This is a genomic window from Mycobacterium sp. 23, from assembly GCF_048287075.1.
GTDB classification, from domain to species: Bacteria; Actinomycetota; Actinomycetes; order Mycobacteriales; family Mycobacteriaceae; genus Mycobacterium; species Mycobacterium gordonae_B.
The window spans coordinates 6,456,255-6,571,597 of the sequence record NZ_JBLVUX010000005.1 but is presented as its reverse complement, the minus strand read 5'-3'; the positions used below and the strand labels follow the sequence as shown (position 1 = coordinate 6,571,597).

The window sequence follows — 115,343 nt, the reverse complement described above, 5'->3', positions numbered from 1 at the left end:
CAGCAGCAGCGCCGCGATCTCGGCAATACGGGTCTTCACCGGCTCCAGGCCGACCAGCTCACGGTCCAACCCGGACAGCACCTCGTCCACCCCCGAGGTGGCCCGGGCCGCCGCCAAGTCGACGACGGCATCCGGGTCCAGGATCTCCGGCTCGGGTTCGGGGTCCGGTTCGGCGGGCGCCGGCCGGTAGCCGAACGCGGTCATGACGACTCGTACCGCTGACCGCTCGGCCGCTCGGTGGCGTAGGCGAAGGTCGAGTAGCCGATCTGGCGGTTGGCCCGCTCGGCGCGGTCGAGGCGGAAGCCGGGCTCCTCGGCGGGGCGGTTGACGATGAACGACAGCGCCGTCGTCTGCCGGCCCAAACTGGCGTCATACGCGTTGAGGCGGATGTAGCTGTTCGGGTTGGCCGCCCGGCAGGCGTTGACCTCGAGCAGCACGCCGGCCGCGTCCTTGAGGTCGAACATCGGCAGGCCCCACATCTCCCAGTAGATGTTGCGCGGGTGCGGGTCGTCGGTGAACTCCACCGACAGCGGCCAGTCGTGGTCGAGCGCGTAGTTGATCTGGGCGGTGATCTCCTCGTCGGTGAAGTCGGGCAGGTAGGAGAAAGTGCCCTGGGTGATTCTCATGGCTGAGCTCCTTTAGACCCGGGTCGGTGTCGCGACGACGTCGGGGGTGTCGGTGGATTCGTAGTTGAAGGTGATGTCGCCCCAGGTGGCCAGCGCGGTGTCCAGCGCCCGGTTGCGCGAGGCGGCCTTCTTCAGGATTTCGGGGCCTTCCTGGTAGTAGTCGCGGCCCTCGTTGCGGGCTTTGATCATGGCTTCCAGCGCGACCCGGTTGGCCTCGGCGCCGGCGGCGATGCCCATCGGGTGGCCGATCGTGCCGCCGCCGAACTGCAGCACCACGTCCTCGCCCAGGTAGTGGATCAGCTGGTGCATCTGGCCCGCGTGGATACCACCGGAGGCGACCGGCATGACGCCCGGCATCGATGCCCACTCCTGGTCGAAGTAGAGGCCCTTGACCGGGTCGGCCTTGACGCTGTCCAACCTCAGGGTGTCGTAGAAGCCGGCGGTGGTGTTGGGGTCGCCTTCGAGCTTGCCGACGACGGTGCCGGCATGGATGTGGTCAACGCCCGCCAGCCGCATCCACTTGGAGATGACCCGGAAGCTGACGCCGTGAGTCTTCTGCCGTGTGTAGGTGCCGTGCCCGGCGCGGTGCAGGTGCAGGATGACGCCGTTGTCGCGGGCCCACTTGGCCATCGACTGGATCGCGGTGTAGCCGATGGTCAGGTCGATCATCACGATCACCGAGCCCAGTTCGGCGGCGAAGTTTGCCCGCTCGTACATCTCCTCCATGGTTCCGGCGGTGATGTTGAGGTAGTGGCCCTTGATCTCGCCGGTCGCGGCCTGCGCCCGGTTGACGGCCTCCATGCAGAACAGGAACCGGTCGCGCCACCGCATGAACGGCTGGGAGTTGATGTTCTCGTCGTCCTTGGTGAAGTCGAGACCGCCGCGCAGGGCTTCGTAGACCACCCGGCCGTAGTTGCGGGCGGAGAGTCCCAGCTTCGGCTTGGTGGTGGCGCCCAGCAGCGGCCGGCCGAACTTACCGAGGTGCTCGCGTTCCATCACGATCCCGTGCGCGGGCCCCTGGAAGGTCTTGACGTAGTGGGTAGGGATCCGCATGTCCTCCAAACGCAGCGCCTTGAGCGGCTTGAACCCGAACACGTTGCCGATGATCGAGCTGGTCAGGTTGGCGATCGACCCTTCCTCGAACAGGTCGAGGTCGTAGGCGATCCAGGCGATCCACTGCCCGGGCGTGTTAGGCACCGCGTCGACGCGATAGCACTTGGCCTGATAGTGCTCGAAGGTGGTGAGCCGGTCGGTCCACACCACCGTCCAGGTCGCGGTGCTCGATTCACCGGCGACGGCAGCGCCGGCCTCCTCGGGCGGCACCCCCTCCTGCGGTGTGATCCGGAAGGCACACAACACGTCGGTGTCCTTCGGCACGTAGTCCGGCTGCCAGTAGCCCATTTCTGCATACGGGATGACTCCCGCGTTCCATCTCTCTGTCATGGCTCGAATCGTGGCATCGTGATACTGAAGCTGTCTATCGAGATTAGGCCATCGATTCTGAAGTAAATGATTAAGTCTGCATGTCACCCCCGCCGGTTCCACCATTCGGGTGAGGACCAGGTGTCGGCGGTCTTTCTACGGTGTGCGCCATGAACACATGCAGGAAGATCGCTCAGGCCATGACCGCTCCCGGCAAAGGAATTCTCGCCGCGGACGAGAGCGTGGCGACAATGTCCAGCCGGCTGGAGCAGGCGGGCGTCACCGCCACCGCGGACAGCCGGCGCATCTACCGCGAAATCCTGACCAGCACGCCGGGGCTGGCCGACGGTGTCTCCGGAATCATCTTCTGCGAGGAGACTCTCGCCCAGGTGTTCAGCGACGGCCGACCGTTCGCCCAGGCGGTCCGCGACCTCGGCATGCTGCCCGGCATCAAGGTCGACACCGGGGCCAAGCCGTGCCCGGGCCTCCCCGGTGAAACCGTCACCGAAGGGTTGGACGGCCTGCCGGCCCGGCTCGCCCGCTACGCGGAGATGGGCGCGGCGTTCGCCAAGTGGCGCGCGGTGTTCACCATCAGCGACAACACCCCGAGCTGGGGTGCGATCGCGTGCAATGCCAATGCGCTGGCCCGCTACGCCGCCGCCTGTCAGGAGGCCGGCATCGTGCCGATCGTCGAACCCGAGGTGCTGATGACAGGTGATCACAGCATCCAGCGCTGCGCAGAGGTGACCGCCAGCGTGCACGCCGCCGTCCGCCAGCAACTCGGCCTGCTTCGGGTGGACCTGGCCGGCATCGTGCTCAAACCCAACATGGTCATCGAGGGCGAGCGCCACCCGGTCCAGGCGACCGCGGAACAGGTGGCCGAGGCGACGGTGTCGGTGCTGCGTGCGTGGCCGGGCGACCTGGCCGGCGTCGCGTTCCTGTCCGGGGGCCAGTCCCCGGACCGCGCCACAGCAAACCTCACCGCACTGCAGGCCCACCAGACGCCATGGCCGCTGACGTTCTCGTTCGGCCGGGCGTTGGTGTCGCCGGCACTGATGGCGTGGCGCGGCGACGAGCTGAAGATCGGTGCCGCGCAGAATGCGTTATCCAGCCACGTGAACGCCAACGCCGCGGCGCTGCGGCTGCGCGGCGAGCTTCAGCCGGCCTGAGCCGGCAGGGGCACGGTCACCGTGACCGTGGTGCCCGATCCCGGTGTGGACCGGACCGCCAGCCGACCGCCCACCAGCTCCGCGCGCTCTGTCATCGACAGCATCCCGTAACTGGTCGGCGCCCGGCCTGGAGACGGCGTGAAACCCACGCCGTCGTCGGAGACCTGCAGCCGGGCCTCGCCGTCGGAAACCGCGAAACGCACGATGGCCGTCATCGCCTTGGAGTGTTTGACCACGTTCTGCAGGCACTCCTGGGCGATGCGGTACAGCGCCACTTCGACATGTTCGGAGAGCCGCTCGTCGGCCAACTCGAGATCGAGGTCAACCTCGGGGATGGTCGACGCCAGGCTGGCCAGGCCGCCGGCCAGGCCGAGGTCGTCGAGGACCGGCGGGCGCAGGCCGCCGATCGCCGATCGGGCCTCGGCCAGCGTGAGGTCGACCAGGTCGCGGGCCTTCTCCAGCTGTTCGGTGGCTTCGACGGAGTCGTCGATCTCGACGGCACGGGCGGCGGCGTCGAGCCGGTAACTGAGGCTGACCAGTCGCTGGCTGATGCCGTCGTGGATGTCTCCGGCCAGTCGCCTGCGCTCGGATTCCTGAGCGGCGATCACCTGTTCGGCGAAGTTGCCGTGCACCCGCTCCTTGGCCGCCAGCTGCCGGTGTACCCGGGCCTGGTCGAGGGCGCCGGCGGTCAGCCGGCCGATGGCCAGCAACAATTGGATGTCGCGTTCGGTGAACTCGCGCCGGGCCACGGTGTGCACGTTGAGGACGCCGACGAGCCGTCCCAGGCCGGTCTCCATCGGCACCGACGCCATCGAGGTGAAATCCGAGCCGCGCAGCGCCGCGATCGGCACGTAGCGGGGGTCCTCGTCCTTGCCGCTGGTGATGACGACAGGTTCGCGGTGCTGGGCCACCCAGCCGGAGACGCCCTCGCCCAGCCGCAGCTGCACCTGGCCGATGTACTCGTCGAACGGCGGCGTCGCGCCGGCCAGCGTCAGCGAACCGCCGGAGTCGTCGAGCACGTGCACGAAGCACACGTCGGATGCGGTGGCGGCGGTGATGAGCCGGGCGACGGCCGCGGCCACCGGTTCCACCGCCGGCCCGCTGCCGGTGGCGGCCACGATGTCGAGGAGCAGCGCCACCTCGCGGTCGGCGTCCACCAGACCGCGCACGTTCACTGGTAGATCCCCTCGCGCAGGGCCACCGCGACCGCGGCGGTGCGGTCGTTGACGCCCAGCTTGCGGTAGATGGAACGCAGGTGACTCTTCACCGTCTCGTCGCCGATGACGAGTTTGCCGGCGATGCCCCGATTGGACAGGCCGGCGACCACGAACGACAGAATCTCGCTTTCGCGCTGACTCAGGCCCTGGCGCGCTCCCGGCCAGAATTCGTCGCGCTGCAGGCGGGCGGCGGTGTCGGCGGCGCGGGCGGCCAAGCCGGCGTCGATGGCGGTCGAACCCCCCTGCACATACTCGAGCTGGCGCACCAGTTCGTCGCTGCTGATGCCCTTGAGCAGGTAACCGGATGCGCCCACCCGCAGCGCCTGGAAGAGGTACTGCTCGTCCTCGTAGACCGACAGCAGGATCACCTTGGACGCCGGGTTGCGCTCCCGGATGGTGCGGCACAGATCGAGCCCGCTGGCGCCCTGCATGCGCACATCGCACAGCACGATGTCGGGCCGCAGGCTGTCGATGACCCCGATCGCGTTCTCGGCGCCGACCGCCTCCCCGACCACCCGTACCCGGTTCTTGAAAGACGCGAGCATGGCCTTGAGACCTTCGATCACCATTTCGTGGTCATCGACCAATACGACGCGAACGGGTGTCGCGGTTACCACCGTCATGCATTAACGATAAAGGCAACGGCAACCTTTTATTCCGCCGACTGGGAATTTCACGACGCAACACGCCGACGGGGCCGTCGTGCATTCCACAGTCGCCAAGTGCCATACCCCCGAATTACCCCCCGCGATGGGGATTCGTCGTTGACGGGCGGGTCCTAGGTTGACGGCATGGAGGTGTTGAGGTGACGAACCCAGTCTTGGTCGCATCCGTGCTGCCGGCCGACTTCGCCGAGCTCGGCCGCGACGTGGCGGAGATCGAGCACGCCGGCGTCGACCGCATCCAGTGGGACGTCATGGACGGCCGGTTCGTGCCGAACCTGACGTTCGGGCCCGACGTGATCGCCGCCTGCCGCGACATCGTGACGATGGGATTCGAGGCGCACCTGATGGTCGAGGATCCCGATCCGATGCTGCCACGGTGGGTGGAGGCGGGCTGCGGGATCGTCATCGTGCATGCCGAAGCATGTCGTCACCTGCACCGCACCCTGTCCAGCATCCGCGAACTCGGCGCGCGCGCCGGTGTGGCGCTCAATCCCGCCACTCCCCTGGCCGCGGTCGTCGACGTGCTCGACATCACCGATCTGCTGTTGATCATGACGGTCAACCCAGGATTCGGCGGACAACGGTATCTGGCAAGCATGGAACCCAAGATCGCGGCCGCCAGAGCCGAAATCGACAGTCGCGGACTGGAAATCGAGCTCGAAGTGGACGGCGGCATCGGCCCGTCCACGATCGGCCGTGCCGCGGCCGCCGGCGCCGACGTGTTCTGCGCCGGGTCCGCGTTGTTCGCCGGCCCTATGACTGAGCGCGCCGAGGCGCTCCGCTCCGCCGCTCGTGAAACCAACGGAAGACTGGTGACCCAATGACCATCGCGCCGCTCGCCAACGAAACATCGACCCGCACCGACGAATTGGACCAGCTCGCGATCAACACGCTGCGGTTTCTGGCCGCCGACGGCGTGCAGGCCGCCAACAGCGGGCACCCCGGGTTGCCGCTGGGCACCAGCGCCATCGCCTGGACGCTGTGGTCGCGGCATCTGCGCCACGACCCCGCCGACCCGCGCTGGCCCGACCGGGACCGGTTCGTGCTCTCCGCCGGCCACGGCTCCATGCTGCTGTACGCCCTGCTGCATGTCTTTGGATACGACCTACCGGTCAGCCAGCTGCGCAGGTTCCGTCAGCTCGGCTCGACAACACCGGGCCATCCCGAATACGGTCACACGCCCGGCGTCGAAACCACGACAGGACCTCTGGGACAGGGCATTGCGAACGCGGTCGGCATGGCGCTGGCTGAGCGGATGCTGGCCGCCCGCTGCAACACCGACGACCACTCCGTGGTCGGCCACCGCACCTGGGTGCTGGCCGGCGACGGAGACCTGATGGAGGGCATCAGCCACGAGGCCGCCTCGCTGGCCGGCCGGTTGCGGCTGGGCAGGCTGGTCGTCATCTTCGACGACAACGACATCACCATCGACGGACCGGCGTCGCAGAGTTGCGCCGACGACGTCGAGGGCCGGTTCGCGGCGTACGGGTGGCGGGTGCTCAGCGTTGCCGACGGCAACGACGTGCCTGCCCTCGACCGGGCGTTCACCGAAGCGACCGACGGTGACGGACGCCCGACGCTGATCCGGGTGCGCACCACCATCGGCTTCGGCGCTCCCGGAGTCGAGGGAACGCCGAAAGCCCATGGCAGCCCGCTGGGTTCGGATGTGCTCCAGGCGATGCGCGCCCGCCTGGACTGGCCCGACGAGCAGTTCCACGTGCCGCTCGCGGTGGGTGCGGCCGCGGCGGTCGTCGCCGCTCGCGGAGCCGCGGCGCACGCGCAGTGGGCGCAGACGCATGCGGCATGGCAGGTCGACCACCCGCAGCTGTCCACCGATTTCCCGTTGGACTGCGTCCCGGTTGCCGACGATCTGTCGGTGCTGACGCCGCTGGCCGACGGGGCCGTCCCAGGCGGAAAGTCGGCCACCCGCAAGGCCTCCGGCACGGCGCTCAATGCGCTGGCCGCGGTCTACCCGGGTCTGGTCGGCGGGTCGGCGGACCTGGCCGCCTCGACCAACACCGCCATCCCCGGCGGGGACGTCACACCGGAAGACTTCAGCGGTCGCACAATCCATTTCGGGATCCGCGAGCATGCCATGGCGGCGGTCATGAACGGCATCGCCCTGCACGGTGGGCTGCGGCCGTTCGGGAGCACCTTCCTGGTGTTCGCCGACTATCTGCGGCCGGCCCTGCGGCTGTCGGCGTTGATGAAGCTGCCGGTGGTGTACGTGTTCACCCACGACTCGGTGCATGTCGGTGAGGACGGTCCCACGCATCAGCCCATCGAGCAGCTGGAGTCATTGCGGCTCATCCCGGGTCTGACCGTGCTGCGGCCGGCCGATGCCGCCGAGACCGCACTGGCGTGGCAGATCGCCGCGGACAACGCCGACGGCCCAACGGTTCTGGTGCTGAGCCGCCAGGACTTGCCGGAGCTCGGCGGCGCCGGCCTCGACGACGTGCGCCAGTACGGCATGCGGGTGGTGCGGCCGGTCGCCGACACCCCGCACGTGATGCTGGCGGCCAGCGGGTCTGAAGTGGCGCTGGCGATGCAGGCCGCAGAGCTGTTGGGCGAGCGCGGGATAGCGGCGATCGTGGTGTCGGCTATGTGGCGGGAACGGATTGCGGCGTTGCCGGATCTGCCGGTGGTGTGGATCGAGGCCGGGGTCGGCATCGGTTGGCGGGCGCTGGCCAGACCATGTGACGCGGTCATCGGCATCGAGTGCTTCGGCGCGAGCGGACCGGGGCCGGAGGTGGCCGCGCATCTGGGCCTTACCGCGTCCGCGGTCGCCGAAGCGGCACTGCACAGCATCGCGCGCGCGTCCGGGTGAGGAATCGTGTTGCAAGCGGTCATCTTCGACGTCGACGGGACGTTGGCCGACACCGAGCGCAACGGTCATCGGCTGGCGTTCAACGACGCGTTCGCCAAGCACGGACTGGACATCGTCTGGACGCCCGAGACCTACGGTCGCCTGCTGGCGATCGCCGGTGGGCGCCGCCGCATCACACATGACCTGCGACAGCGGGGATTCGGCACCCGCGCCGGCCGGTTGGCCGAGGACGTGCACAGGACCAAGACGGCGCTGTTCACCATGCGCGTCCTCAACGGCGCGATCTGCGCCCGTCCCGGACTGTCGAAGCTGATCGTCGACCTGCACCGGTCCGGTGTCAGGGTGGCCATCGCGACGACCGGGCGCCGGCGCTGGGTAGAGCCACTGGTCCGGCACGTCGTTGGGGACGGTGTCGCCGAGGTGATCGTCACCGGCGACGACGTCGAACGGCTCAAGCCCGACCCCGAGGCGTACCTGGCGGCGCTGGCCCGGCTGGCGTTGCGGCCCGAAGATGTTCTGGCGGTCGAGGATTCGGCTATCGGCCTGCGGGCGGCGCATTCGGCCGGGCTGGCCACGCTGGTGGTCACCAACGGGTACACCGTCGGCCAGGATTTCACCGGCGCGGCGGCGGTGCGACCGGGGTTCGACCGGCCCGCGCAACTGCTTGCCGAGGGCTGCCGCGACGTGCACCGGCAATGGTGGGCGGACGCAGCACGCCGAGCGTGAATTCCACGACGGCACATCGGCGTGTCGCGTCGTGAAATTCCCACTCGGCGCTATGGCCGGGACGCCTCAGCAGATCCGCGGAAGCTGTTCGCCCAGTTGACGTTCGATCACCTGGGTGGTGCCGAAAGGCGTCTTGCCCACCACCATGCCAGGGTGCTCGGCGACTACGCGACCGATGAGCGCCGCGTCGGCACCCTCCGGTCGGGCCCTCATCGCATCCAACACGGCCTCGCTGTGCGACGGGTCGACGAACGCCACCATTTTGCCCTCGTTGGCCACTTGCAGCGGGTCCAGTCCCAGGAACGAACAGGCCGACGACACCGTCTCCGGCACCGGGATCACAGCCAGATCCAACTCGACACCCACCGAGGCGGCGCGCGCGATCTCGACCACCGACGCGACCAGCCCACCCCGGGTCGGATCGCGCAGCGTGTGTACGGCCGCTCCCCCGGCTGCCAGCATCGCCGCGACCAGATGGTGCAGCGGCGCGCTGTCGGTGGTCACCACGGTGCCGAAGTCGATGCCTTCGCGGACGCTCATGATGGCCACGCCGTGCTCACCGAGGTTGCCCGACACGATGATGTGGTCGCCGGGGCGGGCCCGTTCCGGTCCGATGTGAACCCCCGGCGGGACCACCCCGACCCCTGCGGTGTTGACGAAAAGCCCGTCTGCACTGCCCTTTGCAACCACCTTGGTGTCACCGGTGACGATGCCGACGCCGGCACTCGCGGCCGCCTTGCCCATGGTTTCGGCGACGGCACCGAGCACGTCGAGTTCCAGCCCCTCCTCCAGGATGAACCCGGCCGTCAGACCGATGGGTTGCGCTCCGCTGCAGGCCAGGTCGTTGATGGTGCCGTTGACGGCCAAGTCTCCGATGTTGCCGCCGGGGAAGAAAAGCGGTTGCACCACATAGGAATCCGTGGTCAGTGCGATGCGCCCGCCGGCGACATCGAGCAGCGCCGAGTCACGCGCGACACCGGCTGCACCACCGAACGCCGGCAGGAAGAGGTTTTCGATCAACTCCTCGGACAGCACCCCGCCGCCACCGTGGCCCAGCACGATGCGTTTGGTCTCGCGCAACGGCAACGGGCACACCCAGTCCGCGGGATCGATCGCGACGGGCGGCTCAGGCATGCGCGGACGCTTCCAGCCGCCGGAACTGGTAGTAGGCCGCGCAGGCGCCTTCGCTGGACACCATGGTCGCGCCCAGCGGGGTCCGCGGCGTGCAGGACTTGCCGAACGCCGGGCACTCGTTCGGCTTAAGCAGTCCCTGCAGCACTTCCCCGCTGTGGCATTCCGCAGACTCGGACACCCGCAGGTGTCCCACGCCGAACTTCAGCTCCGCGTCGAACTGCGCGTAGCGGGGTGACAGGGTCCACCCTGACTTGGGGATCATGCCGATCCCCCGCCACTGCCGGTCGGTCACCACGAAGACCTCGGAAAGGGTTTGTTGGGCAACGGTATTGCCCACGGCGGTCACCGCTCGCGGATAGGCATTGCGCAACTCCGGCGTTCCGGCCTCGAGCAGATCCACCACCTGGCGCACGCCTTCGAGCAGGTCCAGAGGTTCGAAACCGGTGACCACGATCGGGACGCCGAATTCCTCAACCAGCGGCCCGTATTCACCGGTGCCCATCACCGTGCAGACGTGGCCGGCCGCCAGGAAACCCTCGACCCGGTTGGTCGGCGAACTCAGGATCGCCGTCATGGCCGGCGGCACCAGCACATGCGAGACCAGCATCGAAAAGTTCGTCAGGCCGAGGCGCTGCGCGTGCACCACCGCCATCGCGTTGGCCGGTGCGGTGGTCTCGAAGCCGACTCCGAAGAACACCACCTCTTTGTCGGGGTTGTCCGCCGCGACCCGGGTCGCATCCAGGGGCGAGTAGACGATGCGGACGTCACCGCCGCGGGCCCGGACACCGAACAGGTCCTGGCTACTCCCGGGCACCCGCAGCATGTCGCCGAAGGAACAGAAGATGACGTCCTCACGCATCGCGATCTCCAGGGCCCGGTCGATCATCTCCAGCGGCGTCACACAAACCGGGCAACCGGGTCCGTGGATGAATTCCACCGCACCGTCCAGCAACTGGTCGATCCCGTTGCGGATGATCGAATGCGTCTGTCCGCCACAGACTTCCATGATGGTCCAGGTCTTGGTGGCGCGCTTCTTGATGTGGTCCACCAGCGTGCGGGCAGCCACCGGATCGCGGAACTCGTCGAGGTACTTCATGCCGGCTCCCTCCTGACCTGTCCCTGGTCGCCGGACAGCTCCTCGTCCAGAACCCCGAGTTCTTCGAACATCCGCAGGGTCTCCTGCGCCGAAGCCTCGTCGAGGCGGGTGATCGCGAATCCGGCGTGCACGATCGTGTATTCGCCGATCTGCATGTCCGGCAGGTACGCCAGGCACACGGTCTTGGTGGTACCACCGAAGTCGACGGTGCACATCCGCGTCCCCGCCTCCTCCCAGGTGTCGACTACCTTGCCGGGAATTCCGAGACACATACGCTGGTCCCCCTTTCTTGTTGCTGCGCCGCAATGACGGCCTGACCCAACGCCAGACCGCCGTCGTTGCACGGCAGCACAGCATGTGTCAGCACCTCAAACCCCAAGCCGACCAGCTCGTCACGCAGCCCTTCGCGCAACAGCCGGTTGACGAAGACACCACCGGTCAGCCCGACGGTCCCCGCCGCCGCCTGGGTTACCACCTGCACCGTCGCCGCTATCACCGCATCATGAAAACCCGCGGCCAGATCGGCCGCCGGAGTGCCGCTGCGCAACCCGCGCACCAACGCCGCCACCAGTGGCGCCGGGTCCAAAACGCCTGCAGTGACACCGAATTCCAGCGGCACGGCATGACCGCGACGGGCCAGGTGTTCGAGTTCGACGGCCGCCTGCCCCTCGTAGGTCACATCCTGGCAGACGCCGAGCAGGCTGGCCACCGCGTCGAACAAGCGGCCCATGCTGCTGGTCTGCACACACCCGACGCTCCGCGGTATCTGCTGAGCCAGCACATGAAGTTCGTTATCGCTCATATCGTCGACCGCGGGAATCCCCGGCGCCCAGTCGATTCCGGCCCGATGCAGCAGATCGAGCGTGATCCGGCCGGGCCGGCGCACCGCTCCGTCGCCACCCGGCAGCGCGAAGGGCGCGAGATGTCCCATCCGGGTGAACGACGCCGGGTCGGTGACCATCAGGAATTCACCACCCCAGATAGATCCGTCGGTGCCGTAGCCGGTGCCGTCGAAGGCGACCGCGAGCATCGGCGTGCCGAGCCGTCCGTGCTCGGCGAGCAACGACACGGCGTGGGCGTGGTGATGCTGGATCTGAACCACCGGCCGCCCCTGGCGGCGCGCCCAGTGGGTGGTCGCGTACGCCGGATGCAGGTCACAGGCGATGAGGCCTGGACGACTGTCGGTCATGAACGCCAGGTGGTCCAGTGCTGATTCGAAACAGGACTGAGTGCGTGGGTCGGCCATGTCGCCCAGGTGCGACGACATGTGCGCATGGCCGTCGGGAGACATCAGGCAGAACGTGGTCTTGAGGTCGCCGCCGGTGGCCAGAATCGGCACGCGTGTCGTCGTGACGGGCACCGAGACCGGCAGCGGCGCGTAACCGCGGGACCGCCGGATCGGCACCACGCTGCCGTCGCCGTCCACGGCGAGCACCGAGTCCTCGCAGGGGACGTGGATGGGACGGTCGTGCGTGAGCACCGCGTCCGCGAGACCGTCGATCCAGCCCAGGTCGCCGTCGCGGAAGACGATCGGGGATCCGCCGCTGTTCGCCGACGTCATCACCAGCGGCACCGGACCCAACCGGTCGAACAGCAGGTGGTGCAGGGGCGAATATGCCAGCATCACACCGATGTCCGATAGCCCCGGAGCCACCGCGGCCTGCACCGGACCGTCTCGCCCGGGCAGCAGCACGATCGGCGCCGCCGGCGACCGCAACAGGTTCGCCGTCTCCCCGTCAACCCGGCAGATGCGCTGGGCGGCAGCGACATCGGCGGTCATGACGGCAAACGGTTTGGCCGGCCGGGTTTTACGCCGCCTCAGCTCGGACACCGCGGCAGCGTCGTCGGCGCGGCAGGCAAGGTGAAAGCCGCCGATACCCTTCACGGCGACAATCAGGCCGTCGTTGATCGCGGCAGCCGCGGCCCCCAGCGGATCGCTACCCGCACCGGGGCCGTGCCATGACAGGGCCGGCCCGCAGTCCGGGCAGGCGATGGTCTGCGCGTGGAAGCGGCGGTCCAGCGGGTCGCGGTATTCGGTCGCGCACCGCGCACACATCTCAAAAAGCGCCATGGTGGTTGCGGGACGGTCATAAGGCAGGTCGGTGATGACCGTGTAGCGGGGCCCGCAGTTGGTGCATGTGATGAACGGGTGGCCGTAGCGGCGGTCGCCGGGGTCACGCAGTTCGCGCAGGCAGTCGTCGCAGATTGCGATGTCCGGCGGGACCAGAGTGCGGCGGTCGTCGCCGCTGCGGCTCGCCACGATCCGGAATCCCGACTCGCCGGTCGGGGCCAGCGGAGTGGTCCGGATCGAATCGATGCGGGCCATCGGAGGGTGATCGGTGCCGATTTCGAGCGCCGCGGCATCGACCGCGTCGGGCGCGCCCTCCAACTCACAGTGCACCGATCCGGAGTCGTTGTAGATGCAGCCGGACAGGCCGTGCCGCGCGGCGATGCGCGCGACGGCGGGGCGGAATCCAACGCCTTGGACCACGCCCGCGATGTCGAGTCGCAACCGCACGCTTGTCACCGTGCCACTCCGACTGCCCACCCGAACCTCCTGAGCAGCAAGGACCCCCGTGCCTACAGGGCTGGCGGCACGGGCGGTCTCGCTCAGGCTAGACCTGCCCAAATGTGCCGACAATCACAATTTCGCACACAAAGTCTGCGTTTTTCCGCACCCAATCTTCGCGACACCGATAACTCCGACAGGGCAGCATGGTGTAGTGCACGAATTGTCGCTCTGCCATGCCATCGCGGGCGTGGTCAAGCCGCACGCGGCAGGTCGTCACGTCGACGTGGTCCGGGTCCAGGTCGGCGCACTACGCCAGGTGGTACCGGAGTCGCTGGAATTCTGCTGGTCACTGGTGTGTCAGCACCTCGACGACACGATGGTCGATACCGCCCTGGAGCTCGAGTTCGTCACCGCCGAGGTGCAGTGCCGGAGCTGCGGACGACGTTCGCCGATCGAGTCTCGATGGTCGGTGTGCTGCCCGGAGTGCGAGAGTGCCGATGTCGAGGTGGTCCGGGGCAACGAGTTCCTGGTCACCTCGGTTCTGGTGTCATGAAAGGTCAGGCAAATGGGTAGATTCCACCGGCACGACGACGGCACGGTGCACAGCCACGAGCACGACGGGCACGACCACGATCACGATCACGATCACCATCACGATCACGGGGACCACAGTGGCTATTCGACCGGCTCGCAGCGGATCGAGGTGCTGGAGTCGATCTTCGCCGAGAACGACACCCGCGCCGACATCAACCGCAAGGCCTTCGAAAGCAACGGCATCCGCGCGCTGAACCTGATGAGCTCACCGGGCTCCGGCAAGACCACGGTGTTGGCCGCCACCCTAGACGAACTGGCCGGCGACCTGGCTGTGGGCGTGATCGAGGGCGATATCGCCACCGACCTCGACGCCGCCAAACTCGGCGGCCGCGGCGCCCAGGTGTCGCTGCTGAACACCAACAACGGGTTCGGCGGTGAGTGTCACCTCGACGCCCCGATGGTCAACCGCGCCTTGCAGGGACTCGACCTGCCGCAATTGAACCTGGTGATCATCGAGAACGTCGGCAATCTGGTCTGCCCGGCCGAGTTCGACGTCGGCGAACACGCCAAGGCGATGGTCTACTCGGTCACCGAAGGCGAGGACAAGCCGCTGAAGTACCCGGTGATGTTCCGGTCGGTCGACGTGGTGCTGCTCAACAAGATCGACCTGGTCCCGTACCTGGACGTGGACGTGGACGTCTACATCGACCACGTTCGGCAGGTGAATTCGACCGCCACGATTCTGCCGGTCAGCGCACGCACCGGTGAGGGCATGACGGCATGGTTTGACTGGCTGCGGCAGTTCGCCGGTTTGGGTGTGCGCCGGCGGTGACCGGTGCGGGCAGTCCTGTGAGATTGCCGACGGTCCGCCGGACCTCCGGAAAGCGTCTGAATCCACCACGGATTCGCCGGCAGACGGCGAAAGACATTGATCCGCAGAGTATTTGTCCGACTATTGCGGCGCAGCGGGTTCCGAGGTGGCGCGCCGAATCGCCGCCTGAAAAGGCCGCAACGCCGATGGGCTGCGTGGCACGAACGCGCGCATATGCGTAGATTGTCTATAGGTTGAGTTCCCAGCCTGTAGTCGATATTGCGCGGATTGAATTTCTCGGATGCGGGCATCCGCCCCAATTTTTTTCCGCCGACAAAAAGCGATGCCCCTTCGCGGGGCCGCGGGAGTATTTTGTGCTTGTGCGTCGGCCTCCTGCCGAGCAGGCGGTAACCAGAACCGATTCGGCAGCGCCGTGACCGGCGGCCAGAGGCATTTCGCGCTCTCGGCGCCGGACGGTCAGGCTGTACCCGACCTGCTCCCGGCCGGTACGCCCATCGACCTGGACAACTGCGCCCGCGAACCCATCCACATCCCCGGCAGCATTCAACCCCGGGGGGTGCTCGCGGTGGTGCGCGAACCCGATTTCGAGGTACGCCAGGTCAGCGCCAACGTCGAAGAATTGCTCGGTCGCCCGGTAGACGATGTGGTGGGCCGGCACCTGTCGGTCCTGATGGGAGCCGAGCAGGCCGGAAGGGTCGAGCAGGCGGCGTCGACCTTCGGCGATCTGAGCCAGCGCAACCCACTGGAATGCGACATCGACGTCGCCGGGCAGTCACGGGCGTTCGACGCCATCTTGCACCGGGGACCCGGCGGCGTGCTGCTGGTCGAGATCGAGGTCGCTTACGGCGAGCGGCCGTTCTCCTTCCCCAACACCTATCAGGCGGTCCGCAGCTCGGTCGAGGAGCTCAACCGGGCCGAGACGCTGGCCGACCTGTACGCGATCACCGCGCGCGCCGTCCGCGACCTCACCGGTTTCGACCGGGTGATGGTGTACCGCTACGACGAGGATTACAACGGCGAGGTGGTCGCCGAATGCAAGCGCGACGACCTCAATTCGTTTCTCGGTCTGCACTACCCGTCCACCGATATCCCGGCCCAGGCCCGCGCGTTGTACGAGAAGAACTGGCTGCGGCTGATCGACGATGTCGACTACACACCCGCACCACTGGTGCCGGCGATGGACCCGGATTCCGGTGCGCCCCTGGACCTCACCCACGCGAGCCTGCGCAGCGTCTCCCCGATTCACATCGAGTACCTGCAGAACATGGACGTGCATGCGTCGATGTCGATCTCGTTGCTACGCCACGGCCGGTTGTGGGGGCTCATCGCCTGCCACCACTACGCCGGTCCGCATCTGCCACCGTTCGGCACCCGCGCGGCCGCGGAGTTCCTCGGGTCGACCCTGTCGCTCCGGCTGGTCGACCGGTTCGAGGGCGACCAACTGCACAAGCGACTGTCCGCCCAAGCGGTGCTGGCCAAGCTGACCGCAGCCGCCCTGGATGACGGGGAACCGCTCTCCGCGGCGCTGCTCGGCGCGCCCGACCTGCTGGACCTGGTGCCTGCCGACGGTGTGGTCGTCGACATCCAGGGCGACTACCGGACCCACGGCTCGGTTCCCCCGCCGCAGATCGTGTCCGCCGTCGCGGCCTGGGCACGCGGTGCCGGAGATGAGATCGCCAGCACCGACTGCCTGTCCCACGAGTTGCCCGAACTCAACCTCGATCAGCAGTTGGCCGCCGGCGCGCTCGCGCTGAATCTGCCGGACGGGCAGTGCGCCATCTGGTTCCGCCGGGAGGTACTGCGCTCGGTGGATTGGGGCGGCGACCCGCACAACAAGACGATCATCCAAGGCGAGGGTGACGAGGTCCGGTTGAGCCCGCGCAAGTCATTCGACCGCTGGCGCGAGGTGGTCCGCGAGCGCAGCGACCCCTGGACCCTGAGCGAGACGGAGTCCGCCGAGTCTCTGCGGCGCCACCTGGTGGAGTCGCTGTACCGCCGCACCCGGGGCGCCCTGCGGGTGGCCGAGCGGGTACAGCGCAGCCTGCTGCCCGAGTCCATCCCGGCGCTGCCGGACTGGCACCTGTCGGCCCACTACGAACCCGCGGCGGGCGACAACGTCGGCGGCGACTGGTACGACGCCTTCAAACTGCGTGACGGCCGGTTGGTCGTCCTGATCGGCGACGTGGCCGGACACGGCATCACCGCCGCCGGCACCATGGCGCAGCTGCGCAACGCCCTGCGGGCCCAGTTGTTCGCCGGTGCCACGCCTGCCGACGCGCTGGGCCAGCTGAACGACTTCTGCCTGCACATGATGCCCAGCGCGTTCGCCACCGTCGTGGCCGCCCGGGTCGACCTCGACTCGGGACGGGTCGAGGCCGCCTGCGCGGGCCACTTGAAGCCCTACCTGACGAACTCCTCACCGAGCGCGGTTCAAGCACCGATTCGGCTGTCGCCGCCCATCGGCATCAAAGGCGTGCGCTACGAACCGAGTGCGTTCACCGTCGAGCCCGGACACGGGCTGGTTTTGTACTCCGACGGTCTGGTGGAGCGCCGCGGTGAGTCGATAGACGACGGTCTGGATCGGTTGGCCCGCACGCTCGGCCGCGGCGACACCGCGCCGGCCTCGTGGATCTGGACCGAGATGGCCTCGGGCAACATTGACGACGACGTGACCGTCGTCGCGCTGCGCCGGCCCTGAAACCCGCGGCGCAGCCCGGCGAAGCGGGTGTGGGCCCGTTCAGCTGGCCTGAACGCGCCCCCGTTCGACCAGCTGCAAGCACTGCGGCGCGGTCTCGTGCACGGGCAGCACGTCGCTGAGTCCGCACACCGCGATGGTGCGCGCAACCGACGGCTGCAAACTGACCAGGCACATCTCGATGCCACGCTCCCGGCACCGGTTGGCCTCCTCGGCCAGCGCCAGCAGCGAGGAGCACGAGATGAAGTCCACGCTGTTGACGTCGACCATAAACAGCTGCGGAGCGCTCGCGAACGCCGAAGCCTCCGTCAGCAGCAACCGCCAGGTGTCGTCATTCATCGCGTCGATCTCGCCGCCGACGTAGACGATGACAGCGGCTTCAAAGCCCTGGACAGCCGCCCGCAGGGTACTCGTTTCGGTGCCCAGTTCAGAGACCAGCTTTGCGCTCAACCGTAAGGGAGCGGCAAACACTTCAGTGGCGGCAAGACTCATGACGCGCTCCTCGGTATCAGAACCCACTGCGTGGACGGAGGCTGGCGGCCCCTTGTCTGGAACCTGTCGAGGATTAGCCGTATTCGGCGCGCTTGAAACCCCGGCTTCAACTTGCCTGGCTGAGGACGAAACTCTTGGGCGGACATCCGTAGAACCGGAGACATACGGTGGTGCCGTCGCCACCCCCGTCTATGGCGCAGTCATCGGCGAGTGCGCGCATCAGCAGGATGCCGCGGCCACGCATGCTGGAGACCTCGAAATCCGGTTCCAGCCAGCGTCCGTGGTCGACGACATGCACCTGCAGCTCGGTGGTGGCCGGGTAGTAGGCGATTTGCAGCGTCATGGTGCCGACGTCGCCGACGACGCGATAGGCGTGGTCGGCGCAGTTGGACATCGCTTCGTCGGTGGCCAGCACGATGTCGGCTATCCGCTCCTCGCCGAGTTCCACGTGCCGCCCCAGCCATTCGCCGAAGGAGCGGCGGAATGTCGCCACGGTACGCGCATCTGCGGTGCCGGTGTGCGCATGCCAAATCTCGTCGGCCTCTCCGATGCCGACGGGATCATTTGACGTGGAACCGCTCACGGCTAGTCGGCTACCCGAATGCCTCCGCGGATACACCTGATGTGATCGGTCCCCCATAGATTTTGGGGACTCGTCGTGCTTTTGTGACCGCCGCGTGACGCCGAACCTAGCTCTTGGTGCCCACCGTGATCAGGTCCGAGATGATCTGAGTCCAGATCGGACGACGGATGCGGTGCTGGTCACTGACGGTGAAACCGGCGTCCTCGAACAGGGTTCGCATCTCCCCGGGCGGCGGGTTGTGCTGCGGTTTCCAGCGGCTGGGAACCTGCACCAGGTGCTGGCGCGCGCTGAGGGTCGCCACGGCCGCCAGACCACCCGGCGCGAGCACGCGATGAAACTCGCGCAGGGCCGCCGGTTGGTCGAAGAAGTGGAACGCCGAGGTCGTCACGACCGCGTCCAAGGCGCCGTCGTCGAACGGAAGCTGTTCGGCGGGGCTTCGCAACCAGTGCACCCGATCGGATTTCGCGCGAGCCTGGGCCAGCATGCCGTCGGACATGTCCACGCCGTAGATCTCGTCGGGATTCAGTTCCCGCTCGATCCGGGAACTGAGAACACCCGTCCCACAAGCGATGTCGGCGATCCTGCGGGACTGGTGGGCACGCAGCTGGGCGATCACCTCGTCATGCGGGGGCCGATAGACCCACTGCTGCAGAAACGGCAGGTCGTAGGCCGGGGACAAAAGGCTCCACATCCCCGTGACCGCGCTGTTCAGCGTGCGGCGCGGGGCGCTCACTTATGCAGAACCGACGCGTAGTAGACGGTGTCGGCCATCGACACCGAGTCGTGAACCTGCGGGACGGCCTCGAGCCCGTTGTCGGCCAGCAGCTGACTCATCGGGGTGCCGGTCGAACGCCAGCCCAGCTCATCGAGGTAGGTGGCGACATCCTTGCGTTCTCCCTCGAATCCGAGTTCGTCCCAGTCGAGTTCGAACCCGTGCTCGCGCCACTTGGCCGTGGACCGGCGCATCATCTCGCGCGCTTGTTCCATATCCCGCTCCGGCTGTGGCGGAAGGGCTTCAACCGCCAACCGGCTGCCCTCGGCGCTGAGCGCGGTGATGTTGTCCATGAGCAGATCCTGCGCCTCGGGCGGCAGGTACCCGAGCAACCCCTCGGCAATCCACGCGGTGGGCCGGTCAGGGTCCAGGCCGGCGTCCCGCAACGCCGCAGGCCAGTCCTGCCGCAGGTCGATGGCGACGGTGCGCAGGTCCGCCTTGGGCGCCGCGCCCAGTTCTGCCAGCGTGGACGTCTTGAAGGCGATCACCTCGGGCTGGTCGATCTCGAAGACGGTCATGTCGTCCGGCCAGGTCAGTCGGTAGGCGCGGGCATCCAGGCCGGAGGCGAGGATGACGGCCTGCCGGATGCCCGACTGGATCGCATCCTGGAAGAACGAGTCGAAGAAGCGGGTCCGCGCGGCCATCGCGGCGGGCATGTGCGCCAGCTTCCAGCTCGACTCCTCGTCGTCGACATCGGAAGCGGCGAGGTCACCGGTGACCCATCTAGTAAAGAAGTCCACCCCGACGGCCCGAACCAGCGGTTCGGCGAACTGGTCGTTGATGACCGGGTTGTCCGCATTCGTCGCGATCGCGCGGGCGGCGGCCACCATTGTCGCCGTCGCTCCCACGCTGGTAGCTAGGTCCCAGGTGTCGTTCTCCGTACGTGGCACGCGCGTCTCCCATGTCCGACTCAAAGATACTTAGCTAGTTTAACACTTAGCTAGGTTAATGACCCGGGCCGGGACGCAGGTGTGAAGCAGCTCACTCGCCCTCTAGCGACCGGGGCCGCCGGGGCCGCCCGGGCCCCCAGGACCGCCGGGCCCGCCCGGGCCCCCAGGACCGCCGGGCCCACCGGGGCCCCCGGGTCCGTTCGCGGCAGGCGCTACGAACACGCACTCGTTCAACTGGACGCTCCACGCCCAGCCGGGGGCGCAGTCGTCCGCCCGACTCACTGCCGGCACCACGAATGCCGGTAACACGCTGGACGCCAGAATGACCGCGCCGATTGCGCAATGCCGGAGGAATCTGACCATTGCACGCCTCCCCTGTGTCATCGTCCGGCGATCCCCGGACGCCAGATCGATTGTGCTACCAGAGGGCGTGCGCAGGTAGTGGTTCGCCGGACTAACCGAACCGCAGCCCGCGCTTGCGCGCCCAGAGCAACGCCGCGGCGGTTCCGATGACCCAGACCCCCAGAGCCATGGCCAGATGCACGAAACTCTTGGTGTCACGGCCGAACACCGGCCCGATGGCCGCGGGAATCTGGGTCCACATGACCCGGTGCTCGATCCCGCCCATCGGATCGGCGACGTAATACAGGGCGTAGGGCAGGGTGATCGCCACCAGCCAGCCGGCGGTGCGACGCAGGTTTCGCCGCTGTCGCCACCGCCGCAGCAGCGGCTCAGCGCCCACCGGATGCAGCACCGAAATGACATTGCCGACACCGAGCCAGGACACCAGGGGCACCGCGACGTTGGGGATGGTCATGGCCATCTGCGGTACCCCTTCCTTCCACATGGTCAGCGCCGCGGCCACCGCCAGGGTGGGCAGCCCGACGATCACGACCAGCGCCAGGTTCTTGATCACCAGCACCCGCCACAGCGGCACACCGGCCGACAGGCCCTCGGTGACCCGATAGTGATCGCCGCCAAGCAGATTGGTGGTGGTCACGTCGGCGAGGACGAATGACGAGAAGTAGGTACTGACCAGGACCACCCAGTCGAGCTGATTGTGATGGAAGTGGCGGGTGATGTGGTTGCTATGCACGACCGACAAAGGCTGGACCAACAACCACGCCACTGCGAGCACCAGGTTGGTCATGACGCCCGACAACCAGGTGCGCGGCGGATGGAAGGCCCAGCGGATCTCGGCGCCCACCGCCGGCAGTAGTGGCTTCTCAAAGTCGCCGGCGGCCCGCCGGGCCGCGGTGGGACGGGGGGCCGACGCACGAGCCAGCGCGCGCAACGCGGTGCGCACCCGTTGCTGCATGGGCGCCTCGGGCGTCTCTGTCTCGGACATCTACTCCTACCAAAACGGCTGTGCGTGCACGGTACCCGGCTTTGGCGTTGCTCCCGGGTCAGATCTCCCAATTGACGGTGAAGTCATGCCGCAGCACCAGGTCGACGAGGACGTCGGTGCGGCTCGCGAGTTCCCACGAGTCGGCGGTGAATGCGTCGTGGGCGAAGAACGCGTAATTGATCGAGGTTTCCGGTGTGGTGCGCGACCGGTACACGATGGCGTCGAGGTCCGGCCACCAACGCCTGGCGGCGTCGGCGAGGTGGTGGCACTGCCGCCACACCCGCGCGCGCTGGCCGGTGCTGATCTGGTCGTCGACGTCGAGAGCATCGAGGTTGCGCTGGGTCCGCAGGTCGAAGATCCGCAGCGGCCTGGTCGAGACCAGTCGAATCAGGTACTGCGATGCGTGGTCGGCGGGGATGGTGCGGCCGGTATCCCGGTAGCGCTCGCGAAAGGCGCCCTCGGAGGCCGTTGCGGCATACCTGGTACGGAATGCGCCTGACACCGGGTCGAACCGGAAGCGCGGCTGCGGAAATCCGTTCCAGGTCCAGTCCGCCGGCGCGGCGGCTTCGACTCGCCACAACGCGACACCGGCGGGCACCGTTCGGCTTGCCAGGCCCGCCGGGCGCCGCAACGGCAGCGAACGCCGGTAGCCGCCGGGGAGACTAGGCACCGACGGCGTTGAGCAGCTGCCAGGCGGTGTTGGCGGTCTTCTTGCGGCGCAGCGCCTCGGAGATGGACGCGCCCGCCAGTTCCTCGCGCTTGATCCGCATGATGCGATCGGCGACCACCGGGTCGGAGGTGAACCGCGCCAGCAGGACCAGGATCTGCTGAAGGTCGGAACGCAACCGGCCACCGTCGAACTGCCAGGCCGGGAACCACGTGTTATTGCCGACCGTGACACCGAGAACCTTGCCGCGCCGGCGCAGTTCGTGGACCGCCTGGGGTGTCTCGTAGCCCAGCCGCGACTGAACCTCCCGCGTCGGCAGGGCGCCGGCCCGGAAATCGCTCAGCACGCCGTCGCGCCGCTCGCTGTTGAGCTTGCGGGCGGCGACGCGTTCCAGCTCCTCCATGGGCACCGTCGGCACGTCCAGCAGCGCGTCGAGGAGCTTGGCGAAATCCGGGTCACGCCGGACGCGTTCCTCAACCTGGCTGACGAGCGCATTGACGGGAGACATGCCGACATTTTATCCCGCGCCGCAGCAATTGAAACAATTGAAACAGACTGGCAGCGGGTCAGCTTTCCTCCGCCACCTGGCCCGCGGCCGCCCGCCGCGGGGACAGCCGCCGCATCACCAGCACCAGCCCCAACACCGGCAGAGCCAACAGCAGCAGCCACGGCAGTAGGAAACCCACTGCCAGCACGCCGGTGCCGGCGGCGGACAGCACCGAGTGCCATCCGCGTGCCAGCTCCCCGAAGAATCCTGGGTGGGCCACCTTCGATTGTGTGGAGATGTTGACAGTGATTGTGGCGTAGTCAATTTCGTCATGCAATGTGCTGCGCTGCGCCTTGAGCGAATCCAATTCGGCCTGTCGCTGGGTCAGCGACGATTCCGCGGCGAGCAGGTCGGCGACGTCGCCGGCTTTGCTCATCAGTTCCAGCAGGCGCTTGACCGACGTCTGCAGGGCGTCGATGCGGGCGTCGAGGTCGACGCGTTGGGTGGTGACGTCGGTGTGGCTGATCGACATCGACTCGACCGTGCCCAGTTTCTTCGTGTCTGTTAGCACGCCGTCCAGCTTGTCCGCGGGGACCCGGACCACCAGGTCGACCACCGGCGACGATTGTCCCGACCGCTCCGACCGCGAATCCACCCGTCCGCCCGCGTCATTCACCTCGGTGACGAGTCGGTCGGCCACGGCGCCCGGATCGCCGACGACCAGATGCAGCGATCCGTTGGTGACGATGTCACGTTTGAAGTTGTTGTCCGGCGGGGGGGCCAGCGGCGCCGGATTGACGGTGGTCTGGTCGGCGATGCCGCCGCCCATAGTTGCTGGAACCTGGCCGCTCGGCCGGGACCGGCTCTGCTCCGGTGACTCCGTCACCTTGCTGCCCACCACGCCATCGCGGATCGCCATCGACGGACCACCCCGTCCCAGCGACCACAGCCAGCCTCCACCCAGCACCAGGACGCCCACGGCCGCTACCACAATCACATTGCGCAGCTTGACCATTCGCACCTGTGCGGTCTTGACGTGGGCCTGGGTACCGACGGGAGCCGGGTCGGCCGGGCCCGGATCCCAGCCGGCCGGCACCTCGACGGGCTGCATGACCCGGTGTGGCAATCCGCCCGTGGCGACGACCGGCCCGTCGACCGAGGCGTAAGCGGTGAACCGGCACAGCACACCGAAGCGCAACGACGTGTCGACGATGCGCTTCGCCAGCGCCGCCGCCGAACTGGTTCCCGACGCCGCGGCATAACGGTCCTCGAGGTCGCGCAGGTGCGCCCGCGCCCATGCGGCGGTCACCACCGGCGCCTCGCGACACCGGCCGGTGACGGCGACCGACCAGTGGCCGTCGGCACCGTCGCTGCCGCGCAGGACGATCGAACCCTCGGCGGCTCCCCGGTATCGCCCTCTCACCACCGTCGGAACCCCGGGCAGCGCGTCCGGCAGCCGGGCCGGAGTCATCGTGTCCTCGATGGTCTCCAGCCCTTCGGCGCGCAACGCCAACGAATATGCGAGCGGGGCGACGACGCGGCGGTGAATCGCCTCCATCGCCTCGTCGAGCCGATCTTCGCTCTCCACCAACTCACAACGCCCCCCGCCGACGCCGGCCAGGCGGGTCAGGAATCCGGCGTTGACCGCCTGGTCGATTCCGATGGCCAGCACCCGGGCCCGGCGCAAGTCCGCGGCGAGCCCGCGCAACAACTGGTCCTCGTTGCCCACCTGACCGTCGGTGACCAGGATCAGGATCGCGTCCCGGCCGCCGCTCTCCCCCAGCAGGGCCAGGCCGGCGTGCAGCGGCGCGAAAAGCTCACTGTCGCCGTCAGACTCGATACTGGCGAGATGTTCCACCGCTCTGAACCGGTTGCGGTCGGTGGCCTCGACCAGCTGTTCGGGCAGGCCGGCGGGGCGCTGCATGCGGTCGTTGAAGGTGAGTACCGCGAACCGGTCGGCATCGGTGAGCGTGTCGATGATGCGGGCCGCCGCCCGGCGTGCGGCCCGCATCTTCCAGCCGCCCATGCTCGCCGAGTGGTCCAGCAGCAACACCAGATCGCGCGGGCGCGGCGGCTGGAAGGTCGACTCCGGCGCCAGCACCGTGAGCTGGTAGGTCCCCTCGTCGCCGTCCGCGTCGGGGACCAGCAGCAGCGTGTCGGTGAAATCGTCCGGCGCATAACGCAGGCGCAGCACCACATCCCGGTCGGCCCGCTGACCCGGCAGCACCCGGATGCGTCCGTCACCCGCAGGTTCGGTAGGCAGGTTGGACCGGACACCGGACAATGTCAGTCCGGCGGGATCGATGCCGACGTCGATGGTCAGCGCAATCGGATGCGGAAAGCCCGGCAGCAGCACCGGCGGGGTGATGCGCGAGGCATCGGGGACAGCGTCGGTGTCGTCGGCATAACCGTCTCCGACGGCGACGTCGTCCAGGGGTTCACCCGGAATATGCCGCGGCGCAACGACAAGCGGTAAGCGGAACGTCGCCTCACCGTCCGCGTAGGCCAACGGGTTCACCAGTGTGATTGCCACGCTGACCTTTTCGCCCGGCAGAAGGTTGCCGACGCGCATGGTGAAGACGTCGGGCCGCTCCTCTTCGGCGATCGATGCCCGGCGGCCGGAGGTGACCGCGCGGTCGTAAGCCCGCCGTGCGGCTTCGCGTTCGGCCAGGGTGGCGACCACGACACGGCCGTTGGCGGTCATCCGCATCCCGGTCACCGCGGCCCGGTCCGGCAACGGGAACACATAGCTGGCTTCCAGAGGGACGTCGAAGGTGTTGACGAAGTCCTGGGTCACCTCGACCCGACTGGTGAGCCCCATGATGTCGGCCCGGATACCGATGCGATCGAGCGGCAGGCTGCCGCGCTCGGTGCGCAACGCGCCAAGACCGGATTCACCGGGATCGCGCTGCGTCTGCGCGTCGGTCTTTGACGTGATACGGGCGGTCATAGCGGACTCCGATCATCCAGGGACAGCAGGCCGCGGTCGGCCAGTAACTCGAGCAACGGCGCGGCGGCCGAACGAATCGCGTGGACGTCGCCGTCGTCGGGGCGCGCCGGCAGCAGCAGCATCGCCCCGCCCGGCAGGCTCACCGCGGCAAGCGCCGTGACAGTGTCAGCGCCGTCGGTCGTGGGCTCTTCGGGAGGCGGCTCGGCCCAGAACCGGCTGCTACGGCCAGGGGCCGCCGCCGGCACGGCCAGGCCCTGCTCGGCCGTGATCAGTTCCTCGGGCACGTCGGCGAGCCGCCGCAGCGCCTCGTCGGTGGCCCCGGCCAATTTCCCCTGAATCTCGGCCAGCGAAAGGCCTTGAGCCTGGAGGCGTTTGACGGCGACGATCTGCAGCAGGTGCCGGCTGCGGTAAGCCGCATTGCGCCCCTGCATGATCGGCCGGTCGACCAGTCCGGTCGTCGTGTACCACCGCACGGCCCGCCGGTCAGGTAGCTCGCGGACCCGTCCATTCGGCGATCCCGGATATGCCGCACTGGACAGGGCGGCGGAGACCCGCCCCACCAACTCGTCCAAAGTCCAGGCCGCCTGTTCCGGCATGAACTCGATACTGACACTGTTATGGTGACACTGTCAACGTGCACCCCGCGCCGACTCAGTCGAGCAGTGTGACGTGCGGACTCCGGCCGTAGTGCTGCCGGTAGTACGCAGCAAAGCGCCCCATATGCGCGAAACCCCACTTGCGGGCGATGTCACCCACCGACGTGGTGTCACGGGTGCCGGCCACCAATTCGAGGTGGGCGTGGTGCAGACGCACCTGCCGCAGGTATTCGGTGGGTGTGCAGTCGCGGTGCTTGCGGAACATGTACTGCAATGCCCGGGGCGTCACGAAGATCGCGCTCGCGATGTCGGCCAGCGAGATGTCGTTGTGTGCGTTGTCGTCGATAAAAGCCATTGCGCGGCGCAGCAATTGCGGGGTGCTGTCGCGCCGGTCCCCTAGCCTGGTATCGAGCACCGCGGTACTCGGGAAGGCAGCCAGCATGCTTGCCGCGAGATAACGCTGAATGCTGCTGCTGATCAACGGATCTCGGACAACACCCAGATCGTCGGACACACTCTGGCAGACATAGTCCACGGCGCGCACCAAGTGCCGCTTGGCTTCCGGCGACACCGGCGACATCCCGGTCAGCCGCACAGGTGTGTCCTTCGGGCCGGCCGCGACCTCGCTGAGCGCCCGGCGGTCGATGGACAGCACGTCGCAGTGCGTACGGCCGGCCCAGCCGGTGAACGGCCCGTTTTCCAAGCTGTCGTACGCGGCGACGTCGTCGGGCCCAAAGATCAACTGCCCGTTCTTCATCCACTCATAGACGAAGGTTCCGGAGCGCATGCGGGCCACGTAGATCCGGTCGGGCGGATTCGAGCGGAACCCCAGTTCACAACCCAGCTGGACCTCGTCGACGTCGAGGGAACCCAGAGAGGTCCGGCGAATGCACGTGCGTCCGACCTCGCTGCTGGGATGGCGAAAAAGTTGCACTTGTTCATACGCCGCACAAATGCCATTCACAGCTTCGGTGAGATCGGTGGTATCAAGAAGAACGGTCGACATCGGACGTTCCATTTCAGTCGGCAAATAACCACACGGCATCGTGGTTGAGCCGATCGTGTCTCCCAGTGTCCACTACGCGAAGCCAAAAGTCACGCGCACATTCGCTTAGCGGCCCCACCAGCAACGTCTCCGGCGATATCTTCGGGTGAACGACATCTATCCAGGGGGATGAGAGCTGACTGAGCACGCTCGCGGCACGGACGTCCATCACCGCATTGCCGATCTTGCCCGAAGTCTGCACGGCAGCCCGTCGGATGCCGCGGACACCGTCGCTCAACGCATAGTCGAGTACGCCGTCTACGCGGTTGCCGGTGCAGAGTATGCGGGAATAACGCTGGCAACACCCTCTGGTGAGATCGAGACGCCCGCGACAACCCACGCCTATCCCGTCCTGCTCGACGACATCCAGCAGCGCTACAAAGAAGGCCCCTGTTTCATCGCAGCCTGGCACCAGCACACCGTCCGGATCGACGATCTCACGAAAGACAAACGCTGGCCGAACTACCGGCGTGACGCACTGGACGCCACCACCGTCCAGTCGATCCTGTCGTTTCGGCTGTTCGCCTCCGAACACACGATGGGTGCTCTGAACCTGTACTCGGACAAGCCCTATGCCTTCGACGAGGCTGCCGAAGAGATCGGCTACGTCCTGGCCACCCACGCCGCGCTGGCCTGGGACACGGTGCGTCGCGAAGACCATTTCCTCAGCGCGCTGGCCAGCCGCGACATCATCGGCCAGGCCAAGGGCATCCTCATGGCCCGGTTCAACATCGATGCGGTTCAGGCTTTCGAACTGCTCAAACGCCTCTCACAAGAACGAAACACCAAGCTGATCGAGGTGGCACACCAGGTGACGAGCCTGAGCAACTTCAGCGACTTGTGACGATCAAGAGCCGGCTTCCCGCGCGGACGGCCGACGGTTCAGGGATGCTGGGATGGTGCGTGACGCCGGCTCGTGTGCTGCGGTGGTGTGGCTGGTGGTTGCCTGCTGTGTGGCACTCGCCGGTTGCACCAGCGTTGTCGACGGCAGTCCGAGGGCGGCGGCGAGGGGGCCGTCGTCGGGCGGGCCTATCCAGCCGTCCCAACTCGAAGATCTGCTGACGCCGTCAGGTTCGTTCTCAGTGGTGCCGAGCAGCCCACTCACCGAGGACGACATGCAGTCGGCGCTGTTCATCGGCGCCGATCCGGCCGAGTGCCACGGTGTCGTCGCCTTCGGGCGCTATCCCCTGTTTCCCACCAACTACACCGGCCGAGAAGCCCGCACCCAGCAGGACCATCGGACCGACCAGCACCAACTGCTGGAGGTGTCCGCCACCTATCCCGCCAGCTTCGACGCCGCCGCCTTCCTCGACTCGATTCGCAAGACGGTGTCCGGGTGCCAGCGTCCGGTCACCGCCTGGGGTGACGACGGCAGGAAGATGACGGTGAACCCGGCGCCGTTGACTCAGAGTCCGCCCGAGGCCGTCCAATGGTCGACGAATCTGTCCGGCCAGCAATGGATTTGCGAATTCGCGGTACTCGCCAAAGCCAATGTGGTCTCCGAGATCGTGACCTGTTCGCCGGACCGCTCGGTGGATATCGGGACGTTGGTGACCAAGCGGCTCAAGAAGATCAACGAGCTGCTGAACTCACGGTCGTAGGTTTCGGGTGATCTGGCCCGCACAGGCCATTTGTGGCGCGGACGGACCGTCCACCGCATCGGCGGCGGCACGGATACTCGGTGGCAGTCAGTGAGATCCGGAGGTGTTCATGCACGTCACTGTCGACTACGAGGTGTGCGAGGGCCACGGCCAGTGCCTGCTGGCCGCACCGGAGGTGTTCGATCTGCCCGATGGCGCCGATCAGGTGGTGGTGCTCAACCCGGATCCGCCGGAAGCCCAGCGCGCGTTGGTGATTCAAGCGGCCGCCATGTGTCCCGCGCAGGCGATTCGAATCCTCAACTGAGCCGGCCGGTTTCGGTGGTCTCGTCCAGGACCCCGAACCGTCCGGCCAGCGCGGCCGCGGCGATGCGGTTGCTGACACCGAGTTTGTGCAGCAGCGCGGCGACCATGCGTTTGGCGGTGCGCTCCGAGACCAGCAAGCGCTGGGCGATATCGCCGGTTTCCATACCGGTCGCCAGCAGCGTCCAGAGCCGAAGGTCCTGGGCGCTCAGACTGTTCAGCAGCGCCGGCGGCGGCTTGCGGGTGTTGCTCAGCAGCGCATCGAGCAACACGCCGTCGATCACCCGCAATCCCTCGGCGATCGTCCACAGCGGCCCGGCCAGCGCCTCCGGACGCGCGGTCTTGGGCAGGAACCCGTCGGCGCCGGCGCGCAACGCCTCCTCGGCCAGGCCGAGATCGTCCGTCCCGGACAACGCCAGAATCCGGGTGCCGGGTTGGCGGTCCTTGATGTGCCGGATCGCGGCCACCCCGCCCAGCGGCGGCATGGACAGGTCGATGATCGCTACGTCGGCCTGGCACCGGGCCACCAGGTCTGCGGCCTCCTCGACGTACGTCGTCTGGCCGCCGACGGTGAACAGTTCACCCCACTCGCGGGTCAGCAACAGGGCCAGGCCCTGCGCGAACAGCTCGTGGTCGTCGACGATGACCACCACATACGGCGAGCGGGTCATTGCCGTGATGCTAGACCAAACCCTATGGTCAGCCGGGTGAGACCGCTCGATCGACTCAGAACGGACTTCGGGGGCCAGGACTACGGTCTGGCCCGCACCGTGGTGGCGGTACGGGTGGCGGTGGTGATCTCGATCGGTGCCTTGTTGGCAATCGGACCGTACTGGGTCCGGGAGCACACCGCGGCCACGGTGGTGGTGCTCGGCGCCGCCATGGCCTACGCGGCCGCGCTGATGGCCTATCCGCAGCTGGAGGTCCGCCGCACCCGGTACGCGTGGCTGGTCACCGCCTTCGACTCGGCGTTCACCCTCGCGCTCATCGCGTTGAGCGGTGGCGTGTACAGCCCGGTGGTGTCGGTGCTGGCGCTGGCCGTCATCGCCTCCGCGGCCCGCCTGTCGCTGATCGAAACCCTGGTTGCCGCAGTGCTTTTGGGGGCAGCCTATGTCCCGGTGGCGTTGACCGCATCCCCGCGACAGCCGGTGACCGCGGCACCGGCGCTGTTGGCCGGCTGGTCGGCGCTCTATCTGTTGTTCGTCGCGATCATCACCGCCGGGTTGTCCGCGCTGGCCGAACGGGAACACCGCTCGCGGCTGACCGCGCTGGTCGAAGCCGAAGCCGAACATGCCGCCGCTGAAGAGGAACGCGACCTGCGGGCCCGCCTGCTGCGCTCCTACCAATCTCAGCAGGACGGACTGCAGGTGCTGGTGCACGAATTCCGCACGCCCGTGGCGTCATTGGAGGCGCTGACCGAAGCGCTCACCTCCCCGCGGCCGATGTCCGAGGGTGACCGGCAGGCCAGTCTGCACCTGGTGGCGCGGCACGTGCGCCACCTCGGCGACATGCTCGACGCCCTGTCCGACGTCGCGCTGAGCCGCCGCCCCACGTTCTCGACCGGCCGGGTACGGCGCGTCGACATCGCCGACCTGATCTTCGCCGCCGCCGACTCCGTCGGCCTGGGGCCGCCGCGCCTCCAGGTCAACGCCGACGTCGGCGCCGTCTCGGTAGACGCACAGGCGCTGCGGCGGGTACTGACCAATCTGCTCGAGAACGCCGCCCGGCACGGCCGCGACGAACCGGTCGATGTCAGGTGCACGCACGAAGGCGACGAGTTAATCATCACCGTCGCCGACCGCGGTCCGGGCATCCCGGCCGACAGCCTGGGCGAGCTGACCACCAAGTACGTCAGCCGGGGCGGCCGGCGCGGCACCGCGGGCCTCGGCCTGTGGATCGTCCAGCAGATCGTCGAGGCGATGGGCGGCCGCGTCGACTTCGCCGCACGCGCCGGCGGCGGACTCGTCGCCACCCTCCGCGCGCCGGCCGGCTGAGTCGTTGGCCCACGCAGGCCACTAGTTGGCACGCGCGCCGGTGCCGCCGCCGCCCCCCGCTGACCACCATTGGGTCCATCGGGCGAGAAAGGGACCCTCGGATGACCGCACCCACCACCAACCCCACTCACAAGGACATCGACCTGAGCGCGCGTGCGTTCTGGGCAAAACCGCCCGAAGAGCGCGACGCCGCCTTCGCCGTATTGCGTGCCGAGAACCCGGTGCCCTGGAGCCGGCCGGCTGAATCGGACCTGCTGCCTCCCGAACTCAACAATCGGGGCTTCTGGTCGCTGACCAAGCAGGACGACATCCGGATGGCCAGCCGCCACCCCGAGATCTTCTCGTCGGCCCAGGGCATCACGATGGAGGACTTCGCCCCCGAAGCGGTCGAAATCGCGCAGTCGTTCATCGCGATGGACGCCCCGCGGCACACCCAGTTGCGCGGCATCACAACCGAGGCGTTCAAGCCCAAGAACGTGCGCCGACTGGAGGGCTGGATCCGCGGCCACGCCCACGATCTGGTGAGCGAAATGGCTCACCTGGGCGAAGGTGATTTCGTCCAGCTGGTGTCGGTGAAGCTGCCCGGCCGGATCTTCGGCAGTTTCTTCGGCCTGCCCGAGGGCGATCTGCGCGACAAGGCCGTCACCGCCGCCCAGCGACTGGTGGGGTGGACCGACCCCAACATCCGCGGCGAGCAGAGCGAACTGGAACTGTTCATGGGCGCCGTGCTGGATTTGCATGCGGTGGCGTCGGAGTTGATCCCGCAGCGGCGGGCCAACCCCGGTGACGACCTGATGACCTGGATGGTGCAGGCCGAATTCGACGGCAAGAAGATGACCGATGACGAATTGCGGGCCTTCTTCGTCCTGATGGGCGTGGCGTCCAACGACACCACCCGACATGCCTCGGCGCACGCGATCGCCGCCCTGTCCAAGTTTCCCGACCAGCGCGCGCTACTGGCCGAGGACGTCGAGGGACGGGTCGGCACTGCGGTGGAGGAGGTGCTGCGCTGGGGATCACCGTTGCTCCACATGCGCCGCACCGCCACCCGCGATATCACCGTGCGCGACGCGGAGATCAAGGCCGGCGACAAGGTGGTGCTGTGGTACTACTCCGGCAATCGCGACGAAGACGTCTTCGACGATCCGCACACCTTCAATATCCAGCGAAACCCGAACCCGCACATTGCTTTCGGGGGCGGTGGTCCGCACTTCTGCCTCGGCGCCGCGTTGGCCCGCACCATGCTCAAGGCCCTGCTGACCGAGGTCTACACCCGCATCCCGGACATCTCGGCGCCGGAGCCCCAATACGCGCTGGCGAACTTCATCAACGGCATCAACAGCCTGCCCGCGACCTGGACGCCGGAACGATGAAGACCAAAGCTGCGGTGTTGTGGGGCCTGCACCAGAAGTGGGAGATCGAAGAGGTCGACCTCGACGGGCCCAGGCAGAACGAGGTTCTGGTCAAGCTGACGGCCAGCGGACTGTGTCACTCCGACGATCATCTGATCACCGGCGACATGCCCATGCAGTTGCCGGTGGTCGGTGGGCACGAGGGGGCCGGGGTGGTGGTCGAGGTCGGCCCGGGCGTCACCGAAGTGGCCGAAGGTGATTCGGTGGTGTTGAGCTTCATTCCGGCCTGCGGCCGGTGCGAACCGTGCGCCCGCGGGATGAGCAACCTGTGCGTGCTGGGGGCGGCGATCATCGCCGGGCCGCAGCTCGACGGAACCTTCCGGTTCCACGCCAGAGGTCAGGGGCTGGGCCAGATGTGCGTGCTGGGAACCTTTTCCGAATACACCGTGGTCCCGATGGCCTCGGTCATCAAGGTCGACCCCGGCACCGCACTGGACACCGCCGCGCTGGTCGGATGCGGAGTCACCACCGGTTACGGCAGCATGGTGCGCACCGGCGAGGCGGGTGACGGCGACACCGTGGTGGTCATGGGGGTCGGTGGCATCGGCATGAACGCCGTTCAGGGAGCACGCATAGCCGGCGCCCGCGTCATCGTCGCGCTCGACCCGGTCGAGTACAAACGCAACCGGTCACTCGAATTCGGCGCTACCCACACGGCGGCGACCGTCGACGAAGCGCTGGCGCTCGTCACCGACCTGACCCGCGGGCAGCTGGCCGACGTCTGCGTGGTCAGCACCGACTCGGCCGAAGGCGCCTACGTGGCACAGGCTCTGAGCCTGGTCGGCAAGCGCGGCCGCGTGGTGATGACCGCCATCCCCCACCCCACCGACACGAGTGTGGCCATGTCGCTGTTCGATCTGACTCTCTACGAAAAGCAGGTCCGCGGCTCCCTTTTCGGCTCGTCGAACCCACGCCGCGACATTCCCCGGATGCTCGACCTGTACCGGGCCGGGCGGCTGAAGCTCGACGAACTGGTGACCCGCGAGTACACGCTCGAGGAGATCAACGAGGGCTACGCCGATATGCACGCCGGGGTGAATCTGCGGGGGCTGATCCGCTTCTGATCAACCGCGGTCCGTCCGCGCGCCCCTTGACCGTAATTAGTGTCATGTGCAATAGTTGCAGATGGGTCGATTATGGCAGGCGGTTTGGCGCCTGAGCAGCTACGATCCCGAAAGTTGGTGCCGCGGCGGCGACGCTGACTCGTCTGGAACCCCAGATTGGCCCGTCAACTATCAAGGAGTGGTAGATGTTCGAGGAAAAATCAGCACCTGCGCAGTCACGGCCCCGGCGCGCGCGCCGGCCGATCCGGTTGATCTGGGTTGCCGCGGTGATCGGTGGAGTAGCGGTCAGTTTCGGCGCAGCCGAGGCCCAGACCCTCAGCAACGCACCGGCCTCCATCACGGCGACGCCGGAGGACCCCTGCCTGCTGAACAACTCCTGCGGCCTGGAGAACCAGATCGCCGAGGATGAGCAGCAGGGCAGGGATTTTCAGGCCTATTGCGACGAACTCAAGCTGAAGAACATCACGATCCCGGAGTGCGAGCCCGCCTGATCGCAGCCTGACTGATCGCAGCCCGCCGGCCGTCTAGCGAGCCGTACGCTGCAGTCCGCTCGGCCGGCGACGACGCCGTTGTCCGGCCGCACCCGACCCATGCCGCCTGGCGGGCTTAGCCGGTTGCGGCGCAGTCACTCTGGGAGCCGGCGCGCGGTACGGCGCAATCTCTCCCACCAACGCCTGCACTTCGGCGGAATCCGCGGTGACGTGCCGCGGCTCGACCCGGATACCGGCCTTACGCAACAAGGCCCGGGTGTCGTTGCGCTGCTCGGGCAACACCACTGTGACAACGTCGCCCGCATTTCCGGCCCGCGCGGTGCGCCCGGAACGATGCAGATAAGCCTTGTGCTCGGCGGGCGGGTCGATGTGCACCACCAATTCGACCTCGTCGACGTGCACGCCGCGGGCGGCGATGTCGGTGGCCACCAGGACTCTGGCCTCACCGGTGGTGAAAGCGGCCAGATTGCGGTCCCGCGCCGGCTGGGAAAGGTTGCCGTGCAAGTCAACTGATGGAATACCGGCATCGGTGAGCTGCTTGGCGAGCCGACGGGCGTGATGTTTGGTGCGCATGAACAAAATTCGACGCCCACTGCCCGAGGCCAGCCGGTGCACGAGTTCCTTCTTGGCCTCGGCGCCGGCGACGTGGAACACATGGTGGGTCATCGCCGACACCGGCGCGTTCAACTCGTCCACCGAGTGCAGCACCTGATCGCGCAGGAACCGGTTGACGAGTTTGTCGACACCATTGTCGAGGGTGGCCGAGAACAGCAGGCGCTGGCCACCGGCCGGAGTGGCGGCAAGGATGCGGGTGACGCCGGGCAGGAACCCGAGATCGGCCATGTGGTCGGCTTCGTCGATGACAGTGATCTCGATCGCGTCCAGGCTGACCAGGCGTTGTTTCATGAGGTCTTCCAGCCGCCCCGGGCAGGCCACCACGATGTCGACGCCGGCCTGCAGCGCGGCTACCTGTCGGTTCTGCGATACGCCGCCGAAGATGGTGGTGACGCGCAGATTGCGGGCGGCAACAAGCGGTTCGAGTGTCGCGGTGATCTGGGTGGCCAGTTCACGGGTGGGCGCCAACACCAGACCCGACGGCCGTGACGGGCGCCGCTTGGCCGGCGAGAGCCGGCTGACCAACGGAATCGAGAAGGCGAGCGTCTTTCCGCTGCCGGTTTTGCCGCGTCCGAGGACATCTCGGCCGGCGAGCGTGTCGGGCAGGGTCTGGACCTGGATCGGGAAGGGAGCGGTGATACCGGCGTCGGCGAGCACGCCGACCAAGGGTGCGCTCACGCCGAGGTCGGCAAAGGTCTTGTTATCAGTCACTTTTCGGTGCCTTTCAGGCATCGGGTGCGCCGGATCGTCGCGAGGAGTTCGCGCAGAGCTGGCACAAGCTGGCGAGATTGCCGGTGGGCAAAATCGATCGCCGCGAGACCGTAGTGCTTCATGCACGGATCATCTGGACGGACGCGCGGAGCCGCGAATTTCGGGCTGGCGCCGGTGGGATGAGGAACGTTCCACGACGTGTTGGCGGTAGTAATGGAAGGCCAACGTTGTAGACAGTCTATCTCAACGACGCGTGCGGCCCTAATGCAGCGCGAAGTCGCCCGCTCACAGCCCTGCGGTGCTACCTTCGCCTGGCAATCGGTGCAGATCGGCTGGAGGTGCGGTGTCAGGCAAAGTGAGCAGTGTCGTAGCGGGTCTGGCGTCGTTAGCGCTCGCGGTCACGCCGGTGGCATCCGCGGAGCCAGGACCGGGAAGCGGCGAGACCTTCTTCGTCGACTACATGACGCGCGTGTTCGCTCCCCCGACGTCGGAAGCCGCGGCACGGGCGATAATTCCGTTGGCCCAACAGGTCTGCGATGCCCGGGCGCAAGGTCAGACCGACCTGCAGGCCGCCAACATCGTGGTGGCCGGCAACGGCGTCGAAACCATAGGTCTGGGCACCGGTTCGGTAACCGGAGACGAGGGAACGGCGTTGAACATCGTCAATGCGGCGACACTGGCTTACTGCCCGCAGTACAACGCGACCATCGGTGAGCCGGTGGTGCCGAACATTCCGGTGGAGTGAGCCGGCGCCCGGCGACGCGATATGGCGCTGCCGCGCAGCATGATTGGTGGCACCCATGACCGTTCCTCACGCCGAGTTGCTCGAAGGCGTGTCAGGAGCTCGCAACGCCCGCGCCGATCAGGACCAGGCCGACGACCAGGAGCAGGGCGGCGACTTCCATGCGGCGCCGTGAGCCGACCCAGGTGTTCAACGCGGTCAGAGATCGGCGTGTGGTACCCGGAGCCAGCAGATACGCGAGCAGCGAGACCTCAACCAAGGCAAAGGCAACGACGTTGTAGAGCAGCAGCGCACCAACCTGGTCGGCGGCCGCCGCACCCGATGCCAGGATGACGGCCAGCGCGGCCAGGTAATCCACCGACGGGAGCGCGATCCCGAGACCGGCCAACGCGGCGACCCACAATTGCCGTCCGGTCAGCAGCTGTCGAACCCACATGTGCAGCCGGCGGACATAGGTTTCGCGCTCGGCTGGGTCGCCGCGCCCGACGAGGTCGCCGTCCACCGGGCGCCCGGGCCGGAAGCGCTCCATCACGACCCGCACAGCCAGTGCCGCGGCCACCACGACCGCCAGCCCGCCGATCAGGACCTGAACGGTGGGCAGGGTGAGGTGCGCGGAAGCCACCAGCCGTCGCCGGAAGACGAAAATGACGACCAGACCCACCGAGACGCCCATCGAGAAGCCGCCACACAGAAACGCACCCAACTGCAGCACCGGTCTGGGCCTGTTCAGCATCAACACCGTCATGCCGATCCGGAACGGTTCGAGGCTCACGGCCAGAGCCATCACCAAGATGGGAATCCACATAGCGTTCTGCGTGCGGCGCTAGGAGCGTCAGTGCCCCGCCGGTGCCGGTTCGGTGGTGACCAGTTCGGTGAGCCCGCACATGGAAAGAATGGACATCAGCAGCGGATGCGCAATCAGGTGGATGTGGTCGGCCTGGTTGAACAGCGCGTTGATTGCGGCGCTGTCCAGGTATTCGACGGCACTGAGGTCGACGGTGAGTTTCTGGTCACGGCCCGCCGCCTCGTTCGCGGCGGTGGTCAGCGCCCGGTCGAACGCGTCGACATTGCTCAAATCAATTTCGCCCACTGCCAATAGCACGAATTCGCCATCGTTTCCGCGGGTGGTGTCCAGGGTGAGTGACGTGGGCATCAGGAGATCCTCGCGGATAGATGAACCGTGGTTCCGGCGTTGTCGTAGGCGATCGTGACCTCGTGCATGAGCGCGCGCATGAGCTTGATCCCCCGGCCACGCCGCGGGTAGGAATCCGGATCCGGCGTCTTCCAGGAGCCGCTGTCGGTGATCGTGAGCTGCACCTGGTCGTCCAGTGCCGTCGCACCGAGCGTCACAGTGCCGCCCGGGCTGTGCCGATGGCCGTGCTCGATGGCGTTGGCGACGGCCTCTCCGGCGGCCAGCAGCACCTTCGCCGCTTGATCCTGGTCCAGCCGGGCGCGCGACAACCAGTTGCGGAGCGCGGAGCGAGACGCCGCGAGGTTCTCCGGGTCGGCGGGAAACGTCATCTCCAGCGGCGCCGGATGGCGGTAGAGCATGAGGACGACGTCGTCCTGATAACCGTCGCTCGGTGCGAGGCCGGACATGATCTGGTTTGCCAGGCCGTCGAGTTCGCTGGCGCGGCCGTCCTGGATGAAGCCGGCGGCGCGGGAGATACCGTGCTCGATCGGCACGCGCCGCCGTTCGACCAGGCCGTCGGTGTAGAGGGCCAGGGTGGCGCGTGCGGGCATCGTCGCGTGCGCATCGGTACGTGGCCAGCCGGGCCGCATCCCCAGGGCGATGGTGCGGCCGTCGTCGAGTTTCCGGATGGTTCCGTCGGCGTCGACGACAATGGGCGGGGGGTGGCCGGCGCTGGAATACACCAGTTCACCGGTGTCGGGGTTGAGCACCACGCAGACGGCGGTGGTACACGGTGCACCGGGCAGCCGCGCGGCGAACCGGTCCATCCCGGCGAGCACGGCGCTGGGGCTGGAGTTGTCGAACAACAACGCGCGGCAGGCGCTGCGCACCTGCCCCATCACGGTTGCGGCGGCCAGGCCATGGCCGACGCAGTCCCCGACGATCAACGCGATCCGTCCGTCGTCCAGTTCGACGATGTCGTACCAGTCCCCGCCCACCTGCAGGGGCGGGCTGGCGGCCTGATATCGGACGGTGAACCCGTGCGGCAACTCCGCGGGACCCAGAATGGCGTGTTGCAGCGCCAGGGCGGTTTCCCGCTGCTGGTCAACCTGGTGCACCCGCTGCAGGCCCTGGCCGAGGCGGCCCGCCAGCACGGTGAGCAAGGTCTGGTCCTCGAGGGTGAACGGCCGTCGCTCGGACAGTTCGATCCAGACGACGAGCACCCCCTCGGGATGCTGCAGCGCGATGCCGGCCGTCCCGGGTTTCGTGATGTCGGGCGTGAGAAGGTCGCCGTCGCGCAATGCGGTGAGCAACTCGCGCTCCTCCGGCGACAGGTCCGCCCATCGCGCCGGCTCGCCGACCGAGACCACCAGCGGCGCACCGTAGGCGACGGACTTGGTGGCGTCGCTGCGCGCCGGGAAGGTGACGGCCAGGACGCGGCGCGCCCGCCACAACCGGCGCAGTTCTTCGGCAGCCGTCTGCACCGCGTCGTCGACCGAATCCGCCTGTGCCAATTCCTGATTGAGCGCGTGCTGACGTCCGGCCGCCAGTGCCAGCGCGATAGCGGCATGCTGGGCGAAATCGCTGACGAGCGCGAGGTAGTCACTACCGAAGGCCTGTTGTTGGGGGCCGCGCGCGACTGCGATGACACCGAGTACCGCCTCGTCGGCGACCAGCGGTATGACGATGGCCGAGCGCTCACCGACATCGGTGAACCCCTCGATCGGGTACTGGAAGGAATCGGTGATCAGCGGTAGGCCCCGGCGCGCCACACCGCCCGTGGTGGAGGCATCCATCGGCACCTGCTGACCGACGACCTGCGAGGTGTACCGGCCCGCAGTGGCGGCCACGACGAGCGTGTTCACTTCGAAAGCGGGAAGACCGGGCTCGCCCGGCACCAACAGAATCGCCTGCTCGGCATCGGCCAACTCCAGCGCCCGGTTGACGATGAGCTGCAGCGGCCCGGTCTGGGGATCACCGGACAGCAGCGCCGTGGTGATCTCGCGGCTGGCATTGGTCCACCTCGCGGTTTCGCGCTCCCGCTCGAAGAGCCGCGCGTTGTCGATCGCGGCGGCCGCGGCCGTAGCCAGTGCCCGCACCGCGCCCTCTTGCGAGTCGGAGAACACCCGGCCCGGGCGGTCGTCGGCGAGATACAGGTTGCCGAAATCGGCGGCCCGAACGGTGATCGGTATCGCCAGCAGCGCGCGGATCGGCGGATCGTCCGCCTGAAGAGCCGTGGACTGGGGAAACGCAGTCAGATCATCCACCCGGATGCCCTCACCGACCTGGAGGTCCCCGAGCCGCTGAGATGTGGTGCCGCCGATCCCCTCGTAGATGAAGGAGGACAGCGAGCCGTCGCTCGCCCGCAGCCCCAGCGACCCGTACCTGGCGCCGGTCAGTTCCATAGCCCCGTTGACGATTCGGTGCAACGTCATGTCCAGGTCCAGATCGGACCCGATCTCGACGATGACCCGCACCAATTGCTGCAGTTGGTCGCGAGCCGCTATCAGCTCGTCGAGCTGTTCGTCGATTCCGCTCACCAGCCGGCGCCCGCGCTGCCTGATGACTGCCGGTCGTTGTTCATAGTTTTCGCGCCTAGTCGTCGGGTTCCGTTGTTGTGCGCCGTGCCCGTGTGCCGCACGTTCAATCACAGCACCCGCTCCCCTACCCGCCAACACCGGTCCGCAAACTCGGCCGGGGTGGTACTCGGCGGGCCGTGCGGGCCGTCAAACTTGCGACCGGTAGATACCTGGCCCCTCTTACGATGTTCGGCGTGGTCAGCGAAAACACGCGTGCAACCGACAAGGACCGCAACGACACCTGTCAGGTGCTCGACGCGGCGCTCGACGACGGCCAGCTGTCGGCCGAGGAGCACCGGCAGCGGGTCGGCTCGGCGACCAAGGCCACCACCTTGCGCCAGCTGCATGCCCTGGTAACGGACTTGCAGATCCGTCCCGCGGCCCCCGGAACGTCCACGCCGGCGTCGATCAACAAACGCCGCGTGGTGCTGGCGCTGGTCGGGCTGGCGGTCGTCGCGGCCGGCATCCAGCTCGCCTGGGGGCTGTCCGGCAGCGACTCCCCGTCGGCGCCGCCGACGTCGCAACCTACGTCGTCACCCAGTGTGGCGATCACCGTTTCGTCAGCACCGCCGTCCAGCACTCCCGCGGCGCCCCCGCAGTTGCTGACGCTGAGCGGGGTAACCGGCGTGCTGGCGCAGATGCGCACTCAGTTCGGCGACACGCTCGGCTATCAACTCAACATCTTTGAAAACAAGGTCGTGGTGCTGCGGCCCGACACCGCCAACGCTCACGTGGTCGTGGAGTGGATTCTGCGCGACGGCAGCTGGTCGAACCGCGGACCCAGCACCGCCGCCTTCTCCGGCTCAGGTGTTGGCGACCTCGGCAAATTCGACGTGCAGGCAGTGCTGGGCGTGCTGCACGACGCTCCGCAGACCCTCCAGCTGTACGACGCGCCGAAGACCTTCTTGGCGGTCGAGAGCCGCAAGGACGGCAGCCTGTACATCGACATCCACGTCTCGGACAACACCCGCCGCAGCGGATCGATCGTGGTCTCCGCGGACGGCACGGTCACCGAGATCGACCGGCCACGCCGATAGATAGCGATCTGCCCGAGGTAAACACTGGGCCGCGACCCGTCCCCACTGGCACCGTAGGGCTTCGCGCGGGTGTGGCTGAGTGGCTAGGCAGCGGCCTGCAAAGCCGTACACACGGGTTCGAATCCCGTCACTCGCTCTGCGCGCCCCTGCTGGCGAGCAGACACAAAGTCACCCTGGAACGCATGCTCCGGGGCGATTTTGTGTCTGCCCGCGGTGGAGACGTCAGCCGCGGTACTGGGCGACCCGAGCCGCGTAGTCGTCGAGCAACCGCAACGACTCGTCACGCGGTTTGGTGGGCAGCAGCAACGCGAGCTGGCCGAAGCCCAAATCCTCTGCCGCGTGCCAGTATTCGAGGTTGTTGGGGGTGCCGAACATCGCCAGCGGGACGTCGTGGCCGGCGAGGCCGCGCAACTGTTCGACGCGGCGGGTGACTTCCTCGATCGGGAACGGGTTGGAGATCCAGCCGGCCTCATGCCGCACCACGCGCTTCATCGTGGCGTCGGAGTTGCCGCCTATGTAGATCGGCGGATGAGGCCGGCGCACCGGCTTGGGCCGGATGTAGGACGGCGGGAAGTCCACGTATCTGCCGTGATATTCGGCGGGCTCGTCCCTCCACAGCACCTTGATCGCTTCGATGCGCTCGTCCAGCAGCTTGCCGCGCGTCTTCGGGTCGGTGCCGTGGTCGCGCATCTCCTCGAGATTCCATCCGGCGCCCACACCGAACACGAACCGACCACCCGAGATCAGGTCGATGCTCGCGGCCTCTTTGGCCGTGATGATCGGGTCGCGCTGGATGAGCAAAGCGATTCCGGTGAAGAGCTCGATCGTGGTCGTCACGGCGGCGGCCGCCGCCAGCGTGACGAACGGATCGAGAGTGCGGTAGTAGATCTTCGGCAACTCCCCACCGAGCGGATAAGCGGACTCGCGGCTCGCGGGTATGTGCGTGTGCTCGGCGATCACCAGCGATTCGAAACCGCGCTCTTCGATCGCCCGGGCCAGCGACACCGTGTCGATGCTGTCGTCGTTGACGAATGTGGAGATCCCGAATTTCATCCGCTGCCCCTGTCGGTCGGCGTCGCATCACCTGACAACGACCTTAGGCTGTGTTCGGCCAGGGAGGAGATCTCGTACATGACTCGGCAGCCCGGAACATCCGCAGCGTTCTCCGCTGCCGGACGCCTACTCAGTCGGCCCGCGATGCGGCCGGTCACCCGGACGTTCAGCAATCTGCACGCGGCGATGTACCGATGGACCCGGGGCAGAGCCCAGAACCCCCGGTACCCGACCATGTTGCTCACCGTGACGGGCCGCAGAACCGGTAAGCCGCAGACGGTTCCGCTGATCTACATCAAAGACGCCGAGCGGTTCGTGATCGCGGCCGCCTATGCCGGCAGCGACTCCGACCCGGCGTGGTGGCTGAATCTGCAGGCAAACCCGCACGCCGTGGCACAGGTGCACGACCAGCGATTCGATGTCGAAGCGGAGCTCGCCCCCGCAGATCGGCGCGCGGAATTGTGGCGGAAGCTGGTCGAGATGTATCCGTACTTCACGGGATACCAGCAGCGAACGAGCCGGCAGATCCCGGTGGTGCTCCTGCGTCGCGTCGCGTCGAACAGCTAGCCGCTATTGACCAGCCGGTCGAGCATCCGTGCGGTCCGGTCCAGCGGGTCGGTCGACCGGGCGGCCAGGCACAGAATGACCGCGCCCTCGACGGCGGCCACGATGGTGGTGGCCACCGATTCCGCCTCGTCCATTGCGACCGCCTCGTCCCGCAATCGAGCGGCGATGACCTGCTGCCATGAGGTGAACACCTCACCGGCGGCATCGGCGGCCGCCGGCGACTCGCTGCGTCCGAGCGCGGCCGCCACCACCGGGCATCCCGCGGTGTAGTCGCTGGTGCGCAGCGTGTCTTTCCACGACTCGACGAACGCCGCCAGTGCGGCCCGGACATCGCCGTCCGGCACCGTGAGTGTCGAGTCGAGGAGCCGGCCCGCCGTTCGGGTCGCCTCGGTCATCAGTTCCGATTTCCCGCCCGGAAAGTTGACATAGACGGACCGGCGGGCGGTGCCGCTGTGCTCGAGCAGTTCGGCAAGACCGGTACCGGCCACCCCGTGCCGGCGCAGCATCTCGATGGCGCTGGCAATCAGGCGCTCACGAGCGGTCATCGTCTCCTCCGTCGGTTCATCAGTTGCAGTATACCGATTGGTCTACTACCGTCTCAGTAGACCAATCGGTATAAAACGGAGAGCGCCATGACGAACACGAGCGAAACCAAGACCTTGCAGAAGTTCCGCCGGGAACGCGCTGTCGGACGCTACGTGCTCAACCCGGCCGTGAGGGGATTGAGCAAACTCGGTGTGCGCACCCCACTGGCCACCGAACTCGAGACCGTGGGGCGCAAGACGGGCCGGCTGCGCCGGGTTCCGGTGTCCGTGCGGTTCGACGACGACGGAGCGTGGCTGATCTGCCAGCACGGCACCCGCTCCGGATGGGGCCGCAACATCGTCGACAACCCCAATGTTCGTGTGCGTCAGGGCAATCGGTGGCGCACCGGGGTGGCAACCTTCAGGCCCGATGACGATGTGGTGGCGCGGGGCCGGCAGTTCGGCCGACTGGGAGCCACCGTGGTCAGGGCGCTGGAGACGACGCCGGTGTCGGTGCGTATCGACTTCACCGACCGAGGCCACTAACCGTGCGGGGTCACCAGGAACTTCTCACCGGTCGCCCGCTTGACGTATTCGTTGAACGCATCGGGCGCGAGCATCCCGGCCAGTGACACCTCGCGGGTGTACCTACTGGCAAATGTGGTGGTGAGCTCCGCCGCGACCCGCGCCCGCAGCCGCGCAAAGGTTTCGCCGCCGGCTTTCTGCAGGAACGGGGTGAGCAACCACCCGCCCACACCCCAGGACATCCCGAAGTTCCGGGTGAGCACGGTGGGACTGGTGTCCAGAGCGCCATAGATGTAGACCTGCTTGTGGACGCTCGAGCCATAGCGCGAGTACTGCGCCGCGGTCGCATTGATCGCCTCCTCCATGCCGTTGAGGATCTGACTCACCAGCGTCCCGCCACCGACGGCGTCGAAGGCCAGCGTCGCGGACGTCGCTCTGAGTGCCGCACCGAGGTCGGCCTCGAAAGACTGCGACGATGAGTTGCAGACGTATTCGGCCCCAAGCGATCTCAGCAGATCTTCCTGCTCGGGCTTCCGGACGATGTTCACCAGCGGTATCCCGTCCCGCCGGCACAGCTTGACCAGCATCTGACCCAGGTTCGACGCGGCGGCGGTGTGCACCAGCGCCGAATGTCCTTCGCGGCGCATGGTTTCGGTCATTCCCAGCGCGGTCATCGGATTGACGAAGGACGACGCCCCGTCTCGCGCGGTGGCGTCCCCGGGCAGGACCAGACAGGCCGACGCGGGAACGGCCCGGTATTGCGAATACATCGCGCCGCCGGCGATCGCCACCGTCTTTCCGGCCAGCGCCTGGGCCGCCTCGGACGAGCCGGCCGCCACCACGGTGCCTGCGCCCTCGTTGCCCACCGGAAGTGACTGGCCGAGTCGCGCGGCGAGTCCTTTCAGCGCGGACTGTCCGATCGGGGCGGTGACGACGGGACGCTCGGGCGTCCCTGCCACGGTCGCCTTCGACATGTCGGCGGTCGCCACCAGCAGACCAAGGTCTGACGGATTGATCGGTGCGGCCTCCACCCGGACCAGCACCTCGTCAGCGCCGGGCGTCGGCACCGGAACGTCCTGCAGCGAAAGTTCCAGCGTGCCATCCGAACTCACCAGGGAACGCAGTTCGAGCGCGGTGCCGGGCAGATCTGCGGTCATGACGGGTGCCTCATTCCTCGAGTGCGGCGGATGCTCAGACCATCAAATCGTCACGGGGCGGCTGACGACAAGCCGCTGACGACAATAGGAGTCCCATCCAGGAGGATGGAACTCCTATTGGTGTGGCGCTGAAGTCAGTCGACGACGTTTTCGGCGTGAAATGCGGGGGCGGTGTAAACGGCCTCTGCCTCGCAGAACAAGATCTCGTGTGCCATGGGAACGTCTCCTCTGGTGGTTGTGATTGAAACTGTCGGAGGCGCTTGCCATCCTTCGACATGAAGTCTGCCGATTCTCGGGAAACGAGACATCCCCCGAATAGCCGTGAATCCGGCGGATTGGATTTTCCACCGTGCGGAGGACGGCGACGTCCACCGATCAGAGGACACGGGAACTCGATGAGTTCCGATCTGCGGCGGGTAACCTATCAGCACCCACACGAGAGATAGGTGTCGCGTCTTGGCCATTCGGCGACATGACGGTACCTGATGCCGGAGTTGACGGGCGATCGCCACGACATGGCCGGTGACGAGCAGCCGCTGCCACTGACCCGGAGCCAGCTGGACATCTGGCTCGACCAGGAGACCGGCGGATCGGGAATACCCTGGCAGGCCAGCTTTTTCGCGGTTATAGAGGGTGCCGTAGAGCCGACCCTGGTCGAGCGGGCGGTCCATCGCGCGATAAGCGACTGCGAAGCGCTCAGGGCCGCGATTTTCGAGGCGAACGGGCAGGTCTTCCAGAGGCTTGTCGACTACCCGGCTGTTCCGGTCCCGTTCCTCGACGTGAGCGACTCGCAAGACCCGGTCGCGGAAACCTACCGGCTCGCATCCTTGCTGCAGCGCGAGCCGATGTCGTGGGCCGGCCCGCTGTTCCGATTCGCACTGTTCCGCACCGGCCCGAAGCAATCCTTCCTGTTCGTCTGCCTGCACCACATCGTTGTCGACGGTTTCAGTACCGTGCTGCTGGTCAACCGCATTGCCGCCGTCTATTCCGCCCTCGCCGCGGGCACACCGGTTCCGGAATCCCCCTTCGGCACGCTGGGCGAGCTGGTCAGCATCGAATCGGAGTACGAAGCATCCAGCGACTATCGGGAAGACCTGGACTTCTGGAAAGGCAACCTTCCGCCGCAAAACGACCCGGTGGAATATCGGAGCACCGATGCCGGCGACGGTGACGATTACTACGTCGCCGCACAGCCGGTTGAAATCGACCCCGCCGTTGTGCACGAAATCGACGAGCTATCAAGGGTTTTGGGCATCAGGCGATCATCGGTCATCGCGGCGGCAGGTGGCCTTCTCGTGCAGGGATGGGAGGGCGGCGGACCGCAGGTGGTCCTCGATTTCCCGGTAGCCAGGCGCACCAGTGCGACGTTGAAGACGATCCCGGGGATGGCCGCCGGGGTGGTTCCCCTGACGTTGACGACAGCGGCGACGTCGTCCGTTGCCGATCTGTGCCTGCACGCGGACTCGCAGATACGCAAAATCGTGCAGCACCAACGGTTTCCGGTGCAGAACCTCAGCGGACCTAACCGCGGAGTCGCGCTGAACCTCTTTCCGCCGACGAGCGTTCCGCCGTTCGGCGATGCACCGGTTTCGCTGCTGTACACCAACTTCGGTCGCGGAAATCGGTTCGGGCTGTTCTTCATGAACGAAGGGCAACGGCTGCTCGTCAGCACCGCCGGCGCCGGGGCGCCGTCGAAGGGCTTCGTGGGTGCCGCGCTGGCCCACCGCCTGGCCGGGCTGGTGACCCGCATGGCGGCCGATCCGGGGCGCCGCCTGTCGTCGATCGATCTGCTGGACCCGCGGGCGGACCGCTCGATCATGACGTGGAGCAACCGCGCCGTGTTGGCTCGCCCCGTCACCTCCTTTCCATCGATACCGGAATTGTTTGCCGCCCAAGTCAGCAGGGCACCGGACGCCGTCGCCGTGACTTCCCCGGACGGGGTGCTGACCTACCGGCAACTCGACGCCGCGAGCAACCGGCTGTCATCGCTACTGTCCGGACGCGGTATCGGGCCCGGCGATGTCGTGGCGTTGCTGCTGCCCCGCGGCCGCCGGGCCATCGTCGCGATCCTCGCAGTCCTCAAAGCGGGAGCTGCCTACCTGCCCGTGGACCCGGAGCACCCGCAGGCCCGCGTCACCCTCCTCTTGGCGGACACCCGGCCGGCGGCCGTGCTGACCACCGCCGAGCTCGGGGACCTGGTGGATCGCTACGACGTGCCGGTCATCGGCGTCGACGATCCGGCTATCGCCGCGCAGCCCGATACCGCTCCGCCGGCGCCGGGCGCCGGCGACATCGCTTATCTGCTTTACACGTCCGGCACAACTGGGACGCCCAAAGGTGTGGCGATCACGCATCTCAACATCGCGCAACTCGCGATGGCGCAGACCCCGCTCAATGACCGGACGGAATCTGCGGTGACCCAGTGCCACTCCTACGCGTTCGATTTCTCGGTGTGGGAAATCTGGAGCACGCTGCTGCACGGTGGGCGACTGGTGGTGGTGAGCGAGGATGTCACCCACTCCCCGAACGACTTTCATGCGTTGCTGGTGGCAGAACACGTGACCGCCCTGACCCAGACGCCATCGGCGGTTGCGGCGTTGCCGACCTTGACCGGCACGGCACTGGTTGTCGGCGGTGAAGCCTGCACCGCGGAGGTGGTGGACCGCTGGGCCCCCGGTCGGGTGATGGTGAACGCCTACGGGCCAACCGAATCCACCGTCTGCGTGTCCATCAGCGCACCGTTGACCGCCGGTTCCGGAGTGGCGCCCATCGGGCGACCGTTGCCGTCGACGGCACTGTTCGTGTTGGACCGGTGGTTGCGGCAGGTGCCGGTGGGGGTCGTCGGAGAACTGTACATCGCAGGAAGCCAAGTGGGCGTTGGGTATTGGCGCCGACCGGGATTGACGGCGTCACGCTTCGTGGCGTGCCCGTTCGCCTCGGCGTCGGGCGGTCGTATGTACCGCACCGGCGACCTGGCCTGCTGGGGACCCGACGGGCAGCTGCAGTATAAGGGTCGCTGCGATGACCAGGTGAAGATTCGCGGCTACCGCATCGAGCCGGCTGAGATCACCGCGGCGCTGGTCCGGTCGACGGGGGTGGAGCACGCGGTCGTCATCGCCCGGGAAGACAGTCCCGGTGTGAAACGCCTGGTGGCCTATATCACCGGCGAGGCCGACCCCGACGCGGTCCGCGCCGGGCTCCGGGACCGCCTACCCGACTACATGCTGCCGTCGGCCGTGGTGGCGCTGCCCCGGTTGCCGCTGACCGTCAACGGCAAACTCGACGTCGCGGCGCTGCCCGTGCCCGACTACACCACCAGCGGGTATCGGCCCCCGGCCACGCCGGTGGAGGAAATCGTGGCCGGAATCTTCGCGCGCGTCCTCGGCCTGCGGCGCGTCGGCACGGACCAGTCGTTCTTCGACCTGGGCGGCGATTCGCTGCTGGCGATGCGCGTCGTCGCGGCGGTCAACACCGCACTGGCCGCGGACCTGTCGGTGCGGGTGTTGTTCGACGCCCCGACCGTCGCTGAGCTGGCGCCGCACGTCCACACCGGAACCGCGCCGTCCATAGCGCTTGCACAGGTCGCGCGCCCCGACACCGTCCCCTTGTCCCTTGCCCAACAACGCATGTGGAGTGTCATCCAAGTGCAGGGACCGTCGGCGGTGTTCAACATCCCGTGGGTATTCGAGTTGCGGGGGCAGCTCGACACGCGGGCGCTGGCAATGGCTTTGGCCGACCTGGTGCATCGCCACGAGCCATTGCGCACCATCTACCCCGCCGTCGACGGTGTACCGCACCAGGTGGTCCTGCCGGCCGGCGAGGCCGAATTGCGCTGCGAGGTCATCGATGCCACCGGATGGACGCCGGAGATGATCCGCGAAGCCGTTACCTCGCAAGCCCGCCGCAATTTCGACGTCGCTGCCGAGCTCCCCGTGTCGGCCCGGCTTTACCGCCGGGCCGACGATGAGCACGTTCTGGCTCTTGTGCTGCACCACATCGCGGTTGACGGCTGGTCACTGGCCCCATTGGCCGCCGACCTCAGCGCGGCCTACCGCAGTCGAAACGCCGGGCAGGCCCCGGTCTGGGCGCCGCTGCCGATCCAGTACATCGACTACGCGCTGTGGCAACGGGCATACCTGGGCGACCCGGCGGATGCCGACAGCATGATCGACGCCGAACTCCGTTACTGGGAGCGAACTCTCGCGAACATGCCCGCGCCTTCCCGGTTGTCTCTTGTCGAAGCCGGGTCAACTTCGTACGACAACCAGGGCGATACGGCGGCCGTGCAATGGCCCACGGCGCTGCATCGCCAGATCAACCAGCTGGCGCGTGAGCACCATGCCACCAGCTTCATGGTCGTTCAAGCGGGCTTGACCGTGCTGCTCTCTCAACTGTCCGCAAGCGACGACGTTGTCGTCGGCATCGCGGTCGCCGGGCGCCGCCACCCGATGCTGGACGACCTGGTCGGCATCTTTGTCAACACCGTGTTGCTGCGCATCGAGTTGACCGACGACCCGGACTTCGCGGATGTGCTGGGACAGGTGCGGACGCGCAGCCTGCAGGCATTCGATCACCAGGACATGCCTTACGGGATTCTCGTCGACCGGATCAACGCCGCCCGTTCGTTCCCGCCGGGGCCGTTGACGCAGGTCATGCTGGCGTGGCAGAACAACAAGCCCGCCGAGTTGACGCTCGGCGATCTCGATATCACACCGATCCCGGTGCACACCGGGACCGCGCGGATGAACTTCCTGTTGTCGCTGGCGGAACATTTCACGGATACCGGTGAAGCCGCCGGAATCAGCGGCGTCGTTGAATATCGCACCTCCGTGTTCACTCCCGAGGCCGTAGAGACCATCGTCGGGCGCTTGCAAAAGCTGTTGACGGTGGTGACCGACGACCCGCGGCGGCCGCTGCCGTCTATCGGCGAGCTCGACCAGCTGCCGTGAGCGCTGGCGGTCAGTTCGGCGGCGCGGCTCCCTCGGGCGGAATCGCGCCGCCGCAGCCACCGGGTGGCGGCGGACCGGGCATCGGCTCGTCGCCACTGACGCAGTCGTAGTAGAACTGCGGACCGACCATCCAGGTCTTCATCCACTGATGCCAATACGACCCGTCCGGGTACCTGTCGCCGTCGCATACCGCCAAGTTGCCCCAACCCCACCGCCCGCCGGGACAGAAGCCTTTTGTCATGTCCGGCTGGTGCGGGTCGGGTGGGTCAGCACTGGCAACCGCCGTAGGAAAGGCAAGTGCCGCAGCACAACCCAATATCGCGGCGCCGCAGCGAACACGCTTGAATTTCATTTCGGCTCCCTCGAGTGAATCGGCACGGCAATTCCGTCTATTCCATCGTTTACGACGCGCGGTTCGTTAGTTTATGACGCCGCGGAACGCAGATGTCAACCTCGTTCAGGGGGCCGAAATGCCCTTTCTTGAGTGCAGCCTGCGCAGCGCCGACGGTTGCGTCAGGTCTTGTCGGACCACCGGAAAACGGCTAGACAGGCGATCAGACCGCCGACGCTCCACGCCGTCAGGACGAAGAATGTGTGCCAGTGCTCCCAGCTGCCGGCCGGTTCGAAGATCACCATATTCGGCGGCAACAGCACCGATCGGAATCCCTGAGCCATCCATTTCACCGGGAAGACGGAGCCGATGGTCAACATCCATGCTGGCAGCACCATCAACGGAACATAGGTTCCGGAGAGGAATTGCAAACCCACCGCCGGGCCATTGGTGAGCACGGCCGCCGAAACCGCATTGCTGGCGAAGTTGCTGATGAAGATGCCCAGCAACGAGCAACTGACGATGCCCAGGACGAACACCCAGGTCAGCGTGAACCACCCGAATACCGTTGTGGGTAGCCGCAGTTTGAAGATCAAGACTCCCACCGACAGCAGCACCACCGCCTCGGCGAGGCTGGCGATGGCGACCAGCAGAATTTTCCCGATGAAGTACGAGGACGCGGTCGTGGGCGTCCCCCGAAGTCGCCGTAAGGCGCCGGTGTCACGATCGGCGGCGATGCTGATACCGAGGTTGATGAACGATGTCGAGAGGATGCCGTAGGCGAGCATGCTCGCCGCGATCACCGCGCCGGTGCTGGTATCGCTGTCGGGCAGTTTCGCGGAGAAGATCGAACCCAGCAGGATGCAGATGACCGCCGGCATCGAGAACGTCAGCGCCACCTGCTCGGGCCGCCGGTAGAACATCTTCAGCTCGGGGATGACCCGCGACAGCCCGATGCGCAGCGGCGACGGGAGCGTTGAATCCGGGGCAGCCGCGCGGTGTTTCGTCGGCCGGGTAGTTCTCGTGTGGTCGATGGCCATCACGCGTGGCCGATGAGTTGCAGGTAGGCGTCTTCGAGCGTGGGTCGGGTAACGGTCAGCTGAGTCAATTCCGCCCCATCCCTGGACCGCTGCCGGATCAAGTCCGTCGGATGATCCGTCTGCTCGACGTGGACCCGGTCGCCCTCCATCCAGCGAACCGTTGCAGCGGAGTTCACATACTCGGTCAATTTAGCCGGTGAGTCGAGCGCGACCACTCTGCCGTCGGCGATGACGGCCACGCGGTCGGCGAGGGTGGCGGCTTCCTCGAGGTAGTGGGTGGTGAGCAGGATCGTCGTGCCATCGGCGGCCAACAGCCTGATGAGATCCCAGAACTGTCGCCTGGCTTCCGGGTCGAATCCGGTCGTCGGTTCGTCCAGGAACAGCACCTTGGGCATGGCGATGATGCCGAGTGCGACGTCGAGCCGGCGGCGCTGCCCGCCGGACAGGGTCCGCACCTTTGAAGCCGACACCGAGCCGAGCCCGACGAGTTCGAGCACCTCCTGCGGAACACGAGCAGTCCCATAGCATTTCGCGAACATATGCATGGTTTCGGACACGGTGAGCATGCCGAAGTCGCTGGCCTCCTGCAGCACGATGCCGATCTTCGCGCGCCAGGACCTGCCCGCGCTGCCCGGATCTTCGCCCAGTACCCGAACCTCGCCGGAATCGCGTTTACGGTGGCCTTCGAGGATCTCGATGGTGGTCGACTTGCCCGCGCCGTTGGGCCCGAGGATTGCGAAGATCTCGCCGTATCCGACGTCGAGGTCCAGGTCGCGGACCGCGTGGATCTGCCCGTAGGCCTTGGACAGACCGCGGACGTGCACCGCACAGGCCGGCTCGCACGGTGCAGCGCTCACGCGGGCCCCCCGGCGGGCTCCTGACCGGTGGGTTGGCCTTCGAGCTCGGCCAGCAGCTGGCGCAGTTCGGCCTCGGAAAGCTGTTCGAGAAGTCGGTCGACGTCGTCCTCGGCTGCGGCTGGTTCCGCTGGTCGGTCGTCGACCGCGGCCGCCTCGGCACCGGGTAGCGCCAGCTCGGCGAGGATGCGAGCGGCCAGTGAGTTGACGCTGACGCCTCTGAGCAGTTCGAGCACCGGCAAATCGATCGCGAACATGGAGTTGACCCGCACCCGGAAATCCATGGCCATCATCGAGTCCAGGCCGATGTCGTTGAGGGTGTCGTCGGTGCCGATGTCGGTGACCGCAAGATCGAATACCGCCGAAGCGATCTGGCGGACCTGGGCGGCCAGCGCGTCGAGTCGCTCGGCTTCCGGAATCGCCGCGAGGAACTCGAGTACGGAGGATTCTGAATCGCCGGGGTCCGCCGCGGTCTCGGCCGTGCCGAGTTCCGAGAACATCGGCGGCAGTTGGCCGCCGAGCCCGATGCTGCGGGCCCGCCTCCAGTCGGCGCTGATGGCGACGACGTCAGGCGCGCGCTGATTGATCAGGCGATCGAGGATCCGGGCTCCCGCCGCGGGTGTGATCAGCTCGATACCCCGCTGCGCGTAGACCTTTTCCAGCTTGAGCTCTTCGACCATGCCTACCGACCAGGGACCCCACCCGATGGTGAGCGCGGGCAGCCCCTGGGCCTGCCGGTAGTGCGCGAAGGCGTCGAGGAACGCGTTCGCGGCGGCGTAGTTGCCCTGACCCGGCGAGGCGATGACCGACCCCGCGGAGCCGAACATGACGAAAAACTCCAGATCGTGAAATACCTTGTGCAGCACTCGGGTACCGGTGATCTTGGGAGCCAGCACGGTGGTGAAATCGGTTTCGCTCATGTTCACCAGGAGCTGGTCGTCGACGGATCCGGCGGCGTGGATGATGCCGCGGACCGGTCGGCCCCCGGCCCGGGTGTGGTCACTCAACCACGACTCCACCTGGTCGGCGTCGGTGATGTCGACGCTGGCGGTGATCACTTGGGCGCCAAGGCGTTCCACCTTGCGGATGGTGCTGATGGTCGCGTAGTGCGCGCTGTCCTCGCCCAGCATCGGCCATTGCTCCCGCGGCGGGATTGGGCTGCGGCTCAGCAACGCGATGTGTCGCGCTCCGCGTTCGGCGAGATAGCCGGCCACGGTGCGGCCGAGCGCACCGGCACCGCCGGTGACGACGTAGGTCGCGTCGCTGGTGAGCTTGGTGGGGAATGGTTTGGTCAGGCCGCTGCACAGCCGAAGCCGCGGTACATACGTGGTGTCGCCGCGTATCGCGATCTGGTCCTCGGCTGCGTCGCCGAGTACGTGCCCGCAGATCCGGACGGCCTGTTGTTCGTGGTCGTCGGCCTCGTCGATGTCGATCAGCCCGCCCCAGTGGTTGGAAACCTCCTGGTGCCCGATGACCCGGCCGAGCCCCCAGAGGGGGGCCTGGTCGATGGCCAGTGTTGTGGTGCCGGGTGCCGGTTGCGCGTTACCGGTGATCAGGTACAGGCGGGTTCGGGCGGAGTCGTGCTCCGCCAGGGCCTTGACGAGGTGCAGGACCGCGAGAACGCCTATCCCGTAGTCTTTTTCGGATTCCCCGGCGATATCCAGCGGCCAGCAGTCGATCACCCCGGCCAGATCACCTTCTCGTTCGAGATGGGTGGTGAGCAACTGGCGTAGCTGCTCGGGCCGATGAGGGTCGGCGGCGTACCCCCCGTCGTCTTCCGTCAGCGCGGCGACGGGTCGGTGTGCGGCCGCCCGGACACGTTGGCCGCGGCGCCGCAACTCCTCCACAACCGCGGTGCCGATGCCGGAATCGTCGACCAGGACCAACCAGGCGCGATCCTCGGCTGCGTCCTGCTGATGATCTTCTTCGCTTGCCACCCAGGCGATTTCGTAGAGGCCCTTGTCGATGCGTTCGGGCGACATGCGGGACGAGGCACTCAGGGATTCCACCGTGAAGCCGGTGAAGACCGCGAGCAACTCTCCGAGATCGTCGGTGATCGTGATGTCACTCTCGATCTGTTCCCTGGTCGCCGACACGACGCGAACGTGAGCGGTCATGTTCTGCCGGGGCGGACCGTAGATGGCGCTGTGCCGGATTCGGGTGGGAAGGTACGGACTCTCGTCGGAGTCCTGTCCGGCGATGTCGGCGCCGAACAATGTCTGGAAGGCGCCGTCGATGAGCGCCGGGTGGAATCGGTAGTGATCGAGTTCGCCGGCGATCGGTGCCGGGACGGCGATCTGAGCGGCCGCCCAGCCGTCCCCGGAGGTGAGCTTGGCGACGGTCTGAAACGCCTCGCCGTAGGCGAACCCGATGGCACGGGTGCGGTCGTAGAACTCGTCGCCGCTGAGTGTGGTGACGAGTTCACCGTCGTGGTGGGTGTCGGGGCCGTCGGGTCGGGACGACCTGGACCGGGTGCTCAGTTCGGCGGTCGCGGTGATCGTCCACTTCAGCTCGCCGTCGGCGGTTGCGGTGAACGCGGCGAATTCCAGGGCGCCGGTGTCCTGGTTGAGCGTGGTCCGGAGCACCGGATCGCACGTCTCGTCGAGGATGAGGGCGCGTTTGAGCACCAGGTTGTCCACCCGTTGGTCGGTGGATCCGTAGGTTTCTCTGCCTGCCGCCAGCGCCATTTCGATGAACACCGCGCCAGGCACAATCGTGCTGCCCTGCACCTGATGGTCGGCGAGGAAGGGCGCGATGGTGGTGCTCAACTCGACTTCCCAGGTGGGGTGCACGGCGCTCACCGGTTGCCCCAGCAGGGGGTGAACCGGGTTGTAGTGCAGATCCTCCACCGCTTCCTGGGTTTCGTTCCAGAAGCGCTTGGACTGCCACGGATAGTTGGGCAGCTTCACCAGGCGGGACCGGTCGCGCGGGTACAGCGCATCCCATGCGATCGGGTGGCCGTGACAGTGCAGCGCGCCAACACAATTCATCAGTGTGCGCGAATCGTCGTCGTCGCGGCGCTGCGCGGCCATGACGACGATGTCGGTGTTCTGGCTGCCGGCGATCTCGATGATCGACGACGCCAGCACCGGATGCGGACCCAGCTCGACGAAGTGGGTGTATCCGTCTTCGAGCATGCGGCGGGCTGCCGGTTCGAAAAGGACTGTGGCGCGGGTGTTCTGCCACCAGTAGGCGGCGCCGGCCGCATAGCTGTCCAGCAGCTCGCCGGTCACCGTCGAGTACAGCGGGACCGTCCCCAGGTCCGAGGACAACCCCTGCAGGGCGCTACAGAGGTCGTCTTTCACCGCGTCCATGTAGTGGGTGTGGTACGGGACCTGGACGTTGAGGAACCTGTTGAAGACTTCGGCATCCTCCAGCTGGCCGGCGATGTCGTCCAGGACGTCGCTGTCGCCGGCGATGGTCACCGCCGACGGACTGTTGATCGCTGCGATGGACACCCGCCGCCCGATCTCATCGCGCGCTTTGTCGTCGAGCGTCTGCAGCAGCAGGTCGGCGCCGAGGCCGACCGCCAGCATGCGGCCGAGTCCGCTGGTGCGCTGTTGAAGACGACTGCGGTGGTAGATCACCTCAATGGCCCGCTCGAAGGTCAGCAGTCCGGCCAGGTGGTGCGCCGCCACTTCGCCGGCGCTGTGTCCGATCACCGCGTCGGGTGTAATCCCCCACTGCGCGAGTTGAGCGGCCAGGGCTACCTGGACGGCGAAGTTGGCCGGCTGCGCGATCGCGGTTTCGGCCATCCGGGAGCTCGCCTCGTCGCGGCGAAGTTCCTCGAGCAAAGACCAGTCCGCGTAGCGCGACAGTTCGCGGTCGCTGCGCTTGATGCTCTCGGTGAAGGCGGGATAGACGTCGAGCAGTCCCCGGCACATCTTCCACCACTGCGGACCCATGCCGGTGCAGACGAAAGCCAGTTTCGGCGTGGTCGGGTGGGTGCGGTTCGCGGCGATCTGTCCCCCGTCGGCCAGCGCCTGAAGTTGGTCCCGGGCGTCGGCGACGCTGCTCGCCACCAGCGCACGGCGATAGTTCAGATGCGAGCGGCGTTGGCCGAGGGTGTAACCGAGATCCGGAAGCGTCAACTCGGGATGGGCGCGCAGGTGCCGTGCCAGATTATCCGCGGTCGCCAGCAAGGCTTCTTCGTTGCGCGCCGAGATGGGCAGCACAGCCAGCGGTAGGCGCTGAGCTTGGTCGGGGGCCACGCTCGGGGCGGGCGGCTGCGCCAGCACGACGTGAGCGTTCGTGCCGCCGAAGCCGAAAGAGTTGACCCCCGCCAGCCGCCGCGGGCTCGCCGGAAACTCCCGGCCGCTGCGGGGGATGTCGATCTTCAGCTCTGCCAACGGGATTGACCCACTGGGATTCTTCAGATGCAGGTTCGCCGGGATGTGCCCGTATTTGAGCACCAGCGCCGTCTTGATCAGACCGGCGACGCCGGCGCCGGCTTCGAGGTGGCCGATGTTGGTCTTGACTGATCCGATCAGCAGTGGCTCGGTCGCCGGACGGTCCGCGGCGAGCGCGTTGGCGAGCGCCCGCATCTCGACCGGGTCACCGACGGGTGTTCCGGTGCCGTGCGCCTCCACGTAGCCGATCTCGCCGGGACGGACGCCCGCGCGCTGCAGCGCGGTGGTGATCGCGGACTGTTGCGCCTCCTCGCTGGGGACGGTGATGCCGTCGGTGTGGCCGTCCTGCGACACCGCTGTGCCGAGGATCTGGGCGTATATCTCGTCGCCGTCGCGCAGTGCCTGCTCGAGGGGTTTGATGACGACTACGGCGCCGCCTTCTCCGCGTGCGTAACCGTCAGCGGACTCGTCAAACGCCTTACAGCGGCCGTCCGGACTGAGGAACCCGCTCTTGGACTCGGCGATAGCCGTGTTGGGGCCGACCATGATGTTCACGCCGCCGGCCAGCGCGAGGTCGCACTCGCCGTTCCAGATGCTTTGAGCCGCAAGGTGTACCGCGACGAGTGAGCTCGAACAGGCGGTGTCCACCGTCATGCTCGGCCCGCGGAAGTCGAAGGTGTAGGAGATCCGGTTGGCCAGCATCGTCATCATCATCCCGGTGGCGGAATGGGTCTTGAAACGGTAGCGACTGGTGCGGCCCTGATTCTGCAGAAGCTGGTAGTCCAGGGTGAAGCCGCCGATGAACACACCGACGTCCGTACCCGCCAACTTGTCGGCGGGCAGGCCGCCGTCCTCCAGCGCCTCCCAGGTGGCCTGCAGCATCAGTCGCTGCTGCGGGTCGAGCAGGTTCGCCTCGCGCGGCGAGATGCCGAAGAACTGTGGGTCGAACTTGTCAATCTCGCTGAGGAACCCACCCCGGCGGGTGACCATCTTGCCGACCTTCGCCGGGTTCGGGTCGTAGTACTTCGCGGCGTTCCATCGCGTCTCCGGGACGACGCGCGTGGCATCCGTTCCGCTGCACAGCAAGTTCCAGAAATCGTCCGGGCTGTCTGCGCCACCTGGGAAGCGGCACCCGATTCCTACTATCGCCAAGGGTTTTCGAGTGCCGTGCTCGGCGCGCATGTTCATCCTTTCCCGCTGACGAGAAGTTCGCGAGTACCGCTGAACCGCTGCCAGGAGCTTGTTCGGTGATTCAGCGGCAGTGCGCGGCGCGACCGCGTGATGCGTGAATCTTCTTCGGGCTAACTGAATTCGAATGCAGGTGCGCTGCTGACGATCCACTCGTGACTGATCGGATTGGTAGCCTGCTCGCGGCGATAGATGGAGCGGAGTTCACGCAAGAGCGAATCTCGTTGCCACGCTTGGACCTGCCGCATGGCATCGTCATCGGAAAACCTTTCGCACTTTTCCGCAATTACTGTCTCGACCAACTGGCCCGCTATCTGGCGCAGCAACAGCGCGTTCGCGTCAAACCGGGCGGTGAAGTCCGCAGCCCGTCCCATCATCGCCTTGTGCAGCGTGACCATGAAGTTCAGCGGGGCATAGAGATCGACGAAGCCCCCGGCGGGACGCGCGCCCTCGATTGCGGCCCATTCCCGGAAGAATTGTTGCATCCGGTTGCTGAGCGCGATCAGTCCCTCCAAATAGGGCACTACGCCGGGGTCGTCAGCGACACTGACGAATCGGTCGTTGCTGTAGAGAAGACCCAAAAATCCCCAGTAGAAGGCAATATCCCAGATCACCTTCGCGGCCATGACGGCAGGTGAGCCCATCAGGATGTACTGGTCGCAGTAAATAGCCAGCCACATCTCGGTGAGGGACCGAAACAACGAATCGCTGATTCCGGCCCTTCCGACGACATCTTCGCCGTCGAGTTCACGGACAATCATGTCGGTGATGAGACCGTTGCCGATTGCAACAAGGTCCAGTCCGGATGAATACAGCGGATCCAGGAAGATTCCCGAGTCTCCGGTTACGCACCACCGGTCGCGTCCGTCATATACCTGGCTGGCACCGTGACTGTAGTTCTTCATCACTCTGAAGTCTTTGATCAAGTGATCGATATCGGCCAGCACCGCGGCACATTGCGGCTCGTGCTCACGCAACCATGATTTGGCCTTGGCAAGCGTATTGAAATCGTTGAATGCATGAAATGCCGGGTCTGCCACAATGCCGACGCTGGTGGCTCCGGATGCCAATCGGATGAGCCAGACCCAGTAGCCCTCCCCCATCAGATGATTGGTCGACATGGCCCGGTCGCCTTCGATCAGCCGCGCCTGCCAACTCGGGTCGTCGCTCCACTTACCGATATCGATCTCCGCCGCGACTCGCAGCCACACGGCGTTGCAGTTGTGCTCGTTGGGCCGCCTCAGCTCCAGTTGCCGGGGCAATGCCCGATTTCGCCCCGACGCGTCAGCGACCCAACGAGCGGTCTTGTGGGTGATGGTGTCGCCATTCTGGATGGAAATGGTGTGAGAACGGCTTCCGTAACCCAATTCAACGGATCGAACCCGGCCTGTGATAACAGTGATGCCGGCGGACACGCAGCGTCGGTTGAGCTCGTTTTCCAGCCTGCCGCGATCGATTTGGTAGGTGACCTGATGCGTGAACGAGGAACTGCCGAGTTCCATTCGCTGAGCGATATCGGCGTTTCCGTTGTGCGTGAAGAACATGCGCAGACCCATCTTGCGAATCTGTGCGGTGTTGAGATGGTCGGCCAGTCCGAGGCGGTCCCGCAGGTACTGCGCGGAAATCTCCACCGTGGACTCACCGACCGTGTGGGTGATCTCCGGAGCCGGATGCGCGTTGGCTTCGATGATGAGCACTCTGGTTTGCGGCCTGGCCCGGTGGAGTTCCAGAGCCAGCGTAAGCGCCGCGATGCCGCCCCCCACGATCGCGACGTCGTAGTCCGCTGCGGTGGGCTCACCACAGGAGAGCTGGCTTTTTATTTTTTGCGCGAGGGCCTCCCGTGCCTCCGCGCTCAGATGCGACAGCTGCGCTCGCACGTCCACTCGTCCCCCTTCGCAAGTGCGTTTGGCGAAGTTAGTTAATAGTTAAGTAGGTTACACGAAATGCAGGTCAGGTTCGCCGCGCAGTCGCGGCACCGGGCGGCCGCAAACCGACCTCCATCAGACCTGATCTAGGCGGAGCCGTCGGCGGGCACGGTCGCGGGCTGGGGCAACTCGCTGGGTTCATCGACTCGGTGGCGACCGTAAACAAACTCGAATATCGGTGTGGCCATCAGGGTGGTGACAATGGCGACCAGGACCAGAATGGTGAACAGCGTCGGAGTGATGATGCCGGCTTGAAGTCCGATGTTCAGCAGGATGAGTTCGATCAATCCGCGGGCGTTCATCAACGAACCCAGCGCTACGGATTCGCGAAAAGGAACCTTATTCAGACGCGCCGCAACCGTGCACGCGACACCTTTGCCCAGGATCGACACGATCAGAATCCCCAATGTCACCGCCCACAGCATGGGACTGTTCAACAAGCCGATCTGCGTGTTCAGTCCCGAATAGACGAAGAACAGCGGCAACAGGAAGGTGGTCACCAGTGGGTCGAGTCGGGCGGTGAGTTCTCGGGCGAAAAAACCCGACGGCATTGCCACGCCGAGGATGAACCCGCCGAATATCGCGTAGATACCGATGGTGTCGGTGAACCAGGCGCACGTCATGAGCAGAATGAGGACCGTGCTCAGCACAGGTGCGGTGATCGTGTTGCGCCGTTCGGAAATCGTGCCCAATACCTTGAATGCCCGCCGCCCCGCAGTGAGCAGAAGCACGCTGTAAAGAATGCCGCCGATTATCGCGGTGGCGGCCAGGGCGGGATTACCGCGGTGAACGGCAAGGACTATCGCCAGGATGCACCAGGAGAGAGCATCGTCAGCCGCGCCACACGCCAAGGCGAGCGTGCCCAACGGCGTGCCGGACAGCCGTTGTTCGAAAATAATCCGGGCCAGCATGGGAAAAGCGGTGGTTGCGATCGACGCGCCCAGGAACATCATCGCCATGACGAGGGTGACGCTTTTGTCGAAATAGATTCCCTGCGCCAGCAAGGGCATAGCGAGGGCCGCGCCCAGAGCCAGCGGTGTGAGAATCCCGGCAGCAGAGACGGCGACCGCGGTGCCCGCTCGGTGTTTGATCAGGTTGACATCGAAATTGAGGCCGATAAGGAACATGTAAAGCACCAGACCGATTTGCGCCAGGGTGTACAGCACGGTATTCGCCTGCCCTGAAGGAAACAGGTGGTGTTGTATTCCCGGAGCGAATTTTCCCAGCAGCGACGGCCCGAGTAGGACACCCGCGATCATTTCGCCGACCACTTGTGGTTGCCCGACGCGTCTTGCCAGCAGCCCCACCACCCGGCACGTACCGAGGATGACGGCGAGTTCGAGGAAGAAATGAACTGCGGTTGCTGCGGGCATCAATCAGGTCCTCGGTTTCACGGTGGACAGGCTGCCGAGGCGGATGTCGGTGTCCAGGTGCTTATTTCGACGATCGTAGCCAGGCTCAGTCGGGTGTGCGGCTCTTCGGGGTAGGGCCGTCTCGCTTGAGGCTACGGTAAGCGGTCACGCTGCGCGCCTCGGTGGCGCGCCGGCGGGGGTGCGGCGGCCCCGCCGCTCTCTACCGGGATGCGGAGCCGCGGGGTCCACGGGTCCGGTGCGCAGCCAGCACATCGGAGTTGGCCAGCGTCTGCGCCTGGGCGGCCAGAATCGATGCCTGGTTGGCATGGGCAACCGCTTCGCGCTCGTTGGTTGCCGCCTTGGCGTGCGCCGTGGCCAGGTGCCGTTTCGCATCTTCGAACCGCGCCTTGGCGTCGGCCCCGATGTGCTGACGGTGTTTGGCGGCGTAATCGGAGATCTGACGCAATCGGGCGTCCGCGGTCGACAGCGCCGGACCCGCCGAATTGACGGGTCCCTCGATGTTCACTTGACCACTGCCGGCTTCGATCCCCCGCCCGGCACGCCGCCGGCGATGCCTGCGGTAGAGCAGGAGAAGCAGCACCACCAGCACGACCACGCCGACGCCGACGGCAACCAGCGGCCAGATCCGTTTCGGCGGAGCCTGGGATGAGGTCACCGTGTTGTTCAGCCCATCGGCCGCGGCGACCGCGGCGCCGCTCCAGTTCTTGGCGCTCACCGCGGGCCCGATCTGCGTGTTCTGCAGACTGCTCAACTCGCCTGCCGCGACCCCCGGCGCGCTGAACACGTACAGCTTGGTGTTGGTCGCCACGGCCAGCAACGCGTCATTGCCGCCCATACCGGTCGCCTCGCGGGTCCGGTCGGCCCAGTTTTCCGGTTTGAATCGGGAAAAATTGTCGACGTAGACCACCCACAGTTGAATGTGCTTGTCGCGGTAAAGCCGATCGAGAGCCGAACTGACCGCCGCCCGATCGGAATTCGTCAGCGCTCCGGTGGTGTCGGTGATGTGATCGGTGAGCTTGGACGGCGGCTGCGCGCCCGAGGGGGTCGCCAGCAGCAAGCTCGCCGCGAGGACCGACAGGACCACTCCGAACAGGCGAACAATGCGCATGCGGGTAATGTAGCCCGCCGCGAGCGGCTATCTTGAGAAAGCACGGCTTCGGTTTCATCGGAGCCGTGGCGGGGGGTTCGACCGCCATGCGCGAAGGAGACCGCAATGCCGATATTCATGGTCGAACGAAATTACGCCGAAGAGCTGGAGCCCAGCCTGGTACCGGCCGACGGGATCGCGCGGATCAACGACCAGGAGGGCGTTCGCTGGCTGTACTCCTTTCTGTCGGCCGACAAGCGCAAGACGTACTGCCTCTACGAGGCACCGACGCCCGAGGCGATCAGGTCCGCGGCGGTGCGGGCCGGCCTTCCGGCGGATGTGATCGTCGAAGTCTCGGGCCGGGTCCTACCGACCGGAGGAATGGCTGAGATCTGATCGCTATCCCAGCAATTCGTGATCGGCGGCGTACATGGCGGCCTGCGTGCGGTTGGCGGCGCCTGTCTTGAGCAGGATGCTGCGCACATGGTTGGCGGCCGTGTTCGAGCTGATGTAGAGACGTTCACCGATCGCCCGGTTGCTCAGTCCCTCGGCCAGCAGCCGCAACACCTCGACTTCTCGCTCCGTCAGGCCGTCCGGCCCGTTGGCGGTCATCACTGGGTCCAGGAGGTTCAAGACGCGAGTCTGGCCGATCGGCGCGGCGACGGCGCGAGCCTCCCCGGCCCACTGCAGGGCCCGCTCGGTACTGCCGAGCGCGAGCGCGAACAGAGCCCGTCTGGCGAGCGTCTCAGCGACGTGCACCACCGAGCCCATCCGCCGGTCCATCTCCAGGGCCGAGGTGAAATATGCTTCGGCAGTGTCGGTTTCGCCATTGAGAGCCGCGATGCGGGCCAGGTAGCGGTCCGCGCTCCCGAACAACGCGACGAACTGGCCCGCCATGACATTCTTGCCTTCGTAGCGTGTGACGAACGGGCGCAGCGCATAAACCGCTTCCCGGTTGCCCAGCGCCAGCGCCGCTTCCAGCATGAAGATCAGTTCCATCGGCCACCGCGCCGCCTCGGTCCGCTCCCCGAGGTTGCGGCCGAGTAGCTGATTCAGGGCGCGGTTCATGCCGCGCTCGCAGTCCAATTCGGTATAGAGCGCCAGCAGCCCGGGCAACCAGCGGCCAGCGAAAGTCTCACTGCCGTCTACGAATGCGCTGAATCTCCTGAGGGCACCGGTCTCGCGCCGGATCATGAACATCTGGACTCCGTAAGAGCCTTCCGTGGTGTCGCTGCCGAGCAGTCCCCCGGTGCGCACGGCGATCTCCGCCCATCGCTCGGCGTCCTCGAAATCGCCACGCAGGTAGGCCATCCCGCCCTGGGCGCAGGCGCCGACGAAGCTGAAGAAGGGTTGCCCGGAGGTCAGGCCGGCGCGCTCCATGTCCCCCGTGGCCGCCGAAAGGTCGTCCGGCCGTCCCGCTTGATAACTGGCCAGCGCCCGGAAGTGTGACGCAGAGCCCAGGGCCTCGTAGTCCCGCCGGGCGAGCGCCACCCGCGACAGCTCGGTGGACCGATCCAGTTGGTGCTCACACATATCCGGCGTCAGACCGTGCCACAGACTTGTCTCCAGAGCATGCACGAGCACCGCCGGGTCTTCGCCCGCCCGCGCCCGGTCGATGGCCAGGCCGCTGACGTCCCTGGCACGCGCCGTCTCACCGGCGAACGCCAGTGCCCGGCCGAAACTGCCCAGCGCCCGCACATAACGCGAGTCAGCGGCGTCCAGACCGCACGTCTCCAGGGCCGCGGCCAGCAGGTCGGCGGCCTTCGAATCTGCCAGCCCGGGACGCCAATTGGCGTCTTCGTAGCCGATGGCCGCCTGCAGGCGCACCAGCGGGTCATCGGAAGCACTGATGTCCTCGTACATGCCGCGAGCTCGCGCGAAGTCCCCGGCGCGAACGTGATTCGCAGCGGAACGGAGCTGCATCCCGGCCCGCTCCGCGCGGCTGAGCTCTGGTAGCGATGCGGCCCGCTCGTACCAAGACGCCGCGTCCTCATAGGCCAGGCTGTGCTCGGCGATCCGGGCCGCCTCCTGCGCGTACCGCAGGGCCTGTTCGTGGTAACCGAGCACGTGGGCCAACAGATAATGATTGGCCAGGCGCGGGATGACCGAGGGATCGGCCCGCCCCTCCAGGGCCTTCGCCGCTCGGGCATGCAGTATTCGCAGCCGCGACGCCGGCATCCTGGCGACCACGGCCTCTCGGGTCAGCGCATGCACGAATGAGAAGTCGACGTCGGATCCCTGCACCGCCCTGATCAGGCCGACGCCCTCGGCCGAATCGACAGCTGCCAGCGTCACCGCCAGATCGGCCTCGCTGCCGGCGATGAGCGCGGGCAGGTCGAACGTCTCACCGAGCACCGCGGCCTGTTCGACGATCTCCCGCACACTGGCTCCCAGACCGGCCAGCCGGCCGGCGATGGCGTCACCGATCGAGCTGGGAACGGATCGGTGCGAGCTCAGTGCGGCCACCCCGCCGCGCCGCTCCAGATCTTTGCACAATTCGGTCAGAAAGAACGGGTTGCCACCGGTTTTGTCGCGCAACAGAGCCGCCGCGGTCCGCAGCTCCGAGCGGGCCAATCGCTGGGTGCTGCAGACGAATTCAGCGATCGCGTCGGTGTCGAGGCCGTCCAGGTCCAGTCGTCGCACGCCGTCGAAGCGGTGCATTTCGGCCATCCGGTTGACCAGTTCGTCGGAGCGGTCCGGTGCTGTGGTGCGAAACGTCGCCACCACCAGCATGCGAACGTCGGCGCAGCCGGCCAGCACATGCTCCAACATCGCCAGCGTCGGGAGCTGCGCCCAGTGCAGGTCTTCGAGCACCAGCGCGATCGGGCGGTCTCTGGTCAACCGGCGAAGGAATCCGGTCAGCGCATCGAGCAGCACCCGCCGGCCGGTGCCTGCATGTTCGGCGACGGCCGTGTTCGCACTGTGCCGCTGCACATGAGACGACAACCGGCTCAGCTGCGGTCCCGCCTCGGCCAGCGTTTCGGCTAATGCTCCGGGAGGATTTGACGACAGCAGCCGATCGAGCGCCTCAACGAACGGTTCGTACGGAACGCCGGCATCGGCGGTGCAACTGCCCATCAGGACCGCGACTCCGTGATCGGCCAGGGATCCGGCTATGGCGGCGACCAGACGTGACTTGCCTGCACCCGGTTCCCCGCCCACGAAAATCGCCTGGCGGTCACCCTTTTCGACCAACTCCCAGGCCTGCTCCAGCGCGGCCAGTTCACCGGCGCGGCCCACGAAAGACCCACGGCGACGTACGACGACTTCGGCCGGAAGCGGTGGCGGCACCCACTGCGCCATCTGCCCAAGGTAACGGCACCGCGGTCGCCCCGTCGATAGTCAGATATGACCATTGCTGGACGGCAAACGAAATGCTTCGTTGTGGTCATGACGGGTGGCGCCGGCGCGACGTAGCGTCACCGCATCGATTCCAGAATTCGCCGGAAGGTGACGATATGTCCACTGCAAGTGCGGTCGGCCAGCCGAATCTGCTGGGCGGGAGCGTGATTCTGCCGCACGACGCGGAGTACGACGATGCCCGCGCTCTGTACAACGCGATGATCGACAGACGGCCCGCGATGATCGCCCGCTGCGCGTCGGTCGACGACGTGACCGCGTCTCTGGCGTTCGCGCGGACGTCGGGCCTGGCCGTCGCGGTGCGCGGGGGCGGTCACAGCGGTCCCGGGTTCGGCACCGTCGACGGCGGCATCGTCATCGACCTGTCGCCGATGGCCCGGATCGACGTGAACGCCGACGCACGCACCGTCCGGGTGCAGGGTGGAGCGACATGGGGCCAGGTGGACTCCGCCACCCATGCTTTCGGGCTGGCCACACCGTCCGGCGTGATCGCCAGCACCGGTGTCGGGGGGCTGACCCTGGGCGGGGGCCATGGCTATCTGTCGCGCAAGTATGGCTTGACCATCGATAATCTGCTGGAAGCCGAGGTGGTGCTGGCCGACGGGCGGGTGGTGATCGCCTCCGAGTCCGATCACCCCGACCTCTTCTGGGCGTTGCGCGGCGGCGGCGGAAACTTCGGCGTGGTCACCTCGTTCACGTTCCGGCTGCATCCCGTCCAGTCGGTCATCTGTGGGCCGACGGCGTGGCCGGGCGCCGCCACCGCCGACATCCTTTCCTGGTTCCGCGACTTCATCCCGGCTCAGGACGAGGACCTGTACGGCTTCTTCGCGACGATGACGGTGCCGCCGGGCGATCCCTTCCCGCCGGAGTTCCACCTGCAGAAGGCGTGCTCCGTCGTGTGGTGCTACACCGGCGATCCTGCGCGAGCCGACGAGGTGTTCGCGCCGGTTCGGCAGATGAAGCCGGCCTTCGACGGCATCGGCGCGGCTCCGTATCCGGCGCTGCAGTCAACCTTCGACGGTCTGTATCCGAAAGGGCTGCAGTGGTATTGGCGTGGTGACTTCTTCCGGACGATCGACGACGGCGCGGTGCGGGCGCACGCCCGGTTTGCTGACCAACTGCCGACGATGCACTCCGCGATGCACCTCTACCCGATCGACGGGGCGGTGCACCGGGTCGGGCAGACCGAGACCGCGTGGTCCTACCGGGACGTGAACTTCTCGCAAGTCATCGTCGGTGTGGACCCCGACCCGGCCAACGGCCCTGCGCTGCGGCGGTTTACGGCCGACTACTGGGAGGCCACCCATCCGTATTCGGCGGGTGGCGCCTACATCAACTTCATGATGGACGAAGGTCAAGAACGCGTCCGCGCCACCTACGGGCCGAACTATCGCCGACTCACCGAGATCAAGGCGGAGTTCGACCCGCAGAACATCTTCCGTATCAACCAGAACATCGTCCCTGCGAGGTGACCGCGACCATGACCAACACACCGAAATACTGTGTCAGCAACGACAATACAGGCACGGGTTGCCCGGTTCTCCACCATGCCGGGACCCCTACTCCGACCGACGTGAGGTTCCTCCGCGTACTCGCATTGCTCTACGGCGGTCTCAATTACCTGGTGTTCTTCGGAGTCTTCCTATATTTGGTGGGTTTCGTTACCGACATCGGGGTACCCCGCAGCGTCGACCGCGCCCTCCACGCGCCGGTCGGACAGGCAGTGCTGATCGACCTCGGCCTGCTGCTGTTGTTCGCAGTGCAACACAGCCTGATGGCCCGGCCCGCCTTCAAGCGGTGGTGGACCCGATTCGTGCCCGCGCCGATCGAACGCAGCACCTATGTGCTGGTGTCCAACGCGACTTTCGTACTGATGTTCTGGCAGTGGCGTTCGATAGACATCACCATCTGGCAGCTGGATTCCGCGCCGGCTCGGACAGCGGTGTATGCGGCCGGTGGACTCGGGTGGCTGATTGCGCTGGCTTCGACGTTCATGATCGACCACTTCGAGCTCTTCGGCATCCGGCAGGTGTTGCACAACCTACTGTCAAAGCCCCACGTGCAGAAGGGCTTCCGCGTCGTGCTGCTCTACCGGCTGGTGCGCCATCCACTGATGCTGGGATTCCTGATCGCGTTCTGGGCCGCACCGACGATGACGGCCGGGCATCTGCTGTTCGCCGCGGCGAACACCGTCTACATCATGATCGCGGTCCGATTAGAAGAGCGCGACCTGGTCCGGGAGCTGGGTGACCAGTACCGCGGCTACCAGGGACGCGTGCCGATGTTGCTCCCGGGCGTACGGCGCTGACGGTTCAGGCGGACTCCTCGGTTCCACCAGGATTGCAGCGTGAAGTGATCATCGCGACCGCGCCTACCGAGGGCCGCCACGGCTCGATGTTCCAGCTGAGCTTGCCCGGTTGGGCGAATTCGGCGAAACGCCAATGGCACGCGAATTGGTCGCGCATTCCCGGCTTGTCGGCGTCCGGTGCAAGTCTGAGCACTTCCCCCCAGGCCTGGTCCGGCCCGACCAGCCGGGTCGACGCCTGCCGCCCGGCGGCCGTCGGGTACACCCGCAGGCTGGCCGTGTCCCCGACCCTGGTCCACTCGACGCGTTCGACGTAGCCCTGACCGGACGCTGCCAGGTCGACGTGCGCCGCCGTCGCCAACGCCCGGACGACGGGCGACGGGGCCGCCTTCGCCAGGGTTCCGAAAACGCCGAAATGCTGTATGCCGGTGAAGCCGCAGAAAGCGATTGTGCTGAGGGCCACCAACATCCAGATGACCACCCCGTCCCGTAGGCCAGTGCCCGACGGTTGCACACGGCGCGGCTCGTCGTAAGGCGCGGCGCGGTGTGACGCGACGGATGCGGTGGCGGCGGTCATGGATCTCTCAGCTGTCGTGTCGGACTTGTCGATGGACAGAGTCTGGACAGCACCGCTTGGAAAGTTCTTGACGCGACGCGGGATCTTACGAGCTCTGCGGCTCCGTGGATGTCATTGATGCGTGCCCGCGATTTAGACTCGGTGAGGTGAGCTACCGCGAGTTGCCGGCGCCCGCACCGCTGCGGGAGCTGGTGGAGTGCACGTGGGTCAGCGACTCGCCACGGCGCGCGAGGGTCCTGCCCGACGGGTGCATGGACCTCATCGAAATGGACGATCGTGTGCTGGTGGCCGGACCTGACACCGCGGCATTCATCAGCGAGCAAAGCTGTGCTGTCGCAAGGGGGATCCGGTTTCGCCCGGGTGCGTTGCCGAGACTGCTGGGAGTCCCGGCCGTCGAAGTGCGCGACGCGCGGGTCGACCTGGAATTGTTGTGCCCCAACGTCGGTGGCGTGCCGCTGATGTCATTGACCGTCCGCCTGCTACAGGATGAGACTTCCCGCGAGACCGCGCCGTGGCAACTCGCCGTGCTGCGCCGTGTCACCGAACGGCTGGGCAACGGAGCCGCAGTGCACTCGGTGGCCGCGGAAATCGGTTGGTCGGCAAGGAATCTGCAGCGACAGTGTGTCGCGGTGTACGGTTACGGCCCGGCGACGCTGCGGCGGATTCTGCGATTCCGCAGGGCAGTACGACTGCTGGACGCGGGGATGTCTGCCGCTGATGCTGCCGTCATGACCGGATATGCCGACCAGTCGCACATGTCGCGGCAGGTGCGTGAGCTGGCCGGCATCAGTGCCAGTCAGCTCGGCAACGGGGCGTAAAGATCGACCGAGATCCCGTCCGGGTCGGCGACCGTTGCATACCGTTGTCCCCAGGGCGCGTCGAAGGGTTCCACGACTGCGGGGTGACCGGCAGCGCTGAGCCGGCTGAACAGCGTGTCGAGCTCGGCGGGCGTGCCAAGCCCGAACGCCAGCGTCGCTCGCCCCGGCGATGTCGGGGCATCCCAGCCCGGATGGAAACTCGCGATCGTCTCCTCGGTGTCCAACAGCAGGCGGTTGCCACCCGGCAGTTCGACTTCGACGTGCGGGGCGTCCGTCTCGGGAATCGCCAGACCGAGTAGGCGATAGAAGTCCAGGGAACGCGCCAGGTCGCGGGCCACGATCCCGACCGCAGCAGAAATGAGTTGGTGGTCCATGGGTGTGACGCTAGATCGCGGCCGCGGCGGCGGTCATGAACAAATCGGACAACCAGCCGCAGTGTTAGCGTCGACGGCGTGACCCTCAAAGACATCGCCCTGACCACCCTCGACGGCAAACCGGTGACGCTGGCTGAATTGTCCGACGGTGCAACGCTGGTCGTGAACGTGGCCTCCAAGTGCGGACTGACTCCCCAGTACGAAGCGCTGGAAAGGCTGGCCGAGGACTACGGCGATCGTGGCCTGACCGTCGTCGGCGTCCCGTGCAACCAGTTCATGGGCCAGGAACCGGGTACGGCCGAAGAGATCCAGACGTTCTGCTCGACGACCTACGGGGTGACGTTCCCGCTGCTCGCGAAGACCGATGTCAACGGCGACGACCGCCACCCCCTCTACGCGGAGCTGACCAAGGCCGTCGACGCCGACGGCAAGGCGGGCGACATTCAGTGGAACTTCGAGAAGTTCCTGGTGGCTCCCGACGGCTCGGTGGTCAACCGGTTCCGTCCCCGGACCGAGCCCGACGCGCCCGAGGTCATCAGCGCCATCGAGGCCGTGCTGCCCCGATAGGCGGAAATTCGTTACGCGGTCCGGATATACCGTCGGGTTTGCCGCTAATGTGCGGTGAATGCTCCATCTGCGGGTGATCGCACCGACCGAGTCCAGCGATTCGGTGCTCGAAGTCCTTCGCCGCGAGGTGGGGGTGACCCACATCGTCGTGCACCGCGACGCCGCGCTGGAACCGCCGGGCGACGAGATCACGGCCGACATCGCACGCGAAAGCGCCAATGACGTCGTCGACGAGCTCAAAGCGCTCGGGCTCAAGCGGCGGGGCGCCATCACCCTCGATGTGGTCGACACGGTGGTGTCCACCGCGGCGTACCGCGCCGAGAACGAGGCCGACGGCGATCCCGCCGACGCGGTCGTCTGGGACGAGTTGGCCGAGAGGTCACGCGAGGAATCCACCCTGAACGCCACCTTCCTGACGTTCCTGACACTGGCCTGTCTCATCGCGGCAGTCGGTGTTGTGACGGATTCGCCGGTGACGGTCGTCGGTGCGATGGTGGTCGGCCCGGAGTTCGGGCCGCTCGCCGCGCTCGCGGTCTCCATCGTGCGGCGCCGCGGTTACCTCGCCCGGCGGGCGGCGCTGGCCCTGGTGGTGGGTTTCCCGGTCGCGATGTTGGTGACGGCGATCGCCGTGTTGGGCGGCGAGACGATCGGCTGGATCAAGCTGGGAACCCTACGGCAGCTCAACCAGGTCGACTTCATCTTTCAGGTCGGACCGCTGTCGTTCGTGGTGGCACTGCTCGCCGGCGCGGCGGGCATGCTTTCCCTGGTTTCCGCGAAATCCGCTGCGCTGGTTGGTGTTTTCATCTCAGTGACCACGGTCCCGGCGGCCGGATTCGCGGTGGTCGCCGCCACCGTGGGCGACTGGCAGGTTGCCGAGCAGTCCGCCATCCAGCTCGGAGTGAACCTTGCGGGGATCGTGCTGGCGGGGGTTCTGGTGCTCTGGGTCCACCTTCAGACCAGTTCCCGGCACCGGGCCAACCGCCGCTGAGGCAGCGCGTCCACTGCGCGACAACGGCTCCCGTGTCGCTATCCCCCCGATTGGTTGGCAATGCAGGACCGGTATGCCGCCATACACTGGGCTACCACGTCGGGCGGCACATATCGCTCCCCGTAGATGCCTATCTGCACACCGGCTGACATACAGGCCTGCTTCTGGCTGTCGCAGCTGGGTGAGGGTGAGTCAGGGGCTGGGAACACGTCAGTCGGGTCGTTTCCCTCCCCCTCGCTCACGCAAGGCGTTGTCTGCGGTTCGGCCGCCGCTGTGCCGGCAACGACAACGCCGGTCGGCCAGAGCAGGATTAATGCAAGCGCCAACCGGGCGACAGTTGTCGAAATCATCGAAGGCTCCTCACGCGAGAATTGCGCAGACCCAGAAGGTAGGCCCGCGGTTTCGCTCGGCGTAGGGCATTAAGCCGCGGGCGTCAGGGTAGAAAGTCCCTGTCGCGGGGACCGCGGGGGGTCGAACATGACCTTCATGCTTCGCGCGACGTTTGTTGCTGCCGGCATCGGGCTGGCCGCCTTCGGCGCGGCTCCACGGGCCGGCGCGGATCCGTTGGCCGATCTGATGAGGATGCTGCCGTCCGGTTACAGCAGCAGCTCCTGCAAACCTGCCAGTTCACCGGGCGCACTGGCCGCCGTGGAGTGCCGTGACAATTCGGTGCCCGGTGGCCCGACGTTTGCGACCTATTCGCTGTTCCGCGATTACACGGGAATGTATGACGCCTTCACCCAGAGCCTGAAAAATCCCCCGTGGATTGCCACCCCATGCCCCGGCAAGCAGTCGTCGGAACCCACTGCCGTGCTGGGATCGGACGGCAAACAGGCGGGGTTCTTCGCTTGCGCGCACGGCGAAGGCGCCGACTGGCAGCCCAGGGACGGAGCCCTGGCGTGGACGCGTAACGCCGAGCACTTCCTCGGCGTGGCATACGTCAGGTATGAAGGTCAGCTGTATCCGGCCGGCCTGTTCAATTGGGTCAGAGGGCCACAGATCGAAAGCGACTGCGCCGCCGCCGGCGGCAGGTACACGGCATGGCACGGTGACGCCGAAATCTACTATTCGAACTGCTGCTTCAAAGACCACTGCGACGACTACGTCGACGGGACCTACCAGGGACGATCGCAATGAAGCCAGACCGCCTGCACCCCGGGTACCGCGGATGCCGCGTTGGTGCCAGCGCACGCTGGATCGCCGCGATAATGGCGGCGCTGGCCATTGCCGGTTGCACCTCGTCCCCCAAAACTCCGCCGAAACCCGTGGCGCCGAGCCTTTCGCGCGGCCCGCAGAGCGCGCTCTTTTACTCCAAGGCCGGTTCGCTCTACGTCAGCGACCCCGTAGGTACGCCGGGCCGCAAGCTCACCGATGGACCGGCCGATACCGAGCCAGCACCATCACCTGACCTCGCGCATGTCGCATACATCCGCAAGGCGGATTCCGCCGACTATGGCGGTGAGCTATGGCTTCTCGATCTTTCGCCGACGCATACACCCGTTGGCGCCCCGCGACGACTTGTCGACCCGGCTGCTCTTCCACCGAAATTCAGTGACCCGGAATTCAGCGACGCGCAGAGGCGAGTCGTGCGCCCCCGCTGGTCCCCCACCGGGAACCGCATCGCCTTCCTCGAGGCCGGCGAAGGGGGCGGCCTGCTGCTGGTCGCGGACGCCCAGAACGGGCAGACCGTACCGCACCGACAGCGGATGTTTGCCGACGACAACTATGCGTGGGCTCCTGACGGCCAGCACATCGCCTGGACGGGCGGACGCAGTGACGTGTCCCCCGTCGACGTCAACGTACTGACGGTCGGTGATACCTCGACGCCCGTCCTGCGGGCCACCAACGCGTTCTCCGTGACGTACGACGTTGCGGGTCAGTCGATCTGGTTCGCAAATGGCAACGCAACCGGTGAAATGTTCGAAGGGATCCCGTTCGCATTCCGCGACGGCGGCATCTACTCCATCGCCTCCCCCGGCGGAGCGGGCGCGAATCCGCCGGGGGCGCCGACATCACTCATCAAGGGGCAGGCGTTGTACGGAGATGTTGCGGCGCTTTCCTCCGGCGCCGCGGCGTTCACGCAAACGAGTGCCGACGGATCGTCCAAGAGCATCCAGGTGCTGGATGCCCACGCGTCGATGGCCCGCACGATCGTCGGGAACGTGGCGGCCGATAGCCCCGGCCCCGTCTGGGGACCGGGGGACCTCCTCGCCTACGTCGATTCCGGGAAACACTTGGTGGTGACGGACGTGGACAACCGCGCACCCAAGCAGATCGAAACGAGTGTGGACGCCTTCGGGTGGCCGCCCCGATGAGCATTCGTTGCGGCCACCCTCGATTGCGAGGGTGGCCGGGAACTTCCGGCAAACCTGCGAAGGGTGTTGTGGTGCAGGTTAATCAGTGATGGTTCGCCGGCAGCGGTGTCGATGACGACTCGTGTCCAAGGCGCTCTCTATCCCAGGTGCGTGAGCTCTAAATGCTGGGTTACGCGCGGCAACCCTTTGTCTGATCCGCACACGGGCCTGGAGATGCCAGATTCGTTCTTGCCTGAAAGGGTGTTCGGATCCCATGTTGCGTAGCTGGCGTACGCGCCGGGAACCGCCGTGCCCGAGGGACAGAATGCGTCAGAGTGCCAGGCAAGTGTCCATTGCCCGTTGAACAACCGCGCCTCCCCGAAGCCTGGGCCGCCCGGCGTGTTGGCTACCGATGCGCATCCCGCACCGCAGGGGGTGAAGTACCAGTCGCTTGTGGTGGTCTCACCGGATGCCGAGGTCACCGTCGAGACGTAGTGGCCGCTCATCGTCGGATTAGCCGAGGCGATACCGGCCGACCCGGCAGCCAACCACCCGGCGCACACAGCGACAGAGACAATGCGTCGTGAAAAGGTCATGATCGGGTGTCCTCTCTGAGAGCCGCAGCGCTTACCCCATAACTTTGCTATAGCACAAAGACCGGGGATTTGGCCCTTCCGCTTTCCCGGGGACTGCGCACCGTGGTCGGCCGGCCGTTCAGCGCAACCGAAGGTCTGATAACGAAACTGCTCACTCCTCCGGCCTGAAGTCCTGTCGGCAGTGCCGCGAATCCACTGCGCTCAAAGGACTTCCGCTGCGGCGGGTCGCATGACTGTTATGCGCGGCGCGAGTTACCTTGTTGCCGTGCCGGATCGGTGCGGGTGCTCCGCGAAACCCGCTGTCTCACGTCGTGACGTACTCAGATACGTTGCGGCCGCGCCGATCGCGCTGGGTCTGGGTACCCTGGTATCCGCACTCGCACAACCTGCGACGGCGGCGGCGGACCCGGTGCTGGTTGCCGCGGTCGAAGTCCCCGGGCAGCCGCCCAATATCATCAGCCGCGCGCAGTGGGGCGCCGAGGAGTCGCTGCGGACCCGGCCACCGGTGTATGACAACGGAATCAAGGCAGGCGTCGTGCACCACACCGCCACCGTGAATGACTACGCACCACAGGATTCCGCGGCGATCGTGCGCTCGATCTACGCGTACCACACGCGCACCCTGGGTTGGTCGGACATCGCTTACAACGCACTGGTCGACAAGTACGGTCAGGTCTTCGAGGGGCGATTCGGCGGGATGGCCAGGCCGGTTCAGGGCACCCACACCGGCGGGTTCAATCGCAATACCTGGGCGGTGTGCATGATCGGCGAGTTCGATGCGATGGGTCCCACGCCCGTTCAGGTGCGGACCGTCGGCCGATTGCTCGGGTGGCGACTCGCCTTGGATGGCATCGATCCCCAAGGCAGCACCACGTTGACGTCGGACGGGGGACCCTACACCCGAGTCCCCCGCGCCACCGCCCTGAGCCTGCCGAGCATTTTCGCCCACCGCGACGTCAGCGACACCGATTGCCCCGGCAAAATCGGCTACGTCTTGATGGGTCAGATTCGCGACGTCGCCGCGCAGTTCACCAGGCGCCCCAGCCCGTCGGACCTGGCGCAGTCACTGGAAGGGAGTGCCATCTACGACCGGTGGCAGACCATGGGCGGCATGAACAGCGCACTGGGCGCACCGAAGTCACCGGAATCGCAAGGGGCGGGAAGCGCGCGGTACGTCATCTTCCAGAAGGGGGCCATGTACTGGTCCCCGGTCACCGGAGCCCAGCCCGTCACCGGCTCCATCTACGCCGCGTGGGGCGCTCTGGGCTACGAACACAGCGCGCTGGGGCTGCCGACCAGCGCCGAAATCCAGGAACCCGAGTGGACCGCGCAGAACTTCCAACACGGCACCCTGAACGTCGACCGTCGGAGCCGCACCGTCTCGAGCGTGATCGATGGTGTCGCCGCTCTGGTGCCGCCGCCGTCGGCAGACGGGCCGCCTGTGCAGCTTGAGCGATTTTCCCTGGCGCGCAGCCGGGTTTGACCACGCGGCGGCCCTATGACACGGCGACGGTGATCGGCGCCGTGTTCTGTCCAGTCACCCGCACCCAGTTCGCCGATGAACCCCGCCCCGGGACGGATGCCCGGATCTCGACCGTCTCCCCCGGAAACACCGTCACGTAATTGTCGTCGTACTCGATCGGCAGGATCTCGTCGCCGTCGAGCGATGACAAGACCTCGGCACGTTCGAAGAAGGCTACGTTCGGCGTGGGGTTGTGCAGCCGAATGGACACGCTCTGATCGGTCGACCGCGCCGCGATATCGAGCGGCACGCGCGGCAGGTAGTTCAAAGCTGTCATGTCCGCCCAGCTCGCCTGGATCGAGTCGAACGCGCGGTCATTGTCCGGATCCCCCACGTCGTCCGGCTGTTGGGATTGCCAATAGACGTTGTCGGCAACGACCTCACCGGAATCCCGGGTCAACTGACACCGAACGAAGAAGACGGGCGAATTGGTGAGCCCACGGGGTAGCGTCATGGCTTCCGCGGCGCCGCCCGCAGACACGTTGGTGCGCTGCGAAATTCGATCGGTCTGCAGTGTTCCCTGCAGGTCGTAGACACGGACGCGGACGCGCAGGTCGTCTTCGTCGTGTCGAGTCTGGTTGACGACCCTGATGCGAGCGGGGCTGCCGTAGCCGCCGGCGTACGAATCGAATACGGCGGAGAGAGGGCGTAGCCCCTTCTTGGCGCCGAAGTAGGCACCGCCCGGGCGCAGGTAGTAATCGAAGAGCTGGCCGAAGAAGGACGGCCAGTGACTGTTCAGCATCCAGTAGATGGTCATCTTGTGGCGGTCCCATCCCGTGGCCGCGAACGACTCGAATTGCGCACGGGCAGATTCGTATTGGGCCATCTGGGCTTTGGCGGCGAACACTTCGGCACTGTCGGATGGGCCGTAGCGCAGACCGATCGACCGCTGCGCGCTGAGCAACGCGGCGTTCTTGGGCTGGGCACCGGCGTGGAAGTACCAGGTGTCGTTGATCGGCCACAGCTTGTCGGGCGGGATAAATTTTCTCAGGCTGGCGAATGGCGGGATCTGTTCATTGCTGCCCTGTTCGGCGGATGAGCCCCAAGTGGCACCGTAGCGTCCGCTGAACCAGAAGGTAGGCGGTCGCCACGTGTACGGTCCCGCCATGTCGATGCCATCCCATTGCGCATTGCCGTCGCCGTCGCGCGCCTGAATGGCGGCGGTATCGACAGTGGCGTTCTGCCAATGCAACTCATCGAGTATCGACCGGTATCGGGCGCGGATGTCGGGCGGCGGCAAGCCGTCGCTGCCGTTCGCCCAAATGAACGCCGATGCGTGGGATTCGAAGGACTGGACCTGTGAGCGCAGGCTCGCCATCGCCACACGGTCGTCTTCGGGATCCCACTGCTCCCATTTCTCCCACTGGTTGCAGCACATCCAGCCGGCCATCAGCGGGATACCGAGCTCGTCGGCCTTTTCCGCGAGGTGTTCGCTGGCGATTTTGCCCTCGAGCCGCAACATGTTCAAACCCAGATCCTTTGCGTATTGCAGGATCACGGTCTCCCGGTCCGGGTCGTACCGGAACAGCAGATCGGGTGTGTACGCGGCGCCGCGCACCGGAAAGTTCTCGCCGTTGACCTGCAGATAAAAGTCTCCACCGTCGCCCGAGAACCCTTCGTCGCGATGTTGGGTAACGGTGCGTATGCCGAAACGGAATTCTTTGACATCGCTTGGCCGATTGTCGATCCGGAATTCCAAGCGAACGTCGTGCAGAGTGGGCCGCCCCATCGTGTACGGCCACCACAGGTCCGGATGTTGCAGGTTCAACTGCGCGAACTGATCTGGCGTGAGGGTGATTCGGCGATTCTCTCCGGGCCCGAGGGTGACGGCCTGTTCGACGTGCACGGTGGATCTGTCAGGGCGGGTGATCGTGGCCCGGAGGATGCCGCGCTCCCGCTGTGTGTGGTAGTTGTGGATCTCGGTGTGGATCGTCAGCCGCGCATTGTCGGTGCGGGGCAGCGGAAGTTCCGAATTGACCGTCGCAGCACCGATTCCCACATCGCCGACCGATCGCAGGTACACCGGCTTCCAGATGCCGGCATTGCGGTCGGCAACGAATGATGTTCCGCGCCGGTCGGGGTCGCCATCGGGCGCAGGGAGGCCGAGGTAGTCCCAGTTGATCCAGTCGTTCCAACTGTCCGCCAGCTCAACACCGTCGACGTCCTGAAGAGCACGCTCAGGTGTCACCTTGACCGCCAGAACATTTGTCTGTCCAGGCCGAAGCCACGGCGTCACGTCCAGCTCATGCGCCACGTACATACCGACGACTTGCGTGCGGTCGGCCACCAGGTGTCCGTTCAACCAGACTTCGCCGCGGTAGTTGATGCCTGGGAACCCCAACACGTAGGTCGTTCGGCCCTGTGGTGCGGTGAACTCGGTTCGGTACCACCAATCCTGCCGATAGAGATCGGGCGGCACGTGGTCTCGAAGGTTCTTGCCGGTGTACAGATCTCGGTAGACGCCGTTCTCCCGCAGTATCTCCAAGACGGTGGCCGGCATACGCGCGACTTTGTACCAGGCGGTGGCGTCGTAGTCGGTCACTGACAAGGCGCCGCCGGTCATCGAGGTCGTCGTCGCGGGAGACAGCGTCCAATTGTTCGAGAGCTCAAGACGGTCCGGTGCGGCGGACAGAGCATGAGTCGCGACAGGCGAGTACGCCGCCGCACACAATGACAGCGAGGAAAGCGCCAGCACGAAGAAGATCTTGACGGCGACCTTCATTTCTCGGCTCCTCGACACGTGTGTTCGGCTCATCATGCCGTCGACCGTCAGGCGACGCCAACAGAGCGGGGCGACGGCGGGAGGGCCGGTAGACGCCGACGAAAGTTATATTGCTGGTTCAGCAAGTCTTCTGATTCTGGTCAAGGAGCGGTCACCATGGGGGATTCAACGGTCAGCGGCATCGGCAAGAGATGTACGGGTCTTGCTTCAGGCTTGTTCGGGGTGGTTGTCGTCATCACTGCATGCCTCTTGGGCGTCGGTCTCCCGCCCGCTGGGACGTCATCGTGGACGGCTCTTGCCGACCCGGGTTTCCACCCGCCTGACAACTGCGGATCCCCAAACGACAGTGGACCCAGACTCGAACTCTGGAAGTCCGTCAAAGACCACTATCCCCCGCCGGCCAACCCGGCGCCCAACATCTTCGTCAACGATTCATGGGCACTGAAGGACGGCGGACAGGGCAAACACGACCTACTGGCGATACCGAGGGCCCGCGTCACCGGTGTCGAATGCCCGGAGATCTGGGGCCCGAAGGCCTTCAACCTCTGGAAGCCCGCCTGGGATGAGGCGGTCAAGCGATTCCAGGGCGTTGACATCATGTTGGGAATCAACTCTTTCCACGGCCGCAAGCAGGATCAGTTGCACATCCATCTCACCGGCCTTCAGCACCAGGCCAGGAACGACCTGAACGGCCTCAAGGGGATTCCGACGGACCTGTCGAAGTGGAACACGAGCCTGTATGTCGTGATGGGCCATGTGTACCGAATCGTGCGGGTCAACGACCTCGACACGAACGTCTTCAAACTGGTCAAGGACAACATCTCTCAAAACGATATGTTCCAGCAGTCCATCGCGGTTGTCTCCGCGGCACCGAACAAGGGTTTCTACATCCTGAGCACCCAGGGCAAACCCGATGCCGGGGAACCCGAGCACAATCCTGAACTGCGGATCGGCAAAGACTTCGGCACCGAGGCGATCGACGGCCTCATCTGGCGGGGCTGACAAGGCGGAACAGCTAAGAGCTTGTGTCCGAGGGGTTTTCGGATCCCGCTGAGCTTGCCGGTGTGCGTCACCTCGGGTCGCCATCGAAGGCGGCTACGCCTTGCCGTTGTTTCCGTTGTTGCCGAGCAGCAGCCCGCCGGTACCGCCGGTGCCGGCCGTACCACCGGCTTTGCCGGCATTGCCACCGTTGCCGCCGTCGCCGATGAGCACGGCGTTGCCACCGTTTCCACCCTTGCCCGCGGTGGTGGCGCCGAATCCGCCGGCCCCACCGTCACCGCCGCTGCCGGTTGCGCCGGATTTGCCCCCGTTTCCGCCTGCGCCGCCGGTGCCGTTGCCGTTGGCGTTGGCGCCGGACCCGCCGGCCCCGCCGGCGCCGCCCGAGCCGGACAGCAGGCCGGCATTGCCGCCCGCGCCCCCGGCGCCGCCCTGCTGGGTGGTGCTTCCGCCCGCGCCACCGTGGCCGCCGTTGCCGCCCGCGCCGCCTGAGCCGAACAGGAGGCCGGCATTGCCGCCGGTTCCGCCGGCCCCTCCGGTCTGGGTGCCGGCCCCGCCGCTGCCGCCGGCGCCACCGGCGCCGAAGGACAGTGCGCCGGCGTTGCCCCCGGCGCCCCCGGCACCGCCGGTGCCGCCGCCGTACCCCCCGGAGCCACCGGTGCCGCCGGCCCCGAACAGCCCGCCTGTCCCGCCGGCCCCACCGTTGCCGGCGAGCCCCCCGGCCCCGCCGGTTCCGCCATCCCCGAACACCAGACCCTGACCGCCGGCCCCGCCCACGGCTCCGGGCCCGCCGGACCCGCCGACTCCGCCGTTGCTGAACAGGCCGCCGCTACCGCCGGCACCGCCCACACCGGTGGCCCCGGGTCCCGCGCCGTGCCCGCCGGTACCGGCGGCGCCCGAGAAGAAGCCGGCGTTGCCGCCGCGTCCCCCTGCCCCACCCTTGCCGGCGTTGATGGCCTGACCGCCGTCACCCCCGGTGCCGCCGGCGCCGTTGAGCAGAGCTGAGCCGCCGGCACCGCCGGCGCCGCCAATCCCGCCGGCTCCGTTGGCGATGCCACCCGCGCCGCCGGTGCCACCGGTGCCGAACAAGATGCCTCCTGCCCCGCCGGCTCCACCGGCGCCGCCGGCACCGCCGGCAGCGGTGTTGGTCGCGCCGTGCGCGCCGTTGCCGCCGTTGCCGAACAGCCAGCCGCCGTCCCCGCCGGCCGCTCCGGTTCCCGGAGTTCCGTTGGCGCCGTTGCCGATCAGCGGCCGTCCGGTCACGGCCTGGACGGGCTGGTTGACGATGTTGAGCGCATCTTGTTGCAGGACATGCAACGGATTGGTGCTCAGGGGCGCGTTGAAGCCATCGGCGCCCAACAGCAGCCCGCTGATGCCACCGAGGCCGGCTTTGCCCGCGGTCACCCCGCCGGTGCCGCCGCTGCCGGCGTTGCCGCCGTTACCGATGAGCACACCGTTGCCCCCGGCCCCGCCGTTGCCGCCGGTGGTCACACCGGCCCCGCCGTTGCCGCCGTTGCCACCATTGCCGAACACTCCGGACTTGCCGCCGGCCCCGCCGGTCCCGCCGGTGGTGACGGCGGCCCCGCCGCTGCCGCCGGTACCGCCGGAGCCGATCAGTTGGCCGGCATTGCCACCGGTGCCACCGGTGCCTCCGGTGGTGCGGCCAAGGCCACCGGCACCGCCCGCGCCGCCGTTGCCGGTGAGCAGGCCGGCGTTCCCACCGGCCCCGCCGGCCCCGCCGGCCGTCTGGCCGTTGTTGAGCCCTTCCCCGCCGGCGCCGCCGGCGCCGCCGTCGCCGAAGCCGAACATGCCGGCGTTGCCGCCTGTTCCACCGGCCCCGCCGGTGCTGCCCAGGCTCGAGCCGCCGCTTCCGCCGGTGCCTCCGGCACCGAACATTCCGCCGGCACCGCCGGCACCCCCGGCACCCCCGGTCGTCCCGGCGGTCGTGGACGTACCGGTTCCGCCGGCACCGCCCGTACCGCCGGTGCCGAAGGTTCCCCCGTCTCCGCCGGCGCCACCGGCGCCGCCCGACGCGCCGGCCCCCCCGGCCCCACCGACCCCGCCGTCGGTGAACAGCCCGCCGCTGCCACCGGCGCCCCCTGCCCCGCCGGTGGCGTTGCCGAAGGTGAATCCGCCCGCGCCGCCGGTCCCGGCAGCCCCGAAGAGCAGACCCGCGTTGCCGCCGCGTCCGCCGGCCCCGCCGCCCGCGCCTCCGGCGTCGGTAGAGGAACCTCCCACCCCGCCGGCGCCACCCGCGCCGACGAGCATGGCGTTGCCTCCCGATCCGGCGGCCCCGCCGGCTTTGCCCGCGGTTGTGGCGGTACCACCGGCCCCGCCGGCCCCGCCACTTCCGAACAGTCCCGCCGCGCCGCCGGCGCCACCCTTGCCCCCGTCAGCGCCGGCGGTCGAGGTTCCCGACCCGCCGGCACCGCCGTTGCCGATCAGCCATCCGCCGGCACCGCCGTCTTGTCCCGTCCCCGGCGCCCCGTTGGCACCATTGCCGATCAGCGGGCGCCCGGTCTGTGCCACGAATTGCGCATTCACCACATCGAGCAGGCTCTGTAAAGGTTGTGCCGCAGCGGATTCCGCCATCGCGTAGGAGTTTGCGCTCCCGGTCAACGCCTGAACGAACTGTTGATGAAACGTCGCCGCCTGCGCGCTCACGCTCTGATACCCCTGGCCCAGCGTCCCGAAGAGTTCGGCGATGGCGACCGAGACCTCATCCTCGGCGGCAGCCAGCAGACCCGTCGTATGCACCGTCGCCGCAGCGTTAGCCGAATGGAGCGCGGAGCCGATACCGGCCAAATCTGTTGCAGCCGTGTCTATCAACTCCGGCAGCGCGATGACGTAGGACATTTTGACACCTTCCTGCGAGTCACGACCGAACGGCCCTGACGGGTGGTTTGATCGCCAGACCGCTGTCGATCTGGTGAGCTTTTGAAAGGACTTGGTGTTACAGCGGTGCCGGGCTCGGCTCCCTCAACCGCTGTCCGTGATGCCGCAGAAGCTCTGCGGCAGTTGACTGGTCACGCCTCGACGCTATGAGGTGAGATCGTGCCCGTCATGACCACAACTAGGCATTTTCCGGACACCCGGCGATAGTCAGATCTGACTAATCAGCCAGCTGACCGCCACAAGTTTTGCCCGCTGACCGTCGTAATGAGTTGTCACATAACGTTTCATAGGCTGATTGTTCGCCGGGGACGGGTGTCGGATCATGGGGCAGATGCCTCAAACTCGGATCCCGGAGCGCTGCCGGCCTCGGACTTGCCCCGCCGATTTACGCCGAGACTAGATGTCAGACCCTGCTGGGAGGATGGGGTTATGTCGGTGACCTACCCGGTGGCCTCTTACGAGCAGCCTGCTGTTAAGCGTTTGGAGGTGTTGTTCGAGGAATTGGCGGAGTTGGCGGGTCAGCGCAACGCGATCGACGGGCGGATCGTGGAGATCGTCGCGGAGATGGATCGCGACGGGTTGTGTGGGTCCACCGGGGCGCGCTCGGTGGCCGCGGTGGTGGCCTGGAAGCTGGGATGCTCTCCGGGGAACGCGCAGACGATCACGACGGTGGCTGGCCGGCTGGGGGAGTTTCCGCGGTGTGCGTCCCAGTTGCGCGAAGGACGGTTGTCGCTGGATCAGGTCGGGGTGATCGCCGCCCGCGCCGGGGACGGATCCGATGCCCATTACGAGCAGCTGGCCAGTGTCGCCACGGTCAGCCAGCTGCGCACCGCGATCAAGGGCGAGCCGCGCCCGAAACCGGATCGGCGCCCGCCCCCGGCGATCACCAAGACCAGCACCGAAGACTCCACGTGCTGGCGGATCACCCTGGCGCCCCCCGAAGCGGCGAAATTCGAGGCCGCACTGGCCGCCCATCGCGAGGCCCTGATCACCCAGTGGAAACACGACCGCCCCGAGGTTGCTTCGGAGTCCGCGCCGCCGATGCCCGACACCATGGATGCGTTTCTGCGGCTGGTCGAGGCCGGCTGGGACGCCGAGGCCACCGCCCGCCCACACGCCGCGCACACCACGGTGGTGGTGCACCTCGACGTCGACGCGCACGCCGCCGAGCTGCACCTGGGCCCGCTGCTCAGTGAGGGCGACCGCCACTACCTGACGTGCGATGCCACCTGCGAAGTCTGGTTCGAACGCGACGGCCAGCCCATTGGCGCCGGCCGCACGACCCGCACGATCAACCGGCGGCTGCGCCGCGCCCTGGAACACCGCCACCCCTGCTGCGCGGTGCCCGGCTGCGGGGCCACCCGCGGCCTGCACGCCCACCACATCCGGCACTGGGAACACGGCGGCCCCACCGAACTGATCAACCTGATCCTGCTGTGCCCCTATCACCACCGCCTACACCACCGAGGCGAGATCACCATCTCCGGGGACGCCGACCACCTCACCATCACCGACCGCGACGGCGACATCCTGCTCCCCGGCTCCCTGGCCCGACCACCCACCAGCCCCCCACCCGACGTCGCCCCCTACCCCGGGCCCACCGGCGAACGCGCCCAATGGAAGTGGTACACCCCCTTCCAACCCCAACCACCACCCACCACCAACTAGCTTGATTGGCGGCCGCGCGCTGGAACCCAATTCAGATCGGGGACCTGGTTCGGGCTAAGCATCACGGGCCGGCGAGGTCGTCGCTGTCTAGTGCCGCTGCGTTATACGGTGTCCGCTGCGATGCGCTCCCACTCGTCTGTTGAAATCCGCTGTGTCACAACAGAATCAGTCACACCGCGCTGAACCAACGGCGTTCAGAGTACGGCGGGCCGCCGCGTCCGCACGAGTAAACATCAGTACGGTGACGACGGCTGGCCGCCGCCCTGGAGACGCGGCGGGCTAGTTGAGGACGAATGAAAGACGGGTGGGCGGCTGAGAGTTGGCGAGGATCAGCACCGAACTCTGGTTGTTCACGTCGTCGAAGGGGAAGCCGTAGGCGAGGTTGTTGATGCTGTTGGCGTGGAAGAACTGGGCCCAGTTGTTCCACCGCCCCCCAGTCGGATAGTAGGCGGCGACGTTGGCCCACTGATCCGGCGAAATCGCCACGCCGCGGTTGAACGCCGCGTTGAGTTCGGCGAGGAACGCACCCTGCTGCTCGGTGCCGACGAATGGGCCGTTGGACGCGAAAACTTGTGCCGTCGTCGGCTTTACCATCGTGTACGTCGAGGCGGCTTTACCGTCGGGCGTAACGGTGTAGTGGAAGAGGCCGCTGCCGTCGATGTTTCCCGTCACCGTGTAGCCGGGGCCGTCGTAAACAAACTGGTGGGTTTGATAATTCGACCAGAAGTCGTTGATCGGTTGGTCGAGCCAGCTGACCAGGCCGCCGGGCGTGGCGGTCCGTGGGGTCAGAATCCGCAGCGGGTCGCCGGAGCCGTCGTGAAGCACCAGAGCCTGGAACTCAGCCGGGACCGAGGTCGCGTACTGCGCGAACACCTGGTCTCGCGTCAGGGTGATGCCGCGGGTTCCGCTAAACCCGGTCGAGTCCTGCCCCAGCGTGTAGGAGAACGGCAACCCGAACTGGTCCACCTGCGTGGTGTTACCCCCGAAGGCGACCGCACCGTACTTGTAGGTCATCTCGTACCAGTCGTAGACCGTGTTGTAGTTCGGATCGGACGGGTTCGCGGGGTCGAGACCCGCCCAGCCCGAGTTGTCCGCGGCGATCCCGATATAGAGCGGGTTCTTCATCGACACAAAGATCCGGCCGCCCTGGAATTCCGAAGGTATGGCGAGGTTGCCTGTCTGGTCGAGGGTGAACGACATGTTGGCGTAATTCACCCCGTTGTACGTGAGATGACCAGGAGCGTTGGCCGCGCTGGAATCGATGTGGTGTGCCATGCCGTTCTGGTCGACCCACGACCACTGACCGGGCGTCGTCTGGCCGAGCAGGGTCAGGTAGATCTCGCTGTTGCTCAAGCCCGTGTTGTTGATGAAAGGACCCACACGAAATCCGCCAGGGAGGCCGTTGGCTCCGTTGAGACCCGCTTGACCGGGGCTGCCCAAAAATCCGCCCGCGCCTCCGGCGCCGCCAAGGCCGCCGGTGCCCCCGGGACCGCCGGCGCCGAAGTTTCCCGCGGCGTCGGCCGGGCCTCCGATCCCACCGGTGCCGCCGACTCCGCCCGCACCGCCGGTGCCGCCAGTGCCGAAGAACAGCCCGCCGTGACCGCCGACCCCGCCCGCGCCGCCAGTACCGCCGGCGCCGCCCTGCTGTCCCGCAACGCTGGTCGTGGTGCCGGTGCTCCCAACGCCGCCGGCGCCACCGGTGCCGCCCCGACCGAACAAGCCTGCCGCACCCCCGGCACCCCCGGTTTGCCCGGCTGCCCCTGAACCGCCGTCGCCTCCGTTACCCCACAGGAGTCCACCGGGCCCGCCGGCTTCACCGGTCCCTGCGGCTCCGTTTCGGCCGTTGCCGATCAGCGGCCGCCCCAACAGAATGTTGAAGGGCGCATTGATCACATCCAGGATGCTCTGCTCTATCGACTGCAACGACACCGCACTGGCGGCTTCCGCGGCGGCATAAGCGCCGGCCCCCGAATTGAGGGCTTGCACGAACCGCTGCTGGAAAGTCGCAATTTCCGCGCTGATCGCCTGATAAGCCTGCCCATGCTCGCCCAGCAGGGCCGCGATCCCCGCCGACACCTCATCCGCACCCGCGGCCAGCAGTGTTGTAGTCGAATTCGCCGCTGCGGCATTGGCTTTCGTCACCGACGAGCCGATCACCACCAGATCCGAGGCCGCCGTGACCACCAGCTCCGGCACCGCAGTGACAAACGCCATTCCGCACCTCCAGCAACCGAGTCGACGCAAAATCCTCGAAAGAGCATTACCGGCCAATTGCCCGTAGGTCAACACTGTCGAACACTTTGCGACAAACGCGTGACGGCACCCGCCGTGCGAAGTCTCGTCGGCGGGATTGGACCAGCGGTTTTCGCGAGAGGAATCGCTATTTGTGTCTAACAGTCAGCGGGAATTATCGATCATTCTCGCGCGTGCCGGGCACCGGCACTGGGGTACGGACTCGGCGGCCGACCCACCATGTCAGCTGGTCTCACGTAGGGAATCGAGGCGCTGGTTCACCCTGGCCAGCGCCTCGTCGAAGACGGCCACCTTCTCACTTCGCCGTTCGCTGGCCGGTTGGGCGGCGCCGCGTGCGCCTTCGGCCTCGACCCGGGCCGCACCTTGGCGCCGCAACAGACTGAAGTTCTTCTCCCGCGCGGTCCTGAGGCGGTTCTGCAGATCTTTCAGCTGCTTCTCGTCCATACGCTCCAAGGCGTCGCCATGGCTCTGGCCGATCAGCGAGGTCTCCTGCAGGGTCAGGTTCACGTGGTGGTTGCTCACGGTGATTTCATAGCTTGATCCGGACGGGTCCGCACACGAATCACCGATAGCGCGCCGAATTGTCACGCCGGGTGCATCTCGCGTTCATCGCGCGGTCGACATTCAGGACACTGATCATCGGGAAGCATACTGCGGCAACCGTTTTGCCAAGTACGGCGCCGTCCGGCTGCCTTTCGCGCGCGCAACGTCGATCGGCACGCCCGCCGCGACGATCCGGCCACCTTCGTTGCCGGCTCCTGGCCCGAGGTCGATCACCCAGTCCGCGCCCGCGACCATCCGCATGTCGTGTTCGGCCACCACCACGGTATTGCCCGCGTCGACCAGCCGGTGCAGCTGACGATCGAGCAGATCTACATCCGCGGGGTGGAGCCCCGTGGTCGGCTCGTCCAGGAGGTAGAGGGTATGCCCTCGGCGGGGTCGTTGAAGTTCGGAGGCAAGCTTGATCCGCTGCGCCTCACCACCTGACAGTTCCGTCGCGGGCTGCCCGAGGCGGAGATATCCCAACCCGACCTCCTGCAACGTGGTCAGGCTCCGCGCCGCCTTCGTGACATCGGCCAAAAAGTCTGATGCCTCATCGACGGTCATCGCGAGCACGTCGGCGATCGTGCGATCGCGGTATCGCACCTCGAGTGTCTCGTCGGAATAACGCGCTCCCTGACACGCCGGGCAGCTGGCGTATGTGCCTGGCAGAAACAATAATTCGACCGAGACAAATCCCTCCCCCTGACAGGTGGGGCAGCGACCTTCGGACACGTTGAAGGAAAACCTGCCCGCTGTCCAACCGCGGCGACGCGCCTTCGATGTGGCGGCGAATTCCCGGCGCACGGCGTCGAACAGCCCGGTGTAGGTCGCCAGTGTCGAACGCGGAGTGCGTCCGATCGGACGCTGGTCTACCGATACCAGCCTTTCGATCTCCCCGACGCCTTCTGCCGCTACCCCGACGCTCGCGTCGTGATCGAGATCGACGATCTCGCTTTCGGTTTCGTCGTCACCCGGTGCGGCCGGCTCGCCAGCTCGTCCCGTGCCGAGGTGGCTGTGCACAACGTCGCCGAGGACCTTTACGACAAGCGTCGACTTGCCCGAGCCGGACACTCCGGTGACCGCGGTATACACACCGAGTGGCAGGTCCACGTCGAGGTCTCGCAGATTATGAAAGGCGATCCCGCGTAGCCGCAGCTGCCCGGACGGCGTCCGGGGTGCGCGCGGTGGCGGACTGGCCTCCTCGAAAAGGTAGCTGCGAGTTATTGATTCCTCGATGTCGGCGAGACCGGGCACCGGTCCGCTGTAAAGCACATTCCCGCCGAGCTCCCCCGCCCCGGGTCCGACGTCGACGATCCAATCGGCACGGCGCACCACGTCCATGTCGTGCTCGACCACGAACAGCGAATTGCCGGCCAGCCGTAGGCGATCAAGAACGTCCAGCAGCGGTTCGGCATCCGCGGGGTGCAGTCCGGCCGACGGCTCGTCGAGCACGTACAACACCCCGAACAAGCCGGCGCGCAATTGGGTGGCCAGCCGCAGCCGCTGCAGTTCGCCGGGCGACACTGTCGGGGTGCGGCGACTGAGCGTGAGATAGCCGAGGCCGAGATCGACGAGCACGTGCAGGCGTGCGACCAGGTCGGCGGCGATCCGGGTCGCCACTTCCGTCAACTCACCGGACTCCGTTGACTCGTACGCCGTGCCGGCATCGGTCCGAGAAGCCGTGGGACGCAACGTGTCAGCAAGCTCGGCCAACGGCATTCCCGCGTAGTCAGCGATAGTGCGCCCGGCGAATGTGACCTTCAGCGCTTCCGGTCGCAGCCCGGAACCGTCACACACCGGGCAGTCGACGGTGTCGACGAATTGCAGCACGCGGCGGCGCATCATCGCGCTGTGAGAGTTGGCCAACGTGTGGCGGACATGACGTTCGGCGCTGGAGAACGTCCCGTTGTAGTAGTAGTCAGCCTGCACGGGATGCCGGCTGGGATCGATTTCGACGGTCGGCTGCTCATCAGTGAACAGAATCCAATTACGTTGCCGCTTGGGCAGTTTCCGCCATGGCTTGTCGATGTCGTATCCCAGCGTGACCAGTATGTCGCGTAGGTTCTGGCCCTGCCACGCGCCCGGCCATGCGGCGACGGCGCCGTCGCGGATGGTCAGCGTGGGGTCCGGTACCAGTGTCTGTTCGGTCACCCGGTGGATTCGTCCCAATCCGTGGCATTCGGGGCACGCCCCGACCGCGGTGTTCGGTGAGAACGCATCAGAGTCCAGTCGTTCCGTGGCGCCGGGCGGGTACGTTCCGGCGCGGGAGAACAACATCCGCAGCAGGTTGGACAGGGTAGTGACAGTGCCGACCGTCGACCGCGACGTCGCCGAACCGCGGCGCTGCTGCAATGCGACGGCGGGCGGCAGACCAGTGATGTCATCGACCTTCGGTGCGCCGGCCGGCAGTAGCAGGCGGCGGGCGTAAGGGGCAACCGATTCGAAGTAGCGGCGCTGCGCCTCGGCATAGATGGTCCCGAAGGCCAACGACGATTTGCCGGATCCGGAGATGCCGGTGAACACGACCAGCGCGTCACGGGGCGCTACGAGGTCGACACCCCGCAGATTGTGCACCCACGTCTGGTAGACCCGCACGCAAGAGTCGAGTTCGTCGTCGCGCCGCTGGGATATTCCTGTCATCGTGCCCAGACGGATACCCGCACTTCAGCCGCGCAAGCGTGATGTTGGCCCCCGTTACCGCCGCCCAGGGCCGGATACCGCTATTGACTGAGCAGGCCGGACAGTTGGGCGCCGAAGTTGCCGATGCCGGAGACGAAGGCCTGCGTGGCAAGGTTCAGGGAACTGGTGTTGAACAGGCCGGACACCGTGTTGCCGAGGTTTGCCCAGCCCGACTCGAGCGCGCCGAAGTTCTGGATGCCCGATATGTCGATGCCACCGGCGTTGAACAAGCCCGACGTCTGGGCGAAGCGGTTCGCGAAGCCGGACACGGCGCCAGAGGCAGTGTTGAAGAAGCCGGATGCGCCGCTTCCGGAATTGAAGAAGCCCGACGACAGACCCGGACCCGTGTTGAAGAAGCCGGGGCCGGACTGGAAGCCGGAGCCGATTGTGAAGGGCCCCAGAACACCGGTGCCGGCGAGATTGGTGACGTTGGTGAACAGGTAATCGATCGGGGTTTGCGGTTGAACGGTGTTGATGTTGAAGGTGACGGGCCCAATGTTGCTGTCCTCGTCCACAATCCGGATCCCCAATATCGTACTGGCCTGGATGTGAATCGGAATCGAGTACGTGAACGCGCCCGCCGTGACGGCATCGATAACACCCGTGATCGGTATCTGGATGTTGAGCGGCACGTCGTAGTGGTAGGGGATTTCTGGGATTGTGTAGGAGAAGTTGGCGCCGAAGAGGCCTTGGTAGTCGCCCCGCCACAAGAAGCCGTTGCTGTAGCTGCCCGAGATGAATGCTCCCGTGTCGACGTTGCCGGAGTTCGCAAAGCCGGTGTTGGAGTTGCCGGTGTTGAACCAGCCGGTGTTGTAGTTGCCGGCGTTGAAGTCGCCGGTGTTGTAGCTGCCCGGGTTGAAGCTGCCCGTGTTGGTGTTGCCGACGTTGTACAAGCCGGTGTTGTAGTTGCCCGCGTTGCCGATGCCGGTGTTGACCAGCCCGGAGTTGAAGAACCCGGTGTTGGTGCTGCCGGTGTTGCCGATGCCGGTGTTGAAGCTGCCGGAGTTGCCGAGGCCCCAGTTGCCGTTGCCCGAGTTGAAGAACCCGACGTTGTTGGTGCCCGAGTTGAACAACCCGATGTTGCCACTGCCCGAGTTCAAGCCACCGAAACCGGACTGGTTGTTGCCGGTTAGCCCGATACCGATGTTGCCGCTACCGGTGTTGCCGAAGCCGATGTTGCCGTCGCCGAAGTTGCCGAAGCCGAAGTTGTTACTTCCGGTGTTGCCGAACCCGATGTTGTTCAAGGCCGCGGTCAATCCCGGTCCGGCGTTGCCGAAGCCGATGTTGAAGCTGCCGATGTTGCCGCTGCCGAAGTTCTGGCTGCCGATGTTGCCGCCGCCGAAGTTGCTGCCGCCGACGTTGCCGTTACCCAGGTTGTAGCTGCCGAGGTTGCCGCTACCGAAGTTGAAGTCGCCGATGTTCGCGTTGCCGATGTTGAGCGAACCGAGATTGCCCAGGCCGAGACTGAAGGAGGTCTTTCCGGTGGCGGCGTTCTGGAACAACCCGGACAAGTCGGTGCCGACGTTGCTGAAACCCGACAGATAGGCCGGCACGTTCATCGGGCTCAGTCCGGTGTTGAACAGACCCGAGATGCTGTTCCCGAGATTGGCTACGCCGGATTGCAGCGAACCGTAGTTTTGGATGCCCGAGTTGCCAAGGAGGCCGGTCGCGTAGTTCAACAAACCCGAGCTGCCGCCGCCGAAGTTGCCGAAGCCCGATATGGAGCCGATGCCGGAGTTGAAGAAGCCCGAGGACGGACTCGACGTGAAGTTGAAGAAGCCCGGCGATGCCGGAATGTCGATGATCGGAATTCTGATCGGACCGACTCCCGCGTTGCCCACCACGGCGAGGATGGTCGAATTATCCAGGGCGCCGATGTTGAACGAGATCGTGTTGATCGGGGGTTGGCTGCCGAAGTCGACCGTGATGGGTGTCGTCAAGGGGGCGTTGGCGGGGCCGCCGTGCACGGTGATGGGGCCGATGGTGATGTTGAAATTGGCTGCGTCGATGCCGATGACTTCGGCAGTGCCGCTGATGTAGATCTGCGGAATGTTGATGGCGGACATATTCACGCTGGTGATGGTGGCGGTGACCGGGATATTGATCGGCGCGCGAACATCGAAGTTGATGGGGATTTCGTCGACCGTGATGGAGTAGCCGCCGGTGAGGACGCCCCGGTAGTCGCCCCGCCACAACAAGCCGTTGTTGTAGCTGCCGGTGTTGAAGAAGCCGGTGTCGACATTGCCCGAGTTGCCCAGGCCGGTGTTGTAGTCGCCGGTGTTGAACCAACCGGTGTTGTAGCTGCCGGGGTTGAAGTCGCCGGTGTTGGTGTTGCCGATGTTGTAGCTGCCGGTGTTGTAGTGGCCCGCGTTGCCGATTCCGGTGTTGACCAGTCCGGTGTTGAACAGGCCCGTGTTGGTGCTGCCGGTGTTGCCGATACCGGTGTTGTAGCTGCCGGAGTTGCCGAAGCCGAAGTTGCCGTTGCCCGAGTTGAAGAAGCCGACGTTGTTGGTGCCCGAGTTGAACAGTCCGATGTTGCCGCTGCCGGAGTTCAAGCCACCGAAGCCAACCTGGTTATTGCCGCTGAGCCCGATACCGATGTTGCCGCTGCCGGTGTTGCCGAAGCCGATGTTGCCGTCACCGAAGTTGCCGAAGCCGAAGTTGTTGCTGCCGGTGTTGCCGAACCCGATGTTGTTCAGCGCCGCGGTCAACCCGGGGCCGCTGTTGCCGAACCCGATGTTGAAGCTGCCGATGTTCCCGCTGCCGAAGTTCTGGCTGCCGACATTGCCGCTGCCGATGTTGAGGCTGCCCAGGTTGCCGTTGCCCAGGTTGAAATCGCCGATGTTTCCGCCGCCCAGGCTGAACTGCCCGATGTCGCCCAGACCGAAATTCCAGGTCGACCCGGACGGGCCGTTGCGGAACAAGCCCGCAAGGTCTGTGCCGTGGTTGGACAGGCCCGAGAGATTGGCCGGCGTCGTGAACAGGTTCGTCGCGGAGCTGGTGTTGAACAACCCCGACACGGTGTTGCCCAAGTTGGAGAAGCCCGACACCAGGGTGCCGACATTGTTGTAGCCCGAGCTGCCCAGGGCTTGCCAGTTGAACAGGCCGGACGTGTTGGCGGCGAGGTTCCCGAAGCCGGATACGCCACCGGCGCCGCTGTTGAAGAAGCCCGACGACGGGGTGGTGCTGGAATTTCCGAAGCCGGGGGCCGCCGGGATGTGGATGAGCGGGACACGGATGGGTCCGGCGGTGCTGTGGATGGAGATGTTGACTGCCGTTGAACCGTCCGGGTTCCCGATGTTTCCGGTGATCGTGGGCAGGGTGCCGGTGATCGACGGGATCTGAATAGAGCTGACGGTGGCGTTGACGTTCGACCACAAGGGGCCCGAGAAAGTGAGGTTGATCGGCGCCAGACTGAAGCCGTAAACGCGCAGGGTGCCGAGGTTGATGTCGAGGGGGATATTGAGGGGAATGCTGACGTCGAGGTTGACGGCGGGGAATTCCGGGACGGTGAGGGTGTAGTCGAAGCCGACCAACCCCTGGTAGTCATCGCGCCAGATGAAGCCGTTGTTGTAGCTGCCCGCGTTGAAGCCGCCGGTGTTGACGTTGCCCGAGTTCCCCACCCCGGTGTTGATGTTGCCGGTGTTGTAGCTGCCGGTGTTGTAGCTGCCCGGGTTGAAGTTGCCGGTGTTGGTGCTGCCCGTGTTGTAGCTGCCGGTGTTGTAACTGCCGGCATTGGCGATTCCGGTGTTGACGCTGCCCGTGTTGAAGAAGCCGGCGTTGGAACTGCCGGCGTTGCCGAAGCCGGTGTTGTGGCTGCCGGAGTTGCCGATGCCGAAGTTTCCGGTGCCGGAGTTGAAGAAGCCGACGTTGTCGGTGCCCGAGTTGAACAGGCCGATGTTGCCGCTGCCGGAGTTCCAGTTCCCGAAGCCGGACTGGTTGTTGCCGCTCAGCCCGATGCCGATGTTTCCGCTGCCGCTGTTGCCGAAGCCGATATTGCCGTCACCGGTGTTGCCGAACCCGAAGTTGTTGCTGCCGATATTGCCGAACCCGATGTTGTTCAAGGCCGCCGTCAAGCCCGGGCCACTGTTGCCGAAGCCGATGTTGAAGCTGCCGATGTTTCCGCTGCCGAAGTTCTGGCTGCCGATGTTCCCGCTGCCGAAGTTCTGGCTGCCGATGTTCCCGTTGCCCAGGTTGAAATCGCCGATGTTCCCGCTGCCCAGGTTCGACTGGCCGATGTCGGCAAGGCCCAAATTGAACAGCGACCCATTCGCGCTGCTGCGCAGGATGCCGGCAAGGTTGGTGCCGATGTTGCTGATCCCGGAGAGATTGGCGGGTGTCGTGAACGGATTGACGGCGGAACTGGTGTTGAAGAGACCCGAGACGGTATTGCCCAGGTTCGACACGCCCGACATCAGTTCGCCGAAGCCTTTGTAGCCTGAGATTCCCGACATGCCGGACGCGAGGTTGAAGAAGCCGGATGCGTTGCCGCCGACGTTCATGAAGCCGGAGGAGCGGCCACTCCCGGAGTTGAAGAAGCCCGACGACGGGCTCGTGGTGGAGTTTCCAAAGCCCGGCATCGGCGGAATGTTGACGCCGGTGAACGCGATGGGCAGCAGCCCACCGTTGCCGGTGATGTCGATCAGTGGTCCGGTCGACCCCACCGGCGTGCCGATGTTGATCCCGATGAAGGGCAGACCGATCGTCAGATTCGGGAAAGAGATCGCGTTGAGGCCGAGGTTCGCGTCGCCCAGGATGGTGGACGCGTCAACGGTCAAGGACGGAATGGTGAAACTGTTGATCGTGATGGTCGGGAGTACGGCGCCGATCGGAACCGACAGGTAGACCGGCACGTCGAACTTGATGGGAATGGCGCCGTCGGGGATGATCGTGGTCGCGTTGAAGTCGATCAGCCCTTGATAGTCGGCCCGCCAGCCGATGCCGTTGTTGAAGCTGCCGGTGTTGAAGGCACCCGTGTTGACGTCGCCCGAGTTGCCCAGACCGGTGTTGTAGTCGCCGATGTTGTAGCTGCCGGTGTTGTAGTTACCCGGGTTGAAGTTTCCGGTGTTGGTGTTGCCGATGTTGTAGCTGCCGGTGTTGTAGTGGCCGGCGTTGCCGATCCCGGTATTGACCAGCCCGGTGTTGAACAAGCCGGTGTTGGTGCTGCCGGTGTTGCCGATACCGGTGTTGTAGCTGCCGGAGTTGCCGATGCCCCAGTTGCCGGTGCCCGAGTTGAAGAAGCCGACGTTGTCGGTGCCCGAGTTGAACAGGCCGACATTGCCGCTGCCGGAGTTCCAATTCCCGAAGCCCTGCAGGTTATTGCCGCTCAGCCCGATACCGATGTTGCCGCTACCGGTGTTGCCGAAGCCGATGTTGCCGTCACCGAAGTTGCCGAAGCCGAAGTTGTTGCTGCCGGTGTTGCCGAACCCGATGTTGTTCAGCGCCGCCGTCAACCCGGGCCCGCTGTTGCCGAACCCGATGTTGAAGCTGCCGATGTTCCCGCTGCCGAAGTTCTGGCTGCCCAGGTTCCCGCTACCGAAGTTCTGGCTGCCGAGGTTTCCGAGGCCGATATTGAGGTCCCCGACGTTCCCCAGGCCGACGTTGAGTCCGCCTACGTCTCCGAGGCCCAGGTTGAAGTTCGTGCTGCCGGCGATGGTGCCGTCGAAGGTGTTGCGGAACAAGCCCGCCAGGTTGCTGCCGGCGTTGGAGATGCCGGAGATCTGAGCCGGCGTCGCCAAGTTCAGCGCACTGGTGTTGAACAAACCCGACACGGTGTTGCCGAAGTTCTCGATGCCCGACTGCAGGGAGCCGTAATTCATGAAGCCCGAGTTTCCGAAAATCCCGGCGGAGACATTCTGGAAACCAGAGTTGTTGACGCCGAAGTTTCCGAACCCCGAATTGCCGCCGATTCCGCCGTTGAAGAATCCGGAGGAGGGGCCGATGCTGGAATTGAAGAAGCCTGGGGCAAACGGCTGGTTGTAGATCGTCCAGTCGGCGGGGCCGATGCTGAAGGTGGCCGGCACGTAGAGGGCTGTCGTGCCGTTCGGGTTGCCGATGCTGACATTCAACAGCGAGAGGTTGAATGTGATCGGCGGAATCGTGAGTGAGTTGATGGTCCCGGAAACAAGGGTGATTCCCGAGAACAAGCCATAGGTGATGTCAAAGGGGATGCTGTCGATAAAGATTCCGTTGTAGACGCCACTGGTGATTGTCGCCGTGATGGGAATGTTGATCGGCACATTTACGGTGAGGTGTCCCGGCATTTCCGGAATATGGATTGTGTAATTCCCGCCCATCAGGCCTTGCTCGTTGCCCCGCCAGAACAAGCCGTTGTTCATGTTGCCCGAGATGAACGCACCTGTGTCGAAGTTGCCCGAGTTCACCAGCCCGGTGTTGAAGCTGCCGGAGTTGAAGAATCCGGTGTTGTGGCTGCCCGGATTGCCGAGTCCGGTGTTGAAGCTGCCGATGTTGGTGTTGCCGGTGTTGTAGGAACCCGCATTGGCGATCCCGGTGTTGACGAAGCCGGTGTTGAAAAGGCCCGTGTTCGTACCGCCGGTGTTGCCGAAACCGGTGTTGTAGCTACCCGAGTTGCCGATGCCGAAGTTCCCGGTGCCCGAGTTGAAGAAGCCGACGTTGTTGGTGCCCGAATTGAACAAGCCGATATTGCCGCTGCCGGTGTTCCAGTCCCCGAAGGCGAGCAGGCGATCGCCGCTGAGGCCGAACCCGATGTTGCCGTTGCCGGTGTTGCCGAACCCGATGTTGCCGTTGCCGGTGTTGCCAAAGCCGATGTTGTCGCTGCCGGTGTTGCCGAAGCCGATGTTGTGGATGGCCGCCGTCAACGCGGGGCCGCTGTTGCCAAAGCCGATGTTGCCGAAGCCGATATTGCCGGCGCCGAGGTTGGTGCTGCCGATGTTGCCGAAGCCGATATTCGCGCCGCCGATGTTTCCGCTGCCGAAGTTCCCGCTGCCGAAGTTCCCGTTGCCGAAGTTCAGTTGACCGTGATCGCCCAGGCCCAGGTTGATGACGAGTCCGTTGGCACTGTCGCGAACGGCGCCGGCCAGGTTCGTGCCGACGTTCCCCAACCCGGAAATGTTGGCCGCGGTCGCGATATTGACCGTGCTGGTGTTGTAGATGCCGGAGACCGTGTTGCCGACGTTCGCCAGGCCGGATGAGAGTGCACCGACGTTCTGCATGCCGGACAGGTTCGCGCCGAGGTTGAAAAGGCCGGACACGCGGCCGGGGCCGGCGTTGAAGAAACCCGACGACGGCAGGGTGGTCGCATTGCCGAATCCAGGCATCGGGTCGACTTTGAGCAGCTGAATGGTGCCACCTTCGAAGGCGCCGGTGATACCGATGCCCACGCTGGTATTCGGTCCGCCGATGGTGAGTGTCAGCAGGGGAAGATTAAGGGTGGAGCTCGATATGTTGACGGGCCCGAGGGTCAACGTGATCGGGTCGGGCGGCGGCGAAAGGAAGGTCGAGAACTGTTGCGTGCCGCCCGGCAGTGTGAACACATTTCCACCGAATTGCAATACTTCGTTGACGGGGATGACCATTGATTGGTCGAATGTCACGCTGGGGATGGTTACCTTGAGGTCGATAGCGATCTGGCCCGCGTTATCGCCTTCGGCGAGAATGCTGTTGTTGTAATTGCCGATATTGAGGAATCCCGTGTTGGTGTCGCCGGGGTTGAGGCCGCCGGTGTTGTAGTCGCCGGGATTGAAGGCGCCGGTGTTGATGTTGCCGGTGTTGAACCAGCCCGTGTTGTAGTTGCCGGGATTGGCGATGCCGGTGTTGGCGATGCCGGTGTTGAACCAGCCAGTGTTGAAGCTGCCGGCGTTACCGTAGCCGGTATTGAGGGTGCCGGGGTTGCCGATGCCCCAGTTGCCGGTTCCCGCGTTTCCGATGCCGACATTTCCGGTGCCCGAGTTGAACAGGCCGATGTTGTTGGTGCCGGAGTTGAACAGGCCCAGATTTCCACTGCCGGTGTTGAATGCACCGAACCCGACCAGGCCCGTTCCGCTCAGCCCGATTCCGATGTTTCCGCTGCCCGTATTCCCGAACCCGGTATTGCCGAAGCCGTTGTTGCCGAAGCCGGTGTTGTTGTTGCCGAGGTTCCCCAGGCCGGTGTTGTAGTCGCCGAAGTTTCCCAGGCCCTTGTTGAAGTCGCCGAGGTTTCCGTTACCGAGGTTTGAGTTTCCCACGTTGCCGGTGCCGGTATTCGACGTGCCCGAGTTGCCGAAACCAATGTTGTCCTGGCCGGAGTTGCCGCCGCCGGTGTTTCCGTTACCTGCGTTGCCGATGCCGATGTTGTCGTCGCCGACGTTGGCGAAGCCGGTGTTCTTGACGCCGACGTTGGCCAGGCCGGTGTTGCTGGTGGGGTCCGAGCCGCCGCCGAACAGGCCCGCCACGTTTGGACCGGTGTTGTACAGACCGGACACAAAATTGGGCGTCGTGAGGTTCTCGGGATACGAACTATTGAGGATGCCCGACATGGTGTTGCCGGTGTTGATCAAACCGGAGGCCGCCATGCCGGTGTTGATCAAACCCGAGAGGCCGAGGCTTCCCGACGACGAATTGAAGATGCCCGAGACGTTGCCCCCGGAGTTTAAGAGGCCCGAAGCGCTGCCGTCGCCGCTGTTGAAGAACCCCGACGAAGGCAGGGTGCTCGAGTTGCCGATGCCCGGGGATCCGCCGATCAGGCCCTGGTAGTCGCCCCGCCAGAACAGGCCGTTGTTGTAATCCCCCGTGATGAACGCGCCGGTGTTGACATTGCCGGCGTTTGCCAGGCCGGTGTTGTAATTGCCGGTGTTGAGCCAGCCGGTGTTGTAGCTGCCGGGGTTGAAGCCGCCCGTGTTGGCGCTGCCGGAGTTATTGGTGCCCGTGTTGTAATTGCCCGAGTTACCGATGCCCGTGTTGGCTATGCCCGAGTTGAAAAAGCCGGTGTTGGCAGTCCCGGAATTGCCGAAACCGGTATTGAAGAGGCCGGAGTTGGCCAGACCGAAGTTTCCGGTTCCCGAGTTGAAGAAGCCGGTGTTGTTGGTGCCCGAGTTGAACAAACCGCTGTTGCCGGTGCCGGAATTCAGTCCGCCGAACCCGGACTGATTGTCGCCGGTCAGCCCGATGCCGACGTTGCCGTTGCCGGTGTTGGCGAAGCCGATGTTGCCGCTGCCGGTGTTTCCCAGGCCGATGTTGTTGCTGCCGGTGTTGCCGAAGCCGATGTTGTGGATGGCCGCCGTCAGCGACGGACCACTGTTTCCGAAACCGAAGTTCCCGAAACCGAGGTTCGCCGACCCGATGTTCCCGGACCCGATGTTCGCGCCACCGACGTTGTAATTGCCGATGTTCGCGTTGCCGAGATTGCCGACGCCGAGATTCCCCAAACCGACGTTGATGGTGAGTAGCAGGGGGCCGAAGCCGTCGGCGGCCGCGGTTGCACCGCCGGCCGACACCGCGCCCGCGAACTGAGCGCCGCCGGCATTCGCCGCTGCGACAAGGGCGCTCGAGGCGCTCACCGCCACGTCCGCCAGACCGGGTGCGAGGTTGGCCAAGGGCAGGCTGAACGGCGTCAAGCCCGACGCCACGGCGGAAGCCCCGGAATAGTAACCGAACATCGCGGCCACATCCTGCGCCCACATGCCCTCGTACTGTGCCTCGATGGCCGCGATCGCCGGCGCGTTCAGCCCCAGCAGATTCGCCCGCACGAGCGATACCAATTGAGCGCGGTTGGCAGCCACGACCACCGGATGAACCGTCGCGGCCTGCGCCGCCTCGAACGCCGCCGCCACTATCCGGGCATTGCCCGCCGCTTCGTCGGCCTGCACCGCCGCCGATCTCAACCAACCCAGATAAGGCGCGGCGGCGCCCGCCATCGCCACCGCCGCCGCGCTCTGCCAAACGGAGTCGAGCAAACCCGAGGTCACCGAGCCGAAAGTATCTGCGGCAGAGGCCAATTCGGCGGCCAGTCCATCCCAGGCCGCCGCGGAGGCCAATATCGATCCCGACCCCGCGCCAAGGAACATCCGCGCCGAGTTGACCTCGGGTGCCAATACCGCAAAATCCATACGCTGTCCTTCGCGGGTAACCCCCACCGGGGTGGCGGTCAGTTTCTCATCAACCGGCGTATAACGGCACCTACCGTAAGCCCGGCTGCGGCTTCACGGACGGTTTCACACACATTCGGCGCAAATTTTTCGCGGGCCAAATGAATTCAATTGTTGTGCGCCGCAGGTTTGCTCCGCGACGTGCACAACACTTACGCCATTCGGACGAAAACGTAAACGGTGTGCCCACAGTGGGCTACCGTGTTTGACTGCGCTGGTCGTTGCTGGTGGTTGTCGGGTTGTCATGAGGTGGCGAGGTCGCTGATGACGTTCATGGTGGTTTCACCAGAGATGGTGACGGCTGCGGCTACGGACGTGGCTGGTATCGGGTCGACGATATCTGCGGCCAATGCGGCCGCGGCGCAGTCGACGACGGGGCTGGCGAGCGCGGCCGCCGACGAGGTGTCACGCGCGGTCGCGTTGCTGTTTTCCGGACATGCGCTGAGCTATCAGGAGTTGGCCGGGCAGGCCGCGGTACTGCATCAACAGTTTGTGCATACCCTGACTGCCGGTGGGGCCGGTTATGCGCGCGCGGAGGCGCTCAATGTCGGCCCATTGCAGCCGCTTCTGGACCTGATCAACGCGCCCACCCAGCAGCTGCTGGGTCGTCCGTTGATCGGTAACGGCACCGACGGGGCGCCGGGCACCGGGCAGGCCGGCGGGCTGGGGGGACTGCTATACGGAAACGGCGGTAACGGCGGGTCGGGGGCAGCGGCACAAACCGGCGGCGCGGGTGGCGCCGCAGGTCTGATCGGTACCGGCGGTGCTGGTGGCGCCGGAGGTGCTGGTGCGTCCGGCGGAGCCGGCGGGTCCGGCGGGTGGCTGTACGGCTCGGGCGGCGCGGGCGGGGCCGGTGGCGCCAGTACGACGATGGGAGGCACCGGTGGTGCTGGTGGTGCCGGCGGCGTGGCCCCGCTGCTCGGCTATGGCGGCGCCGGTGGTGCCGGCGGTATGGGTGGGCCTAATGGTGGTGATGGCGGCAGCGGTGGTGCGGGCGGCAACGGCGGGCAATTGATCGGCGCCGGCGGCACCGGTGGTGCCGGCGGAGCGGGCAGCGCAGGCAAGGGCGGCGGGCTCGGTGCAAACGGTGTCGGCGGTGGGTCGGGCGGCCAGGGCGGTGCCGGCGGTGGCGCCGGTGTGCTGGGAGCCGGCGGGGTCGGCGGGCTCGGCGGGGCCGGTGGGCTCGGCGGTGACGGCGGTGCCGGCGGCGCGGCGCAGCTCGGCGGTTCCGGCGGGGCCGGCGGTGACGGCGGAGCAGGGGGTCAGGCGGGTCAAGGACCGTTGATCGGGCCGTCCGGCGCCGGCGGCCACGGCGGGGCCGGCGGTCAAGGTGGCGCCGGTGGGACAGGCGGCAACGACACCGCCGTCCTGGCAGCGGCCAATGGCGGTGCGGGTGGCGCCGGCGGCCACGGCGGCGCGGGCGGGGCAGCCGCCGGGATGGCGGCGGTGGCAGGCAACGGTGGTGCCGGTGGTGGCGGCGGAGCGGCCGGCAAAGGCGGGGTCTCAGTAAACAACGCCCACAACGGCGGCAGCGGCGGTACCGGCGGTGCCGGTGGGGCCGCAGGGGCCGGGGGCAACGCCAGCAGCAGCGCGGTCAACGGCAACGGCGGGGTGGGCGGCAGCGGCGGGGTCGGCGGCGATGGTGGTCATGGCGCCAACGCCACCGGCGCCCTGGCCGGCGGCAACGGCGGCAATGGCGGTAAGGGCGGCAGTGCCGGTGCCGGCGGCGCCGCCGGCACCGGCGGCGTCAGCGGGACCGCGGGCGCCTACGGCAACGGCGGGCACGGCGGCAACGGCAGTTATGGCGGCAACGGCGGCACCGCGACCAACGGCGGGCCCGGAGCGGACGGCAACAACGGACCTTCCGGCGGAGCCGGTGGCAAGGGTGGCGCCGGCGGAGCCAGCGGCCCTGGTGGCGTCAACGGCAGCGGCGGCAACGGCGGCAACGGCGGCGTCGGTGGCACCGGCGGAAACGGCGGCACGGCAAACGTTCTGGGCGCCAAGGGTGGCAACGGCGGCACGGGTGGCACCGGCGGCAACGCCGGCACCGCCGGCACCGCCGGGACCGGCGGCTCCGGGGGTTCCGCCGGCATATCCGGCGACGGCGGCACCGGCGGACTCGGCGGCAACGGCGGTAACGGCGCCAACGGAACCAACGGCATCGTCGGCAACATCAACGGCGGCACCGGTGGCGGCGGCGGGGACGGCGGCCAGGGCGGAACCGGCGGCCAGGCCAATGCCGGCGGCACCAACGGCGGCGGCGGCAACGGCGGCAACGGTGGCAAGGGCGGCAACGGCGGCGCCGGCCTCGCCGGCACAGCCAGCACCGATGGCGGAGACGGCGGCAACGGGGGTAACGGCGGCGACGCCGGGAAAGCCGGCCTGGCCGGCACGGGTCCCGGCGCCGCCGGAACCGCCGGCAAGGCAGGCACCGGCGGCAACGGCGGCAACGGCACCAACGGCGCGTTGGGCGGCAACGGGACCAACGACTTCAACACCGACGGCGGGGCCGGCGGCAACGGCACGAAAGGCGGCAGCGGCGGGCAAGGCGGCAACGGTGGCGCCAGCAACGGCGGAACCGCCGGCAGCGGCGGGGCCGGCGGCAACGGCGCCAATGGTGGTAAGGGCGGCCAGGGAGGCAATGGCGTCGCCGGCGTGCGGCCGCCGCCGCCGGATGGCTCCGACGGTCCGCCTGGCGGCGACGGCGGCATCGGCGGCACCGGCGGCGCCGGCGGCAACGCCGGTGCGGGCGGCGCGGCCGGCACGAAAGGCAGTGGCATCGCTGGCACCGCGGGCGTCGCGGGCGTCGCGGGCAAAGGCGGTGACGGCGGCAACGGCGGCATTGGCGGCAACGGCGCCGACGCTGCCGCCCCAACTCTGGGTTTATTCGGTGACGGCTATAACGGTGGCGCCGGCGGCGGCGGCGGCCAGGGCGGTGCCGGGGGTCTCGGCGGCAACGGCGTCGCGGGAGTCGGCGGCGGCGACGGCGGCAAGGGCGGCAACGGCGGCCTCGCCGGCCGAGGAGGCGTGGGCGGAACAGCGGGGCTCACCGGTACAGGCGGCCCCGGCGGCGCCGGCGGCGGCGGTGGAATCGGCGGCATCGGCGGCAACGGCGGATTCGGCGGCGGCAAGGGAGGTGCCGGCGGCAGCGGCGGCAACGGCAACGCCGGGGGAACCGGCGGCGAAGGCGGTGACCTCGGCCGGGATGGAGGGGCCGGCGGGAACGGCGGCGCCGGCGGCGACGCCGGCAACGGCGGCCAGGGCAACGGCGCGGATGGCGGCGCCGGCGGCACTGCCGGCAACGGGGGCACCGGAGGCACCGGCGGCCACGCTACCGATGTCGCCCTTGTCTCCTCGGGCTACAACGGCGGCACCGGCGGCGCCGGCGGCGCAGGCGGAAACGGGGGCCTCGGAGGCGGCGTCTCCGGGAAAGGTCTGGGCGGCGACGGCGGCGCCGGCGGCACCGGTGGTACCGGCGGTACCGGAGGTTTCGGCGGAGAAAGTCAACTTATCGGTAGCCGCAACGGCAACGGGGGCAACGGCGGCAACGGCGGGGTGGGCGGCACCGGTGGCAGCCCAACCGCCGCTGGCGGCAATGCCGCCGACGGCGGCGACGGCGGCACCGGCGGCAACGGCGGCAACGGCAACGACCAGTTCGGCAGCGCTGACCTCTACGGCACCGGTGGTTTTGGCGGCACCGGCGGCACGGGCGGTAGGGGCGGAAACTCCTTCGACGGAAATTCCGGCGACGCCGGAACCAACGGCGCCCCCGGCGGCGACCCTACTGGCGGAAATACGGACGTTACTGGCGGTGTCGGGGGCGGCGGCGGCACCGGCGGTAGCGGTGCTACCTAGTCCCAATGCCGGTGCAGGAGAAAGGACGGGCTTTCGAGTGAACGCGTCGACTCATGCTCGCGCCTGGGCGGGTGCGCCGGTCGTTGCCGGTGGTTTTTCGGGTTGCCTGAAGAGACGGCGAGGTCGCTGATGACTTTCATGGTTGTTTCACCGGATCTGGTCGTGGCCGCGGCTTCAGACGTGGCGGGTATCGGTTCGACCATCTCTGCGGCCAATGCGGTCGCTGCGCGGTCGACGACGCGCCTGGCCAGTGCGGCAGCCGACGAGGTGTCGCAGGCGATCGCGGCGATGTTCTCCGGGCATGCGCTGGGTTATCAGGAGCTGGCCGAACAGGCCACGGCGCTTCATGAGCAATTTGTTCAGACGTTATCTGTCGGCGCGGCCGGGTATGCGCGCGCGGAGGCGCTCAATGCCGGCCCGTTGCAGCCGCTTCTGGACCTGATCAACGCTCCGACTCAGCAACTGCTGGGGCGTCCGCTGATCGGGGATGGCACAAACGGGGCGCCGGGCACTGGGCAGGCCGGCGGACTGGGTGGGTTGCTGTGGGGTAACGGCGGCAATGGCGGGTCGGGGGCGGCCGGCCAGGCCGGCGGCGCCGGCGGGGATGCTGGTCTGCTCGGTGCGGGCGGTGCCGGTGGCGCCGGGGGTGCGGGTGCCGCGGGCGGGGCCGGCGGGACCGGCGGGCAGCTCTGGGGCGCGGGTGGGGCCGGCGGGGCCGGCGGCAACAGCACGACGGCGGGAGGCACCGGCGGGGCCGGCGGGGCCGGCGGGGTGTCCCCACTGATCGGCTACGGCGGCATCGGTGGTGCCGGAGGTATGGGCGGGCCGGGTGGTGGCGCGGGCGGCCACGGCGGTGTGGGTGGCAATGGCGGGCAGTTCATTGGTGTCGGCGGCACCGGGGGTGCCGGCGGGATCGGCAGTGCCGGGGCTGGTGGCGGCACCGGGGCGAACGGCGTCGCCGGCGGATCGGGCGGCGCCGGTGGCGCCGGCGGCAACCCCGGCGTAATAGGCATCGGCGGGGTCGGCGGGCTCGGCGGTGCCGGTGGAGCCGGCGGTGACGGCGGTGCCGGCGCCGGTGGGCAGCTCGGCGGTAGCGGCGGAGCCGGCGGTGACGGCGGGGCCGGTGGTCAGGCGGGTCAAGCGCCGCTGCTAGGGCTGGGCGGCGATGGCGGCCACGGCGGGGCCGGGGGTCAGGGCGGTGTCGGAGGGGCCGGCGGCAACGACACCGCCGTACTGGGGGCCGGTGATGGCGGCGCCGGCGGTGCCGGCGGTCACGGAGGCGTGGGTGGGGCGGCCGCCGGGCTCACCGCGGCCGCGGGCAACGGCGGTGCCGGTGGTGGCGGCGGGTCGGCGGGCAAAGGCGGGGTGGCGACAAACAGCGCCCACAACGGCGGTAGCGGCGGTCGCGGCGGTGACGGTGGTGCCGCCGGGTTGGGCGGCAACGGCGGCAATTTCGCCATCAATGGCAACGGCGGGTCGGGCGGTAGCGGTGCAGCCGGCGGCGACGGCGGTCACGGCGCCGATGCCACCGGCGCCCTGGCCGGCGGCAAAGGTGGTAACGGCGGCGACGGCGGTAACGCCGGTGCCGGCGGCAGCAACGGCGTCGGCGGCATCGGCGGGACCGCGGGTGGCTACGGCAGCGGCGGTCACGGCGGCAACGGCAGCTACGGCGGCAACGGCGGCACCGCCGCCGCCGTCGGCGCCGGGGTGGACGGCAACCAGGGTCCCTCGGGCGGGGCCGGTGGCAACGGCGGTGCAGGTGGCAACAGCGGCCCCGGCGGAATCAACGGCAGCGGCGGCAACAGCGGCAGCGGCGGAAAAGGTGGCACCGGCGGGGCCGGCGGCACCGCCGTCACCCTGGGCAAGAGCGGCGGGGCCGGCGGCATGGGCGGTACCGGAGGCGATGCCGGCACCGCCGGCCTTGCCGGGTCGGGAGGCGCCGGGGGCAGCGGCGGCACATCCGGCAACGGTGGCAACGGCGGGCTCGGCGGCAACGGCGGCAACGGCGCCAATGGAAAAGGCGGCGCGGGCGTCCAAATCAACGGCAGTACCGCTGGCGCCGGCGGCGACGGCGGACAGGGCGGAACCGGTGGCAAGGCCAACGCCGGTGGCACCAACGGAAGCGGCGGCCAAGGCGGCAACGGCGGACTCGGCGGCGTGGGCGGTGCCGGCCTTCCCGACTCCGGCAACGCCGGCGGCAACGGCGGCAACGGCGGCAAGGGCGGCGCCGGCGGCGGCGCCGGGAAAGCCGGTCTGGCCGGTGGCGGCGCCGGCGCCGCGGGAACCGTCGGGACGGCAGGCACCGGCGGCAACGGCGGCAACGGCGGCAACGCCGGAACCGCCGCCGACGGCGTCGACAACTTCAGCCTCAGCAACAGCGAACCCGGAGGCAATGGCGGTGCCGGCGGCAACGGTGGCCAAGGCGGCCAGGGCGGCGCCGCCAATGGCGGAACCGCCGGCAGCGGCGGGCAGGGCGGCAACGGAGCCAACGGCGGCAATGGCGGAGACGGCGCAAAAGGTCCCACCTACGACCCTGGTACCGGGGCCGGAGCCAACGGCGGCAACGGCGGAGACGGAGGCAACGGCGGTCCTGGTGGCAACGCGGGCCTGGGCGGAGAAGCCGGCAGCGGCCCCGGCGGCACTAAGGGCCTGAGCGGCATCGCCGGCGCCGGCGGCTTTGGCGGCAACGGCGGAAACGCCGGGAACGGCGCTAAGGGCGATTTCGCAGTGGGAGGGGACGGTTACGCCGGCGGCTTCGGCGGCAACGGCGGCAAGGGTGGCAGCGGCGGAAACGGTGGAAACGGCTTCGGCGGCGTCGGTGGCGGCAACGCCGGCGGCGGCGGCGATGGCGGCAACGCTGGATCCGGCGGCGGTGGCGGCACACCCGGTCTCGGAGGTAACGGAGGACCCGCCGGCAACGGCGGCAACGGCGGCGCCGGCGGCAACGGCGGCACCGGCGGACTCGGCGGGGGCAAGGGCGGGAACGGCGGCAGTGGCGGCAATGGCAACTCCGGCGGGTCGGGCGGTTCGGGCAGCGGCCTCGCCGGCCAGAACGGCGGTGCCGGCGGCAACGGCGGTAGTGGCGGCAACGGCGGCACCGGCGGCAACGGTTACGGCGCAATAGCGGGCACCGGTGGCAACGCCGGCAACGGAGGCGCGGGAGGCACCGGCGGCGACGGCGCCAGAGCCGTAGTCGGGACCGCCGACGACGGCGGAAAGGGCGGTAGCGGCGGCAACGGCGGCGTCGGCGGCAGCGGCGGCAGTGCGTTCAATGCCACCGGCACGGCCATCGCTCTGAGCGGCGGCGGCGACGCCGGCAGCGGCGGTGATGGCGGCGTCGGCGGCAACGGCGGTGGAGGCGGCCAAGGCGATACCGGAACCGGAGGCGACGGCGGTGCCGCCGGCACCGGCGGGAGCGGCGGCAACGGCGGCAACGGTGGCTCGGGCGGCGGCAGAGGCGGCAGAGGCGGCGACGGCGCCGACGGCGGCAACGGCGGCGGCGGCAATGGCAACAGCAGCCACAATGGCGGCAATGGCGGCACCGGCGGCGGCGGCGGCAACGGCGGCAACGGCGGCAACGGCAGCAGCGCCAAGGCCGGCGCCGGCGGCTCGGCGGGCAACGGCGGCACCGGCGGCAGCGGCGGCGGCGCCGGCAAGGGCGGACTGAGTACCTATACAGGCGGCAGCGGCGCTGTCGGCGGCAACGGCGGCGTCGGCGGCAACGGCGGCTTCGCCCTCGGCTTTTCCGGCGGCGGGGCCGATGGCGGCAACGGCGGCGACGGCGGCGTCGGTGGTAGCGGCGGCACCGGCGGAACAGCCGCCGCCTTGAGCAACGGCGGCAGCGGCGGCAGCGCCGCCGCGGGCGGCAGCGGAGGCAACGGCGGCGACGGGGGCCTGCTCGGCGGTCAAGGCGGCAACGGAGGCAGCGGTGCCACCGGCGGCAACGGCGGCAACGGCGGCAGCGGCAGCGGCACCCTCGGCGTCGGCCAGGCCGGTGGCGGCGGCGCCAGCGGCGCGAAAGGCGGCAACGCCGGCAGCGGCGGTACCGGCCACTTTGCCAACGGCGGCAACGCCGGCACCGCAGGCAACGGCGGCAATGGCGGCAACGGAGGCGAAGGCAACTCGACTGACGGAGGCTATAACGGCGGCGGCGGCGGCGGCAGCGGCGGCAGCGGCGGCACTGGCGGTAACGGCGGTAAGGCTGACAATGGCGGCGCCGGCGGCGCGCCCAGCACGGGTGGGTCCGGTGGCACCGGCGGCAATGGCGGTTACGGTGGGTTCGACATTCTCAGCACCAACGGCAACGGTGGAACCGGCGGCACCGGCGGAAGTGGCGGCACCGGCGGAGCCGGAACCATGCCCGGCATCTCCGGCGCTAAAGGTGGCTCCGGTGGCACAGGTGGTAACGGCGGCGGCGGTAACACGAGCGGTGGCAAGGCAAACTGGGGCACCGGCGGTAATGGCGGCGGCGGCGGTGGTGGTGGCACCGGCGGCGTGGGCGGCAATGGCGGTGCCGGCGTCGGTGGCGGCCCCGGTGGTCCCGGCGGCGGCCCAACCGGCGGAAACAACGAGAATGGCGGCAGCGGGGGTGGCGGCGGCACCGGCGGCAACGGCGGCAATTGAGACCTCGGCCCGTAATTCAAGGGAAGCGGCTGCCCCAAACCGGCGTTGAGCCTTGGCCACCGCAACACTCGAAGGTGACTTGGCGGCTTTGCTGACGCGCTAACCGCGTCCGTCCCCGGCTCGCGAATTCCACGCGATGGCCGGCGACGGCAATTGGGTATTTCGGCCTCTGCCGCACGCGCAGCGGGTCCACAGCATCAGATGACCGGCGGGTAGCAAATGTCGGCCTTCTGTGGCGGTTGCCAACAGCAACGACGGGGGCGCCGGTCAGCCCTGACGTCGGCGCACGTCCTAATTGCGGCGGTAACGTTCACTACAGTTCCCTAACAGATGGATACCGGTTGCTGCAGAACAGTTTTGAGCCCTCATATTGATGCACGATGTGCCCAGCAGAAATTGCCGGCATTCAGATGCGGGAAACGGTCCCGCACGCTCATGCCCAAATTGGGGGAACCGTGAAATCCATCAATTCCATTGCTGTCAGCGCGGCTGCACTGGCCGTCGTTGGCGGCGGTGCCGCGGGGCTGGCATCCAGCGCACCCGGCATCGCGCCGTCAAATCTGCCTCAGGTGCAACTGGTCTCAACCGGCGCGCCGCTACCCCAGGACCCGCAACCCGCGTCGACGCTGAACCTGCCGACCCCTGACCAACTGACCGGCATCCTCAATGACCTTTCCAATCCGGGTGTGTCATACCGGACCAAAGATGGTCTGGTCGAAGGTGGTATCGGGTCGGGCGAGGGCCATGAGATGGATCACGAGCTGAGGGTGGCGTATCGCAACGGCCAGCTCCCGCTGTCGTTTGTCGTCTCCAACATTCAGCAGAACGGTCCGGCTACGGTCATGTCCGACGTGGCCGTAGCAGGGCCGAAGCTGCCGGCACCGGTCACCAAGCCCCTCATGTTCGTCAACCAGAACGGTAATTGGGTGTTATCGAGCCCATCTGCGACCATGCTGGTGCAGGCCGTCGCCGGGAACTGACGTCGGCTGGGTCCGGGAATTCGCGTTTCTACAGCTGGCTGGCCGTTCCGGCCTTGCCGGCTGAGCCGCCTCCCCCGGTACCGGGCAGACCGCCAAAGCCTGCGGAGGCTTTGGCCAATGTGGTCGGCGTGCCCAGCCCACGTTTGCTGCGTCGGCCGCCGCACGGGTGTTGCGCAAATGTCAATTTCGAGACGGCCGGGTAGCGATTTGCTAGGGTGCTTTTCAGTCTCAACAGCACCCCGAAGGAGTCCGTCGATGCGGCGCCAGTCTCTTATTATCAGCGCGCTGGTCGCGCTGGTGTTGTCCCTTTTGTTTCCAGTCACTGCCAACGCGGACAAGCAATGCCCGGAAGCTGGGACTGGGGAAGCCGCACCGGAAAACTCCCAGCCTTTTCCCGTCCCCGACCCGTACTCCGGTAATTTGCTGGGGCCGAACACCCTGCCCACTGGGCCGGTGAAGAAGCTGCTGACCAACTACCAGAGACTCGGAACGCCGGCACTGCAACCCAAGGCCTTCCTCGACACGTACTACGACCCCAACAGGGGTTGGAAGTGGCCGACGAACTTCGGCTTCGACGGACCCGCCACGCCGTTCACGATGAAGAAGGGGCATCTGTTCGACCGGTTCGGGCAGCCCGATGAAGCAAACTTCCTTGCGAACGAGAAGCACACGCCGTTCGCCGCCCGGGCTTTGCCGCCGTCGTCACTCAACACTTACAAGGGCTCTCCGGAAGCCAACTACCACGTCTACTGCGTCGTGAAGGACCTGACCGTGCAGTCCGGGAAAATCAAGGACTTCGCCGGGCAGCCTGGCGGCGGCATCCAGTACTTCCTGGGCAACACCCGAGTGAAAGACCTCCTCGCCGCCGGTCAACTGATCGAGGTGGCACCGAAATACGGCCTCGAGGGCAACTAGCCGCACTGAATCGCAAAGCGTCATCGGCTCGCTTTTGCCAAATGACTTGTGCGGCCAAGCATTCGAGGCAGACCGTCGTCGCGGGCCGTCAGACAGGGCCGCACAGCCGACGCGTTAGGCTCGAATGGCCGCGTTGCCAGTCCGGTGGCGTGCGAGCGTGCCGAGGCTAGAGGTCGGCGCGCAACGACCGTGAAAGATTGCGGAGGGCACAACGATGTGCGGGATATTCGCTGCGATGACGCGCCGGGGTCTTCCGTCTGAACGGCGCGATACCGCGCTCAAGCTCTTGGAGCATCGTGGGCCGGATGGCTGCGGCACGTGGACGTCGCGGGATGGGCTATGGACGCTCGGGCACACCCGGTTGTCGATCATCGGTCTGGACAACGGAACGCAGCCGATGACGAGTCCGGACGGCGCGGTGCACCTGGTCGTGAACGGCGAGTTCTACGGCTACCGCGAGATCCGTGAGCGACTCCGTGCGAGCGGATACCAGTTTTCCACAGCCAGCGACAGCGAGATCGCGTTACACCTCTATGCCGAGCGTGGCATCCAGGCCGCGGCGCAACTGCGCGGCGAGTTCGCGGTGATCATTGCCGACGAACGCCAACGCGCGATGTACGCGATCCGCGATCGCTTCGGCGTCAAACCCCTCTACTACGCGGCGGTAGACGGTGATGTGTATTTCGCCTCCGAGATCAAAGCGCTTTTGGCGCTCGGGGTGCCTGCTAAATGGGACCTCGAGGGCGCTACCGGAGGGTTCGGAAGATCCCACGAGAAAACCGAGTTCGCCGGAATCAGTACCGTGCCGCCGGGCTGCTACGCGATAGCGCGAGACGGCGGTGTTCGCATTTACCCGTACTGGGATTGGGAGATCCCGACTGCCGATCAGATGCGGGCAGACACCCGAAGCGACGCCGAAATCGTCGCCGAGTTTCGTGAGGTTCTCCGGGATGCCGTGCGGCAGAGGCTGGTTGCCGATGTCGAGGTCGCATCGTATCTCAGTGGTGGCATCGACTCCTGTGCCGTCCTCGGACTGGCCCAACAGGAGATGGACCGGCCGATTCGCGCGTTCACCCTGACCTTCGAGAACCCGCTGTACGACGAGGCCCGTGTCGCCGAAGAACAGGCCAACCGGGTCGGCGCCACGTACCACCCCATACCGATCACGGGGCGAGAGATTGCGGACGCGTTCGCAGATGCGGTCTGGCATGCCGAAACTCAGATGTTCAACGGGCACGGCGTCGCCAAATACCTACTCAGCCGTGCCGTCCGGGCCGCCGGCATCAAAGTGGTGTTCACCGGCGAAGGCGCCGACGAGATGCTGGGCGGCTATCCGTACTACCGCGTCGACGCGCTGAACAACGACGCCACGCTGAGCGCCCAAGAGAGATCGGCACTCCTCGATGAGATGCTCGGCGCCAATGCTGCGACCCGCGCGCTAATGATGCCGGATCAAGTCAGCAGTTCCGAGATGCGGGCGGTCGAGCGCAGGCTCGGCTGGCTGCCGGCGACGCTCAATGTTTGTGCGGCGCAGACGAATATCGTGGCGCCACTGCTGCGCGACGACCTTCCCCCGTCAGTCCGAGAGTTTCAGCCGCTGATCTGCGCGCTGGATCGCCTGCCGATCGCGCAGCGCGTCACCGGCCGCGACCACCTCAATCAGATGCTCTACATCAACGCGAAAACGGTGCTGCCGAACTTCATTCTGAATTACCTCGCCGATCGAATGGAGATGGCCCACTCCATCGAAGGCCGGGTGCCGTTCCTGGACCATCAGGTCGCCGAGGCGGCGGCTCGCGTGCCGGTCCGCTTGAAAGTCAGGGGCATTCGTGAGAAGCACGTCCTTCGCGAGGCCGCGAGAGAGGTGTTGATACCGGAGGTGTACGACCGTCAAAAACATCCGTTCACGACGCCGCCGACACGCGACCCGAGCGACCCGATGCTCGTTTTCTACCGGGATACGTTCGCTTCGCAAGCGGCGAAGGAACAGCCGATCTACGACATGAAGAAGGTCTCCGCGGCGCTCGATCAACTGCTCGAGTCCCCGGACGATCAGCGCATCGCGGTGGAGGGTGGTCTGCAGCGGGTGGCGAGTGTGGTTGTGATGCAGCAGCTGTTTTCGATGAGCTGAGGCGCTCGAAGGGTCTCGGCGACGACTACTGCCGCCGCGCCACGCAGCCAGTTCCAGGCGGCCCGCCGAACCACGGACTGGCCTGTCGATCAGCCCGCAGGGGCGATGTCGACCGGGATGCCGTTGAGCACAGCGGTGCCTGACAGCGGGTCGAGATGAGTGCCGTCGTTGAGTTGGTTGACGTTGACACCGGGCTCGCCTGCCGCGAGCTTCTGTCCCGTGCCGCCGCGATCGTGTCCCCACCCATGCGGCAGCGAGACGACGCCGCGCCGCATGGCATCGGTCACCTCGACCGGAGCAATGAGTTCACCACCCGGCCCCTTGATCACCGCAATATCGCTGAGCCCGAGGTCGGCGGCGTCGTCCGGATGGATCCGCAGGGTGCAGCGGTTGGTGCCGCCTGACAACGCCGGCACGTTATGCATCCAGCTGTTGTTGGAGCGCAGATGGCGCCGGCCGATCAGCATGAACGGTCCCCCGCGAAGGCCGACCGAGTCGCGCAGCCGCGCCACGTCGGCGACCAGCGGCTCGGGCGCGAGTTCGATTCGCCCCGTTGGGGTTCGGAGCACCTCGAGAAGCCGTGGTTGCAACGGACCTAAGTCGATGCCGTGCGGCGCGGCCTTGAGCCGTTCCAGAGTGAGCCCGTCGGGGTTGGCGCCGAAAGCGTCGCCGTACGGTCCGAGCCGAAGCATCATGTCCAGGCGTCGTTCGTAGCCGGGGCCGTGGGCGAGCATCGCGGTCAATTCGTCGATCGCGCGCCCGGCGACGGGTGAGCCCGCGTCGGCGACCTCCTTGGTCAACGTGGTCGCAATTACCTGATCGTCCACCAACGCGACATCGCCGTTCGGTGCCAGGCCATAGAGAATCAGCGCGATGCGCGACAGGATCTCCGGCTCGTCGGGCCGAGCGTCCAGCGGCAGAGCTGGCGGTGAGTAGCGCACGTTGTTGTGCACCGCAAGGTTGTTGAGCGCGAAGTCGAAGTGGGCGCTCTGCGCCGGCGGGGGCGGCGGCAGGATCACGTCGGCGTGACGGGTGGTCTCGTTGAGGTAGGGGTCGATGCTGAGCATGAAATCAACGCTGTCGAGCGCGCGGTCGAGCCGATCGCCGTCGGGCGCAGACAACACCGGGTTTCCGGCGATCGTGATCATCGCCTTGATCTGGCCCTCCCCCGCGGTGTCGATCTCCTCGGCGAGCGCGGCGGCGGGAAGCTCTGACATCACCTCGGGGTGGCCCGAGACACGGCTGTGCCAACGCCCGATTCGGAATCCTCGGCCCGGCTTCGGCGGGCGGGGCGCGGGCGCCGTCGCGCCGAGGGGGAACATTGCTCCGCCCGGTCGGTCGAGGTTTCCGGTCAGGATGTTGATCGCGTCTACCAACCAGCTGGCAACCGCGCCGAATTCCACTGTGGAGGTACCCATTCGGCCATACACGGCCGCAGTCGGCGCCGCCGCTATCTCGCGGGCCAGCACGCGAATGTCATCAGCGGATATTCCGCAGTGCGAAGCGACAGCTTCCGGCGCGAATTCGTCGGACAGTGCGCGGATTTCGTTGACGCCGTTGACGTGCTGCGCGATTCCGCCCAGCTGCTCTGCGACAAGGCCCTCTTCGAAAAGCGTGTGCACGATGGCAAACAGCAAGACGGCGTCGGTGCCGGGGCGCGGTGCGAGGTGGCGGTCAGCCAGTTCGGCCGTCCGCGTGCGGGCGGGATCGATGACGACCAGCTTGCCCCCGCGTTTACGCAGCGCCCGCAGCTTACCGGGGAAGTCGGCGGCGGTGGCCAAACTGCCGTTGGACACCAAGGGATTGGCACCGATGATGACCAGATAGTCGGTGCGATCGAGATCGGGCACCGTGAACGCGACCGGGCTGCCGAACATCAGGCCGAGCGCGACGTGCTTGGGCATCTGATCGAGGGTGCTCGCGCTGTACACCTGCCGGGTGCCAAGACCGCGAATGACCAACGGCGCGTACAGGCTACCCGCGATGGTGTGTGCGCTCGGATTACCGAAGTAGACGCCGACGGATGGGCCGCCGTGCTCGCGAATAACTTCACCCAGACGGTCTGCGACGACCGCGTAGGCCTCCTCCCAGCTGGTTTCGGTCAGCACTCCCGCACGCCGGACGAGGGGCCCGGTCAGCCGGTCGGGATCGTTATCGAGCTCGCCGAAGCTCGCGCCCTTCGGACAGATGAAACCCGCACTGAACACGTCATCGCGGTCGCCGCGGGCACTGACAACCCGGCCGTCGACGATGGTCAGTGTCAGGCCGCAGGTCGCCTCGCACAGCGGGCAGATCCGCAACGCTGTCCCGGTTTCTGCTGTCATGCCAGCTCCTTCCCAGGTCCGTTTCGGGGCACTCTGGTCCTTCGTTCGCAGCAACGAACGCTCCGTTCACACATCTCTCGGCACGGGTCGAAGACGACGCCCGCTGCGGCCAGTTCGTCGAGGCGCTGGGAAACAGTTTCCTCGTCGCCGTTCATGGCCGTGCCCTCGGGTCCGGTGTAGCCAAGGCTGCCGAGCGCAGCAGTGGCGAGTCGGGCTCACATCACCCGTCCGAAAGTCGTTGCGCCAACGCCCACGCCATTCGCGCGAGGGCGCGGTAGCGGTCCCGGACCTCCGATGTGCCGGCCCGGGAGTCGGCCGCATTGCCATCGAGCCCGCGCCGCCACACGCCGGCGGTGATGGAGGCAAGGCGGAACATGGAGAACACGATGTAGGCGTCGAGCGACCGGGGTGGCTCCCGGTCCGCATGCCGACAGTAGCTCGCAACGAAGGCTTGCTCATCGGGTATGCCGGTGCCTGTGAGGTCCTCGCCCGCCACGCCCTTGGTGCCGCTGAATTCCGGCGAAAGATGGTAGGTCAGACAGGTATAGCCGAGGTCGGCCAACGGGTGGCCGATGGTCGCCAGTTCCCAGTCCAAGACCGCGACGATCCGCGGCTCGCTCGGATGAATCAGGACGTTACCCAGGCGGTAGTCGCCGTGCGCGATGCACGCCGGCTCATCGTCCGATGGCAGGTGTTCTGGCAGCCATTGCGCCAGCATGTCCATCGCCGGCATGTCTTCCACGCGCGCGCCCTGCCACTGCCTCGTCCACAGCGCCACCTGACGCTGCAGGTATCCCTCCGGCCGGCCGAACCCCTCGAGTCCTGCCGCACGCCAGTCCACACCATGCAGCGCGGCAAGCACCCGAGCGAGGTCCTCGTAGATCGCCGCTCGCTGCGCCGGGCTGCAGTTGGGCAGGGCTGGGTCGTGAAAGATGCGTCCGGGGACGTGATCCATGATGAAAAAAGCTGTGCCAATGACGGATTCGTCGTTGCACATCAGGCGCATGCGGGGCACCGGCACATCGGTGTCGCGCAGCGCCGACATCACGCGGTGTTCGCGTTCCACGTCATGCGCTCGCGGCAGCAGGGTTCCCGGAGGCTTTTTGCGAAGGACGTACTCGCCTTCGGCGGTGTGCAGGTGGAATGTCGGGTTGCTCTGTCCGCCCTGAAACTGGCGAACCCTCAGTGGACCGTCGAAGCCCGGTAGTTGGCCGCGCAGGTGCCGGGCGAGGGCGGTCTCATCAAAGCGGTGCGCCGGCAGCACCGGTACAAGTTCCGCAACACCGTCCATCGGTGCCACATTACCGCCGGACCGACCGAGCGACTGGATGTTCGGCAGGCCGCGTTCGGCACGGCGGGCCGCATTACGT

Annotated in this window: 81 protein-coding genes, 1 tRNA gene and 2 pseudogenes (2 of these 84 cut by a window edge); 36 read left to right on the top strand and 48 right to left on the bottom strand. The window is 66.9% G+C overall.

Translation table 11 applies throughout. The features are described 5' to 3' along the window. The 3 genes in view from cbbX to ACNQS7_RS31055 are tightly spaced (at most 12 nt apart) and all read right to left on the bottom strand, a layout consistent with a single transcriptional unit that may run on beyond the window. A protein-coding gene (cbbX, locus tag ACNQS7_RS31065) for a CbbX protein (RefSeq protein WP_418015574.1) crosses the window boundary here: on the bottom strand, nucleotides 1–204 show its start. 747 nt of this gene lie to the left of the window's left edge; only the first 204 of its 951 coding nucleotides appear in the window; it begins with the start codon at nucleotides 202–204; its stop codon lies off the left edge, out of view. Next, nucleotides 201–626, bottom strand: coding sequence for a ribulose bisphosphate carboxylase small subunit (locus ACNQS7_RS31060; RefSeq protein WP_065134978.1), 426 nt, complete (start codon nucleotides 624–626; stop codon nucleotides 201–203). The genes cbbX and ACNQS7_RS31060 overlap by 4 nt, the downstream gene beginning before the upstream one ends. Nucleotides 627–638: 12 nt before the next feature. Then, on the bottom strand, nucleotides 639–2,069 hold the full coding sequence (locus ACNQS7_RS31055; RefSeq protein ID WP_055580992.1) for a form I ribulose bisphosphate carboxylase large subunit: 1,431 nt from the start codon (nucleotides 2,067–2,069) through the stop codon (nucleotides 639–641). A 149-nt stretch (nucleotides 2,070–2,218) separates the two neighbouring features. On the opposite strand from ACNQS7_RS31055, the gene ACNQS7_RS31050 reads away from it, so the two are divergent. Beyond that, complete coding sequence (locus ACNQS7_RS31050; RefSeq protein WP_418015573.1) at nucleotides 2,219–3,217, top strand: class I fructose-bisphosphate aldolase; 999 nt, start codon at nucleotides 2,219–2,221, stop codon at nucleotides 3,215–3,217. On the opposite strand, the gene ACNQS7_RS31045 is transcribed toward ACNQS7_RS31050, so the two are convergent. Continuing rightward, nucleotides 3,205–4,386, bottom strand: a complete 1,182-nt coding sequence (locus tag ACNQS7_RS31045) for a GAF domain-containing protein (RefSeq protein WP_418016218.1) — start codon at nucleotides 4,384–4,386, stop codon at nucleotides 3,205–3,207. The two genes, ACNQS7_RS31050 and ACNQS7_RS31045, sit on opposite strands and share 13 nt — an antisense overlap. Before the next feature lie 2 nt (nucleotides 4,387–4,388). Continuing rightward, the gene (locus ACNQS7_RS31040; protein WP_055580989.1) at nucleotides 4,389–5,057 is read right to left on the bottom strand and encodes a response regulator; all 669 of its coding nucleotides are present in this window, start codon (nucleotides 5,055–5,057) and stop codon (nucleotides 4,389–4,391) included. Between the two features lie 182 nt (nucleotides 5,058–5,239). Between ACNQS7_RS31040 and rpe the strand changes: the two genes are divergently transcribed. The 3 genes from rpe to ACNQS7_RS31025 are packed head-to-tail and all read left to right on the top strand — an operon-like array spanning nucleotide 5,240 to nucleotide 8,652. Continuing rightward, the gene (rpe, locus tag ACNQS7_RS31035; protein WP_418015572.1) at nucleotides 5,240–5,923 is read left to right on the top strand and encodes a ribulose-phosphate 3-epimerase; all 684 of its coding nucleotides are present in this window, start codon (nucleotides 5,240–5,242) and stop codon (nucleotides 5,921–5,923) included. Beyond that, a complete protein-coding gene (tkt, locus tag ACNQS7_RS31030; RefSeq protein WP_418015571.1) occupies nucleotides 5,920–7,926 on the top strand; it encodes a transketolase in 2,007 nt (668 codons plus the stop codon). The genes rpe and tkt overlap by 4 nt, the downstream gene beginning before the upstream one ends. A gap of 6 nt (nucleotides 7,927–7,932) precedes the next feature. Next, nucleotides 7,933–8,652: an HAD-IA family hydrolase gene (locus tag ACNQS7_RS31025; RefSeq protein ID WP_418015570.1), complete on the top strand. Its 720-nt coding sequence runs from the start codon at nucleotides 7,933–7,935 to the stop codon at nucleotides 8,650–8,652. Nucleotides 8,653–8,718: 66 nt separating this feature from the next. Here ACNQS7_RS31025 and hypE read toward each other — a convergent pair whose 3' ends face one another. From hypE to hypF, 4 genes are read right to left on the bottom strand one after another with little or no spacing between them, the layout of a single operon-like run. After that, complete coding sequence (gene hypE, locus ACNQS7_RS31020) at nucleotides 8,719–9,786, bottom strand: hydrogenase expression/formation protein HypE (protein WP_418015569.1); 1,068 nt, start codon at nucleotides 9,784–9,786, stop codon at nucleotides 8,719–8,721. Then, nucleotides 9,779–10,882, bottom strand: coding sequence for a hydrogenase formation protein HypD (gene hypD, locus ACNQS7_RS31015; RefSeq protein ID WP_418015568.1), 1,104 nt, complete (start codon nucleotides 10,880–10,882; stop codon nucleotides 9,779–9,781). Before hypD ends, hypE begins: the two co-directional genes overlap by 8 nt. After that, entirely contained in the window at nucleotides 10,879–11,154 is a 276-nt protein-coding gene (locus ACNQS7_RS31010) for a HypC/HybG/HupF family hydrogenase formation chaperone (protein ID WP_418015567.1), read from the bottom strand. Before ACNQS7_RS31010 ends, hypD begins: the two co-directional genes overlap by 4 nt. Next, nucleotides 11,127–13,430, bottom strand: a complete 2,304-nt coding sequence (gene hypF, locus ACNQS7_RS31005; RefSeq protein WP_418015566.1) for a carbamoyltransferase HypF — start codon at nucleotides 13,428–13,430, stop codon at nucleotides 11,127–11,129. Before hypF ends, ACNQS7_RS31010 begins: the two co-directional genes overlap by 28 nt. 175 nt (nucleotides 13,431–13,605) lie before the next feature. Between hypF and ACNQS7_RS31000 the strand changes: the two genes are divergently transcribed. From ACNQS7_RS31000 to ACNQS7_RS30990, 3 genes are all read left to right on the top strand, one after another. Next, nucleotides 13,606–13,947: a hydrogenase maturation nickel metallochaperone HypA gene (locus ACNQS7_RS31000; RefSeq protein ID WP_418015565.1), complete on the top strand. Its 342-nt coding sequence runs from the start codon at nucleotides 13,606–13,608 to the stop codon at nucleotides 13,945–13,947. A 12-nt stretch (nucleotides 13,948–13,959) separates the two neighbouring features. Continuing rightward, a complete protein-coding gene (gene hypB / locus ACNQS7_RS30995; protein ID WP_418015564.1) occupies nucleotides 13,960–14,760 on the top strand; it encodes a hydrogenase nickel incorporation protein HypB in 801 nt (266 codons plus the stop codon). 412 nt (nucleotides 14,761–15,172) lie between these two features. Further along, nucleotides 15,173–17,458 (top strand): SpoIIE family protein phosphatase, encoded by a 2,286-nt coding sequence (locus ACNQS7_RS30990; protein WP_418015563.1) that lies wholly within the window; start codon nucleotides 15,173–15,175, stop codon nucleotides 17,456–17,458. A gap of 39 nt (nucleotides 17,459–17,497) precedes the next feature. On the opposite strand, the gene ACNQS7_RS30985 is transcribed toward ACNQS7_RS30990, so the two are convergent. From ACNQS7_RS30985 to ACNQS7_RS30940, 10 genes are all read right to left on the bottom strand, one after another. Next, nucleotides 17,498–17,947 (bottom strand): anti-sigma factor antagonist, encoded by a 450-nt coding sequence (locus ACNQS7_RS30985; protein WP_418015562.1) that lies wholly within the window; start codon nucleotides 17,945–17,947, stop codon nucleotides 17,498–17,500. A 106-nt stretch (nucleotides 17,948–18,053) separates the two neighbouring features. Then, nucleotides 18,054–18,530, bottom strand: a complete 477-nt coding sequence (locus tag ACNQS7_RS30980) for an ATP-binding protein (RefSeq protein ID WP_418015561.1) — start codon at nucleotides 18,528–18,530, stop codon at nucleotides 18,054–18,056. 106 nt (nucleotides 18,531–18,636) lie between these two features. Beyond that, nucleotides 18,637–19,263 carry a class I SAM-dependent methyltransferase gene (locus tag ACNQS7_RS30975; RefSeq protein WP_418015560.1) on the bottom strand — a complete coding sequence of 209 codons (627 nt, stop codon included), beginning with the start codon at nucleotides 19,261–19,263 and terminating at the stop codon, nucleotides 18,637–18,639. Next, nucleotides 19,260–20,192, bottom strand: a complete 933-nt coding sequence (locus ACNQS7_RS30970) for an SAM-dependent methyltransferase (protein WP_418015559.1) — start codon at nucleotides 20,190–20,192, stop codon at nucleotides 19,260–19,262. Before ACNQS7_RS30970 ends, ACNQS7_RS30975 begins: the two co-directional genes overlap by 4 nt. A gap of 454 nt (nucleotides 20,193–20,646) precedes the next feature. Beyond that, the gene (locus ACNQS7_RS30965; protein ID WP_418016217.1) at nucleotides 20,647–21,510 is read right to left on the bottom strand and encodes a hypothetical protein; all 864 of its coding nucleotides are present in this window, start codon (nucleotides 21,508–21,510) and stop codon (nucleotides 20,647–20,649) included. Between the two features lie 88 nt (nucleotides 21,511–21,598). After that, entirely contained in the window at nucleotides 21,599–22,210 is a 612-nt protein-coding gene (locus ACNQS7_RS30960; protein WP_418015558.1) for an RES family NAD+ phosphorylase, read from the bottom strand. Then, nucleotides 22,203–22,715 carry a hypothetical protein gene (locus tag ACNQS7_RS30955; protein WP_418015557.1) on the bottom strand — a complete coding sequence of 171 codons (513 nt, stop codon included), beginning with the start codon at nucleotides 22,713–22,715 and terminating at the stop codon, nucleotides 22,203–22,205. Before ACNQS7_RS30955 ends, ACNQS7_RS30960 begins: the two co-directional genes overlap by 8 nt. A gap of 58 nt (nucleotides 22,716–22,773) precedes the next feature. Further along, nucleotides 22,774–25,644, bottom strand: coding sequence for a DUF4349 domain-containing protein (locus ACNQS7_RS30950; RefSeq protein ID WP_418015556.1), 2,871 nt, complete (start codon nucleotides 25,642–25,644; stop codon nucleotides 22,774–22,776). Continuing rightward, a complete protein-coding gene (locus ACNQS7_RS30945) occupies nucleotides 25,641–26,240 on the bottom strand; it encodes a MerR family transcriptional regulator (RefSeq protein ID WP_418015555.1) in 600 nt (199 codons plus the stop codon). Before ACNQS7_RS30945 ends, ACNQS7_RS30950 begins: the two co-directional genes overlap by 4 nt. Nucleotides 26,241–26,295: 55 nt before the next feature. Beyond that, the gene (locus ACNQS7_RS30940) at nucleotides 26,296–27,246 is read right to left on the bottom strand and encodes a helix-turn-helix transcriptional regulator (RefSeq protein ID WP_418015554.1); all 951 of its coding nucleotides are present in this window, start codon (nucleotides 27,244–27,246) and stop codon (nucleotides 26,296–26,298) included. Between the two features lie 175 nt (nucleotides 27,247–27,421). On the opposite strand from ACNQS7_RS30940, the gene ACNQS7_RS30935 reads away from it, so the two are divergent. The 3 genes from ACNQS7_RS30935 (at nucleotide 27,422) to ACNQS7_RS30925 (ending at nucleotide 29,190) form a co-directional block, all read left to right on the top strand. Beyond that, entirely contained in the window at nucleotides 27,422–28,129 is a 708-nt protein-coding gene (locus ACNQS7_RS30935) for a GAF and ANTAR domain-containing protein (RefSeq protein ID WP_418016216.1), read from the top strand. Nucleotides 28,130–28,181: 52 nt separating this feature from the next. After that, entirely contained in the window at nucleotides 28,182–28,886 is a 705-nt protein-coding gene (locus tag ACNQS7_RS30930; protein WP_418015553.1) for a sensor domain-containing protein, read from the top strand. A 109-nt stretch (nucleotides 28,887–28,995) separates the two neighbouring features. After that, the gene (locus ACNQS7_RS30925; protein ID WP_418015552.1) at nucleotides 28,996–29,190 is read left to right on the top strand and encodes a ferredoxin; all 195 of its coding nucleotides are present in this window, start codon (nucleotides 28,996–28,998) and stop codon (nucleotides 29,188–29,190) included. Here ACNQS7_RS30925 and ACNQS7_RS30920 read toward each other — a convergent pair. Then, nucleotides 29,183–29,857, bottom strand: coding sequence for a response regulator (locus ACNQS7_RS30920; protein WP_418015551.1), 675 nt, complete (start codon nucleotides 29,855–29,857; stop codon nucleotides 29,183–29,185). The genes ACNQS7_RS30925 and ACNQS7_RS30920 overlap by 8 nt on opposite strands. A gap of 36 nt (nucleotides 29,858–29,893) precedes the next feature. On the opposite strand from ACNQS7_RS30920, the gene ACNQS7_RS30915 reads away from it, so the two are divergent. From ACNQS7_RS30915 to ACNQS7_RS30900, 4 genes are all read left to right on the top strand, one after another. Further along, nucleotides 29,894–31,180, top strand: coding sequence for a sensor histidine kinase (locus ACNQS7_RS30915; protein WP_418015550.1), 1,287 nt, complete (start codon nucleotides 29,894–29,896; stop codon nucleotides 31,178–31,180). Nucleotides 31,181–31,281: 101 nt separating this feature from the next. Next, entirely contained in the window at nucleotides 31,282–32,553 is a 1,272-nt protein-coding gene (locus ACNQS7_RS30910) for a cytochrome P450 (RefSeq protein WP_418015549.1), read from the top strand. Next, the gene (locus ACNQS7_RS30905; RefSeq protein WP_418015548.1) at nucleotides 32,550–33,656 is read left to right on the top strand and encodes an NDMA-dependent alcohol dehydrogenase; all 1,107 of its coding nucleotides are present in this window, start codon (nucleotides 32,550–32,552) and stop codon (nucleotides 33,654–33,656) included. The genes ACNQS7_RS30910 and ACNQS7_RS30905 overlap by 4 nt, the downstream gene beginning before the upstream one ends. A gap of 185 nt (nucleotides 33,657–33,841) precedes the next feature. Further along, nucleotides 33,842–34,147, top strand: coding sequence for a hypothetical protein (locus tag ACNQS7_RS30900; protein ID WP_065046864.1), 306 nt, complete (start codon nucleotides 33,842–33,844; stop codon nucleotides 34,145–34,147). Between the two features lie 33 nt (nucleotides 34,148–34,180). Here ACNQS7_RS30900 and ACNQS7_RS30895 read toward each other — a convergent pair whose 3' ends face one another. Next, entirely contained in the window at nucleotides 34,181–35,473 is a 1,293-nt protein-coding gene (locus ACNQS7_RS30895) for a DEAD/DEAH box helicase (protein ID WP_418015547.1), read from the bottom strand. Then, complete coding sequence (locus tag ACNQS7_RS30890; protein WP_269323258.1) at nucleotides 35,470–35,595, bottom strand: hypothetical protein; 126 nt, start codon at nucleotides 35,593–35,595, stop codon at nucleotides 35,470–35,472. The genes ACNQS7_RS30895 and ACNQS7_RS30890 overlap by 4 nt, the downstream gene beginning before the upstream one ends. A gap of 233 nt (nucleotides 35,596–35,828) precedes the next feature. Between ACNQS7_RS30890 and ACNQS7_RS30885 the strand changes: the two genes are divergently transcribed. After that, complete coding sequence (locus ACNQS7_RS30885) at nucleotides 35,829–36,218, top strand: DUF732 domain-containing protein (RefSeq protein WP_418015546.1); 390 nt, start codon at nucleotides 35,829–35,831, stop codon at nucleotides 36,216–36,218. A 91-nt stretch (nucleotides 36,219–36,309) separates the two neighbouring features. Here the strand turns inward: ACNQS7_RS30885 and ACNQS7_RS30880 are convergent, their stop codons facing one another. From ACNQS7_RS30880 to ACNQS7_RS30870, 3 genes are read right to left on the bottom strand one after another with little or no spacing between them, the layout of a single operon-like run. Next, on the bottom strand, nucleotides 36,310–37,020 hold the full coding sequence (locus tag ACNQS7_RS30880; protein ID WP_418015545.1) for a GAP family protein: 711 nt from the start codon (nucleotides 37,018–37,020) through the stop codon (nucleotides 36,310–36,312). A 27-nt stretch (nucleotides 37,021–37,047) separates the two neighbouring features. After that, nucleotides 37,048–37,368 (bottom strand): STAS domain-containing protein, encoded by a 321-nt coding sequence (locus ACNQS7_RS30875; protein ID WP_418015544.1) that lies wholly within the window; start codon nucleotides 37,366–37,368, stop codon nucleotides 37,048–37,050. Further along, nucleotides 37,368–39,911, bottom strand: a complete 2,544-nt coding sequence (locus tag ACNQS7_RS30870) for a SpoIIE family protein phosphatase (protein ID WP_418016215.1) — start codon at nucleotides 39,909–39,911, stop codon at nucleotides 37,368–37,370. Before ACNQS7_RS30870 ends, ACNQS7_RS30875 begins: the two co-directional genes overlap by 1 nt. 209 nt (nucleotides 39,912–40,120) lie before the next feature. Here ACNQS7_RS30870 and ACNQS7_RS30865 point away from each other — a divergent pair, with 209 nt between their 5' ends. Together ACNQS7_RS30865 and ACNQS7_RS30860 are read left to right on the top strand one after the other, a co-directional pair. Next, nucleotides 40,121–40,963 (top strand): DUF1707 SHOCT-like domain-containing protein, encoded by an 843-nt coding sequence (locus ACNQS7_RS30865; protein WP_418015543.1) that lies wholly within the window; start codon nucleotides 40,121–40,123, stop codon nucleotides 40,961–40,963. Between the two features lie 65 nt (nucleotides 40,964–41,028). Then, nucleotides 41,029–41,099 (top strand) — tRNA-Cys (locus ACNQS7_RS30860). 86 nt (nucleotides 41,100–41,185) lie between these two features. On the opposite strand, the gene ACNQS7_RS30855 is transcribed toward ACNQS7_RS30860, so the two are convergent. Then, nucleotides 41,186–42,016 (bottom strand): LLM class F420-dependent oxidoreductase, encoded by an 831-nt coding sequence (locus ACNQS7_RS30855; protein WP_418015542.1) that lies wholly within the window; start codon nucleotides 42,014–42,016, stop codon nucleotides 41,186–41,188. A 78-nt stretch (nucleotides 42,017–42,094) separates the two neighbouring features. Here ACNQS7_RS30855 and ACNQS7_RS30850 point away from each other — a divergent pair, with 78 nt between their 5' ends. Continuing rightward, nucleotides 42,095–42,583: a nitroreductase/quinone reductase family protein gene (locus ACNQS7_RS30850; protein ID WP_418015541.1), complete on the top strand. Its 489-nt coding sequence runs from the start codon at nucleotides 42,095–42,097 to the stop codon at nucleotides 42,581–42,583. Here the strand turns inward: ACNQS7_RS30850 and ACNQS7_RS30845 are convergent. After that, complete coding sequence (locus ACNQS7_RS30845; protein ID WP_418015540.1) at nucleotides 42,580–43,128, bottom strand: TetR/AcrR family transcriptional regulator; 549 nt, start codon at nucleotides 43,126–43,128, stop codon at nucleotides 42,580–42,582. The two genes, ACNQS7_RS30850 and ACNQS7_RS30845, sit on opposite strands and share 4 nt — an antisense overlap. A gap of 87 nt (nucleotides 43,129–43,215) precedes the next feature. Here ACNQS7_RS30845 and ACNQS7_RS30840 point away from each other — a divergent pair, with 87 nt between their 5' ends. Continuing rightward, entirely contained in the window at nucleotides 43,216–43,653 is a 438-nt protein-coding gene (locus tag ACNQS7_RS30840) for a nitroreductase/quinone reductase family protein (protein WP_418015539.1), read from the top strand. On the opposite strand, the gene ACNQS7_RS30835 is transcribed toward ACNQS7_RS30840, so the two are convergent. Continuing rightward, a complete protein-coding gene (locus ACNQS7_RS30835) occupies nucleotides 43,650–44,789 on the bottom strand; it encodes a zinc-binding dehydrogenase (RefSeq protein ID WP_418015538.1) in 1,140 nt (379 codons plus the stop codon). The genes ACNQS7_RS30840 and ACNQS7_RS30835 overlap by 4 nt on opposite strands. A 485-nt stretch (nucleotides 44,790–45,274) precedes the next feature. Here ACNQS7_RS30835 and ACNQS7_RS30830 point away from each other — a divergent pair, with 485 nt between their 5' ends. Further along, nucleotides 45,275–49,738, top strand: a complete 4,464-nt coding sequence (locus tag ACNQS7_RS30830) for an amino acid adenylation domain-containing protein (RefSeq protein WP_418015537.1) — start codon at nucleotides 45,275–45,277, stop codon at nucleotides 49,736–49,738. 10 nt (nucleotides 49,739–49,748) lie between these two features. Here ACNQS7_RS30830 and ACNQS7_RS30825 read toward each other — a convergent pair whose 3' ends face one another. The 7 genes from ACNQS7_RS30825 to ACNQS7_RS30795 form a co-directional block, all read right to left on the bottom strand. Beyond that, nucleotides 49,749–50,090: a hypothetical protein gene (locus tag ACNQS7_RS30825; protein ID WP_418015536.1), complete on the bottom strand. Its 342-nt coding sequence runs from the start codon at nucleotides 50,088–50,090 to the stop codon at nucleotides 49,749–49,751. A gap of 161 nt (nucleotides 50,091–50,251) precedes the next feature. Beyond that, nucleotides 50,252–51,109: an ABC transporter permease gene (locus ACNQS7_RS30820; protein ID WP_418015535.1), complete on the bottom strand. Its 858-nt coding sequence runs from the start codon at nucleotides 51,107–51,109 to the stop codon at nucleotides 50,252–50,254. Then, nucleotides 51,109–51,966, bottom strand: coding sequence for an ABC transporter ATP-binding protein (locus ACNQS7_RS30815; RefSeq protein ID WP_418015534.1), 858 nt, complete (start codon nucleotides 51,964–51,966; stop codon nucleotides 51,109–51,111). The genes ACNQS7_RS30820 and ACNQS7_RS30815 overlap by 1 nt, the downstream gene beginning before the upstream one ends. Then, nucleotides 51,963–57,494 carry a type I polyketide synthase gene (locus ACNQS7_RS30810; RefSeq protein WP_418015533.1) on the bottom strand — a complete coding sequence of 1,844 codons (5,532 nt, stop codon included), beginning with the start codon at nucleotides 57,492–57,494 and terminating at the stop codon, nucleotides 51,963–51,965. Before ACNQS7_RS30810 ends, ACNQS7_RS30815 begins: the two co-directional genes overlap by 4 nt. A gap of 119 nt (nucleotides 57,495–57,613) precedes the next feature. Next, nucleotides 57,614–59,383, bottom strand: coding sequence for an NAD(P)/FAD-dependent oxidoreductase (locus ACNQS7_RS30805; RefSeq protein WP_418015532.1), 1,770 nt, complete (start codon nucleotides 59,381–59,383; stop codon nucleotides 57,614–57,616). Between the two features lie 128 nt (nucleotides 59,384–59,511). Next, nucleotides 59,512–60,798 (bottom strand): cation:proton antiporter, encoded by a 1,287-nt coding sequence (locus ACNQS7_RS30800; protein ID WP_418015531.1) that lies wholly within the window; start codon nucleotides 60,796–60,798, stop codon nucleotides 59,512–59,514. A gap of 199 nt (nucleotides 60,799–60,997) precedes the next feature. After that, nucleotides 60,998–61,906: a TPM domain-containing protein gene (locus ACNQS7_RS30795; RefSeq protein WP_418015530.1), complete on the bottom strand. Its 909-nt coding sequence runs from the start codon at nucleotides 61,904–61,906 to the stop codon at nucleotides 60,998–61,000. Between the two features lie 105 nt (nucleotides 61,907–62,011). Between ACNQS7_RS30795 and ACNQS7_RS30790 the strand changes: the two genes are divergently transcribed. Next, on the top strand, nucleotides 62,012–62,281 hold the full coding sequence (locus ACNQS7_RS30790; RefSeq protein WP_055581925.1) for a DUF4242 domain-containing protein: 270 nt from the start codon (nucleotides 62,012–62,014) through the stop codon (nucleotides 62,279–62,281). 3 nt (nucleotides 62,282–62,284) lie between these two features. On the opposite strand, the gene ACNQS7_RS30785 is transcribed toward ACNQS7_RS30790, so the two are convergent. Beyond that, entirely contained in the window at nucleotides 62,285–65,188 is a 2,904-nt protein-coding gene (locus tag ACNQS7_RS30785; RefSeq protein WP_418015529.1) for an ATP-binding protein, read from the bottom strand. A 155-nt stretch (nucleotides 65,189–65,343) separates the two neighbouring features. Here ACNQS7_RS30785 and ACNQS7_RS30780 point away from each other — a divergent pair, with 155 nt between their 5' ends. Together ACNQS7_RS30780 and mddA are read left to right on the top strand one after the other, a co-directional pair. Continuing rightward, nucleotides 65,344–66,717: an FAD-binding oxidoreductase gene (locus ACNQS7_RS30780; protein WP_418015528.1), complete on the top strand. Its 1,374-nt coding sequence runs from the start codon at nucleotides 65,344–65,346 to the stop codon at nucleotides 66,715–66,717. 101 nt (nucleotides 66,718–66,818) lie between these two features. Then, nucleotides 66,819–67,553, top strand: a complete 735-nt coding sequence (mddA, locus tag ACNQS7_RS30775) for a methanethiol S-methyltransferase (RefSeq protein ID WP_418015527.1) — start codon at nucleotides 66,819–66,821, stop codon at nucleotides 67,551–67,553. 4 nt (nucleotides 67,554–67,557) lie between these two features. Here the strand turns inward: mddA and ACNQS7_RS30770 are convergent, their stop codons facing one another. Then, complete coding sequence (locus ACNQS7_RS30770) at nucleotides 67,558–68,127, bottom strand: DUF2599 domain-containing protein (protein WP_418015526.1); 570 nt, start codon at nucleotides 68,125–68,127, stop codon at nucleotides 67,558–67,560. Between the two features lie 146 nt (nucleotides 68,128–68,273). On the opposite strand from ACNQS7_RS30770, the gene ACNQS7_RS30765 reads away from it, so the two are divergent. Further along, the gene (locus tag ACNQS7_RS30765; RefSeq protein WP_418015525.1) at nucleotides 68,274–68,945 is read left to right on the top strand and encodes an AraC family transcriptional regulator; all 672 of its coding nucleotides are present in this window, start codon (nucleotides 68,274–68,276) and stop codon (nucleotides 68,943–68,945) included. Here the strand turns inward: ACNQS7_RS30765 and ACNQS7_RS30760 are convergent. After that, complete coding sequence (locus tag ACNQS7_RS30760; RefSeq protein WP_418015524.1) at nucleotides 68,924–69,319, bottom strand: VOC family protein; 396 nt, start codon at nucleotides 69,317–69,319, stop codon at nucleotides 68,924–68,926. The genes ACNQS7_RS30765 and ACNQS7_RS30760 overlap by 22 nt on opposite strands. Nucleotides 69,320–69,397: 78 nt before the next feature. Here ACNQS7_RS30760 and ACNQS7_RS30755 point away from each other — a divergent pair, with 78 nt between their 5' ends. From ACNQS7_RS30755 to ACNQS7_RS30735, 5 genes are all read left to right on the top strand, one after another. Beyond that, a complete protein-coding gene (locus tag ACNQS7_RS30755) occupies nucleotides 69,398–69,886 on the top strand; it encodes a glutathione peroxidase (protein ID WP_418015523.1) in 489 nt (162 codons plus the stop codon). 58 nt (nucleotides 69,887–69,944) lie between these two features. Continuing rightward, on the top strand, nucleotides 69,945–70,874 hold the full coding sequence (locus ACNQS7_RS30750) for a DUF389 domain-containing protein (protein WP_418015522.1): 930 nt from the start codon (nucleotides 69,945–69,947) through the stop codon (nucleotides 70,872–70,874). Between the two features lie 477 nt (nucleotides 70,875–71,351). Further along, entirely contained in the window at nucleotides 71,352–72,011 is a 660-nt protein-coding gene (locus ACNQS7_RS30745; RefSeq protein ID WP_310768139.1) for a hypothetical protein, read from the top strand. 71 nt (nucleotides 72,012–72,082) lie between these two features. Then, nucleotides 72,083–73,189: a TolB family protein gene (locus ACNQS7_RS30740; RefSeq protein WP_418015521.1), complete on the top strand. Its 1,107-nt coding sequence runs from the start codon at nucleotides 72,083–72,085 to the stop codon at nucleotides 73,187–73,189. An 840-nt stretch (nucleotides 73,190–74,029) separates the two neighbouring features. Further along, nucleotides 74,030–75,247, top strand: a complete 1,218-nt coding sequence (locus ACNQS7_RS30735) for an N-acetylmuramoyl-L-alanine amidase (protein ID WP_418015520.1) — start codon at nucleotides 74,030–74,032, stop codon at nucleotides 75,245–75,247. Nucleotides 75,248–75,260: 13 nt separating this feature from the next. On the opposite strand, the gene ACNQS7_RS30730 is transcribed toward ACNQS7_RS30735, so the two are convergent. Then, entirely contained in the window at nucleotides 75,261–78,008 is a 2,748-nt protein-coding gene (locus ACNQS7_RS30730) for a glycosyl hydrolase 2 galactose-binding domain-containing protein (RefSeq protein WP_418015519.1), read from the bottom strand. A gap of 156 nt (nucleotides 78,009–78,164) precedes the next feature. On the opposite strand from ACNQS7_RS30730, the gene ACNQS7_RS30725 reads away from it, so the two are divergent. Further along, entirely contained in the window at nucleotides 78,165–79,010 is an 846-nt protein-coding gene (locus tag ACNQS7_RS30725; protein WP_418015518.1) for a CDP-diacylglycerol diphosphatase, read from the top strand. A 93-nt stretch (nucleotides 79,011–79,103) separates the two neighbouring features. Here the strand turns inward: ACNQS7_RS30725 and ACNQS7_RS30720 are convergent, their stop codons facing one another. The 3 genes and pseudogenes from ACNQS7_RS30720 to ACNQS7_RS30710 all read right to left on the bottom strand — a co-directional run. After that, the gene (locus ACNQS7_RS30720; RefSeq protein WP_418016214.1) at nucleotides 79,104–80,189 is read right to left on the bottom strand and encodes a hypothetical protein; all 1,086 of its coding nucleotides are present in this window, start codon (nucleotides 80,187–80,189) and stop codon (nucleotides 79,104–79,106) included. Between the two features lie 3 nt (nucleotides 80,190–80,192). Continuing rightward, a pseudogene (locus tag ACNQS7_RS30715) lies at nucleotides 80,193–80,285 on the bottom strand (PE family protein); the annotation flags it as partial. A gap of 1,062 nt (nucleotides 80,286–81,347) precedes the next feature. Then, nucleotides 81,348–81,860: pseudogene (locus ACNQS7_RS30710) on the bottom strand (PE family protein); the annotation flags it as partial. Nucleotides 81,861–82,328: 468 nt separating this feature from the next. Here ACNQS7_RS30710 and ACNQS7_RS30705 point away from each other — a divergent pair. Further along, the gene (locus ACNQS7_RS30705) at nucleotides 82,329–83,567 is read left to right on the top strand and encodes a DUF222 domain-containing protein (protein WP_418015517.1); all 1,239 of its coding nucleotides are present in this window, start codon (nucleotides 82,329–82,331) and stop codon (nucleotides 83,565–83,567) included. A 279-nt stretch (nucleotides 83,568–83,846) separates the two neighbouring features. Here the strand turns inward: ACNQS7_RS30705 and ACNQS7_RS30700 are convergent, their stop codons facing one another. The 4 genes from ACNQS7_RS30700 to ACNQS7_RS30685 form a co-directional block, all read right to left on the bottom strand. After that, nucleotides 83,847–85,781, bottom strand: a complete 1,935-nt coding sequence (locus ACNQS7_RS30700) for a glycoside hydrolase family 64 protein (RefSeq protein ID WP_418015516.1) — start codon at nucleotides 85,779–85,781, stop codon at nucleotides 83,847–83,849. A gap of 261 nt (nucleotides 85,782–86,042) precedes the next feature. Next, a complete protein-coding gene (locus tag ACNQS7_RS30695; protein ID WP_418015515.1) occupies nucleotides 86,043–86,342 on the bottom strand; it encodes a hypothetical protein in 300 nt (99 codons plus the stop codon). A gap of 114 nt (nucleotides 86,343–86,456) precedes the next feature. Continuing rightward, nucleotides 86,457–89,003 carry an ABC transporter gene (locus tag ACNQS7_RS30690; protein ID WP_418015514.1) on the bottom strand — a complete coding sequence of 849 codons (2,547 nt, stop codon included), beginning with the start codon at nucleotides 89,001–89,003 and terminating at the stop codon, nucleotides 86,457–86,459. 80 nt (nucleotides 89,004–89,083) lie between these two features. Then, nucleotides 89,084–99,106: a PPE family protein gene (locus ACNQS7_RS30685; protein WP_418015513.1), complete on the bottom strand. Its 10,023-nt coding sequence runs from the start codon at nucleotides 99,104–99,106 to the stop codon at nucleotides 89,084–89,086. Between the two features lie 303 nt (nucleotides 99,107–99,409). Between ACNQS7_RS30685 and ACNQS7_RS30680 the strand changes: the two genes are divergently transcribed. The 5 genes from ACNQS7_RS30680 (at nucleotide 99,410) to asnB (ending at nucleotide 111,649) form a co-directional block, all read left to right on the top strand. After that, nucleotides 99,410–103,000, top strand: coding sequence for a PE family protein (locus ACNQS7_RS30680; protein WP_418015512.1), 3,591 nt, complete (start codon nucleotides 99,410–99,412; stop codon nucleotides 102,998–103,000). 129 nt (nucleotides 103,001–103,129) lie between these two features. Beyond that, nucleotides 103,130–107,623, top strand: a complete 4,494-nt coding sequence (locus tag ACNQS7_RS30675) for a PE family protein (protein ID WP_418015511.1) — start codon at nucleotides 103,130–103,132, stop codon at nucleotides 107,621–107,623. A gap of 455 nt (nucleotides 107,624–108,078) precedes the next feature. Further along, nucleotides 108,079–108,603 (top strand): hypothetical protein, encoded by a 525-nt coding sequence (locus ACNQS7_RS30670; RefSeq protein ID WP_418015510.1) that lies wholly within the window; start codon nucleotides 108,079–108,081, stop codon nucleotides 108,601–108,603. Nucleotides 108,604–108,858: 255 nt separating this feature from the next. Then, nucleotides 108,859–109,518 carry a TNT domain-containing protein gene (locus ACNQS7_RS30665; RefSeq protein WP_418015509.1) on the top strand — a complete coding sequence of 220 codons (660 nt, stop codon included), beginning with the start codon at nucleotides 108,859–108,861 and terminating at the stop codon, nucleotides 109,516–109,518. 214 nt (nucleotides 109,519–109,732) lie between these two features. Beyond that, nucleotides 109,733–111,649, top strand: a complete 1,917-nt coding sequence (gene asnB / locus ACNQS7_RS30660; RefSeq protein WP_418015508.1) for an asparagine synthase (glutamine-hydrolyzing) — start codon at nucleotides 109,733–109,735, stop codon at nucleotides 111,647–111,649. Between the two features lie 89 nt (nucleotides 111,650–111,738). Here the strand turns inward: asnB and ACNQS7_RS30655 are convergent, their stop codons facing one another. Further along, entirely contained in the window at nucleotides 111,739–113,973 is a 2,235-nt protein-coding gene (locus ACNQS7_RS30655) for a molybdopterin oxidoreductase family protein (protein ID WP_418015507.1), read from the bottom strand. 220 nt (nucleotides 113,974–114,193) lie between these two features. Further along, nucleotides 114,194–115,343: the 3' portion of a phosphotransferase gene (locus tag ACNQS7_RS30650; protein WP_418015506.1), read on the bottom strand. It continues 32 nt past the right edge of the window; the window shows 1,150 of its 1,182 coding nt (coding positions 33–1,182); its start codon lies off the right edge, out of view — the gene reads right to left on this strand; its stop codon occupies nucleotides 114,194–114,196.

Excerpts from the sequence above, each read along its gene's own strand:
- ACNQS7_RS31060 (WP_065134978.1), bottom strand. The coding sequence starts at position 626 with ATGAGAATCACCCAGGGCACTTTCTCCTACCTGCCCGACTTCACCGAC.
- ACNQS7_RS31055 (WP_055580992.1), bottom strand. The coding sequence starts at position 2,069 with ATGACAGAGAGATGGAACGCGGGAGTCATCCCGTATGCAGAAATGGGC.
- ACNQS7_RS31050 (WP_418015573.1), top strand. The coding sequence starts at position 2,219 with ATGAACACATGCAGGAAGATCGCTCAGGCCATGACCGCTCCCGGCAAA.
- ACNQS7_RS31040 (WP_055580989.1), bottom strand. The coding sequence starts at position 5,057 with ATGACGGTGGTAACCGCGACACCCGTTCGCGTCGTATTGGTCGATGAC.
- tkt (WP_418015571.1), top strand. The coding sequence starts at position 5,920 with ATGACCATCGCGCCGCTCGCCAACGAAACATCGACCCGCACCGACGAA.
- hypE (WP_418015569.1), bottom strand. The coding sequence starts at position 9,786 with ATGCCTGAGCCGCCCGTCGCGATCGATCCCGCGGACTGGGTGTGCCCG.
- hypD (WP_418015568.1), bottom strand. The coding sequence starts at position 10,882 with ATGAAGTACCTCGACGAGTTCCGCGATCCGGTGGCTGCCCGCACGCTG.
- ACNQS7_RS31010 (WP_418015567.1), bottom strand. The coding sequence starts at position 11,154 with ATGTGTCTCGGAATTCCCGGCAAGGTAGTCGACACCTGGGAGGAGGCG.
- hypB (WP_418015564.1), top strand. The coding sequence starts at position 13,960 with ATGGGTAGATTCCACCGGCACGACGACGGCACGGTGCACAGCCACGAG.
- ACNQS7_RS30985 (WP_418015562.1), bottom strand. The coding sequence starts at position 17,947 with ATGAGTCTTGCCGCCACTGAAGTGTTTGCCGCTCCCTTACGGTTGAGC.
- ACNQS7_RS30965 (WP_418016217.1), bottom strand. The coding sequence starts at position 21,510 with ATGCAGCAACGGGTGCGCACCGCGTTGCGCGCGCTGGCTCGTGCGTCG.
- ACNQS7_RS30955 (WP_418015557.1), bottom strand. The coding sequence starts at position 22,715 with ATGTCTCCCGTCAATGCGCTCGTCAGCCAGGTTGAGGAACGCGTCCGG.
- ACNQS7_RS30950 (WP_418015556.1), bottom strand. The coding sequence starts at position 25,644 with ATGACCGCCCGTATCACGTCAAAGACCGACGCGCAGACGCAGCGCGAT.
- ACNQS7_RS30945 (WP_418015555.1), bottom strand. The coding sequence starts at position 26,240 with ATGCCGGAACAGGCGGCCTGGACTTTGGACGAGTTGGTGGGGCGGGTC.
- ACNQS7_RS30940 (WP_418015554.1), bottom strand. The coding sequence starts at position 27,246 with ATGTCGACCGTTCTTCTTGATACCACCGATCTCACCGAAGCTGTGAAT.
- ACNQS7_RS30930 (WP_418015553.1), top strand. The coding sequence starts at position 28,182 with ATGGTGCGTGACGCCGGCTCGTGTGCTGCGGTGGTGTGGCTGGTGGTT.
- ACNQS7_RS30925 (WP_418015552.1), top strand. The coding sequence starts at position 28,996 with ATGCACGTCACTGTCGACTACGAGGTGTGCGAGGGCCACGGCCAGTGC.
- ACNQS7_RS30920 (WP_418015551.1), bottom strand. The coding sequence starts at position 29,857 with ATGACCCGCTCGCCGTATGTGGTGGTCATCGTCGACGACCACGAGCTG.
- ACNQS7_RS30910 (WP_418015549.1), top strand. The coding sequence starts at position 31,282 with ATGACCGCACCCACCACCAACCCCACTCACAAGGACATCGACCTGAGC.
- ACNQS7_RS30905 (WP_418015548.1), top strand. The coding sequence starts at position 32,550 with ATGAAGACCAAAGCTGCGGTGTTGTGGGGCCTGCACCAGAAGTGGGAG.
- ACNQS7_RS30900 (WP_065046864.1), top strand. The coding sequence starts at position 33,842 with ATGTTCGAGGAAAAATCAGCACCTGCGCAGTCACGGCCCCGGCGCGCG.
- ACNQS7_RS30890 (WP_269323258.1), bottom strand. The coding sequence starts at position 35,595 with ATGAAGCACTACGGTCTCGCGGCGATCGATTTTGCCCACCGGCAATCT.
- ACNQS7_RS30880 (WP_418015545.1), bottom strand. The coding sequence starts at position 37,020 with ATGTGGATTCCCATCTTGGTGATGGCTCTGGCCGTGAGCCTCGAACCG.
- ACNQS7_RS30875 (WP_418015544.1), bottom strand. The coding sequence starts at position 37,368 with ATGCCCACGTCACTCACCCTGGACACCACCCGCGGAAACGATGGCGAA.
- ACNQS7_RS30855 (WP_418015542.1), bottom strand. The coding sequence starts at position 42,016 with ATGAAATTCGGGATCTCCACATTCGTCAACGACGACAGCATCGACACG.
- ACNQS7_RS30850 (WP_418015541.1), top strand. The coding sequence starts at position 42,095 with ATGACTCGGCAGCCCGGAACATCCGCAGCGTTCTCCGCTGCCGGACGC.
- ACNQS7_RS30845 (WP_418015540.1), bottom strand. The coding sequence starts at position 43,128 with ATGACCGCTCGTGAGCGCCTGATTGCCAGCGCCATCGAGATGCTGCGC.
- ACNQS7_RS30840 (WP_418015539.1), top strand. The coding sequence starts at position 43,216 with ATGACGAACACGAGCGAAACCAAGACCTTGCAGAAGTTCCGCCGGGAA.
- ACNQS7_RS30835 (WP_418015538.1), bottom strand. The coding sequence starts at position 44,789 with ATGACCGCAGATCTGCCCGGCACCGCGCTCGAACTGCGTTCCCTGGTG.
- ACNQS7_RS30830 (WP_418015537.1), top strand. The coding sequence starts at position 45,275 with ATGCCGGAGTTGACGGGCGATCGCCACGACATGGCCGGTGACGAGCAG.
- ACNQS7_RS30825 (WP_418015536.1), bottom strand. The coding sequence starts at position 50,090 with ATGAAATTCAAGCGTGTTCGCTGCGGCGCCGCGATATTGGGTTGTGCT.
- ACNQS7_RS30820 (WP_418015535.1), bottom strand. The coding sequence starts at position 51,109 with ATGGCCATCGACCACACGAGAACTACCCGGCCGACGAAACACCGCGCG.
- ACNQS7_RS30810 (WP_418015533.1), bottom strand. The coding sequence starts at position 57,494 with ATGCGCGCCGAGCACGGCACTCGAAAACCCTTGGCGATAGTAGGAATC.
- ACNQS7_RS30800 (WP_418015531.1), bottom strand. The coding sequence starts at position 60,798 with ATGCCCGCAGCAACCGCAGTTCATTTCTTCCTCGAACTCGCCGTCATC.
- ACNQS7_RS30795 (WP_418015530.1), bottom strand. The coding sequence starts at position 61,906 with ATGCGCATTGTTCGCCTGTTCGGAGTGGTCCTGTCGGTCCTCGCGGCG.
- ACNQS7_RS30790 (WP_055581925.1), top strand. The coding sequence starts at position 62,012 with ATGCCGATATTCATGGTCGAACGAAATTACGCCGAAGAGCTGGAGCCC.
- ACNQS7_RS30785 (WP_418015529.1), bottom strand. The coding sequence starts at position 65,188 with ATGGCGCAGTGGGTGCCGCCACCGCTTCCGGCCGAAGTCGTCGTACGT.
- ACNQS7_RS30780 (WP_418015528.1), top strand. The coding sequence starts at position 65,344 with ATGTCCACTGCAAGTGCGGTCGGCCAGCCGAATCTGCTGGGCGGGAGC.
- ACNQS7_RS30770 (WP_418015526.1), bottom strand. The coding sequence starts at position 68,127 with ATGACCGCCGCCACCGCATCCGTCGCGTCACACCGCGCCGCGCCTTAC.
- ACNQS7_RS30760 (WP_418015524.1), bottom strand. The coding sequence starts at position 69,319 with ATGGACCACCAACTCATTTCTGCTGCGGTCGGGATCGTGGCCCGCGAC.
- ACNQS7_RS30750 (WP_418015522.1), top strand. The coding sequence starts at position 69,945 with ATGCTCCATCTGCGGGTGATCGCACCGACCGAGTCCAGCGATTCGGTG.
- ACNQS7_RS30745 (WP_310768139.1), top strand. The coding sequence starts at position 71,352 with ATGACCTTCATGCTTCGCGCGACGTTTGTTGCTGCCGGCATCGGGCTG.
- ACNQS7_RS30740 (WP_418015521.1), top strand. The coding sequence starts at position 72,083 with ATGGCGGCGCTGGCCATTGCCGGTTGCACCTCGTCCCCCAAAACTCCG.
- ACNQS7_RS30730 (WP_418015519.1), bottom strand. The coding sequence starts at position 78,008 with ATGAAGGTCGCCGTCAAGATCTTCTTCGTGCTGGCGCTTTCCTCGCTG.
- ACNQS7_RS30725 (WP_418015518.1), top strand. The coding sequence starts at position 78,165 with ATGGGGGATTCAACGGTCAGCGGCATCGGCAAGAGATGTACGGGTCTT.
- ACNQS7_RS30705 (WP_418015517.1), top strand. The coding sequence starts at position 82,329 with ATGTCGGTGACCTACCCGGTGGCCTCTTACGAGCAGCCTGCTGTTAAG.
- ACNQS7_RS30700 (WP_418015516.1), bottom strand. The coding sequence starts at position 85,781 with ATGGCGTTTGTCACTGCGGTGCCGGAGCTGGTGGTCACGGCGGCCTCG.
- ACNQS7_RS30690 (WP_418015514.1), bottom strand. The coding sequence starts at position 89,003 with ATGACAGGAATATCCCAGCGGCGCGACGACGAACTCGACTCTTGCGTG.
- ACNQS7_RS30685 (WP_418015513.1), bottom strand. The coding sequence starts at position 99,106 with ATGGATTTTGCGGTATTGGCACCCGAGGTCAACTCGGCGCGGATGTTC.
- ACNQS7_RS30680 (WP_418015512.1), top strand. The coding sequence starts at position 99,410 with ATGACGTTCATGGTGGTTTCACCAGAGATGGTGACGGCTGCGGCTACG.
- ACNQS7_RS30675 (WP_418015511.1), top strand. The coding sequence starts at position 103,130 with ATGACTTTCATGGTTGTTTCACCGGATCTGGTCGTGGCCGCGGCTTCA.
- ACNQS7_RS30665 (WP_418015509.1), top strand. The coding sequence starts at position 108,859 with ATGCGGCGCCAGTCTCTTATTATCAGCGCGCTGGTCGCGCTGGTGTTG.
- asnB (WP_418015508.1), top strand. The coding sequence starts at position 109,733 with ATGTGCGGGATATTCGCTGCGATGACGCGCCGGGGTCTTCCGTCTGAA.
- ACNQS7_RS30655 (WP_418015507.1), bottom strand. The coding sequence starts at position 113,973 with ATGACAGCAGAAACCGGGACAGCGTTGCGGATCTGCCCGCTGTGCGAG.